General features: G+C 72.0%; 96 protein-coding genes and 7 pseudogenes (2 of these 103 cut by a window edge). 61 read left to right on the top strand and 42 right to left on the bottom strand.

Features of this window, described 5'->3' with window-relative positions; all coding sequences use genetic code 11:
• Both ACIBNA_RS14015 and ACIBNA_RS14010 read left to right on the top strand, forming a co-directional pair.
• Positions 1-242 carry the end of a hypothetical protein gene (locus ACIBNA_RS14015; RefSeq protein ID WP_399165450.1) on the top strand. It extends 352 nt beyond the left edge of the window, so 242 of the gene's 594 nt are visible here — the last part of the coding sequence; its start codon lies beyond the left edge, outside the window; the stop codon is at positions 240-242.
• Positions 243-358: 116 nt separating this feature from the next.
• Positions 359-811 carry a phospholipase gene (locus tag ACIBNA_RS14010; protein ID WP_399165449.1) on the top strand — a complete coding sequence of 151 codons (453 nt, stop codon included), beginning with the start codon at positions 359-361 and terminating at the stop codon, positions 809-811.
• Positions 812-874: 63 nt separating this feature from the next.
• Here ACIBNA_RS14010 and ACIBNA_RS14005 read toward each other — a convergent pair whose 3' ends face one another.
• On the bottom strand, positions 875-1582 hold the full coding sequence (locus ACIBNA_RS14005) for a phosphatase PAP2 family protein (RefSeq protein WP_399165448.1): 708 nt from the start codon (positions 1580-1582) through the stop codon (positions 875-877).
• 131 nt (positions 1583-1713) lie between these two features.
• Between ACIBNA_RS14005 and ACIBNA_RS14000 the strand changes: the two genes are divergently transcribed.
• Positions 1714-2370 (top strand): class I SAM-dependent methyltransferase, encoded by a 657-nt coding sequence (locus ACIBNA_RS14000; protein ID WP_399165447.1) that lies wholly within the window; start codon positions 1714-1716, stop codon positions 2368-2370.
• A 13-nt stretch (positions 2371-2383) separates the two neighbouring features.
• On the opposite strand, the gene ACIBNA_RS13995 is transcribed toward ACIBNA_RS14000, so the two are convergent.
• Both ACIBNA_RS13995 and ACIBNA_RS13990 read right to left on the bottom strand, forming a co-directional pair.
• Complete coding sequence (locus tag ACIBNA_RS13995) at positions 2384-4636, bottom strand: heavy metal translocating P-type ATPase (RefSeq protein WP_399165445.1); 2253 nt, start codon at positions 4634-4636, stop codon at positions 2384-2386.
• A 3-nt stretch (positions 4637-4639) separates the two neighbouring features.
• Complete coding sequence (locus ACIBNA_RS13990; RefSeq protein WP_399165444.1) at positions 4640-4852, bottom strand: heavy-metal-associated domain-containing protein; 213 nt, start codon at positions 4850-4852, stop codon at positions 4640-4642.
• Positions 4853-5046: 194 nt separating this feature from the next.
• Between ACIBNA_RS13990 and ACIBNA_RS13985 the strand changes: the two genes are divergently transcribed.
• A complete protein-coding gene (locus tag ACIBNA_RS13985) occupies positions 5047-6006 on the top strand; it encodes a hypothetical protein (protein ID WP_399165443.1) in 960 nt (319 codons plus the stop codon).
• A 3-nt stretch (positions 6007-6009) separates the two neighbouring features.
• Here ACIBNA_RS13985 and ACIBNA_RS13980 read toward each other — a convergent pair whose 3' ends face one another.
• Both ACIBNA_RS13980 and ACIBNA_RS13975 read right to left on the bottom strand, forming a co-directional pair.
• Positions 6010-7845: a glycoside hydrolase family 15 protein gene (locus ACIBNA_RS13980; RefSeq protein ID WP_399165442.1), complete on the bottom strand. Its 1836-nt coding sequence runs from the start codon at positions 7843-7845 to the stop codon at positions 6010-6012.
• Between the two features lie 156 nt (positions 7846-8001).
• Complete coding sequence (locus ACIBNA_RS13975) at positions 8002-8781, bottom strand: DeoR/GlpR family DNA-binding transcription regulator (RefSeq protein ID WP_399165441.1); 780 nt, start codon at positions 8779-8781, stop codon at positions 8002-8004.
• 118 nt (positions 8782-8899) lie between these two features.
• Between ACIBNA_RS13975 and ACIBNA_RS13970 the strand changes: the two genes are divergently transcribed.
• Positions 8900-9781, top strand: a complete 882-nt coding sequence (locus ACIBNA_RS13970; protein WP_399165440.1) for an SIS domain-containing protein — start codon at positions 8900-8902, stop codon at positions 9779-9781.
• Positions 9782-9794: 13 nt separating this feature from the next.
• Positions 9795-10655, top strand: a complete 861-nt coding sequence (locus tag ACIBNA_RS13965; RefSeq protein WP_399165439.1) for a ketose-bisphosphate aldolase — start codon at positions 9795-9797, stop codon at positions 10653-10655.
• Here ACIBNA_RS13965 and ACIBNA_RS13960 read toward each other — a convergent pair.
• Positions 10645-11778 (bottom strand): methyltransferase, encoded by a 1134-nt coding sequence (locus ACIBNA_RS13960; protein ID WP_399165438.1) that lies wholly within the window; start codon positions 11776-11778, stop codon positions 10645-10647. The two genes, ACIBNA_RS13965 and ACIBNA_RS13960, sit on opposite strands and share 11 nt — an antisense overlap.
• Positions 11779-11846: 68 nt before the next feature.
• Between ACIBNA_RS13960 and ACIBNA_RS13955 the strand changes: the two genes are divergently transcribed.
• Positions 11847-12488 (top strand): alpha-ketoglutarate-dependent dioxygenase AlkB family protein, encoded by a 642-nt coding sequence (locus ACIBNA_RS13955; RefSeq protein ID WP_399165437.1) that lies wholly within the window; start codon positions 11847-11849, stop codon positions 12486-12488.
• A 36-nt stretch (positions 12489-12524) separates the two neighbouring features.
• Positions 12525-13775: an ROK family protein gene (locus ACIBNA_RS13950; protein ID WP_399165436.1), complete on the top strand. Its 1251-nt coding sequence runs from the start codon at positions 12525-12527 to the stop codon at positions 13773-13775.
• A gap of 7 nt (positions 13776-13782) precedes the next feature.
• Here ACIBNA_RS13950 and ilvY read toward each other — a convergent pair whose 3' ends face one another.
• Positions 13783-14634, bottom strand: a complete 852-nt coding sequence (gene ilvY, locus ACIBNA_RS13945) for an HTH-type transcriptional activator IlvY (protein WP_399165435.1) — start codon at positions 14632-14634, stop codon at positions 13783-13785.
• Between the two features lie 83 nt (positions 14635-14717).
• Here ilvY and ACIBNA_RS13940 point away from each other — a divergent pair, with 83 nt between their 5' ends.
• Positions 14718-16190: a ketol-acid reductoisomerase gene (locus ACIBNA_RS13940; protein WP_399165434.1), complete on the top strand. Its 1473-nt coding sequence runs from the start codon at positions 14718-14720 to the stop codon at positions 16188-16190.
• 5 nt (positions 16191-16195) lie between these two features.
• Here ACIBNA_RS13940 and ACIBNA_RS13935 read toward each other — a convergent pair whose 3' ends face one another.
• Positions 16196-16747 carry a LysR substrate-binding domain-containing protein gene (locus ACIBNA_RS13935; RefSeq protein ID WP_399165433.1) on the bottom strand — a complete coding sequence of 184 codons (552 nt, stop codon included), beginning with the start codon at positions 16745-16747 and terminating at the stop codon, positions 16196-16198.
• Between the two features lie 202 nt (positions 16748-16949).
• Between ACIBNA_RS13935 and ACIBNA_RS13930 the strand changes: the two genes are divergently transcribed.
• From ACIBNA_RS13930 to ACIBNA_RS13920, 3 genes are read left to right on the top strand one after another with little or no spacing between them, the layout of a single operon-like run.
• The gene (locus ACIBNA_RS13930) at positions 16950-17285 is read left to right on the top strand and encodes a hypothetical protein (RefSeq protein WP_399165432.1); all 336 of its coding nucleotides are present in this window, start codon (positions 16950-16952) and stop codon (positions 17283-17285) included.
• Positions 17286-17345: 60 nt separating this feature from the next.
• Positions 17346-18236: an NAD(P)-dependent oxidoreductase gene (locus tag ACIBNA_RS13925; protein ID WP_399165431.1), complete on the top strand. Its 891-nt coding sequence runs from the start codon at positions 17346-17348 to the stop codon at positions 18234-18236.
• A gap of 17 nt (positions 18237-18253) precedes the next feature.
• Positions 18254-18676 carry a PPOX class F420-dependent oxidoreductase gene (locus ACIBNA_RS13920; RefSeq protein ID WP_399165430.1) on the top strand — a complete coding sequence of 141 codons (423 nt, stop codon included), beginning with the start codon at positions 18254-18256 and terminating at the stop codon, positions 18674-18676.
• A gap of 156 nt (positions 18677-18832) precedes the next feature.
• Here ACIBNA_RS13920 and ACIBNA_RS13915 read toward each other — a convergent pair whose 3' ends face one another.
• Complete coding sequence (locus ACIBNA_RS13915) at positions 18833-19198, bottom strand: YybH family protein (RefSeq protein ID WP_399165429.1); 366 nt, start codon at positions 19196-19198, stop codon at positions 18833-18835.
• Positions 19199-19298: 100 nt separating this feature from the next.
• Here ACIBNA_RS13915 and ACIBNA_RS13910 point away from each other — a divergent pair, with 100 nt between their 5' ends.
• Positions 19299-20216, top strand: a complete 918-nt coding sequence (locus ACIBNA_RS13910; RefSeq protein WP_399165502.1) for a LysR family transcriptional regulator — start codon at positions 19299-19301, stop codon at positions 20214-20216.
• Between the two features lie 182 nt (positions 20217-20398).
• On the opposite strand, the pseudogene ACIBNA_RS13905 reads toward ACIBNA_RS13910, so the two are convergent.
• Positions 20399-21342 (bottom strand): annotated as a pseudogene (locus ACIBNA_RS13905) (AraC family transcriptional regulator).
• Positions 21343-21440: 98 nt separating this feature from the next.
• Here ACIBNA_RS13905 and ACIBNA_RS13900 point away from each other — a divergent pair.
• Positions 21441-22440, top strand: a pseudogene (locus tag ACIBNA_RS13900) (zinc-dependent alcohol dehydrogenase family protein).
• Positions 22441-22514: 74 nt separating this feature from the next.
• Here the strand turns inward: ACIBNA_RS13900 and ACIBNA_RS13895 are convergent.
• From ACIBNA_RS13895 to ACIBNA_RS13885, 3 genes and pseudogenes are all read right to left on the bottom strand, one after another.
• Entirely contained in the window at positions 22515-23390 is an 876-nt protein-coding gene (locus ACIBNA_RS13895) for a phosphotriesterase (RefSeq protein ID WP_399165428.1), read from the bottom strand.
• Positions 23391-23416: 26 nt separating this feature from the next.
• A pseudogene (locus ACIBNA_RS13890) lies at positions 23417-23994 on the bottom strand (DUF4865 family protein).
• Between the two features lie 10 nt (positions 23995-24004).
• On the bottom strand, positions 24005-24583 hold the full coding sequence (locus ACIBNA_RS13885) for a TetR/AcrR family transcriptional regulator (RefSeq protein WP_399165427.1): 579 nt from the start codon (positions 24581-24583) through the stop codon (positions 24005-24007).
• Positions 24584-24734: 151 nt separating this feature from the next.
• On the opposite strand from ACIBNA_RS13885, the gene ACIBNA_RS13880 reads away from it, so the two are divergent.
• Positions 24735-25022 (top strand): SHOCT domain-containing protein, encoded by a 288-nt coding sequence (locus ACIBNA_RS13880; RefSeq protein ID WP_399165426.1) that lies wholly within the window; start codon positions 24735-24737, stop codon positions 25020-25022.
• Positions 25023-25113: 91 nt separating this feature from the next.
• Here ACIBNA_RS13880 and ACIBNA_RS13875 read toward each other — a convergent pair whose 3' ends face one another.
• The gene (locus ACIBNA_RS13875) at positions 25114-25647 is read right to left on the bottom strand and encodes an ATP-binding protein (protein ID WP_399165425.1); all 534 of its coding nucleotides are present in this window, start codon (positions 25645-25647) and stop codon (positions 25114-25116) included.
• 183 nt (positions 25648-25830) lie between these two features.
• Positions 25831-26154, bottom strand: coding sequence for a hypothetical protein (locus ACIBNA_RS13870; RefSeq protein WP_399165424.1), 324 nt, complete (start codon positions 26152-26154; stop codon positions 25831-25833).
• 403 nt (positions 26155-26557) lie between these two features.
• Here ACIBNA_RS13870 and ACIBNA_RS13865 point away from each other — a divergent pair, with 403 nt between their 5' ends.
• Positions 26558-27682 (top strand): PLP-dependent cysteine synthase family protein, encoded by a 1125-nt coding sequence (locus ACIBNA_RS13865; RefSeq protein ID WP_399165423.1) that lies wholly within the window; start codon positions 26558-26560, stop codon positions 27680-27682.
• Between the two features lie 31 nt (positions 27683-27713).
• On the opposite strand, the gene ACIBNA_RS13860 is transcribed toward ACIBNA_RS13865, so the two are convergent.
• Entirely contained in the window at positions 27714-28184 is a 471-nt protein-coding gene (locus ACIBNA_RS13860; RefSeq protein ID WP_399165422.1) for an SRPBCC family protein, read from the bottom strand.
• Between the two features lie 63 nt (positions 28185-28247).
• On the bottom strand, positions 28248-29078 hold the full coding sequence (locus ACIBNA_RS13855) for a DeoR/GlpR family DNA-binding transcription regulator (RefSeq protein ID WP_086854236.1): 831 nt from the start codon (positions 29076-29078) through the stop codon (positions 28248-28250).
• Between the two features lie 292 nt (positions 29079-29370).
• Here ACIBNA_RS13855 and ACIBNA_RS13850 point away from each other — a divergent pair, with 292 nt between their 5' ends.
• A complete protein-coding gene (locus ACIBNA_RS13850; RefSeq protein WP_399165421.1) occupies positions 29371-31764 on the top strand; it encodes a hypothetical protein in 2394 nt (797 codons plus the stop codon).
• On the opposite strand, the gene ACIBNA_RS13845 is transcribed toward ACIBNA_RS13850, so the two are convergent.
• The 4 genes from ACIBNA_RS13845 to ACIBNA_RS13830 all read right to left on the bottom strand — a co-directional run bounded on the left by ACIBNA_RS13845 (position 31734) and on the right by ACIBNA_RS13830 (position 36483).
• A complete protein-coding gene (locus ACIBNA_RS13845) occupies positions 31734-34169 on the bottom strand; it encodes a right-handed parallel beta-helix repeat-containing protein (RefSeq protein WP_399165420.1) in 2436 nt (811 codons plus the stop codon). The genes ACIBNA_RS13850 and ACIBNA_RS13845 overlap by 31 nt on opposite strands.
• A gap of 228 nt (positions 34170-34397) precedes the next feature.
• On the bottom strand, positions 34398-35003 hold the full coding sequence (locus ACIBNA_RS13840) for a hypothetical protein (RefSeq protein ID WP_399165419.1): 606 nt from the start codon (positions 35001-35003) through the stop codon (positions 34398-34400).
• A 175-nt stretch (positions 35004-35178) separates the two neighbouring features.
• Positions 35179-36006, bottom strand: coding sequence for an MOSC domain-containing protein (locus ACIBNA_RS13835; RefSeq protein ID WP_399165418.1), 828 nt, complete (start codon positions 36004-36006; stop codon positions 35179-35181).
• Between the two features lie 45 nt (positions 36007-36051).
• Entirely contained in the window at positions 36052-36483 is a 432-nt protein-coding gene (locus tag ACIBNA_RS13830) for a DUF6643 family protein (RefSeq protein WP_059423876.1), read from the bottom strand.
• A 307-nt stretch (positions 36484-36790) separates the two neighbouring features.
• Between ACIBNA_RS13830 and ACIBNA_RS13825 the strand changes: the two genes are divergently transcribed.
• Positions 36791-38089, top strand: a complete 1299-nt coding sequence (locus tag ACIBNA_RS13825) for a TerD family protein (RefSeq protein ID WP_399165417.1) — start codon at positions 36791-36793, stop codon at positions 38087-38089.
• Between the two features lie 16 nt (positions 38090-38105).
• Here the strand turns inward: ACIBNA_RS13825 and ACIBNA_RS13820 are convergent, their stop codons facing one another.
• A complete protein-coding gene (locus ACIBNA_RS13820) occupies positions 38106-39299 on the bottom strand; it encodes a glycosyltransferase (RefSeq protein WP_399165416.1) in 1194 nt (397 codons plus the stop codon).
• Between the two features lie 39 nt (positions 39300-39338).
• On the opposite strand from ACIBNA_RS13820, the gene ACIBNA_RS13815 reads away from it, so the two are divergent.
• Both ACIBNA_RS13815 and ACIBNA_RS13810 read left to right on the top strand, forming a co-directional pair.
• Positions 39339-40124 (top strand): glutamate racemase, encoded by a 786-nt coding sequence (locus ACIBNA_RS13815; RefSeq protein WP_399165415.1) that lies wholly within the window; start codon positions 39339-39341, stop codon positions 40122-40124.
• 113 nt (positions 40125-40237) lie between these two features.
• Complete coding sequence (locus ACIBNA_RS13810; protein WP_399165414.1) at positions 40238-40792, top strand: hypothetical protein; 555 nt, start codon at positions 40238-40240, stop codon at positions 40790-40792.
• 12 nt (positions 40793-40804) lie between these two features.
• Here ACIBNA_RS13810 and ACIBNA_RS13805 read toward each other — a convergent pair whose 3' ends face one another.
• Positions 40805-41830: an O-antigen ligase family protein gene (locus tag ACIBNA_RS13805; RefSeq protein WP_399165413.1), complete on the bottom strand. Its 1026-nt coding sequence runs from the start codon at positions 41828-41830 to the stop codon at positions 40805-40807.
• Between the two features lie 503 nt (positions 41831-42333).
• On the opposite strand from ACIBNA_RS13805, the gene lnt reads away from it, so the two are divergent.
• The 4 genes from lnt to ACIBNA_RS13785 all read left to right on the top strand — a co-directional run bounded on the left by lnt (position 42334) and on the right by ACIBNA_RS13785 (position 47367).
• The gene (gene lnt / locus ACIBNA_RS13800) at positions 42334-43950 is read left to right on the top strand and encodes an apolipoprotein N-acyltransferase (protein WP_399165412.1); all 1617 of its coding nucleotides are present in this window, start codon (positions 42334-42336) and stop codon (positions 43948-43950) included.
• A gap of 68 nt (positions 43951-44018) precedes the next feature.
• Entirely contained in the window at positions 44019-44498 is a 480-nt protein-coding gene (locus ACIBNA_RS13795; protein ID WP_399165411.1) for an NUDIX hydrolase, read from the top strand.
• 54 nt (positions 44499-44552) lie between these two features.
• The gene (locus ACIBNA_RS13790) at positions 44553-45353 is read left to right on the top strand and encodes a 3-hydroxybutyrate dehydrogenase (protein WP_399165410.1); all 801 of its coding nucleotides are present in this window, start codon (positions 44553-44555) and stop codon (positions 45351-45353) included.
• Between the two features lie 73 nt (positions 45354-45426).
• Positions 45427-47367, top strand: a complete 1941-nt coding sequence (locus ACIBNA_RS13785; protein WP_399165409.1) for a helix-turn-helix domain-containing protein — start codon at positions 45427-45429, stop codon at positions 47365-47367.
• Positions 47368-47426: 59 nt separating this feature from the next.
• On the opposite strand, the gene ACIBNA_RS13780 is transcribed toward ACIBNA_RS13785, so the two are convergent.
• Entirely contained in the window at positions 47427-48788 is a 1362-nt protein-coding gene (locus ACIBNA_RS13780; RefSeq protein ID WP_399165408.1) for an MFS transporter, read from the bottom strand.
• 567 nt (positions 48789-49355) lie between these two features.
• On the opposite strand from ACIBNA_RS13780, the gene ACIBNA_RS13775 reads away from it, so the two are divergent.
• Positions 49356-52526 (top strand): ATP-binding protein, encoded by a 3171-nt coding sequence (locus ACIBNA_RS13775; RefSeq protein WP_399165407.1) that lies wholly within the window; start codon positions 49356-49358, stop codon positions 52524-52526.
• Here ACIBNA_RS13775 and ACIBNA_RS13770 read toward each other — a convergent pair.
• Both ACIBNA_RS13770 and ACIBNA_RS13765 read right to left on the bottom strand, forming a co-directional pair.
• On the bottom strand, positions 52507-53298 hold the full coding sequence (locus tag ACIBNA_RS13770; RefSeq protein ID WP_399165406.1) for an ABC transporter permease: 792 nt from the start codon (positions 53296-53298) through the stop codon (positions 52507-52509). The genes ACIBNA_RS13775 and ACIBNA_RS13770 overlap by 20 nt on opposite strands.
• The gene (locus tag ACIBNA_RS13765) at positions 53295-54266 is read right to left on the bottom strand and encodes an ATP-binding cassette domain-containing protein (protein WP_399165405.1); all 972 of its coding nucleotides are present in this window, start codon (positions 54264-54266) and stop codon (positions 53295-53297) included. The genes ACIBNA_RS13770 and ACIBNA_RS13765 overlap by 4 nt, the downstream gene beginning before the upstream one ends.
• Before the next feature lie 404 nt (positions 54267-54670).
• On the opposite strand from ACIBNA_RS13765, the pseudogene ACIBNA_RS13760 reads away from it, so the two are divergent.
• The 3 genes and pseudogenes from ACIBNA_RS13760 to ACIBNA_RS13750 form a co-directional block, all read left to right on the top strand.
• Positions 54671-54843, top strand: a pseudogene (locus ACIBNA_RS13760) (IS5/IS1182 family transposase); the annotation flags it as partial.
• A gap of 456 nt (positions 54844-55299) precedes the next feature.
• Positions 55300-55680: pseudogene (locus ACIBNA_RS13755) on the top strand (MarR family winged helix-turn-helix transcriptional regulator); the annotation flags it as partial.
• 172 nt (positions 55681-55852) lie between these two features.
• Positions 55853-56290 (top strand): MarR family winged helix-turn-helix transcriptional regulator, encoded by a 438-nt coding sequence (locus tag ACIBNA_RS13750; RefSeq protein ID WP_399165404.1) that lies wholly within the window; start codon positions 55853-55855, stop codon positions 56288-56290.
• A gap of 671 nt (positions 56291-56961) precedes the next feature.
• On the opposite strand, the gene ACIBNA_RS13745 is transcribed toward ACIBNA_RS13750, so the two are convergent.
• On the bottom strand, positions 56962-57495 hold the full coding sequence (locus ACIBNA_RS13745) for a TerD family protein (protein WP_399165403.1): 534 nt from the start codon (positions 57493-57495) through the stop codon (positions 56962-56964).
• A 358-nt stretch (positions 57496-57853) separates the two neighbouring features.
• On the opposite strand from ACIBNA_RS13745, the pseudogene ACIBNA_RS13740 reads away from it, so the two are divergent.
• Positions 57854-58146 (top strand): annotated as a pseudogene (locus tag ACIBNA_RS13740) (Na+/H+ antiporter NhaA); the annotation flags it as partial.
• 48 nt (positions 58147-58194) lie between these two features.
• Here ACIBNA_RS13740 and ACIBNA_RS13735 read toward each other — a convergent pair.
• Positions 58195-60138, bottom strand: coding sequence for an NAD-binding protein (locus tag ACIBNA_RS13735; RefSeq protein WP_399165402.1), 1944 nt, complete (start codon positions 60136-60138; stop codon positions 58195-58197).
• A 360-nt stretch (positions 60139-60498) separates the two neighbouring features.
• Here ACIBNA_RS13735 and ACIBNA_RS13730 point away from each other — a divergent pair, with 360 nt between their 5' ends.
• From ACIBNA_RS13730 to ACIBNA_RS13715, 4 genes are all read left to right on the top strand, one after another.
• The gene (locus tag ACIBNA_RS13730) at positions 60499-61014 is read left to right on the top strand and encodes a hypothetical protein (RefSeq protein ID WP_399165401.1); all 516 of its coding nucleotides are present in this window, start codon (positions 60499-60501) and stop codon (positions 61012-61014) included.
• Between the two features lie 106 nt (positions 61015-61120).
• Positions 61121-62650, top strand: a complete 1530-nt coding sequence (locus tag ACIBNA_RS13725; protein ID WP_399165400.1) for an SPFH domain-containing protein — start codon at positions 61121-61123, stop codon at positions 62648-62650.
• Positions 62651-62868: 218 nt separating this feature from the next.
• Positions 62869-63312, top strand: coding sequence for a hypothetical protein (locus ACIBNA_RS13720; protein WP_399165399.1), 444 nt, complete (start codon positions 62869-62871; stop codon positions 63310-63312).
• Between the two features lie 172 nt (positions 63313-63484).
• Positions 63485-64546: a PucR family transcriptional regulator gene (locus ACIBNA_RS13715; RefSeq protein ID WP_399165398.1), complete on the top strand. Its 1062-nt coding sequence runs from the start codon at positions 63485-63487 to the stop codon at positions 64544-64546.
• Positions 64547-64565: 19 nt separating this feature from the next.
• Here the strand turns inward: ACIBNA_RS13715 and ACIBNA_RS13710 are convergent.
• From ACIBNA_RS13710 to ACIBNA_RS13695, 4 genes and pseudogenes are all read right to left on the bottom strand, one after another.
• A pseudogene (locus tag ACIBNA_RS13710) lies at positions 64566-64700 on the bottom strand (IS5/IS1182 family transposase); the annotation flags it as partial.
• 936 nt (positions 64701-65636) lie between these two features.
• Positions 65637-67814, bottom strand: coding sequence for an FG-GAP repeat domain-containing protein (locus tag ACIBNA_RS13705; protein ID WP_399165397.1), 2178 nt, complete (start codon positions 67812-67814; stop codon positions 65637-65639).
• Positions 67815-68241: 427 nt separating this feature from the next.
• Positions 68242-69462 (bottom strand): metallophosphoesterase, encoded by a 1221-nt coding sequence (locus ACIBNA_RS13700; RefSeq protein ID WP_399165396.1) that lies wholly within the window; start codon positions 69460-69462, stop codon positions 68242-68244.
• Between the two features lie 248 nt (positions 69463-69710).
• On the bottom strand, positions 69711-71192 hold the full coding sequence (locus ACIBNA_RS13695) for a non-reducing end alpha-L-arabinofuranosidase family hydrolase (RefSeq protein WP_399165395.1): 1482 nt from the start codon (positions 71190-71192) through the stop codon (positions 69711-69713).
• Positions 71193-72039: 847 nt separating this feature from the next.
• On the opposite strand from ACIBNA_RS13695, the gene ACIBNA_RS13690 reads away from it, so the two are divergent.
• Both ACIBNA_RS13690 and ACIBNA_RS13685 read left to right on the top strand, forming a co-directional pair.
• Complete coding sequence (locus ACIBNA_RS13690; protein ID WP_399165394.1) at positions 72040-73470, top strand: endo-1,4-beta-xylanase; 1431 nt, start codon at positions 72040-72042, stop codon at positions 73468-73470.
• A gap of 102 nt (positions 73471-73572) precedes the next feature.
• The gene (locus tag ACIBNA_RS13685; protein WP_399165501.1) at positions 73573-74874 is read left to right on the top strand and encodes an RICIN domain-containing protein; all 1302 of its coding nucleotides are present in this window, start codon (positions 73573-73575) and stop codon (positions 74872-74874) included.
• A gap of 253 nt (positions 74875-75127) precedes the next feature.
• Here ACIBNA_RS13685 and ACIBNA_RS13680 read toward each other — a convergent pair whose 3' ends face one another.
• The 7 genes from ACIBNA_RS13680 to ACIBNA_RS13650 all read right to left on the bottom strand — a co-directional run bounded on the left by ACIBNA_RS13680 (position 75128) and on the right by ACIBNA_RS13650 (position 81644).
• The gene (locus ACIBNA_RS13680; protein ID WP_399165393.1) at positions 75128-75586 is read right to left on the bottom strand and encodes a carboxymuconolactone decarboxylase family protein; all 459 of its coding nucleotides are present in this window, start codon (positions 75584-75586) and stop codon (positions 75128-75130) included.
• On the bottom strand, positions 75583-76065 hold the full coding sequence (locus tag ACIBNA_RS13675; RefSeq protein ID WP_274814213.1) for a DUF6917 domain-containing protein: 483 nt from the start codon (positions 76063-76065) through the stop codon (positions 75583-75585). The genes ACIBNA_RS13680 and ACIBNA_RS13675 overlap by 4 nt, the downstream gene beginning before the upstream one ends.
• Positions 76062-77009, bottom strand: coding sequence for a Gfo/Idh/MocA family protein (locus tag ACIBNA_RS13670; RefSeq protein WP_399165392.1), 948 nt, complete (start codon positions 77007-77009; stop codon positions 76062-76064). Before ACIBNA_RS13670 ends, ACIBNA_RS13675 begins: the two co-directional genes overlap by 4 nt.
• Positions 77006-78076: an Ldh family oxidoreductase gene (locus ACIBNA_RS13665; RefSeq protein WP_399165391.1), complete on the bottom strand. Its 1071-nt coding sequence runs from the start codon at positions 78074-78076 to the stop codon at positions 77006-77008. Before ACIBNA_RS13665 ends, ACIBNA_RS13670 begins: the two co-directional genes overlap by 4 nt.
• A 155-nt stretch (positions 78077-78231) precedes the next feature.
• Positions 78232-79668, bottom strand: a complete 1437-nt coding sequence (locus ACIBNA_RS13660; RefSeq protein WP_399165390.1) for a M20/M25/M40 family metallo-hydrolase — start codon at positions 79666-79668, stop codon at positions 78232-78234.
• Entirely contained in the window at positions 79661-80620 is a 960-nt protein-coding gene (locus tag ACIBNA_RS13655; protein WP_399165389.1) for a sugar phosphate isomerase/epimerase family protein, read from the bottom strand. The genes ACIBNA_RS13660 and ACIBNA_RS13655 overlap by 8 nt, the downstream gene beginning before the upstream one ends.
• Positions 80610-81644 (bottom strand): Gfo/Idh/MocA family oxidoreductase, encoded by a 1035-nt coding sequence (locus ACIBNA_RS13650; protein WP_399165388.1) that lies wholly within the window; start codon positions 81642-81644, stop codon positions 80610-80612. The genes ACIBNA_RS13655 and ACIBNA_RS13650 overlap by 11 nt, the downstream gene beginning before the upstream one ends.
• Positions 81645-82231: 587 nt before the next feature.
• Between ACIBNA_RS13650 and ACIBNA_RS13645 the strand changes: the two genes are divergently transcribed.
• The 18 genes from ACIBNA_RS13645 to ACIBNA_RS13560 all read left to right on the top strand — a co-directional run bounded on the left by ACIBNA_RS13645 (position 82232) and on the right by ACIBNA_RS13560 (position 103692).
• Complete coding sequence (locus ACIBNA_RS13645; RefSeq protein WP_399165387.1) at positions 82232-82768, top strand: EF-hand domain-containing protein; 537 nt, start codon at positions 82232-82234, stop codon at positions 82766-82768.
• A 100-nt stretch (positions 82769-82868) separates the two neighbouring features.
• A complete protein-coding gene (locus ACIBNA_RS13640; RefSeq protein WP_399165386.1) occupies positions 82869-83348 on the top strand; it encodes a hypothetical protein in 480 nt (159 codons plus the stop codon).
• Between the two features lie 104 nt (positions 83349-83452).
• Positions 83453-83983, top strand: coding sequence for an EF-hand domain-containing protein (locus ACIBNA_RS13635; protein WP_399165385.1), 531 nt, complete (start codon positions 83453-83455; stop codon positions 83981-83983).
• Positions 83984-84092: 109 nt separating this feature from the next.
• Positions 84093-85319: a DegT/DnrJ/EryC1/StrS family aminotransferase gene (locus ACIBNA_RS13630; RefSeq protein ID WP_399165384.1), complete on the top strand. Its 1227-nt coding sequence runs from the start codon at positions 84093-84095 to the stop codon at positions 85317-85319.
• Positions 85316-86440 (top strand): DegT/DnrJ/EryC1/StrS family aminotransferase, encoded by a 1125-nt coding sequence (locus ACIBNA_RS13625; protein ID WP_399165383.1) that lies wholly within the window; start codon positions 85316-85318, stop codon positions 86438-86440. Before ACIBNA_RS13630 ends, ACIBNA_RS13625 begins: the two co-directional genes overlap by 4 nt.
• Before the next feature lie 27 nt (positions 86441-86467).
• A complete protein-coding gene (locus tag ACIBNA_RS13620) occupies positions 86468-87445 on the top strand; it encodes a UbiA family prenyltransferase (RefSeq protein ID WP_399165382.1) in 978 nt (325 codons plus the stop codon).
• Complete coding sequence (locus ACIBNA_RS13615) at positions 87442-88821, top strand: protoporphyrinogen/coproporphyrinogen oxidase (RefSeq protein ID WP_399165381.1); 1380 nt, start codon at positions 87442-87444, stop codon at positions 88819-88821. Before ACIBNA_RS13620 ends, ACIBNA_RS13615 begins: the two co-directional genes overlap by 4 nt.
• A gap of 11 nt (positions 88822-88832) precedes the next feature.
• Positions 88833-90410 carry a class I adenylate-forming enzyme family protein gene (locus tag ACIBNA_RS13610; RefSeq protein WP_399165500.1) on the top strand — a complete coding sequence of 526 codons (1578 nt, stop codon included), beginning with the start codon at positions 88833-88835 and terminating at the stop codon, positions 90408-90410.
• Positions 90411-90431: 21 nt separating this feature from the next.
• Positions 90432-91307: a class I SAM-dependent methyltransferase gene (locus ACIBNA_RS13605; protein WP_399165380.1), complete on the top strand. Its 876-nt coding sequence runs from the start codon at positions 90432-90434 to the stop codon at positions 91305-91307.
• Complete coding sequence (locus ACIBNA_RS13600) at positions 91304-93043, top strand: CoA transferase (protein ID WP_399165379.1); 1740 nt, start codon at positions 91304-91306, stop codon at positions 93041-93043. Before ACIBNA_RS13605 ends, ACIBNA_RS13600 begins: the two co-directional genes overlap by 4 nt.
• Positions 93040-94662, top strand: a complete 1623-nt coding sequence (locus tag ACIBNA_RS13595) for a class I adenylate-forming enzyme family protein (RefSeq protein WP_399165378.1) — start codon at positions 93040-93042, stop codon at positions 94660-94662. Before ACIBNA_RS13600 ends, ACIBNA_RS13595 begins: the two co-directional genes overlap by 4 nt.
• 231 nt (positions 94663-94893) lie before the next feature.
• Entirely contained in the window at positions 94894-96150 is a 1257-nt protein-coding gene (locus tag ACIBNA_RS13590) for a nucleotide sugar dehydrogenase (RefSeq protein ID WP_399165377.1), read from the top strand.
• A 66-nt stretch (positions 96151-96216) separates the two neighbouring features.
• Positions 96217-97194, top strand: coding sequence for an ABC transporter substrate-binding protein (locus ACIBNA_RS13585; RefSeq protein WP_399165376.1), 978 nt, complete (start codon positions 96217-96219; stop codon positions 97192-97194).
• Between the two features lie 104 nt (positions 97195-97298).
• Positions 97299-98339: a FecCD family ABC transporter permease gene (locus ACIBNA_RS13580; protein ID WP_399165499.1), complete on the top strand. Its 1041-nt coding sequence runs from the start codon at positions 97299-97301 to the stop codon at positions 98337-98339.
• The gene (locus ACIBNA_RS13575; protein ID WP_399165375.1) at positions 98336-99343 is read left to right on the top strand and encodes a FecCD family ABC transporter permease; all 1008 of its coding nucleotides are present in this window, start codon (positions 98336-98338) and stop codon (positions 99341-99343) included. The genes ACIBNA_RS13580 and ACIBNA_RS13575 overlap by 4 nt, the downstream gene beginning before the upstream one ends.
• Before the next feature lie 19 nt (positions 99344-99362).
• A complete protein-coding gene (locus ACIBNA_RS13570) occupies positions 99363-100181 on the top strand; it encodes an ABC transporter ATP-binding protein (protein WP_399165374.1) in 819 nt (272 codons plus the stop codon).
• On the top strand, positions 100178-101917 hold the full coding sequence (locus tag ACIBNA_RS13565; protein WP_399165373.1) for an ABC transporter ATP-binding protein/permease: 1740 nt from the start codon (positions 100178-100180) through the stop codon (positions 101915-101917). Before ACIBNA_RS13570 ends, ACIBNA_RS13565 begins: the two co-directional genes overlap by 4 nt.
• Positions 101914-103692 carry an ABC transporter ATP-binding protein gene (locus tag ACIBNA_RS13560; RefSeq protein WP_399165372.1) on the top strand — a complete coding sequence of 593 codons (1779 nt, stop codon included), beginning with the start codon at positions 101914-101916 and terminating at the stop codon, positions 103690-103692. The genes ACIBNA_RS13565 and ACIBNA_RS13560 overlap by 4 nt, the downstream gene beginning before the upstream one ends.
• 47 nt (positions 103693-103739) lie before the next feature.
• On the opposite strand, the gene ACIBNA_RS13555 is transcribed toward ACIBNA_RS13560, so the two are convergent.
• A complete protein-coding gene (locus tag ACIBNA_RS13555; RefSeq protein ID WP_399165371.1) occupies positions 103740-104363 on the bottom strand; it encodes a TetR/AcrR family transcriptional regulator in 624 nt (207 codons plus the stop codon).
• A gap of 97 nt (positions 104364-104460) precedes the next feature.
• Here ACIBNA_RS13555 and ACIBNA_RS13550 point away from each other — a divergent pair, with 97 nt between their 5' ends.
• Both ACIBNA_RS13550 and ACIBNA_RS13545 read left to right on the top strand, forming a co-directional pair.
• Positions 104461-104877 (top strand): nuclear transport factor 2 family protein, encoded by a 417-nt coding sequence (locus tag ACIBNA_RS13550; RefSeq protein ID WP_399165370.1) that lies wholly within the window; start codon positions 104461-104463, stop codon positions 104875-104877.
• A gap of 5 nt (positions 104878-104882) precedes the next feature.
• Positions 104883-105398: an anthrone oxygenase family protein gene (locus ACIBNA_RS13545; protein ID WP_399165369.1), complete on the top strand. Its 516-nt coding sequence runs from the start codon at positions 104883-104885 to the stop codon at positions 105396-105398.
• Here ACIBNA_RS13545 and ACIBNA_RS13540 read toward each other — a convergent pair.
• A complete protein-coding gene (locus ACIBNA_RS13540; RefSeq protein WP_399165368.1) occupies positions 105313-106275 on the bottom strand; it encodes an AMP-binding protein in 963 nt (320 codons plus the stop codon). The genes ACIBNA_RS13545 and ACIBNA_RS13540 overlap by 86 nt on opposite strands.
• Before the next feature lie 120 nt (positions 106276-106395).
• Between ACIBNA_RS13540 and ACIBNA_RS13535 the strand changes: the two genes are divergently transcribed.
• Together ACIBNA_RS13535 and ACIBNA_RS13530 are read left to right on the top strand one after the other, a co-directional pair.
• Positions 106396-106935: a phenolic acid decarboxylase gene (locus ACIBNA_RS13535; protein ID WP_399165367.1), complete on the top strand. Its 540-nt coding sequence runs from the start codon at positions 106396-106398 to the stop codon at positions 106933-106935.
• Between the two features lie 229 nt (positions 106936-107164).
• Positions 107165-108445, top strand: a complete 1281-nt coding sequence (locus tag ACIBNA_RS13530) for an APC family permease (RefSeq protein ID WP_399165498.1) — start codon at positions 107165-107167, stop codon at positions 108443-108445.
• A 111-nt stretch (positions 108446-108556) separates the two neighbouring features.
• Here the strand turns inward: ACIBNA_RS13530 and ACIBNA_RS13525 are convergent, their stop codons facing one another.
• A complete protein-coding gene (locus ACIBNA_RS13525; RefSeq protein WP_399165366.1) occupies positions 108557-109006 on the bottom strand; it encodes a spore-associated protein in 450 nt (149 codons plus the stop codon).
• Positions 109007-109137: 131 nt separating this feature from the next.
• Between ACIBNA_RS13525 and ACIBNA_RS13520 the strand changes: the two genes are divergently transcribed.
• The 4 genes from ACIBNA_RS13520 to ACIBNA_RS13505 form a co-directional block, all read left to right on the top strand.
• On the top strand, positions 109138-110343 hold the full coding sequence (locus ACIBNA_RS13520) for an AAA family ATPase (RefSeq protein ID WP_399165365.1): 1206 nt from the start codon (positions 109138-109140) through the stop codon (positions 110341-110343).
• 172 nt (positions 110344-110515) lie between these two features.
• Entirely contained in the window at positions 110516-111484 is a 969-nt protein-coding gene (locus ACIBNA_RS13515) for a hypothetical protein (protein ID WP_399165364.1), read from the top strand.
• Positions 111485-111549: 65 nt separating this feature from the next.
• The gene (locus ACIBNA_RS13510) at positions 111550-112287 is read left to right on the top strand and encodes a class I SAM-dependent methyltransferase (protein ID WP_399165363.1); all 738 of its coding nucleotides are present in this window, start codon (positions 111550-111552) and stop codon (positions 112285-112287) included.
• 87 nt (positions 112288-112374) lie between these two features.
• Positions 112375-112831 carry the 5' portion of a serine/threonine protein kinase gene (locus tag ACIBNA_RS13505; protein WP_399165362.1) on the top strand. 347 nt of this gene lie beyond the right edge of the window, so 457 of the gene's 804 nt are visible here — the first part of the coding sequence; it begins with the start codon at positions 112375-112377; its stop codon lies beyond the right edge, outside the window.

Genomic DNA, 112831 nt, shown 5'->3' with positions numbered 1-112831 from the left:
TCGTCGGCCTGCGGGCCTGCGCACGCCCCGAGTCGGTCACCGACTGGCGTGCGGCGGTGCGCGGGGCCGCCCGGGACGCGGCGGCGGACGTGGGCGGCAGCGGACTGGTCCTGCTCGCCGTGGCGACGGCCGCGCTGTGCGCCTGGATGCTGCTGCCCCTGGCCTTCCTGGCCCCGGGGCCGCTGGCGCTGGCGCTCACCGCCGTCGACGTACGCCGGTCCGCTGCTGTTTCCCTGCAATAGCCAAGAGTTAAGGGGCTATTGGGGCACTTCAGGTGTAAGCGCCATCAGGAGATGGTCATCTTTTTGTCATGAACCTGCGGCTCGATGGGCGGGCCGCAGTCTCATGGAGGTGTGGGATGCACCGAAGACTCGCAACCTGTCTTGCCACCTCAACTCTGGCCCTCGTCACCGTCGTCGGCACCGCCACCGCCGCGAGTGCCGCTCCCGCCGACAAGCCCCAGGTGCTCGCGAGCTGGACGCAGACCAGCGCGTCGAGCTACAACGCCTGGGCCGCCGCCCGTGCGAACCAGGCCGCCTGGGGGGCGTACGCCTTCGACTGGTCGACCGACCACTGCTCCTCCTCGCCGGACAACCCGTTCGGCTTCCCCTTCTCGATGTCCTGCGTCCGGCACGACTTCGGCTACCGCAACTACAAGGCCGCAGGCACGTTCAGCGCCAACAAGTCCCGTCTCGACAGCGCCTTCCACGAGGACCTCAAACGGATCTGCGCCGCCTACACCGGCGGCACGAAGAACGCGTGCGACAGCACGGCGTGGACGTATTACCAGGCCGTGAGGGTCTTGGGCTGACGGTTCGTCGGTACGGTGGTGCCGGGCGTGGGGCATGGGCTTCGCGCCCGGCCGATCGCTGTCTCACCGCCGTAGGGAGGCGCCGATGCCGATGCGCGGCCAGGAACGGGCCGCGGTGAGGAGCGCCTGCGTCCTGGCTGACGGAGTGGCCGCTGCCGCTGCCGCCGCCAGGGCCGCCGCGGCGCTCGCGATGCCGAGGACCGCGCCCGCGGCCACGTCGCCCGGGTAGTGCACGCCGGTGTGGATACGGGAGTAGCCGACGGCGCTCGCCAGTGCCCCGAGCGGCACCGCGGCGGGCGGCAGGACCACACCGACGGCGGTGGCGAACGCGACCGCCGACGCCGTGTGCCCGGACGGGAACGAGGCCGACGTCGGCATCGGAACGTGCCGGTCCACCGTCACCCGGGCCGCCTCCCGGTCCGGCCGGGCCCGGCGCACCAAGCGCTTGCCCAGCAGGTTCGCGGAGGCCGAGGCCACGGCGATCGCCCCGACACCGGCGAAGGCGGCCCTGCGCGGCCGCTTCCCGCCCAGCGCCAGGGCCGCGGCGATGGCGAACGAGATCTTGGAGTGGTCGGCCGCGTGCGACAGATGGCGCAGTGTCCGGTCGAGCGTGGGCGTGGGAGTGGCGGCCACCGCCGCGTACAGGGCGCCGTCCACGGCCCTGAGATCGCCCATCACGGCGCCCAGGAGCCGGCCGGGCCCGCCCGAGGGCTTCCCGTCCTTCGGGAGCGGACGAAGGGCGTCCTCGCCTGTGGTCGTCGGATCGGTCATGTGCTTCTCCCCGCAGTGGCCTTCCCCAGCAAGGTACCGGCTCACGCCGGGCGCACGCTCGGCACCCCCGCGAGCCGGTACCTGACGAGTGCCCATGTCGGGCGACTGAACCCTCTGCTGAACTACAGGGCATGACGTCTCTGCCACGCCGGGTCCTGCGCGCACTCGACCGTTTCCACGCCGCCCATCCCTGGGACCACAACGCCCACTTCCACCGCTGGATCCTGCGGCAGCTCCCCAGGCGTGTCGGAAGCGCCCTGGAGGTGGGGTGCGGCAGCGGTGATCTCGCCCGGCTGCTGGCCGGCCGCGCCGAGCGGGTGCACGGGGTCGACGCCGACCCGGAGATCACGGCCCGGGCGCGGGAGCTGACCCCCACGGCGGTTCCGGTGACGTACACCGTGGCCGACGCGCCGGCCGGGCTTCCCGACGGTCCGCACGACGTCATCACCTGCGTCGCCGTGGTCCACCACCTGCCGTTCACGCAGGCTCTCGAGGCCTTCCGCGACCGTCTGGCACCCGGCGGCACGCTGGTGATCGTCGGTGTGTCCCGGGAGCGGACGCCCGCCGACCACCTGCTCTCGGTCGCGTCCATCCCACTCAACATCGTCATGGCCCTGCTCAAGAACCGGGGCCGCCCGGCGCCTCGCCCCGTCTCGATGACGGCCCGCACCAGTCCGGCGGACATGGCCTTCCCGGAGATCGTCCGCGCGACCCGGGCCGTCCTGCCCGGCGCACGCCTGCGCCGCCGCCTGTTCTGGCGCTACACGCTGGTGTGGCGCCGGCGCTGACCAACAGGCTGGTTCAACCCGCGGCGCGGAACGTGCGCAGCCGCAGGGAGTTGCCGACGACGAAGACCGAGGAGAAGGCCATGGCCGCCCCGGCGATCATCGGCGTGAGCAGACCGGCCGCGGCCAGCGGCAGGGCCGCCACGTTGTAGGCGAAGGCCCAGAACAGGTTGGAGCGGATGGTGCCGAGGGTGCGGCGGGCGAGCCGGATGGCGTCCGCCGCGGCCCGCAGATCGCCTCGCACGAGTGTCAGGTCGCCGGCCTCGATCGCGGCGTCCGTGCCGGTGCCCATGGCCAGACCGAGATCGGCCTGGGCGAGAGCCGCCGCGTCGTTGACGCCGTCGCCGACCATGGCGACCGAACGTCCCTCGGCCTGGAGCCGCTTGACGACGTCGACCTTGTCCTGCGGGAGCACCTCGGCGACGACGTGCTCCGGCGCGATGCCGACCTCGCGGGCGACGGACCTGGCCACCGCCTCGTTGTCCCCGGTCAGCAGGATCGGGGTCAGTCCGAGGGCGCGCAGCCGCCGGATCGCCTCGGGACTGGTCTCCTTCACCGCGTCGGCGACCTCCAGCACCGCGCGCGCCTCACCGTCCCAGGCGACGGCGATGGCGGTGCGCCCGGCGTCCTCGGCCGCCGCCCGGGCCCGGGCCAGCCCCTCCGGCAGCTCCATCGCCCAGTCGGCCAGCAGTCGCTCCCGCCCTGCGAGCACCGCGTGGCCCGCGACGACGCCCTGGACGCCGAGCCCGGGCACGTTGGCGAAGTCCTCCGGCGTGGGCAGCGAGCCCAGCTTCTCCAGCGCCCCGTCGGCGACGGCACGGGCGATCGGGTGCTCGGAGGAGTGCTCCAGCGCCCCGGCCAGCCGCAGCACCTCGGCCTCGTCGGTGCCCTCGGTGGTGTGCACGGCCAGGAGCGTCATACGGCCGGTGGTGACGGTGCCGGTCTTGTCGAGGACGACGGTGTCGACACGGCGTGTGGACTCCAGCACCTCCGGTCCCTTGATGAGGATGCCGAGCTGCGCGCCCCGCCCGGTGCCCACCATCAGCGCGGTCGGCGTGGCCAGACCCAGGGCGCACGGGCAGGCGATGACGAGGACGGCGACCGCGGCGGTGAACGCGGCCGTCAGCCCGACGCCGTTGCCGAGCCAGAAGCCCAGGGTGCCCAGCGCGAGGGCGATCACCACCGGCACGAACACCGCGGAGATCCGGTCCGCGAGCCGCTGCGCCGCGGCCTTGCCGTTCTGCGCGTCCTCCACCAGCCGGGCCATCCGGGCCAGCTGGGTGTCGGCACCGACGCGCGTGGCACGCACCACCAGCCGCCCGCCGACATTGATCGTGGCGCCGGTGACCGGGTCGCCCGAGCCCGCCTCCACCGGCACGGACTCGCCGGTGAGCATCGAGGCGTCCACGGCGGAGGAGCCCTCGACCACCGTCCCGTCCGTGGCGATCTTCTCGCCGGGGCGGACCAGGAAGCGGTCACCGACCCGCAACTCCGCGACCGGGACGGTCTGTTCACTGCCGTCGGCGCGCAGCACGGTGACGTCCTTCGCGCCCAGCTCCAGCAGTGCCCGCAGCGCCGCGCCCGCCTTGCGCTTCGCGCGCGCCTCGAAGTACCGCCCGGCCAGGATGAAGGCGGTCACGCCCGCGGCTGCCTCCAGGTAGATGTTCCCGGCACCGTCCGTGCGCTCGATGGTCAGCTCGAAGGGGTGCGTCATGCCCGGCGTGCCCGCGGTGCCGAGGAACAGCGCCCACAGCGACCACAGGAACGCGGCCGAGGTGCCCACCGAGATCAGCGTGTCCATGGTGGCGGCGCCGTGCCGCGCGTTGGTGAACGCCGCCTTGTGGAAGGGCCACGCCGCGTACGTCACCACGGGCGCGGCCAGGGTGAGCGACAGCCACTGCCAGTACTCGAACTGCAAGGCCGGGATCATGGCCATGGCCACGACGGGAACCGCCAGCACCACGGCCGTGACCAACCGCTCCCGCAGCGGCCGGAGTTCGTCGGGCTCCTCGGCCTGCCCCTCCTGCCCGGCGGGCGGAGCGGGCTCCTGCGCGGTGTACCCGGTGGCCTCGACGGTGGCGATCAGGTCGCCGACGGAGACGTCACCGCCGTAGCTGACCTTCGCCTTCTCGGTCGCGTAGTTGACGGTGGCGGTGACCCCGTCCATGCGGTTGAGCTTCTTCTCGATGCGCGCCGCGCAGGAGGCGCAGGTCATGCCGCCGATGGCGAGTTCCACTTCGGCGCCGGTGTCGGTCGTGCCGGTGGTCATGGCTCATGCCCTCCCGGTCAGCTCGTAGCCGGCCTCGTCGACGGTCTCCGCGATCAGGGCGTCGTCGGGCTCGGCGGCACTGGTGACGGTGACGTGCCCGCCTGCGAGGTCGACCTCGACGCCGCTGACGCCGTCCAGCTCGCCGATGACCTTGGTCAGCGTGGCCTTGCAGTGGCCGCAGGACATTCCAAAGACGGCGTAGGTGGTGGCGGGCATGGCGTGCCTCCTGGGTACGGTCGCGATTCTCGAATACAGGGTGGGGGTATTTTCCCCGCCGAGTTCCTATATACCCCCACGGGGTATAGGATGCAAGCACTGAACAACTTGACTTGATACCCCCCAGGGGTATGGTGAGCTGCAAGGGGTCCCGCACAAGAGCGGGCGGCCCGGTTCTGAAGGAGATGCCGGCCATGAACACCGGACTGAAGATCACGTCCTTCGCCGCCGTCCTGGCTGCGACCTTCGGCACGGCCTACGGCGTCGGCCAGGGCATCGCCCCCGTCGTCGCCGACGGCCCGCCGAAACACGAGGACGAGCACACCCGGCCCGCAGCGAGGCCCGAGGAGGCCGACGGCCACACCGGGCACGACACGCCCCCGGCCGGCGGGCTCCAGATCTCCGAGGACGGCTACACCCTCGACCTTCAGACCCCGAGCGTCACCGCCGGGCAGCGGACCGAGCTGCGCTTCACGGTCAGGGACGGCAGCGGCCGGGCCGTCACCGCCTACCAGCGCGAACACGAAAAGGAACTCCACCTCATCGTGGCCTCACGCGACCTGGTCACCTACCGCCACCTGCACCCCACCCGCGCCGCCGACGGCACCTGGAGCACCCCCGTCGACCTGCCCCGCGCGGGCGGCTACCGCGTCTTCGCCGACTTCACCCCGGCGAAGAAGGACGCCCGGAACCTCACCCTCGGCGCGGACCTCGCCGCCTCCGGCCCGTACCGGCCGAAGGAACTGCCCGCACCGAGCACCACGGCCACGACCAACGGCTACGAGGTGAAGCTGTCCGGCGCCCCGCGGCCGGGCAAGGCGAGCGAACTGAAGCTGAAGGTCTCCCGCGCCGGCGAGCCTGTCACGAACCTCCAGCCCTACCTCGGCGCCTACGGCCACCTCGTCGCCCTGCGCTCCGGCGACCTCGCCTACCTCCACGTCCACCCGAACGGCGAACCCGGCGACGGAAAGACCAGGCCCGGCCCGGACATCTCCTTCACGGCCACGGCCCCCAGCGCCGGTTCCTACCGCCTGTTCCTCGACTTCAAGCACGACGGAAAGGTCCACACGGCGGCGTTCACCGTCAGGGCCGGGGGAGCGGCAGCCGGGTCCGGTACCCCCGAGGGGCATGCGGACGACGGCCACGGGCACTGAGCGTCAGCCGAGCGCCCGGTCCAGGTTGAAGGCCGCGCTGATCAGCGCGAGATGCGTGAACGCCTGCGGGAAGTTGCCCTGCTGCTCCCCGGTGTGGCTGATCTCCTCGGCGTACAGGCCGAGATGGTTGGCGTACGTCAGCATCTTCTCGAAGGCGAGACGCGCCTCGTCGATCCGGCCGGCGTGCACCATGGCCTCGACGTACCAGAACGAGCAGATGGAGAACGTGCCCTCGTCGCCGCGCAGCCCGTCCGGACTGGCCTGCGGGTCGTAGCGGTAGACCAGCGAGTCGGAGACCAGTTCCTCGGTGAGCGCGTCCAGCGTCGACAGCCACTTCGGATCCGTCGGGGCGATGAACTTCGTCAGGGGCATCATCAGCACGGCAGCGTCCAGCACGTCGCCGTCCTCGTGCTGGACGAAGGCCCGGCGCGCCTTTGACCAGCCCCGGCTCATGATCCGCCGGTAGATCGTGTCGCGGCTCTCCCGCCAGCGGAGCAGGTCGGCGGGCAGGCCGCGCCGGTTGGCCATGCGGATGGCCCGCTCGATCGCCACCCAGCACATCAGCCGCGAGTACAGGAAGTTCTTGCGCCCGCCCCGCGTCTCCCAGATCCCCTCGTCGGGCTGGTCCCAGTTCTCGCACACCCAGTCCACCAGCGCGCACACGTCGTCCCACTGGTCGCTGGAGATGGGCTTGGCCCACTTGTCGAAGAGGTAGATGGAGTCGATCAGCGCGCCGTAGATGTCGAGCTGGAGCTGGTCGGCCGCCGCGTTGCCGACCCGTACCGGCGCGGAACCCTGGTGGCCCTCCAGATGGTCGAGTGTCGTCTCGGGCAGCTCGGTGCGCCCGTCGATGCCGTACATGATCTGCAAGGGGCCGGAGGGCTTGCCGTCGCCCGGGCTGATGTGCCGGGTCACGAAGTCCATGAACGCCTCGGCCTCGCCGGTGAAGCCCAGCCGTAGCAGGGCGTAGACGCAGAAGGCCGCGTCGCGCACCCACACGTACCGGTAGTCCCAGTTGCGTTCGCCGCTGAGCTGCTCGGGCAGACTCGTCGTCGGCGCGGCCACGATCGCACCGGTCGGCGCGTAGGTGAGCAGCTTCAGCGTCAGCGCCGAGCGGTGCACCATCTCCCGCCAGCGGCCCCGGTACTTCGAGGCGGACAGCCAGCGCCGCCAGTACGCCACCGTCGCCGCGAACTGCTCCTCCGCCTCGGTGTGCGCACACCGGCGGGGCACCACGTCGCCGCCCACCTTGTCCAGCGCGAACACCGCCGACTCGCCCTCGGAGAGCTTGAAGTCCCCGCGTACGTCCGGCCCGTCCATCTCCAGCGGCATGGTCGCGGTCAGCGCGAGCGCCAGCCCCTCGGCCTCGAAGATCGCCGTCTCACCGCTCAGCCGGACGGTGTGCGGCCGGGTGCCGTAGTCGAACCGGGGAGCGACGCGGGTACGGAAGGGGATCGAGCCGCGTACGCACACCACCCTGCGGATCAGCCGGTGCCGCTCGGCCTCGGCCGACTTGCCGTCGACCGGCATGAAGTCCTGCACCTCGCCGACGCCGTCCTCGGTGAAGAACCGGGTGATCAGGACATTGGTGTCGGGGAAGTAGAACTGCTTGGTCCGCGCCGGCACCGCCGCCGCCAGTTCGAAGCAGCCGCCGCGCTCCGCGTCCAGGATCGAGGCGAACACACTGGGTGCGTCGAAGGCCGGGCAGCAGTACCAGTCGATCGTGCCGTCGGTCCCCACCAGGGCCACGCTGCGCAGGTCGCCGATCAGCCCGTGCTCGGCGATCGGCAGATACCGCCGGCCGCCCGGCACGTCGTGGTCCTCCGCTGGTCCGCCCATGACCGCCTCCCTGGCCGGTACGCGCCTCAGCCCCAGCTTAGGGCCCTCCTGATGGATCTCCGCAGCGTCGCGACGCCCGGCACGCACCGAACGCCGCTCCTTCTCCCGCGGAGATCCCCTAGGCGGGAGGGCCGGTGAAGTGACCGGGAACGCGGATCACACCGTGACGACCCGCAGCCCGGCCTCCTCGAACCGCCGCACCGTCTCCGCGTCGGCCGCCGTGTCCGTGACCAGCGTGTCCACCGCCTCGGCGCCGCAGATCCGGGCGAACGCCCGCTGCCCCAGCTTGCTGGAGTCGGCGGCCACGACCACGCGCTCCGCCCGTTCGCACAGCAACCGGTTGACCGCGGCCTCCGCCTCGTCGTGCGCCGCGGCCCCGTGCGTGACGTCGAAGGCGACCACGCCGAGCACCGCCACGTCGACGGTGATCTGCCCGAGCACCGCGTCCGCGAGCGGCCCGACCAGCTCGTACGACTGGGCCCGCGCCACCCCGCCGGTCAGCACGATCTTGAACTGGGGCCGCACGGCCAGCTCGCTCGCGATGTTCAGCGCGTTCGTCACGACGGTCAGCGCGGGCGAGACCGACGTCAGGTCTCCGCGCACGGCCAGGGCCCGCGCGACCTCGGTGGTGGTCGTACCGCCGGTCAGCCCGACCGCCTCACCGGGCGCGACCAGGTCCGCCACGGCCTTCGCGATGCGCTGCTTCTCGGAGGCGCGCCGGGCCGTCTTGTAGCGCAGCGGCAGCTCGTACGACACGCCGTGCACCACCGCGCCGCCCCGCGTGCGCACCAGCATCTGCTGCTCGGCGAGCCGGTCGAAGTCGCGGCGGATCGTCGCCGCCGACACCCCGAGCTCCCCGGCCGCCTCCTCGACGTCCAGCCGGCCGCGCTCGACGAGCAGTTCCAGCAGCGCCTTCCAGCGGGCGTCGCGCGACATCCGCACCTCCACGTCTCGATCTCCGGCGCGACCCTAGCGCACCCGATCGGCCCGAATGCTTGATGATGCTCGAAAGCTGGCGATATCTTGCAGGAACAATCAGAGCGGAGGATGCGGCATGACGCATGTCGAGGACGAGCTGACCAGCCAGCCCGAGTGCTGGACACGCGCCGCGTCACAGGCGCCCGGTGACGCGGAGGTGCTGCCGGCACCGGGGGAGCGGATCGCGATCGTCGGGTGCGGCACCTCGTACTTCATGGCGCAGGCGGCCGCGGCCCTGCGCGAGGACGCGGGCCAGGGCGAGACCGACGCGTTCGCCGCCTCGGAGTTCCCGTACGGCCGCGCCTACGACCGGGTCGTCGCCCTCACCCGCTCCGGCACCACGACCGAAGTCCTCGATCTGCTCGGCAGGCTGAAGGGCCGTACCCGCACCACCGCGATCACCGCCGACCCGCACACACCCGTCAGGACGGCCGCCGACGACCTCGCGATCCTCGACTTCGCGGACGAACGCTCCGTCGTACAGACCCGGTTCGCCACCACGGCCCTCACCCTGCTCCGCGCCCACCTCGGGCTCCACTCCGAGACCGCCGTCACCGACGCGCGCACGGCCCTGGCGGAGCCCCTGCCCGAAGGCCTGGTCGACTGCGCCCAGTTCACCTTCCTGGGACGCGGCTGGACCGTCGGCCTGGCCAACGAGGCCGGGCTGAAGATGCGCGAGGCGTCGCTGTCCTGGGCGGAGGCCTACCCGGCGATGGAGTACCGGCACGGCCCCATCAGCGTCACCACGAGCGGCACCGCGACCTGGATGTTCGGGGACGCGCCGGACGGACTCGCCGAACAGGTGCGCGGCACGGGCGCGTTGTGGATCGCCGGAGCCCTGGACCCGCTCGCCGAACTCGTCCGCGCCCAGCGCCTCGCGGTCGCCGTCGCCGCAGCACGCGGCCTCGACCCGGACCAGCCGCGCCATCTCACCCGCTCGGTGATCCTCGCCCACTGACCTCGGAGGCACCGTGCCCCTCACCACCACCGGCGAGCTCATCACCCGTGCCGCCGCGGCCCGTTCCGCCGTCGCCTCCTTCAACGTCATCACGCTGGAACACGTCGAGGCCGTCATCGCGGGCGCCGAGTCCGTGCCCGCCCCCGTCGTGCTCCAGGTCAGTGAGAACGCGGTCAGGTTCCACGGCGGACAGCTGCTCCCGCTCGCCCGCGCGGCCGTCGCAGCGGCCGAACGGGCCGCCGTACCGGTCGCGTTGCACCTCGACCACGTGCAGAGCGAGACCCTGCTGCACCAGGCCGCGGAGGCCGGCTTCAGCTCCGTGATGTACGACGCGGCCCGGCTGCCCTACGCGGAGAATCTCGCCGCGACCCGGGCGGCGGTCGACTGGGCACACGCCCAAGAGCTTTGGATCGAGGCAGAGTTGGGGCAGATCGGCGGCAAGAACGGCAGACCCCCGCTGGACGCCCACGCCCCGGGCGCCCGCACCGACCCCGACGAGGCCCGGGCCTTCGTCGCCGACTCGGGTGTGGACGCCCTGGCCGTCGCCATCGGCAGCGCCCACGCCATGACCACCCGCACCGCCACCCTCGACCACGCCCTGCTCAAACAACTGTCGGCCGCTGTGGACGTCCCGCTCGTCCTGCACGGCTCCTCCGGCGTCCCGGACGGCGAACTCACGGCGGCGGTCGCGGGCGGCATCACCAAGGTCAACATCGGCACGGCCCTGAACATCGCAATGACCGGCGCGATCCGGGACTTCCTCGCCGACCGCCCCGAAGCGGTCGACCCGCGCGGCTACCTGACGGTCGCGCGGGAGGCCATGACCCGGGCGGTGGCGAGGACCCTGCGGACCCTCGGCGCGGCTACCGCTTGACTGCCTTCAGCACCACGAACTTCGGGTCGCTCGCCACCAGCCGGCTGTTGCCGAACATCTTCCGCAGCTTCACGTGGTAGCCCAGATGCCGGTTGCCGATCACCCACAGCTCGCCGCCCGGCCGCAGCGCACGCCGCGCCCCGGTGAACATCCGCCAGGCCGTGGCGTCCGTCGTCGCCTGGTGGGAGTGGAACGGCGGGTTGTTCAGGACCAGGTCGACACTGCCGGACGGCACGCCCGCCAGCCCGTCGCCGACCCGGAACTCCGCGTGCCCCGGCACGCCGTTCGCCTTGTACGTCGCCTCCGCCGAGGCCACGGCCTGGAACGACTCGTCCACGAACAGCACCTCGGCCGCCGGGTCGGCCAGCCCCACCGCCGTGCCGACCACGCCGTTGCCGCAGCCCAGGTCCACCGCCCGCCGGCCGCCCCCGCCACTGGGCAGATGCTCCAGGAAGAACCGCGTACCGATGTCGAGCCGGTCGGCGCAGAAGACCCCCGCGTGGTTCACGACCGTGCGCCCCGACGCCGGGCCGATGCCGTCCGGGAGCGTGTAGACGTACGGCCACGGATTGGCGGGCCGCTCCAGCGCGGGATCCGGCGTGCAGAAGATCAGCCGGGCCTTCTTCTCGGCGAGCGAGGTGCGGGTCGGGCCGAGGATCCGCTCGAACAGCCGCAGCGTCGAGGTGTGGATCTCCTTCACCATGCCCGTGCCCACGACGACCGTCCCCGCGTGCACCGCCGGCGCCAGCCGCAGCAACTGGTCCTCCAGCAGCGCCAGACTCTTCGGTACCCGCACGAGGAGAACGTCGACACGGCCGGGTGGCGGATCCTGCGTGGTGAGCAGCCGGACCGCGCCGGGCTCGACGGCGTGCCGCGCGAGGTTGGCCCGGGTCGCCTCCTGGGTCAGGTGGGAATCCGTGATCTGCGCCGGCCGGTGCTCCGCGAGCGCCGTGACCAGGGCACCCCAGCGGTCCCCGACGACCACGACCGTGCCCGACAGCGGGACCCCCTCCCGCGCCAAATACCTCAGCAGGTACTCGTCGGAGGCGTCCCAGGCACGCAGCTTGTCGCGTGGGTCCTCGGGGAAACGGGTCAGCGCGAGCTCGCCCCAGGGCGTCGTCATACGGTCGTTCATCGTGCGTCCAGGCTAGCGGAGCCGCAGCTCAGCCCAGGTCGGGGAGGATGGGAGGCATGGACGGCGAACTGTTCCCCAGAGCCCGTACGCAGGTGGCGCCGGGCGCGGTGCACATGCCGGACTGGCTGGACGCCGAGCGTCAGCGCGAGCTGCTGGAGGCCTGCCGCGCGTGGGCGCGCCCACCGGCAGGGCTGCGCACGGTCCGCACCCCCGGCGGCGGCACCATGACCGCCCGGCAGGTCTGTCTCGGCTGGCACTGGCACCCCTACGCCTACGCCCGCACGGTCGTCGACGGCGACGGCACCCCGGTGAAGCCGTTCCCCGAGTGGCTGGGGGAGCTGGGCCGCCGGGCGGTGCGGGACACACTCGGGGTACCGGCGCCTGCGTACGACATCGCCCTCATCAACTTCTACGACGCCGACGCCCGGATGGGCATGCACCGCGACAGCGACGAGAAGTCGGACGCGCCGGTGGTGTCGCTGAGCCTCGGCGACACCTGCGTGTTCCGCTTCGGCAACACCGAGACCCGCACCCGGCCCTGGACCGACGTCGAGCTGCGCAGCGGCGACCTGTTCGTCTTCGGCGGCCCGTCCCGGCTCGCCTACCACGGGGTCCCCCGGGTACACGGAGGCACGGCACCGCCCGGGCTGGGCCTGAGCGGACGGCTCAACATCACGCTCCGGGTCAGCGGCCTGTAAGCCGCCGGCCCTACGGATCATGGGAGACTCGCCCTCATGAGCGGGAAGGCGGACCCCCGGCAGGCGGGGGATGGGAGCACCTCGACGAGGGCGCGGCTGGACCGGGGGCGCGGAGCGCTCGGACCCGCGCTGGAGCTCGTGCACACCGGACGCGCGCCGACCCGGGCCGTACTCACCGCCGAGCTCGGGGTGACACGGGCGACGGCCGGAGCGGTCGCCGCCGAACTGGAGGCTCTCGGACTGATCCGCGTCGACGCCCGGCCCGGCGCGGCAGCGGGTTCGCAGGGCCGCCCCTCCCACCGGCTGGCCGTCGCCGAGGACGGGCCCGTCGCGCTCGCCGCGCAGGTGCACGCCGACGGGTTCCGGGCGGCGCTGGTCGGACTGGGCGGCCGGATCATCGCCACCGCGCCGGGCTGCGAGGTCGTCGACGCCGATCCGGCGAAGGTGCTGGCCTCCGTCGTCATGGCGGGCGCCGAGCTGCTGCGGGAGACCGGGCGGCGATGCGTGGGCGCGGGACTGGCCGTCCCCTCCGCGGTCGCCGAACCCGAAGGCCTGGCACTGAACCCGCTGCACCTGGCCTGGCCCGCGGGCGCGCCCGTCCGGGACATCTTCGCCGAGCAGGTGCGCGCGGCCGGCCTCGACGGGCCCGCGTTCGCCGCGAACGACGTCAACCTCGCCGCGCTCGCCGAACACCGGCACGGCGCCGGACGCGGCGCCCGCGACCTGCTGTGCGTGGCCACCGGCCACCGGGGCGTCGGCGGCGCGCTCGTCCTCGACGGCCGCCTCCACCGGGGCAGTTCGGGCCTGGCACTGGAGGTCGGCCACCTCACCGTGCACCCCGAGGGCCGCCCCTGCCACTGCGGCAGCCGCGGCTGCCTGGACGTGGAGACCGACCCGCTGGCCTTCCTCACGGCGGCGGGACGCGAACCGGGACCCGAGGTGTCCCTGCTCCAGCAGTCCATCGACCTGATCCGCCACCACTACGACGACCCGGGCGTCCGCGCCGCCACCGAGACCCTCATCGACCGGCTCGGCCTCGGACTCGCCGGTCTCGTCAACATCCTCAACCCGGACCGCATCATCCTCGGCGGCCTGCACCGCACCCTCCTGGACGCCGACCCCGGCCGCCTCCGCGCGGTCGTCGCCGACCGCAGCCTGTGGGGCCAGAGCGGTGGCGTCCCGATCCTCGCGTGCACCCTGGACCACAACAGCCTGGTCGGGGCCGCGGAACTGGCGTGGCAGCCGGTCCTGGACGATCCCCTGGGAGCGCTGACCGAACAGCGGTGACGCGGCGTCACCCCCGAGCCGGACTCCACAGCGCCGCCACCAGCGGCCGCCGCAGATCGGCCCGCCGTACGCACAGCCCGATCGGGAACGGCTCCGGCGCCGGATCGGCCGGCACCACCGCCAGCCGGTCCCGCACCGCGCTGTGCTCCAGCACCAGGCGCGGCACCACGCCCGTACCGCAGCCCAGCGCGACCAGCGTGAGCAGCCCTTCGTGGCCGTCCGGTTCACAGGCCACGTCGGGTGCCGTGCCCCGCGCGCGGAACCAGCGATCTGCGGCATCGCGGACCAGGCCGCGGTGGGGGAGGACGAAAGGCCCGTCGAGCCCGGGATCCGGCCGGTCGCGGGCCGTGACCAGGACCAGCTCGGTCACCGCGACCGTGCGGCTCACCAGCGGCTCCGGCAGTCGTGGCGGAATTCCCGCCACGGCCGCGTCGACCTCGCCCTCGTCCAGCCGGGCCAGGGCCGCCGCAGCGTCCCCGGTACGCAGATCGAGCCGCACCTGCGGGTGCGCCGCGCGGAACGGGGCCAGCAGCCCGGGCAGCAGTGCCTGACAGGCGGTCACCGTGGCGAACAGGGCGAGGCGGCCCGTGAGTTCGGCCGGGTCGGGATGCTCCTCGCGGTAGGCGCGCCACAACTCCAGTGCCCGCACGGCGTACTCGCGGAAGCGGTGCCCCTCCGCCGTCAGCGACACCCCGCGCGGCCCCCGGTCGAACAGCCGGTGCCCGAGGTCCGCCTCCAGCCGCTGCACGGTCCGGGTCAGCGTCGCCGGGCTGACGTGACAGTCCAGACTCGTCCGGCCGAAGTTGAGCGTCTGCGCCAGATGCAGGAACAGTCGCAGCTCCCGGTGATCGTCCCGCACGGCCTGCGCCTTTCATTCGGTGCAACAGGGCGCTGCACAAGTTGCGCTTGCCGCAACGCTCCGGCCGAGCCTACAACTCGACCATGACCTCGACGACCACGTACACCTCCCGCGTCTTCCCCCTCGACACCATGGACGTGCCCGGCGGCACCGAGACCGTCCTGCGGGGCGGGCGGCACCTCTTCCCGCTGCTCCCGCAGGCCTTCGCGGGGATCCGGCGCATCGGTGTCCTCGGCTGGGGACCCCAGGGACGTGCGCAGGCCCTCAATCTCCGCGACTCCCTGGCCGGCACGGACATCCGGGTGGCCGTCGGACTGCGCCCCGGCTCTTCCTCCCTCGCCGATGCCCGCGCCCACGGCTTCACCGAGGACGACGGCACGCTCGGCGACTGGCTCGCGGTCGCCGCGGACAGCGACCTGGTGATCCTGCTGATCGCCGACGCCGCACTCGCAGCCCATCACGAGGAGATCTTCGCTGCCCTCAAAGCCGGCGCCGTCATCGGCCTCTCACACGGCTTCCTGCTCGGTCATCTGCGGGAAACGGGCGGTGAGTTCCCGCCGGGACACGGGGTGATCGCCGTGTGCCCCAAGGGCATGGGCGACTCGGTGCGGCGGCTCTACGAGCAGGGCGCGCACGTCAACGGCGCCGGGATCAACAGCAGTTTCGCCGTGCACGCCGACCCCGACGGACGGGCCGTCGACCTGGCGCTCGGCTGGTCCGTGGCGCTCGGCTCGCCGTACACCTTCCGCACCACGCTCGACAGCGAATACCTCTCCGACATTGTCGGCGAACGCGCCATCCTGCTCGGCGCCGTCCACGGCATCGTCGAAAGCCTCCACACCCGCTACCGCCTCGCCGGCGACGACGAGGTGACGGCGTACGAACGGTCCTGCGAGAACGTCACCGGCCCGATCGCCCGCACCATCTCGCGAGCCGGACTGCGGGCCGTGCGCGAGGGCCTCGACCAGGCGGGCCGGGACGTCTTCGACCGGGCGTACACGGCCACCTACGCCCCCGCGCGCGAGATCGTCGCGGAGATCTACGACGAGGTGGCCGACGGGACCGAACTGCGCAGCGTGATCCTTGCCGAACGACGGCTCGGCGCACGTCCGATGAGCCGGATCGGGGGATCCCCGATGTGGTCGGTGAGCGATCGGGTGCGGGCCCGGCGCGACACCCGCGACCTGCCCGTCGACCCGTTCACCGCCGGCGTGTTCGTCGCCACCATGACCGCCCAGATCGACGAGTTCGCCGAGCGCGGGCACCCTTGGTCGGAGATCGTCAACGAGTCCGTCATCGAGGCCGTCGACTCGCTGCTGCCGTACATGCACGCGCGGGACGTGGCCTACATGGTCGACAACTGCTCCCGCACGGCCCGCCTCGGCGCCCGCCGCTGGGGCCCGCGCTTCCACGCCGCCTACGAGCAGATCGCCTACCCGGCCGCCGACCACCCGGCGGACTCGGCCCTGCTCGCGGCCTTCGCCGCCCACCCCGTGCACGAGGCCCTGGCCGCGGCGGCGAAGCTGCGACCCTCCGTGGACATCTCGGTGACCTGAACCGGTCACCGCGCGCGACTAGCCAGTCGCCGGCCGCCCGCTGAAGACAGTCGCGGACCCGGACCACGTCCGGGTTGCCGTCGGCGCCCGGCCGCTGGACCAGGAACAGCGTGTTCAGCGGCGGTTCCGCCGCCTCGTGCAGCAGGACGAGGCGGCCCGAGCCCGGGTTCTCCTCGCACAGTGAACCGGGGCGGCACGCTGTAGCCCGCGCCCGCGGTCACCGCGGACAGCACGGCGTAGAGGTGCGGCACGGTGAGCGCCGCGCGGGCGGCGAGCTGCCTGCCGAGGACCGGCCGCCAGGAGCGGCGCACGATGGACAGGTCCCCGGCGTAAGGGACCAGCGGGACGTCCCGGAGCGCGGTGCGGAGCTCGTCCCAGGACCGGCCTTCGACCCGGCGCGTCCAGGAGCGGGCCGCGACCAGCAGTGACTCCTCGTCGGTCAGCGGCGCCGAGGCCAGGGCACGGCCACGCGGTCGCCGCGTCGCGACCTCCAGGTCGTGCGGCCCGGCGCGCAGGTCCTCCGGGAGCGGATCGGTCGGCCCCTGCGTGACGCGCAACCGGACCCGGAGGCGACCAGCGGCGCGAGGGCCGGCAGCACCCGGGTGCACAGCGGCTCGGACGGCCCGGCGAGGTGGACTGGCTTGACCTGCCCGGCGCGCGCCACCGCGGCCCTCGAGCGCGGCGAGCGCGTCCAGCGGGCCGGAGACCTGGGCGGCGAGGTCGCGCGCCGGCCGGGTCGGCTCCGAGGGCGACAGACCCGTGCTGGGCGACGGTGTCGCCTTCGGCTTCGGGACCTTCGGCTTCCCGCCCCCGGACGCCCAGGTGGTCGAGTACCAGACGCCCGCCGACGGCGTCCCGGGCCGCCTGTCGTGGACGGCGCGGCAGGACGGCACCCCTCAGGAGAAGCTGGACGTGCTGCACGCCTGGCTCGTGGAGGACCTGCCCGACGGCCGGGTCCGCATCCTCACCCAGGAGACCCAGATCGGCCGCCCCGCCGCCGAACTGGCCCGGCAGACACCGAATCCGATGCTCAACGGTCCTCAGGCATGGCTCGACGGGCTTGTCCGCGCCGCTTCCGGGAAGGCTCGCGCCTGAGCGGGCAGGCTGGACCGGCAGGCGGCACGCCCGCACCGCACGAACGAGGAAGTTGACGTCATGACCGACAAGCTCACCGTGAGCGTCCTGGGCACCGGCATCATGGGCGCCGCGATGGCCCGCAACCTGGCCCGCGCCGGGCACACCGTCCACGCCTGGAACCGCACCCGTACCAAGGCCGAGCCGCTGGCCGCCGAGGGCGTGCACATCGCCGACACCCCCGCCCATGCGGTCCGGGACAGCGACGTCGTCCTGACCATGCTCTACGACGGCCCCGCCGCCCTGGACACGATGCGCCAGGCCGCCCCCGCCCTGCGCCCCGGCGCCGCGTGGGTGCAGTCCACGACCGCCGGCGTCGAGGCCGTCGGCGACCTCGCCGCCTTCGCCCGCGAGCACGGCCTGGTCTTCTACGACGCCCCCGTCCTCGGCACCCGCCAGCCCGCCGAGGCCGGGCAGCTGACCGTGCTCGCCGCCGGCCCCGTCGAGGGCCGGGCCACGGTGACGCCGGTCTTCGACGCCGTCGGCGGCCGCACCGTGTGGGCCGGCGAGGACGGGGCGGCCGGCGGCGCCACCCGGCTGAAGCTGGTCGCCAACAGCTGGGTCCTCGCCGTCACGGCCGCCGCCGGTGAGGCCCTGGCGCTGGCGAAGGCCCTCGGCGTCGACCCGCACGGTTTCCTCGACCTCATCGCCGGCGGCCCGCTCGACATGGGCTATCTGCACGCCAAGTCCGGCCTGGTCCTCGAAGACCGGCTCACACCGCCCCAGTTCGCGGTGAGCACCGCGGCCAAGGACGCCCGCCTCATCGTCGAGGCCGGTACGGACCACGGCGTCCGCCTGGACGTGGCCGAGGCCGCCGCCGCCCGCATGGAGCGTGCCGCCGCCCAGGGCCATGGCGACGAGGACATGGCCGCCGCCTACTTCGCAAGTTTCGACGAAAACCCGTCCGCCTGATCACCTTGGAGGTTCCCATGTCCAAGCCGCCGCTGCCGCCCGAGGCCGACGCCCTGCTGAGCCGGCCCAACCCGTGCGTCATGGCCACACTCCGCTCCGACGGCACACCGGTCTCCACCGCCACCTGGTACGCGTGGAAGGACGGCCGGGTGCTGATCAACCTCGACGAGGGCCGGGTCCGCCTGAAGCATCTGCGCCGCGACCCGCGCGTGACCCTCACCGTCCTCGCCGCCGACGACTGGTACACCCACGTCACCCTCATCGGCCGCGTCACCGAGATGTACGACGACGAGGGCCTGGCCGACATCGACCTGCTCGCCCGGCACTACACCGGCAAGCCCTACCCGAACCGCGTCCGCCCCCGGGTCAGCGCCTGGATCGAGGTCGACCGCTGGCACGGCTGGGGCGAGATGAAGGACAGCGACCAGGCCGCGGGCTGAGGCCGGCGGAGCACGCCGTCAGGGCCTGACGCTGTCGTAGCGGCTCACCGCGCGCTCGCTCACCGTGCCCGTCCGCGCGATCCGGACGACCGACGCGCCGGCGAGCGCGCGCGGCCCGGAGCCACACCGCGTCGAAGCTGCGCTGCGCGGACTTTGTCAGCGAGTGGGTGGGACGAACTCGGGTTGGTCGAGCAGGCGCAGCCAGCTTCCGTCGGGCTGGCGCCGGACGACCTGCGCCCGCGCGCCGGCCCCGTCCTTCGGCGGGGTCGAGGTGAGGGCGATGTCGCCGCTGATCAGCGTCGGCAGCGGTTGTTCCGGCTCGAAGCGGGGACCGTTGGCCAGCGCCTTCTCCCACAGGGCACGGATAGCCTCCCGCCCCACCGTCAGCTCGCCGGGCGGGTAGGCCATCACCGCATCCTCTTCGTAGAGCGCGGCGACCCCGGCCGCGTCACCGGCATTGGATCGTTCGACGAACAAGCGGGTGATGTCTTCGGGACGCATGGCCTTCTCGTGCTCCGGCATGAAGTTCCTCCTGACCTCGGGCTTCGGTGCTTCCCAGCGTCGCTGCCGATTGGCTCAGAAGTCCAACAGATGGATCTTCTGGAAACTAGAATCTGAAGTCATGGAGCTGAGGCAGCTGGAATACTTCGTCGCGGTCGCCGAGGAGCAGAACTTCACCCGCGCGGCCGAACGGGTGCACATCAGCCAGTCCGGCGTCAGCGCCCAGATCCGTCAGCTGGAACGCGAACTCGGTGCTGAGCTGTTTGACCGATCTGCCCGCACCGTCACCCTCACCGTCGCGGGAAGGGCCGCGCTCGAACACGCCCGCGCCGCACTCGCCGCCGCCGGGGCAGTCGGCCAGGCGGTTGGCGAGGTGACGGATCTGATCCGGGGTCGGCTCACCGTCGGGATGGTCATCGGCTGCACCCTCACCCCGCTGTTCGACGCCCTCGCGGCGTTCCATCGGGCGCATCCCGCTGTGGAGATCTCGCTGCTGGAGGACAACTCCGACCGGCTCGTCGAGGGGGTGCGCACCGGCGCTGTCGACTTGGCGCTCATCGGGACCGCAATCGCCACCCCCGACGGGCTGGACGCGCTGACCATCATCAGCGAGCGGCTCGTCGCGGCAGTCCCGGCCGGACACCCCTTGGCGAAACAGCGGCGGATCACCCTGCGCGACCTGATCGCCTACCCGATCGTGTGCATGCCGCCGGGCACCGGCCTGCGCACGGTATTCGACCAGGCCTGCGCCGCACAGAGCCTGAGACCCGCGATCACTCTGCAGGCCAGCGCAGCGGACGCCATTGCCGGCCTCGCCGCCCGCCGGCTGGCCGTCGCCGTCCTCAGCGACTCCATGGCCGCGCACTACCGTGACCGGCTCACCGCCCGCGCCATCGACGATGTCGATACGCCCGCATTGCTCGCCCTGATCTGGAAGAGCACGCACAACCCAGGGGTGCGTGAGTTGGTTGTGCACAGCCGGCAGGCATTCGCCGAGCCCGACCCCGCGACATCCCCGCGAACACGTCCGGCGACCTAGGGTCTGTCGTTTGGATCAGGTCGCAGGGAAGCGACTGTTCTGCTCGGTGCCGGCGAGCGGGGTCTGGTGCGTGCCTCTGCAAGGCGGAGGAGGGCGTCGACGCGGAGCGTCGGCAACCGACGACAACGCCGCAGAGGTGCGTGCCAGACCCCGCGTCTGCGGCGTGATCCAAACGACAGGCCCTAGCGGCCGGCGGCAGCCGCGGGACGCTGACGGTACTTCCCCGGTGGGATGCCGTACTCGCGCTTGAACGCCTTGGCGAAGGCGAACTCCGAGGTGTAGCCCGCGCGTTCCGCCACGGCTCGCAGCGGTGTGTCGCCCGAGCGCAGCAGTCGGCCCGCCGCCGTCATGCGCACCCAGGTCAGGTAGGCCAGGGGCGATCTGCCCACCAGGGCGGTGAAGCGGCGTGCGAATGCGGCCCTGGACAGGCCGACATGGGAGGCCAGCCCGTCCACCGTCCAGGGCAGGGCCGGGTCGGAGTGCATCGCCTGCAGCGCGGTGGTCACTGCGGGGTCCCGCAGGGCTGCCGCCCAGCCCGTCGCCTCCCGCCCCTCCGCAGACTTCCGCAGCCACCACGTATGCAGCAGGTACACCAGCAGCGTGTCCAGGAGGCCGGAGACGATCGCGTCGGAGCCCGGGTGCGGATCCGCCAGTTCCGCGCCTAGCAGGTCGAGGGCGGACCGGAGGCCGTGGTGTGTCCCGATCCCGGACCGGATGTGGACGACTGGAGGCAGCTCCGAGAGCAGCGGGTGCGCCCGCGACCGGTTCAACTGGTAGGCACCGCAGAGCAGCACCGTGTCCGCGTCGTCCAGACCAGGGCCGGGATCCGCCAGCACCGGCCACGATCCGTCCGGCCCCAGCGAGAAGTCCTCCAGGGGAGTGTCGGGATGGTCGGCCAGGGCGTGCCCGTAGCCGTGCGGCAGGAAGACCACGTCGCCGGACCCGAGGGCCACCGGAGCGGCTTCCCCGGGGCGCAGGAGACAGGCCGCGCCCTGGAGAGTACGACGTGGAATCCGGCGCCCTGCGAGGCGGGGAACCGCACGCCCCATGGAGCGGTCTGTGCCGTGCGGGAGGAGTGCGGTCGTCCCGTGCGCATGGCGGCGACCGCGTCGCTGAGCACATCCATGCTCGAACCGTACGGCATGCGATCCGCGAGACGATCGGACAGTAAGGGAAGACATTGCGACATGGATCGTCTCGTGGCTGATACATAGCGTCGTCTCCATGACGACTTCCCTTCACACCAAGGCGGTTCTCTTCCACGAACTCGGCGGTCCCGAGGTGCTTCGCGTCGAGGACGTGCCGCTCGGTCCGCCCGGCCCCGGTGAGGTGCTGTTCCGCGTGGACGCGATAGGCCTCAACCGCGCCGACGCCCTCTTCCGTGCGGGCACCTACTACTACGCGCCCGCCCTGCCTGGCTCACGACTCGGCTACGAGGCCGCCGGGGTCGTCGAGGCGGTCGGGCGAGGGCGTGACCGGCTTCTCGTCTGGCGACCCGGTGATGGCCGCGGCCAACTTCGACTTCGGGGTCCACGGCGTGTACGCCGAGCGGGTTGTGTTGCCGCAGGAGTCGGTGGTACATCGCCCCGCCGGCGCCGACGCCGTGACCTCGGCGGCGGCCTGGCTGACGTACACCACCGCATACGGCGGGCTGGTGGAGACCGCCGGGATGGCCCCCGGCGACCATGTGGTGATCACCGGCGCGTCGAGCGGTGTCGGCACGGCCGCGATCCAGACGGCCCTGCGGCACGGCGCGATTCCCATCGCCACCACGCGCGGCCCGCGGAAGCGGCAGCGGCTTTTGGAGCTCGGCGCGGCTCATGTGATCGCGACGGACTCCGAGGACCTGGTCGCAGAGGTCCGTCGGATCACCCGGGGCAAGGGCGCGGAGATCGTCTTCGACGCCATCGGCGGTCCCGGCTTCGCCGCACTCGGCGACGCCCTCGCACCCCGCGGCACGGCGGTGCTGTACGGCTGGCTCGACCCGCGTCCGGCGCAGTTGGGTCTGAACTGGCCCCAGACGGTTCACATGTACAACAACGGCACTCTCGTGGAACGTTCCGACCTCCGGCGGCGCGCCGCCGCATACATCGGCTCGGGACTGACCGACGGCACGCTGGCGCCCGTGATCGCCGAGACCTTCGATGGGCTGGATCACGTTGCCGACGCGCACCGGCTGATGGAGTCCAATGCGCACACCGGCAAGATCCTCGTAACCCTGTAGGGCACAGGCGGCGGCTGAACGGTGATCCAAACGAAGCCGCCTAGCGGATATCGTCCGCGTACAAGGGAGCAAACTCAGCGCCACTCCACCGCGAACGCCCGGCCCGGGTTCTCCGTGAGGATGCGCCCCACCAGGTCCTCGCCCACCGCGTGGACGAGTCGCGGGCGCACCCGGCGCAGCAGATACGGCATCCCGGGGCCGCCGCCCACCGAGCGGGCGGCGGCCGTCGTGGTGTCCGCGCCCAGCACCAGCCGGTCACTCCCGGCGTCGGCGAGGGCCCGTACCGCATCCGGCATTCGCCAGTCCGTGGCGTGGTGGGCGTGCGACGGGCCGTCAAAAGCCAGATAGCACCCGGACTCCGCCGCCTGCCGGTGCACCGCGAGGTCGGGGGAGCGGTTGAGGTGCCCGAGCACCACGCGATGCGGCGGCACTCCCAACTCCCCGCACAGCAGGTCCAGTACGTCCAGCGCCCCGGTGCCCAGCTCCAGATGCACGGCGACGGTCACGCCCGTGGCGTGATGCGCCTCGGCCGCCGCCGTCATGGTCCAGCGGGCGTGCGCGTCCAGGGCGTGGAAACCGCCCGCGACCTTGACGAGCCCCGCCCGCACCCCCGACGCCCCGATGCCCTCGGTGAGTTCGGAGACGAAGACGTCAGCGAGCCGGCCCCGAAGCCTCTTCAGGGTGTCCTCGTCGTAGTGGACGGCCTGGTGCAGCCCGGTCGCCGCGACCACATGCACCCCGGTCTCCCGGGACAGCGGCGGCAGATCGGCGGCCCGCCGCCCGAGCCCGTACGGCGTCCACTGCACCACGGCACCGCCGCCCTGCCCCCGGAACGCCACCAGCTCCGCCCGCGCCGCCGCCACGCTGCGCAGCTCCTGGCCGGGCAGCCGTGGACTGCCGAAGAACAGGTGATCGTGGGCGTCGCACACACCCAGCTCTGTGGGCGGCATGTCCCCCAGCACCGTGCGGACCGCGCTCACCACCGGCGCCCCAGGGGCAGCCGGTCCCGGCCCGGCGCCGAGAGGTGCAGCACCTCGAACACGTCGCCGTCGGCCTTGGGGGTGTCGTGCTCCCAGAGGGAGAAGTGCACCAGCTCCCAACGGCCCGTGTCGACGACGGCGGCGGCGAGCAGGGCCCCGTCCTCCACCGCCAGCCGCCGGGCCTCCCGCACCGCGTCCTCCACCGCCTCGGCCAACAGCCCCGAGGCCGGGACGGGCCGGCGCCGCCGTACCGCGAACCGAGCGTGCGAACCGGCCCCTTCCTCGTACGCGAGCCCCGTCCACTGCCGTACGGACGGCCGCCCGAAGTCGTCACTGAGCCCCTGGAACCCGCCACCCCAGAGGAAGGCGTTCATGCCGTCGACGGTGTTCCACAGATAGAAGGGCGCGTACTGGTTGACCGGCGAGCCGCGCAGACCGCGCTCGCGCATCAGATAGCCTTGAAGCCGAGCCCATCCCAGTCGTCGAGCAGATGCCCCAAGCGGGCGACCCGGCCGCGGATGACCCCCATGTCGTAGTCCGCGGGCAGGGTGAGCTCGTACTGCATGGCGTGCATTCAGGTCTCCTCAGGAGGGACGGGGCGCCAGCAGGGACAGCAAACCCCGCACACCCGCGTCGAACGCGGCGGGGGAGCCGGAGGCGCGGGCGAGGACGTAACCGCCCTGGACCGTCGCGACGACCGCCGCGGCGATCTCCCCGCCGTCCAGCGAGGGCGCGAACTGGCCCTGCTCCTTGCCCTCTTCGACGATCCCGGCGATCCGCTCGCGGAGCCAGTCGAGCGTCTCGTCGACCGGCGCGCGCAGCTCGGCGCTGGCGATCACGTCCGGGTCCATGGTCAGCCGGCCGATCGGGCAGCCCCGCAGCACATCCCGCTCGCGCCGCAGATAGGCCTCGATGCGCTCGTACGGCGTTCCCGGCCCGTCGAGTACTCCCGCGGCGGTGGCCCGCATTTCCTCGGCGGTCCGCCGGATCGCGGCCAGCGCGAGGTCGGGCTTGCCCTTGAAGTGGTGGTACATGCTGCCCTGTCCGGCGCCCGCGCGCGCCAGGACCGCCTTGGGGCTCGTGCCCACATAGCCGCGCTCCCACAGCAGCTCGCGGGTGGACTCGATCAGCCGTTCCGAGGTGCTCATGCATCTACTGTACATACCAGTAGTTACAGAATCACATCCGGGTGTCTACCCCTCAGGGCGTACGCCCACTGTCGCTGGCCGTACGACGACCAAAGGCCCCTCGCCGGGCGACTCTCGGAAGCGACAGACACGACATCGCGGCAACGCGTCCGAGGAGTTGAACGACATGCAGACCCTGGCGAACTTCGGTGACGGCGGCCCCGGCCCCTGGATCCTGCTCTTCCCGGTGATCTGGGCCCTGATCATCGGCGGCGGCATCGCACTGCTGCGCCGCACAGTGTGGCGCGGACGCCGCGGCGGCCCCTGGCGGCAGCCCACGGTCGAGAAGGACTCGCCCATCGCCGCCCTCGGCCACCGCTTCGCCTCCGGTGAGATCGACGAGGACGAGTACTGGCGCCGGCTGTCCGTGCTGAACGAGGAGTTCGGGCGCACAGCCAAGGGTGGTGGTGCGTGAAAGCCGCGCCGCCGTCGCCGCCGGGTGAGGTACGCCCGACGGCGTACCTCACCCGGCGGCAATCGCCATGCGAACGGTGGTCACCGCCCGGTCAACCGGCAACGGCGGACCGGGCGGGAGCATGTTCGGGCCGTAGCCCGTCGGCGGTGTGCCCGACCTCCGCGAACCTGCGCGCGGGTTTCTCCGGGACCGTGCGCCGCGCCCGCCGCGACGGCGCCGCCACCGCGGCGGAGGACGTCGGAAGGGTGAACCACACGACCTTGCCGGACTCGCCGTCCGGCCGGACGCCCCAGCTCTCGCTCATGGCGGCCACCATCGCGAGCCCGCGCCCGCAGGTCGCCAGCGGCTCGGCGTCGTCGACCACGGGCATCCGTGGGTCGTGGTCGCGCACCGAAACCGTGAGCCGGTCGAGCAGCAGCTCTATCTCCACGGTGCACGTCTTGTCGGGCTGGGCATGGCGGTGGACGTTGGACAACAGCTCCGTCACACCGAGCGAGGCCCGGTCGATCAGGGCGTCCAGATGCCAGTAGCGCAACTGCGCAGAGACGATTCTGCGGACCTGGCCGATCCGCGACGGCAGGGCTTGGAGCTCCACCGTGCAGTGCCTGCTTGGGTAGCTGATCACGGCTGCGACTCCCCGACGTGAGGTCCGGAAGAACACGGAGTTCGGATCCAGCAGGGCGCCTTCGTGACACTGCCGCCCGCTGTCGTGGCCGGCGGGCTGGTTCGCAGCGTTATCGCCGGTAAACCCAGAGTGACGTGAGAACAGAGTGACGCAGGGGGTGGGGTACCGCAACTCGCGGACACCTCAGTCGCCGCGCCCCGCCGCCCTGCGCACGGCCTCGATGAAGCGCCGTGCGGCCGGCGGCCCCGGCTCGCCCGGAGCGGGGTCCTGCTCGCCCAGGGTGAGCAGGTACCGATTGCCGTTGAGATCCGCCGCGGCCCGGTCATCGGGGCCGAACCAGGGCTTGGAGGCGCGCACCGCCTGCACCGGCGCGCTGTCGATCTCACTGCCGTAGCTGGTCAGCAGCTCAAGCCGGCCGTCGCTGATCCGGACCTGCCCGGCCCGGGTGAGCGAACGCAGCCGCTTCCCGATCCGCACGCCCGTGGCCCTGAACTCCGGCTCCGCCATGCCACCCGCCCCCTTGTGCGCGTCGGTGCACCGGCCCCCGCTCTGCGCGGTGCCCGGCACAGGCTCGTGTCCTGATCCAGTGTGCCCCAGTCCGGAGGCTTGCTCCGGTTGGTGCCTCGTACCCCTGCCGGTACCCCGTTCGGAGCCCCGGTCCCGCGGTGAAGTCTGCCCCCACCCGGCGTTGAGCACCAGTACAGCGGACCCTCTCTCCTGGGGGCGCCCGGAGCACATGCGCAAGTGCGCCGCCGGGAGCGCGCGCCCCCTTGCCCCGGGCCCTGCCCCTGGGGGCGCTTTGGGGGGCTCAAAGGTGCGTTTATGCAGGTGAGAAGCGTGAGGAAGGTGCATATGATCGGGGTGTCGGCCGCGTGACGCGTCGTCGGCGCGCGGCGTTAGGAGCCCCCTCGTGAGCACTCCCCAGCAGACCCGGACCGGCGTGACCCTCGACGTCGACCACAGCGACGCCGCCTACCGCACATGGCTGAAAGAAGCCGTCCGCAGAGTCCAGGCCGACGCCAACCGCTCGGCCGACACGCACCTGCTCCAGTTCCCCCTTCCGGAGCGGTGGGGCATCGACCTGTACCTGAAGGACGAGTCCACCCACCCCACCGGCAGCCTCAAACACCGGCTCGCCCGCTCCCTCTTCCTCTACGGCCTGTGCAACGGCTGGATCCGGCCGGACCGCCCGGTGATCGAGGCCTCCAGCGGCTCGACGGCCGTCTCCGAGGCGTACTTCGCGAAGCTCATCGGCGTGCCCTTCATCGCCGTCATGCCACGCACGACGAGCACCGAGAAGATCCGCCTCATCGAGTTCCACGCCGGCCGGTGCCACTTCGTGGACGACCCCCGCACGATGTACGAGGAGTCCGCCCGCCTCGCGGCCGAGACCGGCGGCCACTACATGGACCAGTTCACCTACGCCGAACGGGCCACGGACTGGCGCGGCAACAACAACATCGCCGAGTCCATCTTCCGGCAGCTGCGCATGGAGCGGTTCCCCGAGCCGGCGTGGATCGTCGCCACGGCGGGCACCGGCGGCACCTCGGCGACCCTGGCGCGCTACGTCCACTACATGCAGTACGACACGCGCGTCTGCGTGGCCGACCCCGAGAACTCGTGCTTCTTCGAGGGCTGGACCACCGGCGATCCGGACGTCACCTACGACTGCGGCTCCCGGATCGAGGGCATCGGCCGACCCCGTATGGAACCCAGCTTCGTGCCCGGCGCGATCGACCGGATGATGAAGGTGCCCGATGCGGCCAGCGTCGCCGCCGTACGGGCACTGGAGCGCGCCATCGGCCGCAAGGCGGGCGGTTCGACCGGCACGGGCCTGTGGAGCGCGCTGAAGATCGTCGCGGAGATGGTGTCCGAGGGGCGGCAGGGGAGCGTCGTGACAATGCTGTGCGACCCGGGGGACCGGTATCTCGACAAGTACTACTCGGACACCTGGCTGGCCGCCCAGGGGCTGGACATCGAGCCGTACACCGCCGCGATCGACTCACTGCTGGAGACGGGCGTCTGGCCCGACTGAGCCGAGCCCCCGGGCCCGCCGGCGCGCGGCGCTACGAGGCCGCCAGCCTCCGGTCCAGCGCCGTGACGGCGTCCCGGAACGCCTTGGCCTGGGCCGCCCGTACGGGCTTCATGGCGAGCCGGTACGCCGCCGTACCGTCGGTCGCGAACGTCCACTGCACCCGGGTCCCGGTGCCGGCCGGGGCGAGCCGCCACTCCTCGACGATCGCACGCACTCCGGGCACGTTGGTGACGTCGACGCGATAGGCGTACACCTCGGGTGCCTCCGCCGCGATGACCGACTCCCGGAACCGGACGCCGCCCATGAGCCGGATGTCGCGCCCCTTCCCGCCGTCGACCGGGTGGGCGGCCGTCACCTGGGGGAACCAGTCGACCCAGCCGGGCACGTCCTCCAGCGCCCGGTAGACCGCCTCCACCGGAGCGGAGATCTGCCGCGCGGAGACGTGCCGTACGGGCGCGATCCCGACGAAGTCGAGCCCGACCGGGCGCAGGCGGTGAGCCATGGACGAAGCCCTCCTGTACGGGAACGGGCGATGACCGGAAGCGTCACCCTAGCTGGCGGCCCGTCAGATGTCTGCCCCTTCCTCGGGCTCCCCGGCCACCACCAGCCGCCGCAGATGCTCCACGACCACCCCGCGCGCCTCGTCCGGCAGACCGGCGTCCGTCACGAGCGTGTCGATCCGCTCCAGTGACGCGAACGAGCTCAGGCCCACCTTGCCCCACTTGGTGTGGTCGGCGACCACCACGACCCGCCGGGCCGACTGCACGAGCCGCCGGTTCGTCTCCGCCTCCGCGAGGTTCGGCGTGGACAGACCGGCCTCGACCGATATGCCGTGCACCCCGAGGAACAGCAGGTCGAAGTGGAGCGCCGCGATCGCCTGGTCGGCGACCGGCCCCACCAGCGAGTCGGACGGGGTGCGCACACCGCCGGTCAGCACGACCGTGGCCGCGCCCTGCCGTGGACCCGAGGTGCGCTGCGCCGCGTGGAAGACGTCGGCCACCCGCACCGAGTTGGTGACCACCGTCAGGTCGGGCACGTCCAGCAGTTGCTGCGCCAGCGCGTACGTCGTCGTACCGCCGGACAGGGCGATCGCCGCGCCCGGCGCGACCAGCTTGGCCGCGGCCCGCGCGATGTCCTCCTTGGCGGTCAGCTCCAGCCCCGACTTGGCCTCGAACCCCGGTTCGTGCGTACTCGCCTCGACCACCGGGACAGCGCCGCCGTGCACCTTCTCCAGCACACCCTGGCGGGCGAGCGCGTCGAGGTCGCGGCGGACCGTCATGTCCGACACGCCGAGCTTGCGCGTCAGCTCGTTGACCCGGACCCCGCCCCGGCGGCGGACCTCGTCGAGGATCAGGGATCGCCGCTGCTCCGCGAGGAGGTTCTGATTCTCGCTCACGTACGCTCCGGTCCTTTCGCCGCAATGCCGTCCGACAGACCCAGCACACCTGCCCCAACCAGGACATTCTCCCCCGGCTCCGGTGCGCGGACGCCTCATCCTCGCATGTCGCGGAGCCGGTGGCGCCACCGGCTGCTTGTCGCGCTCATGTCATTGAGGGCCTCACGCGGCGCTCCGTCATGTCACGGATCGGGGAGATTCCGTGACAGGAGGTGTGCGGCGCCGCGGAAGTGGAGATCCTTGTGCCCGCACGGACAGAGCCGACGGCGTGTCACGGGGGAAGTGCGAATCAGTGGAACGTGCGCAGGAACATGCCTCGACCGGCGGGCCCGACCAGCCCGCGCAGCGGCCCGGTGAGACCGGGACCGCCCTGGAACTCCTGGTCCACGGCGTGGGCGGCACCACGCCGCAGGAGATGCTCAACGATCCGCGCACGGTGCGGATCACCGGCGACGACATCGCGGCCGTCTTCCGGCGCGCCGACGACGTCGACGCGGAGACCAGCCCCGACGACCGCCGCCGCGACGGCCCGGTGCCCGAGGCCTACGTCTGGTGCAACCTCACCTCCGGCAACGGCACCCGCGCCCTGTGGCTGTTGCTGCTGCCGTTCATGGTCGTCAACCTCGCCCACTGGATGCGCCCCAGCGCCCGGGGCCGCCGCCGCACCGTGCGCCTGTACGGCCTCCTGGTGCGGCTCGCGGGACTCACCCTGACGGTGCTGCTCGTCGCGGCGGCCTGCGAGGTCGCCCTCGACCTGGCGGCCTGGCAGTGCGCGGGCACGCGCGCGTGCGCCGACCGGCACTCCTGGCTGGGCTTCCTCTCGCCCACCGTCTCGGACGGCGGCTGGTGGAGCAGCCCCGGCCGCCGGCTCGCCCTGGCGGCCTTCGTCCCGACCGCCCTGACCGGTCTGCTGTGGTACCTGTCCCGGCGCACCTGGAGCGACTACGAGTCCCAGCAGCCGCTGGCCCGCGACCCCGAGCCCGACGAGGACGGCGACGGCCCGACCGCGCTGGGCCGGCCCGGCTTCTGGTACGGACGCCGGCTGGTGGCCCGGCTGCGCGCCGCGCACACCGCCGCCGGGCTGGTCACGGTCGCCGCCGCGGTCGCCGGCGCCGCCGCCCGCCATGACCGCGAGCCCGGCGGTCCCGCCGTACTGAACACCCTGGGCCTGCTGCTGCAGGCCGCCCTCGCGGCCTGCGCCGTCGCCGTGGTGTGGGTGGTGTGCCGCCGGGGCCGCAGCGAGAAACGCCTCGACCGGGAACTCGACGAGCGCTTCGTACGACGCCTGCCGCTCGCCGCCCTGGTCCTGCTCGCCCTCACCCTGCTGTACGCGGGATGGGAGCGCCCCGGCTGGGAGTCGGCCGGCCGGCTGCCGGGCGACGCCACCTTCGGCGGTATCGCCCTGGTCCAGGGCCTGCTCGTGATCGTCCTCGCCGGCGTCGCCTACGCACTGCACCGCACGGACCCCGACCGGCGGGCCGTGCTGCGGGGCCTCGGCGGACCGGCCGTCGCGATGCTGGCCTGCGCCCTGGGCGGGGTGATGTCCGGCGGCGTGGCGCAGCGGGTGTCCGACTGGCTGGACGGCACCGAGACGTCGATCGACGGCCCGCCGGTCCTGCTGACCTGGCAGGCGTCAGTGATCCCGCCCCTGATCGTGGTGCTCCTGGTGCTCTTCGGCTGGTTGGCCCACCGCGCCTGGCAGCTCGCCCGCGCCGAACGCGAGGCGGTGGTACGCGACTACCCGGACGAGGCCCAGGACCGCGCCCGCACCCGCCGTATCGCCTACACCCGCGCGATGGCCTCCCTCACCGACCGGGGACCCCGCATCGTCGCCGTCACCTCCGGCGTCACCCTGCTGCTCGGTGCCGGAGCCCTCGTGGGCGCCCTGACCACCGACGAGACACCGGGCGAGGCGGCACAGGGCACCTACCCCGTCGTCCACGGCGCCGCCGAGACCGCCCAGGCCCTCGGCTCCTGGCTGATCGGCCTCGGCTTCATACTCTTCGTCACCTGGGGCAGGCGCGCCTACAAGGACGCCGCCGCCCGCCGCACCATCGGCATCCTGTGGGACGTCGGCACCTTCTGGCCGCGCGCCGCCCACCCCTTCGCCCCGCCCTGCTACGCCGAGCGCGCGGTGCCCGACCTGACCTGGCGGATCGCGACCTGGACCCGCGTCACCGGCGGACGGCTGGTCATCTCCGGGCACTCCCAGGGCAGCGTGCTCGCCGCCGCCGCGGCCTGGCAACTCGCCCCGTCCACCCGTAAGCGCGTCGCGCTGCTGACGTACGGCTCCCCGCTTGAGCGGCTCTACGGCCGCTGGTTCCCGGCGCACTTCGGCCCCGCCGCGCTCGGCTCCCTGCACCGGGAGGTCGACTGCTGGCGCAACCTGTACCGGCTCACCGACCCCATCGGCGGCCCGGTGCGCCTGCCCGGCAACCACGACCTCGGCGTCGACCACGTGCCGTTGCAGGACCCCCTCTCCTACGGCCGCACCGACCTCCACCCGCTGCCCGCGCCGATCCTCGGCCACTCCGACTACCAGGCGGACCCGGCGTTCGCCGAGGAGCGCCGCAAGCTGCTGGCCCGGCTGCGACCGGGCCTGCCGGCACCCCGTCACACGGCCGAGCAGCCCTGCCCGGGCCCGGAGGCGGATCCTCAGAGCAGCTCGGGCAGGTCCTCCGCGTAGAGCAGCGTCAGGTCGTCCGTGCTCGGCTCGGGGAGCTGGGCGACCCGGCTCGCGTGCCGCTCCACCATCGCCTCGAAGGTCTGCCGGGCGGTACGGCCGTTGCCGAACGCCGGGCCCTTCGGGAGCTGAGTGAAGTACGTCCGCAGGGCCTGAGCCGCGCCCGCCGCCAGCCGGTACTCGTGCTCCTCGGCCTGCTGCTCCACGATCCGCAGCAGGTCCTCGGGGCCGTAGTCGCTGAAGGTGATGGTCCGTGAGAACCGGGACGCCACACCGGGGTTGACCGACAGGAAGCGCTCCATCTCGGCCGTGTAGCCCGCGACGATCACCACGACCGCGTCCCGGTGGTCCTCCATCAGCTTCACCAGCGTGTCGATGGCCTCCTTGCCGAAGTCGCGGCCCGCGTCCTCCGGGGACAGCGCGTACGCCTCGTCGATGAACAGCACACCGCCGCGCGCCTTCTCGAAGGCCTCCTGCGTGCGGATCGCGGTCGAGCCGATGTGCTCGCCCACCAGGTCGACCCGGGACACCTCGACCAGGTGGCCCTTCTCCAGCACACCGAGGGAGGCGAGGATCTCGCCGTACAGCCGCGCGACCGTCGTCTTGCCCGTACCGGGGGAGCCGGTGAAGACCAGGTGCCGCTTGACCGACGCCGCCTTCAGACCCGCCTGCTGCCGCCGCCGGCCGACCTCGATCATGTCGGTGAGGGCACGCACCTCGCGCTTGACGCTCTCCAGGCCGACCAGCGCGTCCAGTTCACCGAGGACGTCCTTGGAACTGCGGGCCGGCTCCTCGGGCTCCGCGACCGGGGCCGGGGGCTCCGGTTCGGTGCGCTGCCCCGGGACCGCGCCCAGCAGGCCGGGGGAGTGGCTCACCGTCTGCACTGCTGTCTCCCGCGCCGTCGGTTCCCGCAGTCCCGCGCTCTCGTCGCTGGTGCAGTCCTCCACCAGGGGGCCCGCCCCGGACGACGCGTCCGCGCCGCTGTCCGCGAACTCGTAGCCGCCGCGCGCGCACCGCTCCGTGCGGCACTTCCGCAGCGTCGTACGGCTGCCGTCGATCACATGGAAGCCGTAGCCGCCGCTGCCCGTCACCCGGCAGTTGTGGAAGCTGCCGCGGCCTCCGGCCGAGACGTACACCCCCGCCTCCGCGGGTGAGTCGATCGTGCAGCGCTCCACCGTGGGGTCGGCGCCCTTGGTGACGATGACGCCGGTCTGGGTGCCGTCCAGCGTGCAGTTGCTGAGGGTGCCGCCGCTGCCGTGGTCGCGGAACCAGGCGCCCGTCGCCGCGTCCCGGATCCGGCAGTCGTCCAGCTGCGCGGTCGCACCGTCGCTCACGGACACGGCCGTGTTGCGCACCTGCGACAGGTCGCTGTCGACGACGTCCGCGCGCGAGCCGCGGTCGAGGACGAACAGGGCGTCCGGCACGTCGTGCACCCGGCACGAGTCGAGCACCGCGGTGGCCCCGTCGCTCACCCACACCGCCGGGTAGTCGCCCGTGCTGTCGAAGATCTCGCACTGGTTGGCGTCCACGCGCGTGCCCGGGTCCCACACCGACAGGCCGTTGCGCCCGAACTGCCGCACCGTGGTGCGGGTCAGTGTGAGGACGGAGCGGGAACGCAGGTCGACCGCGTTCTCCGGGATGTCGTGGATACGGCAGTCGGCGAGCGTCAGCACCGCGTCCGTGTCGAGCGTGACACCGTCGGCCGTCGTGCGGTGCACGTCGCAGTCGGTGAGGTGCGCGGTGGCCCGGCCGGTGATCTGCACACCGCTGCCCCGGACCTCGTAGATCTCGCAGCCCACCGCCTCCAGCGCCGAGTTCTCCCCGGTCGCCGACAGGCCCGAGCCCGAGGTGTGGTGCACCCGGCAGCGCTCCAGCCGGGGGTGGGCGCCGCCGCGCACCGCCACGCCCGCCTGGCCGGCCGCGACGACCTCGCACTCCTCGAACACCCCGCCCGCACCGTCGAGTACGGCGATGCCGATGCCCGCCGGATTGTCGACCGCGCAGCGCCGGACCGTGGGCCGGGCGCTGCCGCGCACCTCGATCCCGGCCGCCGACCGCGTGACCACCCGTACGTTGCTCAGCTCCGGAGTGCCCTCCTCCACCAGCACCGCCGGGGCGGCCGCGTCCTGGCCCTCCACGTACAGGTCCTGGACCACCGCCGAGGCGCGCACGGTCAGCGGCACGCCGTCCACTGGCGCGATCCGCACCGAGCCGGGGGAGCCCTCGGGGCCGCGAAGGGTCACCGCGCGCTGCACGACGAGGTTCTCCCGGTAGGTGCCGGGGGCGACCGTGAGGACGTCTCCGTCGGCCGCGGCCTCCAGGGCGGCGGTGAGCGATGCGTACTCACCCGTGCGGCGCCGCCACCGCGACGTGCCGGTGTGCGTCACCTGGACCGTGCCCTGTGCCATGGTGTAGCTGTGCCCCCACCTCGGTCGTACTGATGGCTCGTTCGCCTTCGGGGCGCCCCCACCGGTGTCGGGACCGCGACCGGGCCGGGCCCCTCGGGCCTGCGCGCGCACGCGGCATCGAAACCGGCGCGCCCTTCCTGCTCGCTCGCGCGCGGGTTGTGCCGAACGGTTCGGCCGGACCACCGTAGCGTGCGCGCGGGTGGTGGGTTGACCAGAGCCGGAAGGCTGTCAGCTGCCGGTGCCCGTCCTGCCCCAGTCCGGGCCCGCCTTGTCCCATGCCTGGTCCCAACGGGCGTACCGGCGGCGGACCATGCGCCAGACGGTCAGCCGTCTGCCGCCCTCGACGAGACCGCCGGCGGCCAGGGCCGCGCCGAAGCCGGCGAGGACCGCGTGCGTCGACGCCGTCGCGGAGTCGAGGGGGCGGGCCACCATCCGGCCGTGCCGGTCGGTCCATATCCGGAACTCGTCGCCCTGCTGCGGGTCCTTGAGGCCGGCCAGCACCGGGCCCTGACGCGCGGTGCCGTCCGGTGCCGTCCAGTCGGCGAGGACGCGGTTGCGAAGGTCCCGGCCCGTGGAGGTCTCCGGGTCGGCGTCCAGCGGGGAGCGGTCGAGCTTGCGGACCACCGTGGCCGTCACCAGGTGCCGCGCTTCGTGCTGCTCGCGGACGGAGCGCTGGAGGGCGTCCTGGGCGGCGCCCCCGACGAGGGAACCGGCCACCGGGGCGGCCAGGAGGATCAGCACCAGGGCCGCCAGCGCCACCCAGGCCTCGGCCAGATCGGTCGCGCGGCACAACGGGTTGCGCCGCCAGCGCCAGAGCCCGCTGATCGCTCGCACCGCCTGCACCCCCTTCCCGCTCCGTGATAACCCCCGGCGGAGCCGTCCACGCGTCAACCCGGCGAAGAGAGAGCGAAATCACCTCTCACCGGCGACTCTCATGAACTTCTCACACAAGGCCAACGCCCGGGCCCATGGGGCGGTTCCCGTCCGGGGAGCCGACCTCCGGCCCGGGCTACTCGAGGATCCTTACGGGGTCACCGACCCGGATCGTGCCCCGGGACAGGGGCACCAGGTTCTGCCCGAAGACCACCTTGCCGCCGAACCGCCGGTGCCGCCCCAGGCTGTACAGGGGCTCGCGGCCGCGCTCGCCCGTGTCCTGGTCGGTGGTGGTCACCACGCACCGTCCGCAGGTCTTGGCGACGCGGAAGGCCACGTCCCCGATGGTGAGGCGCGACCAGTCGTCCTCGGCCCAGGCGTCGGTGCCCGCCACGACCACGCTCGGCCGGAAACGGGTCATGGGCAGCGGGCCCTCGCCCGCGTGATCACCCTGCGCGATCAGGGCGTTGAGGGCGTCGAGGGAGGCCGTGGTGGTGAGCAGCAGCGGAAAGCCGTCGGCGAAGGAGACGGTCTCGCCGGGACGCGCGTACTCCGGGTCGACGGGCCGGCGCGTGGCCGGGTCGTCCATGTATGCGAGACGTGCGTCGATGCCGAGATAGGCGCTGCACCAGGCGTGCGCGGCCTCGTCCTCGGCCGGGACCGCGTCGACCTTGTCGCGGAAGATCTCCACCGGCACCGTGTCCAACGGCCGGGGAACGGGCACCGTCAGGGGCTCCATGCCGGGTGCGGACAGCCGGACGCCGCCGTCCGGCAGAAGCTCGGCGGCTGCCAGTGCGAGGCGCGGCAGCCGACGCTGCGTGAGGACCTTTCCCCCGTTGTCGACCAGCGCCCAGCGCCGGTCTCCGGTCAGTCCCCAGGGCTCCACGACGGCCTCCCGGGGCGCGAGGCCCCGGACCGCCTTGACCGGATGGACGTGGATCGAGTGCAGGTGTGGCTTCCCCATGGGGCCATCGTGCCAGCCGGCACCGACAGTCCCTGGGCGGGCGGCTCAGTAACCGCGGTACTGCTGGTTGTTGTACGGGTCCTGGTAGGGAGCCTGGGCGGGCCGGGGAGCCGCGGGGCGCATCGCCTCGTAGCCCGCGCCGGGTGCCGCCGGACGCGGCTGCTGCGGCTGGGGGCCGGGATAACCGCGCGGTGCGGTGGCCTGCTGCGGGATGTACGCGGCCGGCGCCTGCTGGAGCGGGGCGGGTTGCTGCGCCTGCGGATAACCGTAGGCGGGCTGGGACGGGGCTGCCGGGAGAGCGGGCAGCGCCGACGGGAGGGCGGGCAGGTTGCCGCCCGGCGTGTCGTACTGAGCGGGGACCCGGATCGGGGCGATCTGCGGGGTGCCCCGCTCGGCGACGAGCTTGTCGTAGATCGGGGTGTCCGGGAAGGAGGCGGAGTAGTAGCCGCCGCCATAGGTGGAGCGGGGGGAGGTCATGACACATAAGTTAAGCCCACGATGTGCTGGTTGGGGAGACCGATAAGAGGGTTGTTTTCCGTGTCCGCAGTGACCGGGTATCCCCAATGCGAGCGAACTCGGCAAAAAGGGGCGCCGAACAAGGCTCCAATCGTGTAAAGGCCGAGTTCCGGGCGGGTTACCAGGTGTTGGCCGGTTGACCACCGGGGTTCTTCCGGTGGTGGGGCATGGGAGTTCGCCGCCGGGAGGAATAGGTTGTGCGAACGGAACTCGACGGACGGCCGGGATGTGCCTGGCGCGGTGACACGCAATGGGGGCGGACATGCAAATGGTGAAAGGTTCAAATACTCCGGTGCCCACCTCGGCGCTGCGGGTGGAATTGGGCTGGCGGGCCGGACCGGGGGTGCCCGACGCCGACGCCTCCGGTTTGCTGCTGGTAAGCGGAAAGGTCCGCTCGGACGCGGACTTCGTCTTCTACAACCAGCCCGCGCACTCCTCCGGCGCGATCCGGCACGAGGGCAAGCGGAACGCCGACAGCCGGGTGTCCGACACGCTCCTCGTCGACCTCGCGCGCGTGGAGCCCGCGATCGAGACGATCGTCCTCGCCGCCTCCGCCGACGGCGGCACGTTCGGGCAGGTCCCGGGCCTGTACATCGAGGTCCAGGACGCCGCCCAGGGAACACCGGTCGCCCGCTTCGACAACCCGGGCGCCACCACCGAAACCGCTTTCGTGCTCGGCGAGTTCTACCGCCGCCAGGGCGCCTGGAAGTTCCGCGCCGTCGGCCAGGGCTACAGCAGCGGACTCGAAGGACTGGCCACGGACTACGGCATCACGGTGGACGAGCCGCAACAGGCGGCCCCGACTCCGGCCCCGGCCGCGGTTCCCGCGCCTCCCGTGGTCGCGCCCCCGGCGTACACGCCCCCGCCGCCGGCCCAGCCGGTGGCCCCGCCCCCGCCGGCCGCGCCCCCTGCGGCACCGCCCGAGCCCGTCCGCCTCACGAAGGTGACGCTCACCAAGGCGGCCCCCTCCGTGTCGCTCACCAAGCAGGGCGGCACCTCCGGCGCCCTGCACGTGAACCTCAACTGGCAGGTCCTCAAGCAGTTCTCGGGGTGGAGCAGCAAGTTCGGCCGCCCGGCCGCGATGCACTCCGACCTCGACCTCGACCTGTGCGCGCTGTACGAACTCACCGACGGCAGCAAGGGCGTCGTACAGGCCCTCGGCAACACCTTCGGGGCACTGCACCAGCCCCCGTACATCCACCTCGACGGCGACGACCGCACCGGCGCCGTGTCGACCGGTGAGAACCTCACCGTCAATCTCGACCACAAGAACGCCTTCCGGCGCATCCTCGTCTTCGTCACCATCTACGAAGGCGCCCGCTCGTTCGCCGACCTGAACGCCACCGTCACCCTCCAGCCGCAGTACGGCGCCCCCATCGACTTCTCCCTCGACGAGTGCACCGTCCCCTCGCCCGTGTGCGCGCTCGCGCTGATCACCAACACGGGCGGCGACCTCGTCGTACAGCGGGAGGCGCGCTATCTCGTGCCCGAGCGCGGGGTGAGCCCGCAGCGGACCGTCGACTACGCCTATGGGTGGGGCATGAACTGGACCCCCGGCAGGAAGTGACTCCTGCCGGGGGTCGTCAGCCCTCATCGGGGACGGCGTCCGGACGGGCGTAGGTGCGGCCCTTCCAGGCCGCACCGCGTCCCCGGTAGTGCTGCACCGCCGAGTCGACCGTCATGAGGAGATAGAGGAACGCGGTGAACGGCAGCAGGGGAGCGAGCCACAGCGGCTGCCGGTAGTAGCGGAGCATCGGCACGTACGTCCCCGTCATCACGAGCCAGGCCGCCCCTCCGACGGCCGCTGCCGCCGCGTTCCCCGTCGCCAGGCCGGCCACGAGCGCCACCGGCGGCACCAGATACACCAGCGCCAGCCCGGCGACCGTCCCGGCCAGCAGCAGGGGGTTGTGCCGCAGCTGGGCGTACGCGCTGCGCGACACCATCCGCCACAAATCACCCAGCCGCGGATACGGCCGGACGCTGTCCACCCGGTCGGCCAGTCCCAGCCAGACGCGACCCCCGCTGCGCTTCACCGCCCGCGCCAGGGCCACGTCGTCGATCACGGCGTGCCGGATCGCGTCCGGGATCCGCGCCCCTTCGGCGGCCTCCGTCCGCAACAGGACGCAGCCACCGGCCGCGGCCGCCGTCCGGGTCCCCGCCCTGCCGATCCGGCGGAAGGGATACAGCTGCGCGAAGAAGTACACGAAGGCGGGCACGACGAACCGTTCCCACGTGCTCTCCACCCGCAGCCGGGCCATCTGCGAGACGGCGTCGAACCCACCCGCCCCGGCCGCGGCCACCAGCTCCCGCAGGCTGTCCGGCGCGTGCGCGATGTCGGCATCCGTCAGCAGCAGGTACTCGGGGCCACGCGCGCGTGCCAGGCCGATGCCGTGGCGCACCGCCCACAGCTTGCCGGTCCAGCCCGCGGGCGGCTCGCCCGGCGAGTCCACGGTCAGCGGCAGCCCGCCGTGCCGGCGCGCCAGTTCCCGCGCCAGGTCACCGGTGCCGTCCGCACTGCCGTCGTCGACGAGGAACACCTCCGCCCGCCCCGGATAGTCCTGCCGGAGCAGCGACGGCAGCGCGGCGGGCAGCACCGCCGCCTCGTCGCGGGCCGGGACGACGACGCACACGGATGGCCACGCGTCCGGTTCCCGGCGCGGCGGCAGCCGCACATCCGTGCGCCAGAAGAAGCCCTGACAGAGCAGCAGCCACAGCCAGGCGAGAAGTGATCCAGCGGCAGTCCACACAACGGCGCTCACGCGCGCAGTCTGCCCCACCGGAACTGCCAGGGACCGCTCATCGTCTATCGTGACCGGGTGAAGATCGCGCTCATGGACTCCGGAATCGGTCTGCTGGCGGCCACCGTCGCGGTTCGGCGGCTGCGCCCCGACGCCGATCTCGTGCTCTCCCTGGACCCCGACGGCATGCCGTGGGGCCGGAGGACCACGGAAGACCTGACCGAGCGCGCCCTGGCCGTCGCCGAGGCGGCCGCAGCGCGCCGCCCCGACGCCCTGATCGTCGGCTGCAACACCGCGACCGTGCACGCGCTCACCGCCCTGCGCGCCCGTCTCGAACCGGAGATTCCGGTCATCGGCACCGTCCCGGCGATCAAGCCGGCCGCGGCCGGCGGCGGACACCTCGCCATCTGGGCCACCCCGGCCACCACCGGCAGTACATACCAGCGCACCCTGATCCGGGACTTCGCCGGCGGGGTCCCCGTCACCGAGGTGCCCTGCTGGGGCCTCGCCGAGGCCATCGAACGCGCGGACGAGGCGGCGATCGACACCGCCGTGTCCGCGGCCGCCGCACTGACCCCCGAGGAGGTGACCACCGTCGTCCTGGGCTGCACCCACTACGAACTGGTCGCCGAGCGAATCCGGGCCGCCGTCCAGCGCCCCGGCCGGCCGCCCCTCGTGCTGCACGGCTCCGCGGGCGCCGTGGCCGCGCAGGCCCTGCGCCGGCTCGGCGAGCAGCCCGCGCCGGGGGCCACGCCCCACGGCACCCTGACCGTCCTGCTGAGCGGACGCGAGGGCGCGCTGCCCGCACCCGCCCTGGCGTACGACGAAGGGCGGCTGTTGCGGGCGGTCACGCCGGCCGGCTGACCGGCACCGGTCTCACCGAGCGGCGTCGGCGGGCCGGATCCGCCGCGCCGGCCGGCGCAGTCACGCTCCGCCATGAGGTACCAGCAGAGTGAAACCTGAGTAACCTCATAGGCATGAGGGACCACCGCCACGGCGAGAACGCTCCCCACGAGCACCCAGACGTCTGGACCGGCCGGGCCACCAACCGGGTCCAGTGGCTGCTGGCGCTCGTCGGCGCCGCCTGCATGGCGCTGGGCATTGAACTGGCCGTCGACTCGGCGTGGACGTCCGGCATCGCCCCGCTGGTCATGGCCGTGGTCGGCTGCATCGCCGCCGGGCTGCTGGTCCTCTTCGGGACCCTCGCCTTCGTGCACGTCGCCCTGCGGGTCGACGAGGAGCACCTCGAGGTGCGCTGCGGCCACATCGGAGTGCCCCGCCGCCGTATCCCGCTCTCCCATGTGGTGGGCGCCACCTACACCTCGAACGTCACTCCCCGCCACTGGGGTGGCTGGGGCTATCGATGGCGGCCGGAGATGGGCACCGCGGTGGTGGTACGACGGGGCGAGGGTGTCGTGCTGGAGCTGTGGGACGGACACACCTTCACGATCACCGTGGACGACGCGGAGGCGGCCGTACGGGTGATCAAGGAACGGCTGGGGCGGACGAAACCGGGCGCTCCAGCGCACTGAGCGGACGTCCGGTCACCACGCCGGGGTGCGTCCGGCGCCCCGGGGACGCGTGTGCGGCGTGTGGCTCGACGGTTCGTCGGTGAGGGGCCGGGCCGTGGCCATGCCCGCCAGCAGGCCCGCACCCACCGACACCGCGGTGAAGCTGAGCGCGTTGCCGATCGCGGCGATGGCCGCGAGCGCCGCCAGGGCCGCGCCCGCGGTCAGCGCCACCGGGGTCGGCCGGGGACCGCGCCACAGCGCGTACAGCACCCAGCCGAACGCCGCCGCCAGCAGGGCCACACCGACGATGCCCTGTTCGGCCGCCTGCTGCAGGGGCGCCGAGTGGGGCTTGCCGTCGGACAGCAGTGACTGCACGGACGTCGTGCTCAGCTCCCCGAAGCGGCCCGGGCCGACCCCCAGGGCGGCGTCGTCGCGCAGCAGCTGCCACGCGTCCTGCCAGAGCTGTACGCGGTGCGGCGTCAGCCGCTCTTCGACGGCGGCCACGAGCCCGCCCGGTACGGCCCGCGCCGCGACCGCCCAGGTCACAGCGGTCACCAGGACGGCGACCGCGCCCAGTGCGGCGAGGCCGGCGCCGCGGTGACGGGTGCGGCCGGCGGCCAGCGAGCACAACAGCACCGCGACGCAGGTGACGCATCCGGTGGCCGAGCCGAGCACGGCCGCCAGCACCGCCGCCCCGGCGGCCAGCAGCCGCAGGCCGAACCGCACGACCGGAACGCGAGCGGCCCAGGCCGCGCAGCACGCGGCACCGGCCGACAGCGTCAGCACGGCAGCCGTCGCCCCGGCATGCCCGAGCGGTGTGGTGATCTGCGGGCCCGGCGCGAGATGTGGAACGGCCATGGTCAGCCCCATACCGGCCAGTGCCCCGGCGCAGGGCGCGCCGACCGGCAGCAGCGCCCCGCCGATCCGCCCGGCGGCGTATCCGGCCGCCACGGCCAGCACCGCGAGCAGCACACCCTCGGGCCGGCCGTCGTGCACCGCCGCCGTGATCAGGGACCAGCCGGCGCAGGCCCCCAGCACCACGACGCCCGCCGCGTCCACAACGATCGGTCTCTCACCGTCCGCGTCCTGCCCGGACGCAGACGTCAGCCCACTGGAACCCACCCCGCCCCGCCCCCCCCGCACCACGTCGCCCCCGACCTGTGAAGACCCCGGCCGCACGGGCCGCCACCGGCCGTACGACTGAGGCTTCGGCACACCGTAGCCGCTGGTGGACGGTTTGTGGATGTGTCGTGACGAAATGAGCAGGAACGTTGCGGCAGATACGCGGCGACGCCCTGCGCGGCCGGGCGGGGGAGCCGTGCCGGCCGCTGGGCGGGGCGGGGGATGCGCCTGAGGCCGGGCGGGGACGGGGATGGTGGGAGGCCGGGCAGGACGCGGGGGAGAGTGGAGTGCCGTCGGCAGGGCGCGGGCCGGGACAGTGGAGCGCCACCGTCCGTGCGCGGGCGGGGACGGTGGAGAGCTGCCGTCCGGGCCCGCAGTGGGTGACGCCGTCTCGTGGACCGCGCTGTCGGCGTCAAGGTCGCTCGCCTTACACTCCGGGAGTGACCGTCACCGCAACCTCCGTCGACGAGTCGGACCAGCTGGAGCCGCGGATCGCGCCTGAGGCGCGGACCTGGGCCCGGCGGCTCGTACGTCTCCTCCCGGCCGCCGCAGCCGCGCTCTCCGGCCTGCTCCTCTACGTCAGCTTCCCGCCCCGCACCCTGTGGTGGCTGGCCCTGCCGGCTTTCGCGATCTTCGGCTGGGTGCTGCGCGGCCGTGGCTGGAAGGCGGGGCTCGGTCTCGGCTACCTCTTCGGCCTCGGCTTCCTGCTGCCGCTGCTGGTGTGGACCGGAGTGGAGGTCGGACCGCTCCCCTGGGTCGCCCTGGTGGCGATCGAGGCGCTCTTCGTCGCACTGGTCGGCGCCGGTGTCGCCGTCGTGTCGAAGCTGCCCGGCTGGCCCGTGTGGGCGGCCGCCGTCTGGATCGCCGGCGAGGCGGCACGCGCGCGCGTGCCCTTCGAGGGCTTTCCCTGGGGGAAGATCGCGTTCGGGCAGGCGGACGGTGTTTTCCTGCCGCTCGTCGCGGTGGGCGGCACACCGTTGCTCGGTTTCGCGGTGGTGGTGTGCGGCTTCGGACTGTACGAAGTCGTCCGCCTCGCGGTGGAGACCCGGCGGACCGGGACGGTGCGGCGGGCCGCGGTGGCCGTGAGTCTGCTGAGCCTGGCCGTCCCGGTCGTGGCGGCCGTGGCGGCCCGGCCGCTGGTCAGCGACAAGGCCGAGGACGGCAGCGTGACCGTCGCGGTGATCCAGGGCAACGTGCCCCGGGCGGGGCTGGAGTTCAACGCCCAGCGGCGGGCGGTACTGGACTACCACGCGCGCGAGACCGAACGCCTGGCCGCCGAGGTCAAGGCCGGCAAGGTCGCACGGCCCGACTTCGTGCTGTGGCCGGAGAATTCCTCCGACATCGATCCGTTCGCCAACCCCGACGCCCGTGCCGTGATCGACACGGCGGCCAAGGCCGTCGGCGTGCCCATCTCGGTCGGCGGCGTCGTCGAGCGGGACGGCAAGCTCTACAACGAGCAAATCCTGTGGGACCCCGCGAAGGGCCCCGTCGACACCTACGACAAGCGCCAGATCCAGCCGTTCGGCGAGTACCTCCCGCTGCGCTCGCTCATCGGCGCGATGAACGAGAACTGGACGGCAATGGTCCGCCAGGACTTCAGCCGGGGCACCAAGCCGGGCGTGTTCACCATGGACGGCGCCAAGGTCGGTCTCGTCACCTGCTACGAGGCCGCCTTCGACTGGACCGTGCGCTCCGAGGTCACCGACGGCGCCCAGATGATCTCCGTGCCGAGCAACAACGCCACCTTCGACCGCAGCGAGATGACCTACCAGCAGCTCGCCATGTCCCGCGTCCGCGCGGTCGAGCACAGCCGGACCGTGGCGGTGCCGGTGACCAGCGGTGTCAGTGCCTTCATCATGCCGGACGGGAAGATCACACAGCGGACCGGCATGTTCGTCGCCGACTCACTGGTGCAGAAGGTGCCGCTGCGCTCCTCGCAGACCCCCGCCACACAGCTCGGCGTCCTGCCGGAGATCGCCCTCGTGCTGGTCGCGGCCGGCGGACTGGGCTGGGCCGTCGGCGCCGGTCTGCGCGGGCGACGCGCCGGTGACGTGTAGCCGTACGCCGGACGCACACCGCCTGAAACGCGCCGGGCCGCCGGAACCGGCCCTTTAGGGTCGACGGCATGGCTACTCCTGACTTCATCCGCACCCTCCGTGCCTCGGCCGGTCATCAGCTGCTCTGGCTCCCCGGAGTCACCGCCCTCGTCTTCGACGACGAGGGCAGAGTGCTGCTCAACCGCCGGTCCGACACGCGCCGGTGGTCCGTGATCGGCGGCATCCCGGACCCGGGGGAGCAGCCCGCGGCGTGCGCGGTGCGGGAGGTCTACGAGGAGACGGCCGTGCGCTGTGTCGCCGAACGGGTCGTCCTCGTCCAGGCCCTGGACCCCGTCACATACGACAACGGCGATACCTGCCAGTACATGGACATCACCTTCCGCTGCCGGGCCGTCGGCGGCCAGGCGCGAGTCAACGACGACGAGTCGCTGGACGTGGCCTGGTTCGACATCGACGCCCTGCCCGAGCTGAACGAGTTCGGGCTGTTGCGGATCAAGCAGGCCCTGTCGGACGCACCCACATGGTTCGACCCCACTGCATCCGGCTGAACTGTAGGGCGTGACCACATGGGGCGGAGCAGAAGTGCTGCCTAGGGTCGAGGCATGACCGCGCCCCGTGTCCTTCCGGCTCCCCACGCCTTGCCGCTCGACCTCGGCGGCCGCACCGCGCTCGTCACCGGCGCCGCCGGCGGCATAGGCCGTGCCTGCGCGCTGCGGCTCGCGGCCGCCGGGGCGAAGGTGAGAGCGGTCGACCGGGACGCCGCGGGCCTGGAGGCGCTCGCCGGACAGGGCCGCGACCTCGCGGGCACCGTGGAACCGCACGTCCTCGACCTCACCGACCTGGACGCCGCCGAACTCTCCGCCGCGGGCACCGACGTCCTCGTCAACAACGCCGGGCTCCAACTCGTGTGCCCCATCGAGGAGTTCCCTCCCGACGTCTTCCACACGGTGCTCACCGTGATGCTGGAGGCACCCTTCCGGCTCATCCGCGGCGCCCTGCCCCACATGTACGGACAGGGATGGGGCCGCATCGTGAACGTGTCGTCCGTCCATGGGCTGCGCGCCTCGGCCTACAAGTCGGCCTATGTGGCCGCCAAACACGGGCTGGAGGGACTCTCCAAGACCACCGCCCTCGAAGGCGCAGCCCATGGTGTCACCTCGAACTGTGTGAACCCCGCCTATGTGCGCACCCCACTGGTCGAGAAGCAGCTCGCCGACCAGGCCCGGGCGCACGGCATCCCCGAGGAGCGCGTCCTGTCCGAAGTGCTGCTCCAGGACAGCGCCGTCAAGCGGCTCATCGAACCGGAGGAGGTCGCCGAGGCCGTGGCGTATCTGTGCGGTCCGCAGGCGTCCTTCGTCACCGGTACCTCCCTCGTGCTCGACGGCGGCTGGACCGCCCACTGAGCGGCCCTGAGCGTCCGTGGGGAGTTGTCCACAGGGCTGACGGGACGGCCCGGTCATGGTGGATCCTGTGAGCATGTCCAGCGATCACGTGCAGTCACCCGAGCGCTCCGCCGGCATCGCCGAACCGCCACCGGCCGACGTCGAGACGCCGTATCTCGATCTCCTGGCCCGGGGCGCGTCCGCCGACGCCTACGAGCAGCCGGTGCTGCTCGCGCGCGCCGAAGGGGTCCCGGCTGAGCGGATCGCCGCGCTCCAGCGAGCCAAGCCGCTCGCCTTGCGCGTGTGCTCGGAGCTGGAGGGACGGCGCCGCCGCGAGGCCGAGCTGTCCGCCCTGTTCGAGACCGCCCACGACCTCGCCGGGCTGCGCGACCTGGACGCCGTACTCCAGGCGATCGTGCAGCGCGCCCGGTCGCTGCTGGGCACGGACGTCGCATACCTCAGCCTGAACGACCCGGCGAGAGGCGACACCTACATGCGGGTCACCGAGGGCTCGGTCGCGGCCCGGTTCCAGCAGCTGCGGCTCGGCATGGGAGAGGGGCTCGGCGGCCTGGTCGCACAGACCGCACGCCCCTATGTCACCGACGACTACTTCAAGGACGACCGGTTCCAGCACACCCTCACCATCGACGCCGGCGTGCGGGACGAGGGGCTCGTGGCCATCCTGGGCGTGCCGCTGACACTCGGGCACCACGTCATCGGCGTGCTGTTCGCCGCGGACCGCCGCGCCCGGGTCTTCGAGCGGGAGCAGATCGCCCTGCTGGGCTCCTTCGCCGCCCTCGCCGCGGCCGCCATCGACACGGCCAACCTGCTCGCCGAGACCCGGTCGGCCCTCGCCGACCTGGAGCGGGCCAACGAGATCATCCAGGACCGCAGCGGCGTCATCGAGCGCGCCTCCGACGTGCACGACCGGCTCGCCGAGCTCGTCCTGCGCGGCGGCGGGGTCCACGACGTGGCCGCCGCCGTCTCCGAGGTCCTCGATGGCACGGTCGAGTTCGCCGAGGCCGCCGCGGCACCGGCCGAGGCCCTGGAAGCGTCCCGGGCGGAGGGCCACGCGGTGCGGCACGAGGACGACTGGATCGCCGCCGTCGCCGCAGGCGGAGAACTGCTCGGCGCACTCGTGCTGTACGGCCACCCCGGGCTCGACCCCGTCGACCAGCGCACCCTGGAGCGTGCCGCCATGGTCACCTCCCTGCTGCTGCTCGCCCGCCGGTCCGCCGCCGAGGCCGAACAACGCGTCCGCGGCGAGCTCCTGGACGACCTGCTCGACGCCCGCGACCGCGACCCGCGCCTGCTGCGGGAGCGCGCGACCCGCCTCCACGCCGACCTCGACACGGTCCACGTCGTGCTGGCCGCGCGTCCGGAGGGCGACGCGCCCGACGCCGACCAGGAGGCGGACGCCCGCAGACGCCTCGCCGCCGCCGCGTCCCACCTCGCCGCGACCCGGCAGGGCCTGGCCGCCGCACGCGACGGCGGCACCGTCCTGCTGCTGCCCCTCGGCCCAGGCGACACCGCCACCGAACTGGCCCGCCGCGCCGCCCGGCACCTGGGCACAGCGGTCCACGCACCGGTCACCGTCGGCGCCTCCGCACCCGCCGAGAACCTCGCCACCCGCCCCGACTCCGTTGCCACGGCCTACGCCGAGGCCCGGCGTTGCCTGGACGCCCTGCGGCTCCTCGGCCGCTGGGGGGACGGGGCCGCCGCCGAGGACTTCGGCTTCCTGGGGCTGCTCCTGGCCGGAGACCGGGACATCCCCGGCTTCGTCGACCGCACCATCGGCCAGGTCGTCGACTACGACCGACGACGCGGCACCGAACTGCTGCGCACCCTCGACGCGTACTTCGCCTGCGGCATGAGCCCCGCCCGCACCAAGGACGAACTGCACGTCCATGTGAACACGGTCGCCCAGCGTCTGGAGCGCGTCGGCCGCCTCCTCGGCGACGACTGGCAGAGCCCGGCCCGCGCCCTGGAGGTCCAACTCGCCCTGCGGCTGCACCGGTTGTCGGCGCGGCACTGACCCCCGTAGGCGGGCCCCTGTAGGCGGGGCGGACGCACGGGGGCCGGTGCCGGGACGCCTCAGGGGGTCCGTGCGTCCGCCGCCGGTGCCGCGGTCCGGTCCGCGTCGGCGGGAGGGGCGACATCGGCCAGATCCCGGTGACGGGTCTCCTTGGCCGCCGCCACCGCGACGACCGTGAGCACGGCGGCGGCGATGACGTACAAGGCGATCGGCGTCGAGCTGCCGTAGTCGGACAGCAGCGCGGTGGCGATCAGCGGCGCGGGCGCGCCCGCCGCGACCGAGGCGAACTGGGCGCCGATGGACGCGCCGGAGTAGCGCATCCGCGTCGCGAACATCTCGGAGAAGAACGCGGCCTGGGGCGCGTACATCGCCCCGTGCAGCACCAGCCCGACCGTGACGGCGAGGATCAGGTTGCCGAAGCCGCCGGTGTCGATCAGCGAGAAGAACGGGAACATCCACAGCCCGACCCCGACAGCACCCACCACATAAACGGGACGACGGCCGATCCGATCGGAGAGCGCGCCCCACGCCGGGATGGCGGCGAAGTGCACGGCCGAGGCGATCAGTACGGCGTTGAGCGCGGTCTGCTTGGAGACGCCGGCCGAGGTGGTGGCGTAGACGAGGATGAACGCGGTGATGACGTAGTAGCTGATGTTCTCCGCCATGCGAGCGCCCATCGCGACCAGGACGTCACGCCAGTGATGCCGCAGCACGGCGACCAGCGGGAGCTTCTCGGCAGCCGCGGCCCGGTCCGCCTTGCGGGCCTCGGCCTGTGCCAACGCCTGCTTGAAGACCGGCGATTCATCGACAGACAGACGAATCCACAAACCGACGATCACCAGCACGCCGGAGAGCAGGAACGGGATCCGCCACCCCCAGCTGCCGAACGCGGCGTCCGACAGCACGGCGGTCAGCAGGGACAGCACACCGGTGGCGAGGAGTTGCCCCGCCGGCGCGCCGGTCTGCGGCCACGAGGCCCAGAACCCACGCCGCCGCGCGTCCCCGTGCTCCGACACGAGCAGCACGGCACCGCCCCACTCGCCGCCGAGCGCGAACCCCTGGATCAGCCGGAGCACGGTGAGCAGGACCGGCGCGGCCGTCCCGATGGTGGCGTGCGTCGGCAGCAGTCCGATCGCGAAGGTCGCCCCGCCCATCAGCAGCAGACTCAGCACCAGCAGTTTCTTGCGCCCGAGCCGGTCGCCGTAGTGCCCGAACACCAGCGCACCCAGCGGCCGGGCGGCGAACCCGACCGCGTACGTCAGGAACGACAGCAGCGTGCCGACGAGCGGGTCGGAGTCCGGGAAGAACAGCTTGTTGAACACGAGCGCGGCGGCGGAGCCGTAGAGGAAGAAGTCGTACCACTCGATGGTGGTGCCGATGAGGCTGGCGGGGGGTGGGGGAGCGGGTGTTGCGGAGGTCATGCGCGCCACTTCCTCGTGTGCGGTGGGGACGGGTAGGTGTCGGAACACCGTTCGCGGTCGGTGTGTGCGTGCCGCCCCTATGCAGGGTTTCGCGGGCCGTTTAGAGGGCTCGCTCGGTGGCAGATCGGACAGTGTCCGTGTTGCGTCTCGGGATGATTTAGCGATGGCGTGCTGACTCCCGTGCCGGTTTGGTGCTGACTGCCTGGTCCTGCATGAAGCTGAGACCTGGAAACATGAGGATGAGAACGGAATGGTGGGCCTGTGCATGGTGCGGCGCCCGCGAGCGATCACCGTCTGCGCGGTTGCGTGGCGCGACACCCCGGCCGCGCGTGCCGGAGTCGGCGACAGCTCAGGCGCCCTGACCGTGAGCTGCTTTCCGTGAGTGTGCTTGTTGATGGGGGCCGGATTCGGCGGACTGGCCGAGAGCCTGGGAAGCCGATTGGTAGGAGGATGGCGGGAAGGGAGCGTCGGGCCTGGACCGGGACGTCGCTCTTTGGGCTGAGGCTGTGGATGGGTGTGATCCCTGTGCGCCCTCGTGGTGGTGGGCGACTTGGCTAATCTGCACGCGTGACCACCGACTTGACCCTCCTGCCGCGTGTCGCCCATCGCGGACAGGAGATCACCGCGCCCCGGCTCCGCGGCCTCCTCGCGCTGCTCGCCGGCGACTTACGCACGGGCTGCAGCACCGAGCGCCTTGTGGCGGGGCTGTGGCCGGACGAGTTGCCGGAGCGGCCGGCGAAGGCGGTGCAGGTCCTGGTGTCCAGGGCGCGGGCGCAGTTGGGCGCGGACGTCATCGCCGGCACACCGACCGGATACCGGCTCACCTTCGCCGAGGACCAGGTCGACAGCTCCGCCCTGCTGCTGCACGCCGCCGCGAGCGCGGACCGGGCCAGGGCCGGGGACCACGCGGGATCGCTGGCCGAGGCCGAGGCCGGGCTCGCGCTGTGGGAGGGCACCCCTGACGAGGCGTACGACACCGACGACCCTGTGGCCGCGCTGCGCGCCGAGCGCGCTCCCGTCCGCGGCGCTCTCGTTCGCGCGCGGGCGCTCGCGCTCGCCCGCCTCGGACGGCGCGCGGAGGCGGCCGGGCCGCTGGCCGTGGCCGCCTCGGAGCATCCGCGCGACGAGGAGGTGCTCGTCGAGCTGCTGCGGGTCGAGGCGGCGACGGCGGGCCCGTCCGCCGCGCTGACGCGGTACGAGGCGTACCGCCGTGAGCTCCGCGACGAGCTCGGCACGGATCCGGGCGCCACGCTCAAGGCCGTACAGCGGGAGCTGCTGCGCGGCGAGGCACCTGTGGTCCGGCACGGTGTGCCGCACGAGCCGAACCCGCTTCTCGGGCGGGACGAGGACATCGCGGCGGTGCGGCGGCTGCTGAGCGCCTCCCGCGCCGTCACCGTCGTCGGTCCCGGTGGCCTCGGCAAGACCCGGCTCGCGCACGCTGTCAGCCGCCGGGCCGAGCAGCGCGTGGTGTACTTCGTGCCGCTCGCCGGCGTCACGGCGGACGAGGACGTGGCCGCGGAGGTGGCCTCCGCGCTCGGCGCGGGCGAGGGGCGGGCCGGCGCCCTGAGCGGCCACGCCTCGGCCGACCCGGTGTCCGGCATCCTCGGCGTGCTCGGCTCCGGGCCCGCTCTGCTGGTCCTCGACAACTGCGAGCAGGTCATCCGGGGCGCCGCCGACCTCGTACAGGCCCTGGTCTCGTCCTGCAAGGACCTGCGGGTGCTCGCCACCAGCCGGGCCCCGCTGGGCCTCACCTCGGAGGCGGTGTACGCGCTTCCGGAGCTCGGTCTCGGCACCTCGGTCGAACTGTTCACCCAACGGGCCCGGGCCGCCCGTCCCGGAGTGGAACTGCCACCGGACGCGGTGGCCGGGCTCTGCCGCCAGCTCGACGGACTGCCGCTCGCCGTCGAGCTGGCCGCGGCCCGGGTGCGGGTCCTTTCGGTGCCGGAGATCGCCCGCCGCCTCGGCGACCGGTTCGCGCTGCTGCGTGGCGGGGCGCGGGACGTGCCGGAGCGCCACCGCACGCTGCACGCGGTCGTGGACTGGAGCTGGAACCTGCTCGACGAGGACGCCAGGGCGGCGCTGCGCACACTGTCCGTCTTTCCCGGCGGCTTCTCCGCCGAGACGGCGGAGCAGGTGCTGGGCGAGGACGCGCTGTTCCTGCTGGAGCAGTTGGCCGACCAGTCGCTGCTCACCGTCGCCGACACCCCGGCCGGCGTGCGGTTCCGGATGCTGGAGACCGTACGGGAGTTCAGCGCGTCACGGCGCGCGGAGGCGGGCGAGGACGAGGAGGCCATCGGCCGGTTCCTCGCCTGGGCGCGGGACTTCGGGGTCGCGTACCACGACTGGATCTTCGGCTCGGAACCTTCCCCGAGCTCTCGGCTCCGCTCGGGCAGGGAAGGTCCCCTTGCCGCCCGGGAGCGGGTCAGGGCCGAGCAGGACAACCTCGTGCCGGCCCTGCGGCACGCCCTGGCCCGTACGGACGGCCCCACCACCGCCGCCCTCACCGCCGTCCTCGCCGCCCTGTGGTCCACCGGCTCCGACTACCCCCGCCTCACCGCCCTCGCCGCGGACACCGGCCCACCGCTGTCGCGCTACCGCCCCGAGCCCGAATACGTCGAAGTCGCCCGCGCCGCCGCGGTGTTGTGCACGGCGAGCCTGTTCATGGGCTACGGCCCGCACGTCGTACGCCAGCTCGTCACCCTCCGGCGCCTGCCCCCGGCCCCGCCGGACACGCTGCTGCGGGCCGTCGCGGCAGTGCTGAGCGCCGTTCCCGAGATGCTGCCTCCCGACTACGAAGTGCTGCGCAAGCTCTGCGACAGCGAGCAGCCGCTGCTCGCCGGCGTCGCCGAGTGCGTCGCCACCTACGTCTGGGAGTACGAGCACGACATCGACCGCGCGCTCGCCTCGGCGCGCCGGATCATCACCGCACTGGCACCGGTGGACAACCCGTTCCTGCGGGTCATGGGCTATGCCCGGCTGGGCGAGCTGTGCTTGAAGACGGAGCAGGGCGAGGCCGCGTACGGGTACCTCAGGGCGGTGCTCGAGGCGCTGCCGCGGCTCGGCGGCGAGCACGACTTCATCGGCGTCCGCTGGGGCCTCGCCCTCGCCTGCCTGCAGCGCGGCGACCCCGATGAGGCCGAGTACTGGCTGCGGCAGGCGGAGGGCGACAACACCCGGCAGGACGACGACTTCTCCGACCTCGGCGGCCGTGCCGAGATCGCGCTCGCCCGCGGACTGACCGAGGTCGGACTCGGCTTGTGGCGCAGCGCCGCGGAGCAGGTGGCCGAGTTCGGCTCGATGCACAGCGGCGACCCCTTCCTCGACCGGTGGGCCCTGCAGATCCAGTCGGTGGCGGTGACGGCGCATGCGCACGCCGGCCGCCTGGAGCTGGTCGCGGAGCCGGTCCACCGGCTGCGGCTGGGGCTGCGGACCCTGCTTTCCGGTCCGTCCGGCTCACCCATGGATCTCCATCTGTTCGGGACGGTGCTCCACGCGCTCGGCATGGCGGGGCTCGCCTCCGGCGACGCCCGTGCCGTGCGGATGATCGCGCTGGCAGAACGGCTGCGGGTGCTGCGCGAGTTCCAGCCGACGATGTCGGCGGACCGCGCCCGGAGGGCGGCCGAGGAGGCCGACAGGACGGCGTACGCCGACGCCGTGTCGGAGTACGCCGCCCTGGGGCGGGACGAGCTGCGGGAGGCGGCCCGCGCTGTCATGGCGGTTACTTCGGGTCGCGGTTGAACAACGCCGTCGACCAGCGGTAGCCGAGTGCGGTCAGGCCGACGCACCAGGCGATCGCGATCCATCCGTTGTTGCCGATCTCGGTGCCGAGCAGCAGGCCGCGCAGGGTCTCGATGGCGGGTGTGAACGGCTGGTACTCGGCGATCGGCTGGAACCAGCCCGGGATCGCGTCGATGGGGACGAAGGCGCTGGAGATGAGCGGGAGGAGGATCAGCGGCGTTGCCATGTTGCCGGCCGCCTCGGGGTTCGGGCTGGCCATGCCCATCCCGACCGCGATCCAGGTGAGCGCCAGGGTGAACAGCGCGACCAGTCCGAAGGCCGCCAGCCACTCCAGGGCCGTGGCGTCCGTGGACCGGAAGCCGATGGCCACGGCGATGGCACCGACGAGGACCAGGCTGGCGAGCACCTGCAGCACGCTGCCGACGACGTGCCCGACGAGCACGGACCCGCGGTAGACCGCCATCGTGCGGAAGCGGGCGATGAGGCCCTCGGTCATGTCCATGGAGACGGAGATCGCGGCCCCGATCACGGTGGAGCCGATGGTCATCATCAACAGACCCGGGACGAGATAGGCGATGTAATCGGAGCGGTCCGCGCCGCCGCCCCCGATGCCCGCGCTCATCACGCCTCCGAAGACGTAGACGAAGAGCAGCAGCAGCATGATCGGCGTGAGCAGCAGGTTCAGGGTCATGGACGGGTAGCGCAGCGCGTGCAGCAGGTTGCGGCGCAGCATCGTGTTCGAGTCGCGGACGGCGAGGGAGAGGGCACTCATCGGACGGTCTCCTTGGACTGGTCGGGGATGCCGGCGCCGCCGGTCAGGGCGAAGAACACGTCGTCGAGATCGGGGGTGTGCACGGTCAGCTCATCCGCCTCGACGCCGGCCGAGTCCAGCCAGTCGAGGATGGAACGCAGCTCGCGCTGACTGCCGTCGCTGGGGATCTGCAGCGCCAGAGCCTCGTCGTCCCTGGTGGCCTCGCGCAGGGCGACGGCGGCGGACTGGTACGCGGCCGGGTCAGTGAAGCGCAGCCGGACATGTCCGCCCGGGATGAGCCGCTTCAGCTCCTCGGCGGTGCCCTGGGCGGCGATCCTGCCGTCGTTGAGCACCGCGATGCGGTCGGCGAGTTCGTCGGCCTCCTCCAGATACTGGGTGGTGAGGAAGACGGTCACCCCGTCGGAGACGAGCTCGCGGATGATCTGCCACATGTTGTGGCGGCTGCGCGGGTCGAGGCCGGTGGTCGGCTCGTCGAGGAAGATGATCCGCGGGTTGCCGACCAGGGTCATGGCGAGGTCGAGGCGGCGCTTCATGCCGCCGGAGTAGGTGGAGACGGGCTTCTTCGCGGCCTCCACCAAGTCGAAGCGCTCAAGGAGTTCGGCGGCGGTACGGCGGCCCTCGCTGCGGGAGAGGTGGTGCAGGTCCGCCATGAGGAGCATGTTCTCCTCGCCGGTGATCAGCCCGTCCACGGCGGAGAACTGCCCCGTGACGCCGATCGCGGCCCGCACGGCCTGCGGGGCGGCGGCCAGGTCGTGGCCGCCGACGTGCAGGCTGCCGGCGTCGGCCGTGATGAGAGTGGAGAGGATCTTGACGGCGGTGGTCTTGCCGGCGCCGTTCGGTCCGAGCAGGGAGAACACGGTGCCGGCGGGCACAGCGAGATCGATACCGTCGAGCACCGTCTTGTCCCCGTAGGCCTTGCGCAGCCCCTTGGCCGCGATGGCGAGTGAGGGCGATGTCGTTGTCGTCATGCCGCAGAGGTTGCGGCAGGGCGCATTCAGCGCGGTTTCAGGGTGCTTTCAACGCCCTGAAACCGGGGGCTGCCTCGGGTAACTGTGGCGCGTCGGCCCTAAGCTGTGTCTGACCTGTGCGGACGGGACGAGCAGTGGCGCAGGGCTACCGGTAGGCGGGCTCACCGTGTGCCGGGGCGGGTGAGCCTTTCCGCCTTTCCGCTCCCGCGATCGCCCTAGCGGAAGCATGAGGAGCACGCTGCTCAATCGAGGTGCGTCGCAACTCGTTTGTCCGAGACGGCCCGTGCTGTCGGTTCCCACCGTGAGCGACGAACACTGGGCAGTAGCCAGGATCCATCCACTTCCGCAGGTCGGGAGATTCGGCTCCGAGTGGCGTGGAGGGGCCACCACGGCATGTCCCTTGTATGGGTGCGGCCTTGAGGGCTGAGCGGGGTGTGGGTGGAGACATTCACTGGGTTGCGGGCTGATCAGTTTGGGGCGGCTGCCGAGAGCGGTCCGGGAACGTGGTGGCGAAGGCTGCGGGTGGAGTCGACCGTGGCGGCTTCCGCTGGCCGAACGGGTGCTCCTCACGGCGATCAATCGCTACGAGACGCTCGCGGGCGTCTTCGTAGTCGTAACAGGCCGGAGCCCGGGTACCTGGCGCGGCCGTACACCGGCTCCGTGTGCCGCGGGGGCTGGGCCCGGCCGTCGGGCGTCCGGCAGTTCGTCGAGATCGGCGAGGCGATCAACGCCGCCCTCCAGCGCGCGGACGACACCGGTGCCGATCCGGACACCCCAGTTCAGGGATGGCATTGGACTCCAAGATCCGGGAGGACCGGAGGCCGCAGGGCCCAGGAAGCCGGTCCAGGAGGGGGAGGCATACTGCCGGCTTGTGAATCAAGGGATGGGCTGCTCCGAGGCCGGGTCCCGGACGTCGGAGAGCTGAGACCGTGGCGCGGCCAGGGACTTATTGGCTAATTGGACCCCGGGTGGTCGGGAAGGTCGGGTATCACCGCTGTTGTCAGTGTTGGTCCCCACACGGATGACCACCTGAATGCCGGAGCTGTCTGGCCCCGGAGGCTCGTCGAGGGGGACGGCCCTCGAAGGAGCTCTCACTAGAGTGCGATCCATGGAATCCCGTTGGCTCTCCCCCGAGGAGCAGCGCGCCTGGCGCGCCTACCGCGACCTCAGCCTCGTGCTGGAGGACGCTCTCGACCAGCAACTGCGGCACAAGTCCGACCTCAGTCACCTGTGCTACTCGGTGATGGTGTTCCTCTCGGAGGCCCCCGAGCGACGGCTGCGCATGACGGACCTCGCCGAACAGCTGAAGATCGCCCGGACACGGCTCTCCTACACGGTCAGCCGTATGGAGGAGCGCGGCTGGGTGCGCCGTGAGGGCGCGCCGGGAGACGGACGGGCTCAGCTCGCCGTATTGACGGACGAGGGGCTGACCGCCCTCGAGCAGGCCGCACCGAGTCACGTCGCCGCTCCGTCATCTGTCGGGGCGTGCGGGGGAAAAGTATCTGCCGACGCAGACAATATATCTGTAGGTACAGATATTGCAACAGCAGCTTCTTCCGCTCGGGGCTTTCTGTCATCCTCGTGGGGTGAACGAGCACCTGCTGAACGACGACGACGTGACGCTCTACGGCCTGTTCGTGGAGGCGTTCGCTCGCCTCAAGCCCCTCGTACACCGCGATCTGGGAGTCCCGGAAACCTGGTTCGAGGTGCTGCTGCGACTGGGCCGCACGCCGGGGCACCGGCTGCGCATGACGGACCTGGCGGAGGCCGTGTCCTTCAGCTCGGGCGGCTTCACCCGGCTCGCCGACCGCATGGCGAAGGAGGGGCTGATCCGCCGCGACCCCGACCCCGCCGACCGACGAGCCGCACTCGCCGCGCTGACCGACAAGGGCGCCGAGGCGCTCGACCGCGCCCTGACCGCCCACGTCCGCCATCTCCGTAGCCACGTCACCGGAACGCTCTCATCCGAGGACCGCCGCCACCTGGAGCGCATCCTGCGCACGCTCCGCGATGCGAACGAGTGAGTTCCGCGCGGGCGAACGGTGGCGTCGGGCGCGGCGGCAACTCCCTGCTGGCGCTCCTCGTCGGAGTGCTGACAGATCGGCGCGGCTCACTCGGTGGAGGGGAGGCGGGAAGGATCAGTCCGGGTGCGCTCATCCGTTCCGGCTCGGTGAGGCGGACACGGATACGCAGGTTGTCGAGGCAGTGGCCGTGGTCCTCGCCTGATGCGCGGGCGATCATCGCCATCGGGATCGGGTGAGCCGTTCGACTTGGTGCCGTGCCGGACGGCGAGCAGTATCAGCACGTGGAGGACCACAGCTGAGGCGGACATCGCCGGCCTTCCTCGCCGTGCTGCAGGAGCGGCAACCGGCGCTCGCCGACATCCCCGGGCCGATCCGCAGTGATCAACTGCCGCACTCACGGCCGGTGGAACACCTCGTCGATGGCCCGGGACCGGCCCTCGGCCTGGAGGATCGCGGCGGTACGGTTTCCCTCCGCGCAGCTGGCGCAGCAGCGCGGAGAATCTGGACGGCCGATGGCGGCACCCCCGAGGCCAACAGCATCGAGGTCCTCCTGACGCACTACGCCACGTGCCACGACCAGCCGCCGGAGTCGGCCGACCGGCGCCGGGGCCGAGATGGGGACGACTTCGGAGCAACCGCGGTCGGCCGTACATCTCCGCGCTGTTCCCCGGTCAGGGCTGTGGGGCGCTGCCCATCTCCGCGGTGAAGACCACGGGGTCGCTGTCGAATCCGCGGACCATCTCGTGAAACTTCCAGGCTCCCGAGGTATTCCGGGTGAACTCTGCGACTGTCGCCGCGGTGGATCCGGAGACCTGCGCGAAGTCGTCTTTCAGTAGCTCCTTGTACCCCTCGACCACCAGGACTCCGGCGTTGGATATGTCACCGAAGATTTTGGGGCCGGTGTTCTGGTGGATCGCCACGCCCACGACGACCCGTGCGAAGGAGGACGCGAGGCGATCGAGCTCCAGGGTCATCACCTCGACGTAGCCGAAGCCCTGACCGGTCTGGCTGTGCCGGCTCATGTTGATGGTGCCGTCCGGTGAGCGGCTGTCGAAGTGGACGACGTACACAGGCGGCCCGTAGGGGGCGTCCGCCGAGTAGGTCGTGGCGATGATGTCGAGATGGTGAGGTGGCTGGTTCCAGGGACTCGGGTCCCACTTGATCCGTACCTCGGCCTTCCCCACTCCCTGGCTTTCGCTGCTCACCGGGTTGCTGCCTCTCCTATGTCAAGCCACACGGGATGGTCTCCCGCATGGTCAAGTATGGCCCTCAGCCAACCTGTTGAAGCCTTGCACGGCCTGGCTCTTTCACCAGGCCGCCTCGGTGACACGCGCAGCGCAGGCAGCCTGTCGCTGACGCGGTCGAGCGGTGGTGCTCGCTCAGGGCGGGGTCGCTTTCAGATGCCCGGTTCAGGAGCTGGGCCTGCTCATATGCTGTGGACAGTAGAAGCTCCGGCTCGCCAGTCAGCCTGCGAGACCACGCATCCTCCGCCCTTCGGCCCTCCGCGCCCCGGCAGACCGGAACGGCTGGGCCGTCCCCATGGCCACCGACATCGCCTTCGCGCTCGAGCACCTGGTCCGCCCGGTCTCCGCCGGGAGTGGCCGTCCCTCCTGTTCGCGCTGTTCTCGGCCGGCGTCAGCGTCTCCGGCGACACGCTCGGGACTGTGGTCAGTGAACCCGAGCCGCTGGGCGTGGCACTCGGCCTGGCCGCCGGCAAGGTTCTGGGCGTCTTCGGCGGCTCCTATCTCGCCGTCCGCTGCACCCGGGCCCGCCTCAACCCGGTCCTCGCCTGGGCCGACGTGTTCGCCGTGGCCATGCTGGCCGGCATCGGCTTCGCCGTCTCCCTGCTGATCGGACGGTGGGAACAGCCCAGCGCACCGCAACGGTCGCTGCCCCGCTAGGCGTCAGTGGTTCGCCCCCATCTGTGACTGCCGGCCGAGGAGTTCGGCCAGTCCCTGGCGCGTCGCGGCGAGTACCACGCGGTCTTCGGGCCGAAGGACATAGCCGGGGTGCAGGTCCCATACGAGTCCGCCGGGACGGTCGGCGCCGTGGTGCGCCGGTGTGGCGGCGAGGTCGGGCAGCCGCTCGCCCGGTTCTGCCGTGTCCAGCGCCAGAACGCGCCACTTCCCGGGGTGGAACGACTCGGCGATGGTGCGCCCCGCCAACTGCGGGTGCCCGGCGACATCGAGGGCGGCGAAGAGCAGCACGCGGCGTTCGACGGGAATGGCCCCGAGGACCTGGCGGCCCATCATGGCCCCGGCGAAGGCGGGGGCCGCGAGGGTGGAGACGCTGCGGCTGCGGGTGAGGGCGCGCGGGTGGGCGGTGCGCAGGGTTCGGTAGACGGCGGTGGCGAAGGCGTCGTCGTACAGCCGCAGGGCCACCCGCAGGTCCGGTTTGACGGAGCGTGCGTACAGGGCGGCTTCCAGGTTCGTCGTGTCGTGGCTGGTGAGGGCCAGCAGGGCGTGTGCGCGGTCGATCTTGGCGGCCTCCAGCACACCCTCCTGCGTGGCGTCCCCGAGGACGGTGGGGACGCGCAGGCGGCGGGCGAGCGGGATGCCCCGCGCTTCCGGGTCCTCTTCGACGCACACCACGGGGATGTCGAGTTCTCGGAGCCGGGCCAGAACCCGGGTGCCGACCTTGCCGAGGCCGAGCAGGACGACGTGGCCGGACAGGCCGCGGGGTGGCCGGCGCAGCGCGGAGGCGGTGCGGAACGTGCCGAGCGCCTCCAGGGCGGCCGCGAGCAGGACGGGCATGAGCAGCAGGCCGGCCAGTCCGGCGAGGAGTTGGAGCACCTGACGTGCGGTGGGCCCGTCGAGCGCCGGGTCGCCGATCGCGAAGAGGTCGAGCAGGGTGAGGTAGGCGGCGTGCAGCGGGTGGTCGCCGGTGGTCAGCCAGGTCGCGACGGCCACGCCCAGGACACAGCCCACCAGCCCGGCCAGTGACCAGCGCAGCCGGCGCGAGAACAGGGAGCCGAGCGGCAGTCCGCGCCCCGCCAGCCGTCGCGGTGCGGAACCGGAAGCCGTATGCGTGACAGTTTCGAGGACCACCATGCCGCGCCCGGTGGCGCCCGCGACCGTGTCGTCGTCCGGGAGCAGAATCGGCGCCTCCCGGCCGCTGGCATCCGAACCTTCCGCTCCGGCGGGGTCGTTGGTGGTCGACGACAGCACGGCGAGGGTGCACAGACCGGGATCGGCGACCCGGCCATGGCCGGGCGGAGTGCGTTCCACGGCGCGCAGCAGCAATCCGTCTGCCTGGACGACCTTGCTGGTGCCCGCCACGGCGGTGGCCGCGAGCGCGGGCGCCGCGGTGTCGGCGTCCGACAGGACGGTGGTGGACGTGTCCAGGGCCTCGGGGTCCAGGCCGGGGACGGCGAGGGCGGCAGCCTGGTCGAGAAGTTCCTCCAGGTGCTGGCCGAGCTTGCGGTTGTAGAGCCGGATGACCAGGCGCAGCCGGGGGTTGAGGCGGCGGGCGGCCAGTGCGGCGTGGATGTTGGTCTCGTCGTCGTCATACACGAGCGCCAGCGCGGCGGCCTCACGCACGCCCACCTCGGCCAGGGCGGTTTCGTCGAGTACGGCGGCCTCGACGACGCGAGCCGTGCCGGTGGCGACGGAGCCGGTCGAGTCCTCCGTACGGTTCATGGCGGCCTGTATCCGGCCGAGCAACGCGGCGGCGCGCGCCCTTCCGCCGGTGGCTCCGGGCCGACGCGAGGGCGGTACGACCAGAGTGACCCGCTCCCGGTACACCGAGGCGAGCTCGGCGGCCAGCCGCTCGGCGAGCGCGTCGTCACCGCATACGATCATGTGTCCCGGACGCGGCACGCCGCGCGCGGGCTGAGGGAACGTGATCATGCTGTACGGCACCCCCGGATCAGGCGGTGGAGAAGCCGCGCAGGGGCGTCTGCCACTCCAAGGACCACTCTGAAGACCGTCATGAGCACCACGTCGGGACCCCCGTTCGGCGAAGCTTCTCCGCCTTCTTCCGTCAAGATCGCCGACCAGGCTTCCCGGCACACCGCTGGGAACGGTACAGGTTCCTGACGCCGTGTCACAGAGCGGCGGCAGTGTCTGGAACCGCCGACCGTCCGACTGTGCGAGGTGCGGCATCAAAGCCGCGTAAAGATTGCCGGAAGCAGGCAATGTCTGGCCCGGTGTCCGCGTGTGACGATGCGTGCACCAGCGGGGGAGGGCAAGGAGAGGCGGTGTGCGCGGATGGCCTGGTTTCTGGGGCTCGGCATTGCGGGGGTCGTCCTCCTTGCCCTGTCGTTCGTCCTTGACGGCGTACTCGAAGGACTGCTCGACGGGATTTCCGTCGTGGACGGCCTGCTCGACGGGCTGCTGTCGCTGCCGGTGATCGCCGGGTTCCTGTCCATGTTCGGTTTCTCGGGCGCGATCGTCCTGGGAAGCTCCGGGTTGGGCCCGGTGGGGGCAACGGTGGTCGGGGTGCCGGCCGGTGTCCTCACCGGCTGGTTCGCCTACCGCCTCAGCCGGGCTCTTATGCGTGACTCCTCCGGCGCCGTTCCGCGTGACGACGACCTGATCGGCGCGTCCGGCTCGGTCGTGACCGCGATCCCCGCCGACGGCTACGGCGAGGTGCTCGTGCACCGGGCCGGACAGCCGGTGAAGCTCTCGGCGAAGAGCCCGGTTCCGGTGGCCCGGGGAGCCGAGGTCTGGGTCGAACAGGCGCTGTCACAGTCGGCGGTGTCCGTACGCCCGGTCGAACGCTGACCCGGCGCAGCCGTCCACTCCTTCCGGCACGCCTGCGGGCGTGCCGGTCTCATCCACACAACCCTTACCGAATGCCGTCCTCAGGGAGGGCTGAGGGGACAACACCATGAGTTCAGTTGCCATCGCGGTGGGAGGAGTCGTCGTACTCCTCGTGCTGATCGCGCTGGTCGTCGTCAGCCGGTACAAGGTGGCCGGTCCGAGCGAGGCGTTCATCGTCACCGGGCGGCGCGGCAAGAGGGCCACCGACCCGGAGACCGGCCGGGTCTTCACCGACAACAGCGGCCAGAAGGTCGTGGTCGGCGGCGGCGTGTTCGTCGTGCCGTTCGTCCAGCAGAAGTTCACCCTCGACCTGTCCTCGCGGCACATCCCCGTGGCGGTGCGCGGCGCGGTCACCCTGCGGGGGGTGAAGGCCAACCTGGAGGGCGTCGCCATCGTCAAGGTCGGCGGCACCGAGGACGCCATCCGCGCCGCCGCCCAGCGGTTCCTGATGCAGCAGGAGGGCATCGTCGGCTTCACCCAGGAGGTCCTCTCCGGCGCGCTGCGCGCCATCGTCGGCCGGATGTCGGTGGAGGACATCATCCGGGACCGGGCCGCGTTCGCCGGGCAGGTGGCGGAGGAGGCGGAGGCGAGCCTGTCGGGGCAGGGACTGGTGCTCGACGCCTTCCAGATCCAGGACATCACCACCGAGGGCTCCTACCTGGAGGACCTGGGCCGTCCGGAGGCCGCCCGTGCCAAGCAGGAGGCCGACATCGCCGAGGCCGTCGCCCGCCGTGCCGCCGAGCAGGCGCGGCTGAAGGCCGAGGAGGAGATCGCGGTCGCCCAGCGGACCTTCTACCTGAAGCAGGCCGAGATCAAGGCCGAGACCGACGAGGCCGCCGCCCGTGCGGCCGCCGCCGGTCCACTGGCCGAGGCGGCGCGGGAGCAGGAGATTCTCGCCGAGCAGGAGAAGGTGGCCGAGCGGCAGGCCGCGCTGACCGACCGTCAGCTCGACACCCAGGTCCGCAAGCCCGCCGACGCCCAGCGGTACGCCGCCGAGCAGGAAGCCGAGGCCAAGCGCGTGGCCCGCGTGAAGCAGGCCGAGGCGGAGCGGCTGGCCGCCATCGCCGCAGCGCAGGCCGAGGCCGAGCGGTCCCGGCTCACGGGTGAGGGCGAGAAGCAGCGGCGCAGCGCGCTGGCCGAGGCGCAGGCGATCGAGGGGCTCAAGCAGGGCGAGGCCGAGCGGTCCCGGCGTGCGGCGATCGCCGAGGCGGTGCGGCTGGAGGGCGAGGCCGACGCGGCGGCGATCGGCGCGAAGGGCGCGGCCGAGGCCGAGGCGATGCGGAAGAAGGCCGACGCCTTCGCCCAGTACGGCGATGCGGCCGTGCTGCAGATGCTCGTCGAGGTGCTGCCGCAGGTCGTCGCGAAGGCGTCCGAGCCGCTGAGCGCCGTGGACAAGATGACGGTCATCTCCACCGACGGTGCGAGCCAGCTGTCCCGCACCGTCGCCGACAACGTGGCCCAGGGCGTCGAACTCCTCAGCTCCACCACGGGAGTCGACCTCGCCGAGTTGCTGAAGGGCCTCACCCAGCGCAACGGCGGCGTCCAGCCCGCGGGCACGTCCGCTGCCGAGGCCAACGGAAAGATCCAGATCGGCTGAGGGCAGGCAGCCGGCACAAGGGCCCGCGCGGCATCGAGCCGCCGGGCCCCCGGCCCTGGGGACCATTGCGGCAGACGGCGCTGCCGGACCTCAAGCCAGTCCTGGCAGCCGGTCTCTCACCGGCTGCCAGCTCCTCGCGCGGTTCCGCCGAAGCCCTCCCGAGCACGCCCGGCGCGACACCTCCGAGCCAAGGGACGCAGTGAGGAGACGGTGCCCGTATGCCTGACACACACCCCGGCACGCGCATGACGACCGCTCTCGCCCTTCCCGCGACCACGCGCGCAGTCGCCGACCACCGTCGGCGAGCCTGGCGCCGGCTCGGTACCGGGATCACGGCCGTCGCCATCGGGCTCGCCGTCGGACCGGGCGCGGACGAGGCCGGCATCGGCTGGCTCCGCGCACTGGCCGTGTTCTGTGTCGGATGCGGTCCCGTCGTCGCCGCCGTCGGGGTGGCCGCGCTCGTCAACTCCCGCCGTATCCGGCGTGCCGTGGCCGCCCATGCGTGGATGGCCTGCAGTGCGGTCGCCATCCCGCCGGGCCAGGGGCCGGCACGGGTGGTGCTGCGCCATCAGGCGGAAGGAACTCTGGTCCCACTGTCCGTACGCACCGTGGCAACGCGGTACCACCCGGCCAACCCCGACCCCCGAGGCAGGAGCGTGTGAACCTCGATGACCAGCGGGAGCGCGACTGCTTCGCTGCCCTGACGGGCCGGGGTCAGCCACGACGCGCGGGCGGCACACGGTGAGGCCCGAAGCGGGCGCGTCCGAAGGTCTGTCACTCTGGTCCGCTGTGCGTGGGAAAACACCGGCGGAACATCACCATCGAGGAGGACGCGTGACGCGGTCAGCCATACCCGACGAGTACCTGGAGGGCTATGCCGGGATCCTGTCCGACGTCTGTGCCACGGGCCGCCGCCTGACCCGGAACGAGCTGGAGTCCCTGCGCGCCCGGGGAGAACGTGCCGCGGAAGCGGGTCTGGGACTGCGTCTTCTGGTCCGTCGGCATCTGTCCGCGGCCCGCGAGCTCTCGCCCGCCCTGTCGCCCGCAGGGGCCGACCGTGTTCTCGCCGCCGTGGAGCAGGCGGTGGACGCCTTCGCCGAAGGATACGAACGGTCCCAGAAACTTGCCGTGAGGCAGGAAGAGGCCGCGCGGCGGGAGTTCATCGACGACCTGCTCTACGGCCGCAGCGACCTGGGCCGCCTGGCCGAGCGCGCCGAACGCTTCGGCCTGCTCCTCTCCCGCGCCCACGCGGTCGCCGTCGCCCAAGGCGCCACGCCGGTCGACGACACCCACCCGGCGACCCGGCAGGTGGAGAGCGCCCTGGTCGCCCGCTTCGGCGAGCGACGCATACTGCTCACCACCAAGGACGGCCGCCTGGTCTGCGTCGCTCCCGGCGACCAGGACGACGTGCTCGCGTTCTTCGCCAAGCAGGCGCACGCGGCCACCGGCGGAGGCCGGGTCGCCCTCGGCCGCGCCCATCCCGGCGCTGGCGGGGTCGTCCACTCCTACGAGGAGGCCCTCAACGCCCTCGACCTGGCGGACCGCCTGGAACTGGAGGAGCCCGTCCTGCGCTCCGCCGACCTGCTCGTCTACCCGGTCCTCACCCGCGACCGGCAGGCCATGGCCGACCTCGTACGCAGTGCCCTGGGCCCGCTCCAGGCCGCACGCGGCGGTGCCCAGCCCCTCCTCGACACCCTCACCGCGTACTTCGACTCCGGGTGCATCGCGGCCGAGGCGGCACGCCGCCTGCGCCTGAGCGTGCGCGCACTGACGTACCGCCTGGAACGCATCCACAAGCTCACCGACACCAACCCGGCCGACCCCGTCCACCGCTACACCCTGCAGACCGCCGTCATCGGCGCCCGGCTGCTCGGCTGGCCCGGCAACGAGATCTGACCTGGGCGCCCCTTCCTCCGCCCGGCCTGACCACCCCGCTGAACAGGGTCCGCCCCTGGCCGTCGCTGGACGTGGTGGTCTTGATGGTGTTCTGCTTCTTCTTGCCCGATATGAACGCTTTGCGGCCGGGACGGCCTGCGCGCGGGCGGCGGACCCCGGCGCTGCCACCCTGCCGGCGCGGTCAATTCCCCGCCTGGTCGTCACTGGGGAGCACGACGTCTTCCTCCCTCCGCGGCGGCTCGGCCCGGCAGTGCGCGCCACACTCGGCGCTGAGCTCGGTGTGGTCTCCGAGGCCGGACACCTCGTGGTCGAAGAGCGCCCCGAATACCTGTCCACCTTGCTGGAGATTCCGGGCCGGCCCGCCTCCGATGCTCCCGGGGGGGAGCTGGCCTCCGAGTGCCGTGCCTGGCGGCCATCCAGGACCCGGGCCCACACACAACGGGGCACTCCCATCGCTTCCCAAGTCGTAGGACGTAGCTCACGCGGAGACAGGTGGAAGGCGCGGCCGGTACGGAGCATGTCAGCGCCCCCGCCCTGGTCTGACGCCGGTGAAGACGGCCGGGGCCGCCGGAATGACCACGAGCGCGGCCCCGGACAGCCCGCGCTCACCCCCGGCCGGCACACCGTACGCCAGACCGCAGATGACCCAGCACACCGTCAGGACCATCGCCGACCATCTGCCCTGGAGCCCCGGAGGCCCGCACCCGCGTCACCGTCCGTAGCCTGCTCACGGGCCACGAGATGGCACCGACCTGCGGCGCAGACCAGCACCACGGCCATGCCCACAGTGGCCCGGTCGCCGCACTTCGCGTGCCAGCCCCCGCGTCTGCGGCGTGATCCAAACGACAGGCCCTACGTCCCAAGGGGCGTCGCCCCGGTCATGACGGAGGGACTGTGGGCTGGTCAGCGGCAGTCGGCCCACTTGTTGGAGAGGACCTTCAGTAATGGGATGCCGCGCGGGAGGTGAGGCGGGCAGCGTCCGCCTTCCGGGCGCGGTGGCCGGCGGCCCGGCCGCGCCCCGGAAGCGGAATCAGAGACGGACCCGCCTCCGGGGGCCTCACGGCCTCGGACGGCCCCCGGATCCGTGCCGTCAGGAGATGCGGATGTCCGACCAGTTCGTGGTCTTGCCGACCTGGGACCGGCTGTCGAAACCGCCCTTGCCGTTGCCCCGGTTCAGCCAGGCTCGGCCGTCCTTGTCGAGTGAGATCAGGTCGGCCCGGCCGTCGCCGGACAGGTCGAGTCCGCCGACCACGTCCTTGTAGGAGGTGCCCCAGTCTTTGAAGACCAGCGACCGCGGCTTGAAGGTGCCGGCGCCGGTCCCGTTGAACCGCCACAGCTCGTTCGAGGCGTCGACGGCCAGTAGGTCGTTCTTGCCGTCGCCGTCGAGGTCTCCCGCGGCGATCAGCCTCTTGTAGCCGCCGAAGCCGGACCCGGCGAGCGCTCGGGCCTTGAAGCCGCCCGCGCCGTTGTTCGCGTACACGTACAGCTTCCCGGTCGAGGCGGACCTGGTCACCAGGTCGGCCCTGCCGTCGCCTGTCATGTCGCCGGGCGAGAGGACGGCGTTGTACGCGCTCCAGTCCGAGGAGACCTTCGTGGAGAGCGACTGCTGGTCGGGCAGCCCGCCGCCGCAGATCGTCGGGTGGACTCGGGCCTCGCCCTTCGGGGAGCGGACGAAGACGTCGTTGCAGCGGTCGCCGTCGAGGTCGCCGAAGGGCAGTACGAGCGTGCCCGTCGGCCAGCCGCTCGCGCGCTGTCCCGCGGTCAGCTTCGTCGCGTCACCCGCGTACACCTTGAGCCCGGCGCTGCCCCGGCCGAACAGGTCGGCCTTGCCGTCGTCCGTGTGGTCACGCCACTTGGGCAGCGCGCGGCCGGTGGTGGTGGCCTGGTACACGCCGTCCAGGACGGTGCTGTTCGTCTCGCTCCGCAGGTACTCGTCCCACAGCACGACGGGTCGGCCGAGCGCGTCGGCGGCCACCTGCGGCGCCCCGGTGAACTGGGCGCTCTTCGCGCTCAGCCGCCGCGGGGTGGACCAGGTGCCGCCCTTGAAGACGGCGGCCATCGTGTACTCCTCGTACGAGTAGCCCTCCCGCCACGTCACCGTGACCGTGCCGCCCGAGGTGGCGGCCGCGGCGACATGACGCACCTTCTGGTGGGTGGAGAAGCGCTGCGAGTACGGCAGCCAGAGGCCGGTGGCCGCCGAACGCACCGCGTACCAGGGGGTGGTGGGCCCACCGGCCACGAAGAGGTCGCCGTTGGGCAGGTAGACGGGCGCCGTCATCCTGTACGTGCTGCCATGGCTGTCGGCGGACTGCGGGGTGCTCCACTGCGTGGCGCCGGCGGGCCGGCGGGAGTGCATGAGGTCCGGGAGGTCGTCGTAGAAGACGTCGAAGCCGCCCTGCGGATCGGCGAACACCTTCGGGCGCGCGAGATCCTTGTCCGGGACCGGGAAGCCCTGGACCGCGGTCCAGGCGGACGCGCCGGGGGCCTTCTCCAGGGCGACGACGGCCTTGCTCGCCTGCCACTGCCACACCAGCAGGGCGGTGCCGTCCTCGGCGACCGCGATGTCCATGTTGGCGATGTCGCGGCTGCCGGACGGCGGCTGCTCGTTGAGGTCGGCCGGAGCGGTCCACGCGGCCTGCGGGCCGGTCTTCTCGGCGGCCTTCACGACACCGGAGACCGACCACACGGCGACCAACCGGCCGTCGGGGGCCGCCGCCAGGTGGTGGTTGCCCTTCTCGGGGACCGCGGCGACGTATTCGGGCTCGGAGAAGGCGGTCGCGCCGGGGGTGAGGGTGGCGACCTTCAGCCAGTGGTTGCCGTGGTCGTCGGCGCGCTTGGCCCGCCAGGCCAGGCGCACCGAGCCGTCGCCTAGCGAGAACAACTCGGTGCTGTATCCGCCGCCGTCCGGCCAGGCCTGCGGGGCGAGCCAGCGGGTGCTGCCGGCGGGCCGGATCCGGGTGGAACGCCCGTCGCCGGTGAGGGAGACGAGGGCGCCGTCCCCTGCCGACACCAGGGCGTTCAGCCCGCCCGAGGCGGTACCGGGGTGGGGGGCCGGGGCGTGGAGGGCGCGGGTGCCCCACGAGCCCGGCGCACGCGTCTCGACGGTGGCCACAGCGGTGTCGGCGGCCGTGGCGGTGGCCGTGGCGGCGGTAGCCGGGGCGGTGCGAGTGGCCGTGGCGGTGGTGTGGGCGGCGGCCGGGTCGGCGGCCGCCAGAGCGAAGACGGGAGTGAGCGCGATGCCGAGCACCGCGCGGGACTGCGAAGTCATGGGAATGCCCCCCCGGGCAGGACGAATCGGTTGGCACGGATTCGCCGAACTGTTCGAACAAGTCGGACGCAGCGTATATCAACCAAGATCGTCCCGGGTGGGGGAATTCCCTCCCCGTACCCGGAGGGGTTCGGCCGGCGTGCCTGGTGCCGCCGTGAAGTTCGACGCCCCGGCGCGGCTCGCGGTGCGTCTCCGCGCCCTTGGCCGGGCGTACTCCTCGGGCAACGGCTCTCAGTGAGCCCGGCCCGTCTCAGCCGGGGCCCCCATCCCTCGGGGGGCGGGACTGCTGTGGCGGCTATGTATCGTCGGGCTGGGGAACCCACCGATGAGGATGCGTACTTGCCTTGTGTCCTCGTGCGGGCAGCGACACGGTCCACACCCCTCGGCTCGTGGACTGCCCCAAGCGGATGTGTTGGCCCGCCCAGTGCTACGGCGAGGTGGGCAGGTGCGGGGAGCGGAGCACGAGCAGGGTGATCTCGCTGGGGGCGAAGACGCGGAACGGCGGGCCCCAGAAGCCGGTGCCGCGGCTGGTGTAGAGGAGGGTGCGGCTGCCGTGGTGGCTGAGGCCGGCGAGGGCGGGCTGGTCGATGCGGACCAGGTGGTGGAAGGGCCAGATCTGGCCGCCGTGGGTGTGGCCGGAGAGTTGGAGGTCGATGCCACCGGCTGCCGCACGGTCGACGAACTTGGGCTGGTGTGCCAAGAGCAGGACGGGTAGGTCGGGGTCGGCGCCGTTCAAGGCACCGGCGAGGTGGGCGCGGTGGCCTGCCAGGCCGGAGGACTCGGCGGTGACGTCATCCACGCCGGCGACCACGAGGGTGTCGCCTCCGCGTTCGAGCAGCAGATGGCGGTTGCGCAGCGGCTCCCAGCCCAGCTCGCCCATCAGGTCGACCCAGCCCTGGGCCTCGCTGTAGTACTCGTGGTTGCCGGTGACGTATACACGGGCCCGGGTGGCCCGCACGGTACCGAGTGGGACGGCCTGGGCGCGGCGGCGTTCGGCCGTGCCGTCCGCGATGTCGCCGGTGTGGCAGACCAGGTCGGCTTCCAGAGTGTTCACCGTCTCGCATACCCGCGCCGACCAGCGAGTGCGATCGAGCGGGCCGTAGTGGGTGTCGGTGATGAGGACGACGCGGATGCCGTCCAACCCGGCACCCAGCCGTGTGAGTTGCACGTCGAGTCGGCGCACGCGCGGCACGCGGCGGGCTTCGGCGTACCCCCAGGCGAGTAGTACGGCGGTTATGGCGAGGACGGCCCAAGTGACGATTCGGGCCCGGTCCTGGCTCTCGCCGACGCCGGCCACGGTCAGGGCGAGCCGCAATGGGACGCCGAGCAGAATGGACCAGGTGAACAGAACCCAGCTGGTGCCCAGCAGGGTGTCACCGACGATCGCCGCCCGGTCCTGCTGGCGCCGGCCGTGGCCGCGCACCATCGCGAGCGGCACCCCGACGAGGCCGAGGGCGAACAGGGCGGTGCCGGCCGACGTGACGGGCAGCGGCCAGTGCTGGCCGGTGTGCAGGAGCACCCAGCAGGGCACGGCCCACAGCAGGACGGGGGCGATCAGGGGGATGTAGCGCATCAGGCGGTGCAGTCGGCTCTGCCGCGGAGCTCGCGCTTCGCTGTCGGCGGGGCGGGTGCTGCTGGTGTCGGTCACGCTTCCCCTCCCTGACCAGGCTGCCGTCTCGCGCACTGTATCCGGTCGCCCTCGGGCCGGCCGGACCGGCGTTCATGGGCCACCGGACGCGCCTGGCGAGCTGGGTCGCCTTCCACGACGTCATCATGCAGCCGTCGGGAAACCGCATCGCCCGTGGGGTGGTCCGCGTCGCGTGACCCGGGCGGGCTCGGCCTTCCGCCGAGCCCGCCACGCCGGCTGCATACCGGAGCCGGACTCGTGTCACGCCGTCAGCGCCGCAGTGTCAGCAGCCCCGGCCGGTAGGGCCAGTGGCCGTACTCGCCGCCGGAGTTGGGGCTGCGTCCCTGGTAGAGGAACTGCAGGTTGCAGGGATCGACGGTGAAGGTCTGATCGGCGCTGGTGCGGATCAGTTCGCCATGGCTGATGTCGTTGGTCCAGGTGGCGCCACTGTTGGCCTTGCCGGCGAAGGGATTGCTCTCGGTCGCGGCCTGGGGTGTCCATGAGCCGTTCAGACTGGTGGCCGTGAACGAGCGGAAGTAGCGGCCCTGCGAGCCCCTCGCCTCGACGATCATGAGGTAGCGGTTCTGGCCCTGGAGCTTGTAGACCTGCGGGGCTTCGAACAGGTTGTCCGCCGTATCGCTCATGATCGTTGTGTAGGTTGAGCCGAAACTGCTCGGGAAGTTCCCGATCGGCATGTTGGCCCGGTAGATCTTGCCGTTGTCACCGGCGAAGAACAGGTACATGTTCTGGCCGTCAGCGATGAGCGTCTGGTCGATGGGGCCGGTGCCGGAGCCGCTGATGCTTCCGGAGAAGAGCACCTTCTGTGCTGACCAGCCATTGGGGTTGGTGGGGTCGCTCGACGTCCGGTAGGAGAAGGCGCTCCCACCGCCCCACTGGTAGGCGAGCACCCAGATGTTCTTCGGCGCGAAGTAGAAGAGCGTGGGCGCGACGGTGGAAGCCGACATCGTGTTCTGGCCGGCCGAGGCCATCTCCGGCCAGTTGGTGAACAGGCCGAAGTTCATCGAACCCCAGCCCGCTCCCGTTCCCGCGGCGCCGTGCGTCGTCGCATAGACGAGATGCTTGCCGTTGTAGGGGGCGACGGTGAAGTCCTTGAGCGAGGCCCACCCGGCCTTGGGCTGCGCCAGCGCGCCCGTAGACGTCCAGCGGTAGGTCGACGGGAGATTGCACGAGCCGGGGGGGTTGCCGCCGTCGACCTTGACGAGCCGCCACTGCTGGTTGGTGCCGCCCCAGTCGTCGTACTGGACGATGTTCGCGCTGTCGGCGGTGGAGGCGCCTTGCACTTCGAGAGCCTTGTTGCTGTGGCGCGAGATGAGCCTCACGTAGCCGTCCGAGCTGTCGGCCAGCCGCCACTGCTGGTTGGTGGCGTTCAGGTCGGTCCACTGGACGATCGAGCCGCCGTTCGAGGTGGACCAGTTGTGGACGTCCAGCACCTTGCCCGAGTGGCGGGACTTGATGCGGTAGTAGCCGCCCCCGGAATCGACGAACTGCCACTGCTGTTGGGCCTGGTCGTTCCTGGACCACTGAGTGATGCGGGCGCCGTCGGCGGTCGCCATGTTGTAGACATCCAGGGCCTTGCCGCTGTTGCGGTTGACCAGCACATACGAGGCGTTGGGGTCTACGGTCGCCGCGCCGGCGGGCTGGGCACCGAGGAAGGTAGCCACGAGCAGCAAGGGCGCAAGGACGGCGAGTAAGCGTCTTGGACGGACCGGGGACGGGTGGCGAAACCACATCAGAGGGCCTCCTTTGGGGAGCGGGGGTGAGGTGACCCCGATGAACCGCGGAGCGGACGTGCCGGAGGGAGGGACTATCTCGAAACTTTCGAAGAATTCCCGGATGCTTTGACGCCACAAGCTAGGAATGTGGGGCCCTCTGGTCAAGGCCTGTCGCCGATCTGTCCACAAACAGCGCCTCCCCTTCGGGCTTGTTGACAGGCTGTCGCGCCGACATGAAACACCCTGGAGTTTGCGCTACAGCTCGCCAGTCCAAGGCGTCGGCGTGGAGGAGGGAAGTCGAGCAAGCGGCGTCCGCACACTCGTCCCCGCCCCGGCCCCGGCCCTACGGCATCCGTCGACGGCGGCGCCGGGGGTTCGCCGTCCGGCTCGACGGGATTCCCGAATGTTTCGATCGAGGAACCGAAACTTCTTCTGCGGGGGGTATTGACGATCCATCGTCAACACCTCAATCATCCCTGTCTGAGACCCGGCCATAGTTCGAGATATCGAACCGCGTCGGCCCTGAGCAATCTGTGCTGCACGGCAGATCCACGCACAGCTGCACGGCAGATCCGCGCACCAAGGCACCTGCGCCACCCCGTCACGTTCCGGTGAGGTTCGCACCAGCGCATCCTGGCTCTTCGCGCAGTCGGAGAGGTACGCGACGCCGCGTGGCGGCTCCCCGGCTGAGCCGCGATGGAGTACCCCCATGCCTGTGTCGAATTGGGATCGTCCCGGTCCCATGCCCGCGGTGTCCGGTGGTTCCGTGCTGCCCGGGTTCCGGCCCGCCCCGTCCGTCTGCCGAGGCCGACGCATTCCCCCTGCGCTTCAGTCCTTCCGTGATTTCTACCTTGGAGGCACAGTCATGGGCTCGTATGCCCTTCCCAGACCCGTTATCCGCCGGAAGATCCGCGGCCTGCTGTTGGCGCTGGTCGTCGGCGTCCTCGCTGCGGTCGCCGCACTGCTCCCGCCGCCGACCGCACACGCCGCCGAGAACACGCTCGGCGCCGCGGCGGCGCAGAGCGGCCGCTACTTCGGCACCGCCATCGCCTCGGGCAGGCTGGGCGACTCGGCGTACACGACGATCGCGGGCCGTGAGTTCAACTCGGTGACGGCCGAGAACGAGATGAAGATCGACGCCACCGAACCGCAGCGGGGCCAGTTCAACTTCGCCGCCGGTGACCGCGTCTACAACTGGGCGGTGCAGAACGGCAAGCAGGTGCGCGGCCACACCCTGGCCTGGCACTCCCAGCAGCCCGGCTGGATGCAGAGCCTCAGCGGCAGCGCGCTGCGCCAGGCGATGATCGACCACATCAAGGGCGTGATGGCCCACTACAAGGGCAAGATCGCCCAGTGGGACGTCGTGAACGAGGCGTTCGCCGACGGCAGTTCGGGAGCCCGGCGCGACTCCAACCTGCAACGCACCGGCAACGACTGGATCGAGGTCGCCTTCCGCACCGCGCGTGCTGCCGACCCGGCCGCCAAGCTCTGCTACAACGACTACAACGTCGAGAACTGGACCTGGGCCAAAACTCAGGCCATGTACGCCATGGTCCGAGACTTCAAGCAGCGCGGCGTGCCGATCGACTGCGTCGGCTTCCAGTCGCACTTCAACAGCGGCAGCCCCTACAACAGCAACTTCCGCACCACCCTGCAGAACTTCGCCGCCCTCGGCGTCGACGTGGCCATCACCGAACTCGACATCCAGGGCGCCTCGGCCTCGACCTACGCGAACGTGACCAACGACTGCTTGGCCGTCCCGCGCTGCCTCGGCATCACCGTCTGGGGTGTGCGCGACACCGACTCCTGGCGACCGGAGCACACGCCGCTGCTGTTCAACCGCGACGGCAGCAAGAAGCCCGCCTACACCGCCGTCCTCAACGCACTCAACGGCGGCTCTTCTACGCCCCCTTCGGATTCCGGACCGATCAAGGGCGTCGGTTCAGGCCGCTGCCTGGACGTGCCCGGCACCAGCACCACCGACGGCACCCAGCTCCACCTGTGGGACTGCCACAACGGCACCAACCAGCAGTGGACGTACAACGCCGCCGGCGAGCTCAGGGTCTACGGCAACAAGTGCCTGGACGCCGCGGGCACCGGCAACGGCACCAAAGTCCAGATCTACAGCTGCTGGGGCGGCGACAACCAGAAATGGCGCCTCAACTCCGACGGATCCATCGTCGGCGTCCAGTCCGGCCTCTGCCTCGACGCCGTCGCAGGCGGCACCGCCAACGGCACCCTGATCCAGCTCTACTCCTGCTCGAACGGCAGCAACCAGCGCTGGACCCGCACCTGATGGGACCTGCCACACAAACGAAAGGGTGAATCGGTGAAGACCTATGGTGCGGCTTCCCCCGCCCCTCCACGCAGACATCGCTGGTGGTCCCGGGTCGCCGCCGTGGTGGCGGCGACCCTCGCGATCGGCATGCTCGCCGCGGTGAATCCGGCGCCCGCCGAGGCGGCGACGGTGGACACCAACGCCTGGTACGTCCTGGTCAATCGCAACAGCGGCAAGGCGCTGGACGTCTCCGGCGCGTCCGCCGCCGACGGCGCGCGGGTCAGCCAGTGGACGCGCAACGACGGAGCCCACCAGCAGTGGCAGTTCGTGGACTCCGGCGGCGGCTTCTACCGCCTCAAGGCCCGGCATTCGGGCAAGGTTCTCGACGTGGCCGGCGCCTCGACCGCAGACGGTGCCGCGATCCAGCAGTGGGCCGACCACAACGGGGCCAACCAGCAGTTCCGCCTGGCCGACTCCGACGCGGGCCACGTCCGGCTGATCAACCGCACCAGCGGCAAGGCGGTGGAGGTGCAGGGCGCCTCCAGCGCCGACGGCGGCAACGTCGTCCAGTACTCCGACTGGGGCGGCGCCAACCAGCAATGGCAGATGATCAAGCTGTCGTCAGGTGGCGGCGGCGGATGCGGCAGCGCCCCGACTCTGGCGAGCGGTACGCAAACGATTCAGAGCGGCGGCAAGAGCCGCAGCTTCATCCTCAGGGTTCCCGCCAACTACGACAACAGCCACCGCTACCGGCTGATCTTCGCGTTCCACTGGCGGGGCGGAACCGCCGGCGACGTCGCCTCGGGCGGCACGAGCGGGAACGCCTGGTCCTACTACGGCCAACAGGAACAGTCGAACAACAGCGCGATCCTCGTCGCCCCCCAGGGCCTCGGCAACGGCTGGGCCAATTCGGGCGGTGAGGACATCACCTTCGTCGACGACATGATCCGGCGCATCGAGGGCGGACTCTGTGTCAACCCGGCACAGCGTTTCGCCACGGGATTCAGCTGGGGCGGCGGTATGAGCTACGCACTCGCATGCAGCCGGGCGATCGTCTTCAGGGCCGTCGCGGTCATCTCCGGCGCTCAGATCAGCGGGTGCAGCGGCGGCAACCAGCCCATCGCCTACTTCGGAATCCACGGCATCAGCGACTCCGTCCTCAACATCGGGCAAGGACGGTCCCTGCGCGACAGATTCGTCAGCAACAACGGCTGCACCCCCCAGAGCCCGCGCGAGCCCGGGCCGGGCAGCCGAACGCACATCACCACCACCTACGCGGGCTGCCGTGCCGGATACCCGGTCCAATGGGCCGCGTTCGACGGAGGCCACATACCCGGGCCGGTCGAGGGCTCCTCCGGCGAGAGCGGCGTCACCACCTGGACCAAAGCAGAGATCTGGAGGTTCTTCGCACAGTTCCAGTGACACGCCCGCACCACGGAGTGGAGCCAGAATGATCCTGGCTCCACTCCGTCGACGTCCATCCCGGATTGAAGGACGGAGAGGTTCACTCACCGGCTCGACAGCGATGGCCATCACATCGTCTACGACCCGCGGCAGACCAGTGGGGTCATGGTGCGCGCCGCCTTCTGGTCCGTCGTCCCCGCTGTCGTCCACCTACCCTTTTTGTCCCACTGCCCGGCGTCCAGGACCTGCCTCTTTGCGGCTCCCCGGTCGTTCAGTGGCCGTCTCCCTGCCGACGGCTCGGCACCAAGCGGGTGCTGACGCCGATGCGGTTCCAGGCGTTGACGGTGGCCACCGTCATGACGAGCGCCGCCAGTTGCCGGTCGTCGTAGTGGGCGGCCGCTTCGTTCCACACCTCGTCGGGGACTCCCTCCGCGTCGAGGCGGGTGGCGGCGTCGGTCAGTGCGAGCGCGGCACGTTCGGCCTTGGTGAAGAAGGGGGACTCGCGCCAGGTCACGAGGGAGAACAGCCGTTCGTCCGGTTCTCCGCCGTTCCTGGCCTGGTGACTGTGCAGGGACACACAGAAGGCGCAGCCGTTGAGCTGACTCGCCCGCAGCTTGACCAACTCGCGCAGCGGCGCCGGCAGTGGGCTGGTCGAGAGGTACTGCTCCAGGCCCAGCATGGCCTGATAGGCGGCGGGCTCCAGCTCGGCGAGGTCGATGCGTGGGTTCACGGGTGCTCCAGGTGATCGGCCGGCGGGCGTCGGCCGCGCGGCATCGGGTTGCTTCCGGGCGGGTGTGGCACCTCAGCACGCTGCTCGAACCTGACATCGGCTTCGGGGGCGAGGCCGAGCTGCGGGCCGGTGAGCCGTTCGGGCGCCGAGATGAGGATGTTGTAGTGGTTCGGGAAGTGGCAGGCGTCGAATCCCAGGACCGTCCCCACCAGGCTCCCGCCGGCCCAGACCTCGTCGCCCCGGTCGATGACGCCGGCGCATCCGATCTCCACGAAACCAAGGAATCCGACGCGGTCGATCCGGGCGCCGGCGGCGGTCTCCGTGTGGTCGGTGGTCACCAGCTCATGCACCTCCCCACGGCGCACACACCGGCTCGCGAACTCCTCCAGAGTCATCCCCCGGTCGTCACGCCGGTGGGTGAGGACCTTCACCAGCCGCCCGTACACGGCGCGCTTGGCACCGTCCTCTCCGGGTGTCACGGGTGGCGTACCTCCTGTCCGGCACGGGGTCGGCCGAGGCGTTCGTACGCGTACGTGGCGGCCACCAGCTCCAGGGCGGCCAGACCATCGGGGCCGTTCGTGCGCCGGCCGGACAGGACGTCGGTGAAGTCCCGCAGGACGCCCACGTACTCGTGCCACAGGGACCCCTTGAACTCCGGATGACCCGCGAGCATGTCGGCACGGTCGACCGTCCCGTCGGCGAGTCGCACCTCGACCGTCTTGCGCTCGCCGGGACGGGACCAGTCGAGCACCACCCGGGCGGTCGCCGCGCCGGACGGGGCGGCCAACAGCACCTGCGCCTGCCGGTCGACGCCCCGCGCATCGCGGTGCACGGTTGCCTCCGTCACCCGTACGTCTCCGAGGAACAGGCGAACGAGATCGAACGCGTTGGGCCCGTTGTCGGCGACGCAGCCGCCCCCGCAGCGCTCCGGGTCGAGATACCAGCGGTCCCGACCGGCGTGCTCCTCGATCGTCTCCTCGTAGCGCACCGTCAGCGACACGATCGGCGCGCCGGAGGCGATGCGCCGGCGGAGCGCGTCGACCTCCCTGTTGTAGCGGCGGTGGAAGGAGGTGAACAGCACGGTGCCGCGCTGCCGGGACAGCCGCGCGAGACGGTGGCCGTCGTGCGGATGCGTGGCGAGCGGCTTCTCCACGCAGACCGCGCGTCCGGCCGCCAACGCGTCCCTGCACACCGGATAGTGCAGGTCGTTGGGCACGTTGACCACCACGGCGTCCAGGTCCGCGGCCCGCAGCAGCTCACGGTGGTCGCGGTAGCGCGGCACGTGCGCCGGTGCGGCGGAGAGCCGGTTCTCGTCGGTGTCGCACACCGCCACCAGCCGCGCGCACCCGGCTTTTTCGAGCGCGGCCAGGTAGAAGCGGGAGATGACACCGAGGCCGATGAGGCCGATGCGCGGAAGCGTCATGCCGGGCTCCCCGCCTCTGCGGGCCGGACGGGTTCCGGGAAGCCGAGACCGCTGTTCCGGGCCAGGTCGAGCATCTCCCGGTGCAGGGCCGGCTCCAGCGGGACGCCGTGAGCGCGCCGCTCCCGGGAGCGGGCCTCCTCCGGCCAGCCGGGATAGCGCACCGGTTCGTCCGCCCGGACCGGCGGACAGCCGAGGAGGGCACCGAACAAGTCGGCCGCGTCGGCGCGGAACTCCGCCTCGGGCCTGAGGCACCCGGGGGCCACGGCCAGCATGAAGCAGCCGATGTCATCGTCAGGGCCGGCCGGCTCCGCCGTCTCCTCCTGCGGGCCGATGCCGGCTCCGGGGACGAGCGCGGACAGTACCTCGACCAGCAGACCGAGCCCGAAACCCTTGTACGCGCCGGTGTCGGGGTCACCGCCGAGCCAGCGCAGGTGTGCCTGGCCGCGGTCGAAGGCGGCCGGGTCGGTCACCGGCGCGCCGTCATCGTCCTGCAGCCAGCCCGCGGGCACGCTCTGCCCGGCGCGGGCGGCGGCCCGGATCCTGCCGGTGGGAGCAACCGTGGTGGCCATGTCCAGGACGAACGGCGGCCGGTCGCCGGCCGGGGCGGCCAGCGCGAGCGGATTCGTGCCCAGCATGGGAGCCCGTCCGCCGATCGGGCGGACGATCCGCTGCCGGCCGCAGTTGGCGGTGACCAGGCCCACCATGTGGTGCCGGACCGCGCGCAGGGCATGGTGGCCGGCGCAGCCGAAGTGCGTGGCTCCCCGCACCGAGACCATGCCGACCCCGTACCGGCGGGCGCGCTCGACCGCCAGGTCCATCGCCTCGGCTGCGGCCCACAGCCCGAGCGCCCGGCGGGCGTCGAGGAGCACCGAGGCACCGCGGTCGGCGACGATGCGCGGCTCCGCACGTGCATCGCAGCGGCCCGAGTCGAGCAGTGGGAGGTAGAGCCGGGTGAGGTTGGTGATGCCGTGACTGGTGAAGCCCGTCAGGTCGCCGTGGCACAGTGCCTCGGCGGCGGTTCCCGCGCGGTCCTCGGGCAGTCCCCTGGCGCAGAGGACCTGCGTCACGAATGCGAGGAGGTCCGGGTACGGCACCCGTGCGGCGATGTCGCCGGCAGTGCCGGTGGCCTGCGGCGGGACGGCACACGGTCCGGAACGGGGCCTCGCAGCACCGGGGGCGGTTGCGTCTGCGGAGGCCGTGGAGGTGGTGGAAACCGTCGAGGTCATCGGGGAGAGATCCTGTCCGCGGCCGTGCCGGGCACGGCAGCTGAGTGAGCGTGAGAGGGGTCGCCGGCAGCGTCGCCGGGCGGCCCGTGGCGGACCCGGGCGACCAGAATGCGGGCGATCTCGTCGGCGTACCGGTCGAGGTCGTCCAGGTCGACGTACTCGCCGGCGGCGTGCGCGTGGTTGGTGTCCAGGTCGCCGGGGCCGAAGACCGCCGTGTAGCTGTCGGGTGCGTCCGCCATCCAGATCGCGTCGCAGGTGAAGGCCGGCTCCTCGTCGGGCCAGCGCACCAGGCCCGCGTGCCGTTCCAGCAGTTCCTCGGCCCACGGCGCGCGGCCTCGGCCGTCCAGCGCGGGCAGGCCGCGTTTGTGCCACTGCAGGGACGTGATCCGTGCCGCGTCCAGGGCTGTCCTGGCCAGGTCGGGGATGCCGGCGGCGCCGGAGGCGAAGTCGGCGAGTGCCTCGTGCAGCGCCTGCTCCAGCGCGGCCTCGGCGGCTCGGCCGGCCGGCCGTGACCCGTAGGAGATGTTGAGCAGCAGCCGGCCGGTGCCGTAGACCCGGTTGTGCCGTTCGCCGGTGTGCAGGCCGGCCACGCACACCCTGCCGTCGCCGATCCGCGACGGCAGGGCTCGGGCCAGGTAGTGGCTGATGTGCCCGAGCAGCACGGTCGCGTTGTGGCCGGCTTCGGGGCGGTCGTCCACGGCGTCCTCGCCCTCGACGCGGACCAGGGCCGTCATGGATGCCGTCGAGCGGGGCAGGAAGCGGTGCCCGGTGGGCTCGCAGAACAGGTTCATGCTGCCGGTGAACCCGTCCTCCACCAGCGGCCTGGTGCCGAACGTGCCCAGGGCGCCGCCTTCTTCCCCGGCGACCGCCTGGATGAGCACACCGACCCGGCTGCCCAGGGCCGGCTCGGCGGCGCGAGCGGCCCGGATGCCGGCGAGCAGGGCGACGGCGGGGCCCTTGGCGTCGATCGCTCCCCGGCCGGTGAAACGCAGGCCGTCGAAGCGGGCCGGCCACCAGCCGGCGACCGTGTCCAGGTGGACGTTGAACATCACCGTGTCCCGCCGCGGGAGTTCGGGGCCGAGGCGCAGCACCAGGCTGGGCTGCCGGGCCAGGAACGTCTCGTCCCGCGCCGCCTCCCGGACCGTGAGCGGCACGTCGTCCCGGCGCAGCGCTGCCGGATCGGGCGGGGCGTGGCGCAGCACCCGCAGACCGGTCGCCGCGGCGGCCGCCGCATAGGCCCGTCCGGCTTCCCAAAGGCGCACGGCGGGACCGTCGGTGCCGGTCTCCAGTGGCCCGGCTGTGGGAGTGGCGAGCAGTTCGAGCAGCAGGTTGTGATCGGCCGGCGTCAACCGGGCGGGAGGCGACAGGACCGCGGAAAGTGGCAGGGCGGCGGATGCGGCCGGGAAGGGAGGCCGGGTCGGAACGTCAACCATGCCGCTCCCCACCGGCGGGAATCCGGGCAGGCCGGGTTTCCTGCCGAACGAGCCGTTCCAGGCACCGCCCGTAGCGGACGAACGCCGCCACACCGTCGGCGTCGGTGGTGTCCTGGCCCTGGTGCGGTTGCAGATGGGTGTGCGGTTCGATGGACCAGGCACCGGTGTATCCGTGGTCGACGAGGGCGCCGAGGCAGGAGCGTACGCGGGACTCCCCGTCGCCCGGCAGTGTGTACGTGACCTGGCCGTCCGGCCCGGTCCGGGCGTCCTTGACGTGCACGTGAGCGACGTGGTCGATGATTTCGTCCAGCAGCGCGCGGGCGTCGTAGCCGTGAGGCACGCCGTTGCCCATGTCGAACAGCAGCCGCAGCGCGGGACCACCGGCGCGGTCGAGGAGCTGCCGCATCCGGTCGGCCCGGGTGCCGGCCCAGCCGCTGCAGTTCTCGTGCAGCAGCACCAGCCCCTCTTGCTCGGCCTGCCGGACCAACCGGGCCATCCGGTCCAGCGCCCGCCTGCCCCACTCCTCTTCGTCCAGGCCGGCGTTGGGGTAGGACATCACCCGGACGAACCGGGTGCCCAGGGTGGCGCAGCGTCGGGCCAGCTGCCGCAACTCCCGCACGTCGTCCTCGAAGCGCCCGGTGATCGGGCGGCTCCAGTTGGCGATCCGGGAATCGACGCAGACGACGTCGAGACCGGCTGCCGCGACCCGGTGGGCCAGGGCGGCGAAGGCCCGGTCGTCGAGGTCGGCGACCGCGACGCCATCGATGGTGCGCAACTCGATCGCCCCCCAGCCGAGTTGGCGCAGGGCCTGAAGCTGCCCAGTGAGGTCCGCCGCGGCCTCGTCCCCGATGCCCGCGAACCGGATACCGGGGGCCGCCGGTCCGCTCGGGGCGTCCTCGGTCACTGCGGGCCGGGACTCCTGGGGGCCCGCTCCGGGAAGGTCAACGCCCATGCGAGAGGGCCTCCTTGCGAGAGTGCGTGCCGTCGGCGGGAGACAGGGCCGCCAGTCGTTTCGCCTCGTCCAGCAGCTCGACCGTCCGTACGTGCAGGCCGAGGTCGCCCGCACCTCCGTCGCCGCCCTCGGCGTAGCCGCGATAGGCGTCGGTCAGACATGCCGCGAGTGAGTCGTCACGGAGGACCTCGCGGGTGGTGTGGCCGTCACGTGTGATCTCCAACTGTGCGAAGTCGTCGTCCTGGCCGACCGCGTAGTGCCCGACGACGCTTCCGTCGTCCATACCGAGGACGATCCGCCGCTGACGTACCGGTGCGGACAGGTCGGACAGCACCTCGCTGCGGATCCCGCCCGTGTGCAGCAGTTCGAGGTGCGCACCGCCCATGTTCGGCACCGTCGTCGTTCCCACCCGAAGGTCGGCGCAGCGCGCGCCGCGCACCTGCGCGTCACCCAGCAGGCGCAGGAGGAGACCCACCGCGTGCGGCGCCTCCACGTCGAAGGCGGAGGTGTGACTGCTGGTGGTCAGGGAGCGCCGGAACCGGGGCTTGTGCTGGGTGACGGACACGGAACGAACAGCGCCGGGCTCCCGATGGCCCACCAGTTGGACGAGACGCCGGGTCAGCGTGCTGTGCAGCCAGGGCGCCACCACGGACAGGCGCAGCTCGTGTTCCCGTGCGAGCCGCAGGATGCACCGCAGCGTGTCCAGGTCGCCGGCCAGCGGCTTCTCCATGAGAATCCGCGAGAACCCGAGCCCCGCCACCTCGCGGAGCACCTCGGCGCGCACGGCGGGGGGCGTGCACAGATGGACGACGGTCCGCGCCGGGTCGAGAAGATCGCGCGCCTGGCGCAGAGATTCGGCGATCAGCAGATCCCGCCGCTCGGCGCGGGCGGTGTCGCCGGGATCCACTCCCACGATCGGGTGGTCGGCGAAGGTGCCGAGTACGTGGGACCGGGCACGCGACAGCACCGGCACGTGCAGCCCCAGTCCCGAGCGGCCCAGGCCGACGATCAACGTGTACAGCAAGGCTCGACCCCCTTTTTCGCGCAGTCTTTTCGAAAGTCGCACACCGGTATGATTTCGCGTGCGAATGCGACGTGGAGTGCACCGGGTGCAGGCTGGCGAATGGAATCGAAATTTTTCTGCTTACCCATCCCGTCCGTCCCTGAAACATGCAAGGCAGTCCTCACGGAATGCGCGGAGAAAGGGTCGTCGCGACCTCGGCGCATCGTATCCGATGGTGGCCTGCCGTGTGTGTGGCCGCCATTTTTGCGTCCCGCGACAGGATGGCTGGAATTCACGTCGATGAGGGCTGTGGTGTCCGGCCGGGCCGGACGATGCGGCTCAGACTGGCGACTCAGGTTTCACGGCCGAACCCGTGGACGAAAACAATCGGCCGTGACGCGGTGTCCGGAGAGCGGAAAAAATGTTTCTGCGCTCCTCCGGTGACACCTCTCTCCATTGACAGGCCTGGAAGGATGCCAGTAATCATGTACCTTGCAGCGAGACTGAATCACCCTTGCGGAATCGGAAAAGTCACTTTTTCGGATTCCCGCAGTTTCGGATGCGAGAAAGCAGGATTTCTCCGCAGCTTTTCGACGACGAGGAGTGAGATGTCCAACAAGACTGCCCAGGCCGAACGTCTCCGGCAGCGCTTCGCGCTGTACGACACCAACGGGGACGGGCGTATCGAGCGCGGCGACCTGGAGGCGGAGGCCCGGCGCATCGTCGAGGCCTTCGGTGAGCAGGAGAAGTCCCCCAAGGCGCAGGCGCTGCTGCAGGCGTACCCGCACATGTGGGACTACATGGTGGAACAGGCCGGCCTCGACGCCGGTCAGTCCCTGACGGTCGAGCAGTTCGTCGAGATCGCCGACGCCCAGATGCTGAGCCAGGGCGCCGTCGGCTTCAGCACCATGCTCCGGCCCAGCATCCGCGCGATGGTCGACCTGTGCGACGTCGACGGCGACGGGGAGGTCGACCAGCAGGAGTTCCGGAAGTGGCTCGGGGCCATCGGCAGTGACATCGACGCGGACGAGGCGTTCCGCCAGGTGGACACCGACGGCAGCGGACGGCTGTCCGTCGACGAACTCGTGGCCGCTGTGGGGAAGTACCACGCGGGTGAGCTCGACGCCCCGCTGCTGGGTGTCTGACGCGCGGACCTACGGCAGGGGCCGCTCCGAACGAGGGTCGCCCGGAGCGGGCCCCCGTCCGCGGACACTGATGAGCCCCGCGGGCGCCAGGAACGGATTCATGTCCGCCGAATCCCGCGGAACCGGCCGACGGGCCGTGTCCGCAGGGCCGGCGCCGGAAGCCGGGCGTCTCCTGGTGCGAGCCGCACTGGCGCTGCTGTGTCTGGGGCAGGGGGTGCCCGGCGCGTGGGCTCTGTTCGCGCCTCGATCGTTCCATGACGCGTTTCCTCTCCCGGCTTTCGCGTGGGTGACCAAATTCCCCCCGTACAACGAACACCTCGTGCGTGACCTAGGTGCTCTGTCGCTCGGTCTGACTACGGTTCTGCTGTGGGCCGCTGTTCGTCCCGAGCGGTCTCTGGTGCGGGCGGCGGCCTTCGGCTGCCTCGCCTTCACGATTCCGCACCTGGTATTCCACGTGGCTCATCTCGGGCGATTCCAGACCGTGGACGTGGTGGGGCAACTCATCTCTCAAATCGCCCCGATCGCCGTGGCGGGGATGGTCATTGTGCTGAGTCGGCGAAGTAATGGCGCGGGCGTATAAATGCGCCTCCTCTTTTCTTCTCACTCGAAAGAGTGGGTTGGTGAAGCCGGTTCAGGTAAGTATCTGAAGCGCAGGTCCCGAAAAGAAAAACGAAAGGAAGAAGCGTGAGCACTTCCGTACAGGAGCAGCGACTGCGTCGCCGCTTCGACATGTGGGACAAGAACGGCGACGGCACCATCGATCGCAGTGACTGGGAAGGCGAGGTAAAACGCATTCTGCTCTCGTTCGGGGAAACCGAAGGTTCCCCGAAGGGCCGGGCTCTCACCGACGCGTACCTCGGCATGTGGGATCACATCGCGGGGCAGGCCGGAGTCGGCCGCGACGGGGCACTGGGCTTCGACCGGTTCAAGGCGGTGGCGGCGGAGCAGGTGCTCGACCGCGGGGAGGCCGGCTTCGACCAGGTGCTGCGTCCGACGATCAGCGCGATCGCCGACCTGTGCGACACCGACGGTGACGGTCAGGTCAGCCCTCGGGAATTCCAGCGCTGGATCGTCGCCATCGGCAGTGACGAGTCCGCGGCGGGCACGGCGTTCAAGCTGATCGACACTGACGGCGACGGTCAGCTGTCCGTCGACGAGCTGATCGCGGCCGTACACCGCTACCACTCCGGTGAGCTGGAGTTCTCCCTGCTCTGACCCGTCCGCGATCCACCGGTCCCCGCGTCCGGCGCTCCCCGGCCCACGAGGAGCGTCGGCGTACCCCCGACCGGGCAGCCCGATCCGCCTCGGCGCCACGAAAGGAAACATGTCCAGCGCATCCCCCGGACCGAGGAACGGCAGGCGCGGCCGGGCGACCGGCACCGCGGACGACACGTCGGTACAGGTGCCCTTCTTCACCCAGGCCCGGACCTTCGAAGCGCTCTGGCCGGACATCCGTACCCGGCTCACCGAGGTCTTCGACAACGGCAAGTTCTCACACGGCAGGCAGGTCGCCCGCTTCGAGGAGGCTCTGGCCCGGTGGACCGGCGCACGCTACGCGGTCGGCGTGAACAGCGGCACCGACGCCCTGGTGCTGTTGCTGCGCGCCTGCGGCCTGCAACCAGGTGACGAGGTCGTCGTCCCCGCCTTCACCTTCGTGGCCTCGGCCTCCTGCGTCGTGCTGGCAGGCGGCCGCCCGGTCTTCGCCGACATCGACCCCGTCACCTACACGATCGACCCCAAGTCCGCGGCCGACTCGGTCACTCCACGCACCCGCGTGATCATGCCCGTCCACCTGTTCTGTCAGATGGCCGACATGGACGCGCTGCTCGACGTCGCGCACCACCACCGGCTGACCGTGGTGGAGGACAGCGCCGAGGCCATCGGCATGCGATGGAACGGCGTCCATGCCGGGCTCCTGGGAGCCGGTGGCGTGCTGTCGTTCTTCCCCACCAAGACACTGGGGGCCATCGGCGATGCCGGGGCGATCCTCACCGACGACCGCCGACTCGCCGAGGCCGCGGCGGCGTTGCGTCACCACGGGCGCTACGGCCGGACGCTGGCCCACTTCCCGGGCATCAGCAACGAGACCACCGTCAACGGCGTCAACAGCAAGATGGACGACATCCAGGCGGCCGTCCTCCTCGCCAAACTGACCCGGCTGCACGAGGACATCGCGCGCAGGGCCCGGCTCGCCGCCGCCTACACGGAACGGCTGACCGGCACGCCCGGCGTACTGCGGCTCCCCACCGTGGTGCCCCGCACCGCACAGACCCACCCCGTCTTCTACGTCTACCTCATCGAGGTCGAGCGGCGTGACGAACTGGCCGCGTACCTGGCCGAGCACGGCGTGGGCACCGAGACGTACTACCCGGCCCCGCTGCACCTCCAGGAGTGCTTCGCCCATCTGGGATACCGCCGGGGCGACTTCCCGCACGCCGAGAGGGCCTGTGAGCACACGATCGCCCTCCCGCTGTACCCCGACATGAGCCTCGACGACGTCGACACGGTGTGCGACCTGGTTCGCCGCTTCACGACGAGGAGGCCCGCGTGACAGTTCCCTTCTTCGCCCCGGACCTCTTCGAGGACGACCGGCAACTGCTCATGGACCTCGTCCACGACATCGGCACCGCGCCGGAACAGAGGTTCCTGCTCGGCGAGCACACCGCCCGATTCGAGGAGGCCCTGCGCGACTCGCTCGGCGCCGCCGACGTCGTGGCCTGCTCCAGCGGCACCTCCGCGCTGACCCTTGTCCTGCACGCCATGGGCATCGGACCCGGCGACGAGGTGGTCGTACCGGCTTATGGCTGTGCTCCGCTGGCCAATACCGTGGCAGGGCTGCGGGCGACACCGGTCTTCGCGGACGTCGACCCGTGGACGATGGTGGCCGACCCGGACGAGGTGGAGCGGGCGATCACCGACCGGACCAGGGCGATCATGCCCGCGCACATGTTCTCGGTGATGGCCGACATGCCCCGCATGAGCGAGATCGCCCGGCGTCACGGCGTGCGCCTCGTCGAGGACTCGGCAGTCGCGCAGGGCGGTCTCCTCGACGGCCGCCCCGCCGGGACGTGGGGCGAGGCCGGAGTGTTCTCCTTCGTCCAGGTCAAGACCTTCGGAACGGTCGGCGAGGGCGGCGCCGTCGTCACCATGAACCCCGAACTCGCCCGTACGGTCAGGTCGTTGCGCAACCACGGGCAGAGCGAGCGCTTCGTCTACCCGCGCACCGGCTACAACAGCCGGTTCGACGAGGTGCTCGCCGCCTTTCAGCTCCACCGGCTCCCCGCCTTTCCCGGACTGCTGGAACGCCGGGCCCGCATCGCCGACTACTACACCGACCGCTTCACGCCGCTCGCCGAGCGCGGTGTGCTGCCCCCGCCGCCGGGCCGCAACGGCCGCTGCTTCTACGTGTACTCGCTGCTCGCCGAGGAGCGGGACGAACTGCAGCGGTACCTGGCCGACCGGGGCATCGAGAGCCACGTCTACTACCCCCTCCCGCTGCCGCACCAGGCCGCCTTCAGCCGGTTCGCGCCCGTCGACCGCAGCTGGCCGCACGCTCAGAGCGCCAGCCGACGCCAACTGGCCATCCCGGTCCACCCGCGCCTCACCGACGCCCAGGTGGAGCACATCGCGGACACGGTCTGCGCCTACGCGGGGCTGAGCAGCAGCCGCTGACCGAACACACTGGAAGGAGCGGAGCAGATGACGACCCGCACCGAGGCCGGACCGTTCCCGTCCGGAACGGCACGTCCCGAGAGCAAGATGCGCAGCTACGCCCGGCTGGGCAAACTCGACGTCTACGACTACTACCCCAGCGTCGCCGTGGCACTGTCCGCGGTGCTGCTGCCCGTCTCCGGTCTGTGGCCCGCGACGATCGTGACGCTCACCCTGTTCCTCTTCGGCGCGGTCTGCGTCATCGTGGCGATGGTCGCCCTCGACGACGTGACCGGCTACCGCGACGGCAGCGACGCCGCGAACTACGGCCCGGACGACCCGCTGCGCAACAAACTCCGCAAGCCGCTCGTCGCGGGGACCCTGACCCTGCGCGAAGCGCTCGGTTTCGGGTGGGCCACCGCCGCCGCCGGCGCCGCCCTGTGGGCCGCCGCCGTGGCGGCCGCCCCGCATCGGCCCACCTGGGCAGTGGTGCTGATCGCGGCGCTGTTCGTGGTCTCCGTCCAGTACTCCTACGGGCTGAAGATCAGCTACCACGGCTTCCAGGAGATCTTCCTCGTGGGGCTGGGCGCGGCCCTGGTGATGGGCGCGTACGGGCTCGCGGCCGGCCACTTCTCCGGGTTCGTACTCGTGCAAGGGGTGCTCTTCGGTTTCGGACCGCTGCTGTTCGGCGTGTACTCCAACACCAACGACATCCCCGGGGACCGGGCCGTCGGGCGTCGCACCGTGGCCTGCCTGGTGTCGCCGAAGGGCAACGCCGTCTTCATCGGGTCGCTCTCCGCGGCGGAATTCCTGACCGGCGCCGTCGCCTCCGCCGTCGGGATCGCCCCGTGGTGGTTCGTGTTCCTGATGCTGCCCGTCACCGCGCTGCGCGTGCGGCAGTACCGCACCGGCTTCCGCCAGGGGGACATCATGCGCGCCCGCAGGCTCGGCTTCCCCGCACACCGGATCAGCACCCTGCTGCTGATCACGGCGAACCTGATCGTCGGCGCGGGGGCCACCGGATGAGCCCTGATCTCGACGTGGCCGTGGTCGGCGCAGGCATGGCCGGACTGACCACCGCGCACGAACTGCGGCGCGCTGGCCTCGACGTGCGGGTCTACGAACAGCACGAGCACGTCGGTGGCAGGATGCGCAGCTTCCGGCACGCCGGATACACCATCGACGAGGGTGCCGAACAGATCTCGGAGCAGGGCTACCGCGCGACCTGGGAGCTGCTGGCGCGGCTGGGTGTGCCGAAGGGCGACGTGCCGCGCATCGGCAGGTCGGTCGGTGTGTGGCGCGGCGGGCGTGCCCACCCCGGCGTGGCGGACCCCTCCGCGGTGCTCACCGGCGCGGGGCTCTCACCTCGTGCACGGTTCGACCTCGCCCGGCTCCTGGCCTGGACGGGGTCGCACCGCCGGAAGTTCGACGCCGACCACCCCGAACGGACCCCGGCAGGGGCCCTGACGGTCAGGGAGTTCGCCCGCCGGTACCACAGGGACGTGCACGACTACCTGCTGCAGCCGGTCGCCGGAAGCTTCTTCGGCTGGGACACGGCGCGCTCCGCCGTCGCACCGATGCTCAGCCTGCTGTCGGAGGTGGGTCCCGCTGCCGGCTGGCGGACGTACCGCGACGGCATGGACCTGCTCGCCCGGCGGCTGGCCGAGGGGCTCGACGTGGTCACCGGCAGTCAGGTGCACGAGGTCGTCACCGAGGAAGGCCGCGCGCGGCTGCGCGTCGGGAACGACAGCGTCACGGCGCGCTCGGTGGTCCTGTGCGTGCCCGCCCCGGTTGCGGCGCGCCTGCATGCCAACGCCCCCGCCGACGAGCTTTCGTTCCTGTCGGCCTGCACCTTCACTCCCGCGCTCAAGGTCAGCTGCCTGCTGGACCGGCCGCTCGCGCCACCGTCCCGCAAGCCGCTGTATGTCCTGCTGACGCCGGAAGCGGAGGACAGCGTGCTCTCCGCGATCATCGTGGATCACGCCAAGCACCCGGACCGGGTGCCCGCGGGCAAGGGACTGCTGACCCTGATGGCCGACGCCCGCACCATCCCCGAACTGCTGACCGCGCCGGAGCGGCAGACGGCCGACCGGCTCGTGCGGGCAGCCACCCGGTACGTACCCGGTCTGGAGACCACCGCCGGGCGCCATTTCGTGCACGCGTTCACCCATGGCCTGCCGGAAGCGACTCCCGACGCCCTGCGCAGACGAGGCGGGTTCATGGCGCGTGCCGCACGGCCGGTCGAGTACGCCGGGGACTGGGTGATGCTGCGGCCGGCCAGCGAAGGCGCCGTACGCTCGGGCGCGCTCGCGGCCTCTCGCGTCCTCAGTCGGCTGCGGCCACCGCGGGCCCTCGGACGGACACGCCCCAGCTCCCGTCCCACCGAGGAGAACGTTTCGTGAAACCACACGACATGAGCGTCCTGTTCGACGAGTGCGCCGAGCATCAGGTCGGCACGCGCTTCCACCTGGACCGGCCGTTCGACATCGACGCGGACGCCCGGACCCACCACACGCTCCCACAACTCGCCACGCTCGTACGGGAGGCGGCCGGCTGGCTGGACGCCGCAGGGGCCGGCCCCGGCGACCGGGTGGCGATCGTCAAGGACAACCACTGGGACTACGACCTGCTGGCCTGCGCAGCCGTGCGCGTCGGCGCCGTCCCCGCGCAGCTGTCCGCGCACCTGTCCGGCGAGACGCTGGGGACGCTGCTGGCCCGGCTCGGCCCCGCTCTGCTCGTCACGACGGCCCAGGTGCTGGAACGCGGCCGGAAGGAAGGCGCCGACCTGGCCTCGGCCGCACGGGCCACCCTGGTCCTGGACGGCGCCGTGCCGGGGACGCTGGGCATGGACGACGTACGCGGACACACCGCTCCCGGGCCTCGCCGACGACACGACGACGAGCCCCTGGTGATCCACCACACGTCGGGTACCACCGGTGTGCCCAAGCTGGTGGTGCACTCCACCCGAACGATCGTCGGGAAGCTGGCGCGGTTCGAGAGCGTGCGGTGGCCGCGGATCGGCCTGCGACGCAGCGACGTTCTCGCCAACGCGAGCGCGTTCGCCCACGGCAGGACGTTCTGCTGGACCGCGAGCGTCCTGTGCATGGGCCCCGCCGCGATCTCGATCATCACCACGCAGGACCCGAACCTCGCCGACCCTGTGCTGCGCGCCCATCCGCCGACCGTTCTGGAGGCACTGCCCGCCTCGTTCGTGCGCTTCCAGCCGCTGACAGAAGGACTGGACAACCCGTTCCGGCGCGTCCGTATGGTCATCAGCACGTACGACGCCGTGCATCCCCCCACCGTCCGTGCCTACCTCGGGGCGAGCCGGCACCGCGGTCCCGTGTGGATGGAGGGATGGGGGCAGACCGAGACGGGACCGCTGACCTTCCGCTTCCACACCCGGCGGTCCGTCCGCCGGGCGGCGGGCGGGGCCGGAACCCGGAACCTCGGACGTCCGGTGCCGGTCAAGACGCGGCTGCGGGTGGTCGATCCCGACACCCACCGGCCCCTGCCGAGGGGGCAGGCGGGCCTGGTACTCGCCAGGACCGCCGCCTGCGCCCTGGGCTACGTCGGCGAGGAAGACCGCTGGGCGGCCAAGCGCCACGGCGGCTGGTGGAACACCGGCGACATCGGCGCCCGCAACCGCGACGGCAGCATCGAGCTGCTCGACCGCGAGGTGGACCGCGCGCCGCAGCTCAGCTGCCTGCGGACCGAGGACCTCCTGGAGACCCGGCTGCCGCAGGCCATGGAGTGCGTCGTCCTCGCCGAGCCGGGCCGGGACCCGCTGCCCGTCGTGGTCACCGCCGACGGCGAGGTGGACGGGGCCCGCTGGAAGGAGGCGGTGCGCGACCTGCCGCCGCTGCGCGAACCGGTCGCACTCACCTGGGACCAGGTACCGCGTACGGGCACCGGCAAGGTGCGGCGCGGGGAGCTGCTGCACCGCCTCACCGGACGGACCGACACCTACGGCTCCGGCCGGTGGACCTGAGACGGGACAACGGGAGACGACATGCACAACAGCCTGGGCCGGAACCCGGGGTACGTCTTCGACAACGACAGCGTGCACAGTGACGAGCTGCACCGCTGCCTCACCGACGCGTACGACACGAGGACCTTCGACAGGCTCGCCGAGACGGGCGTCACCACCGGGTGGCGGTGTCTGGACATCGGCTCCGGGAGCGGAAGCGTGGCCCGATGGCTCGCCGAACGCGTCGCTCCCACCGGCGAGGTCGTGGCCACCGACATCAAGCCGCACCACATCCCGGACGGGCCGTGCCTGACCGCGGTCGGGCACGACGTGGTGACCGATCCGCTTCCCGAGGCCGCCTTCGACCTCGTCGTCGCCCGTCTCGTCCTGCAGCACCTGCCCGAACGGCTTGCCGTCCTCAGCAAACTGGTGCGCGCCCTCAAGCCCGGAGGGTGGCTGCACATCGAGGAGTTCGACGCCTCCTACGAACCGCCCCTGCTCACCCCGGACGAGGAATCCGCGCGGCTCTACCGGGCCTTCCTCGACGCCAAGTGCGCTGTCATGCGGGCGGGCGGGGGAGATCCCCACTGGGCCCGCGACGCGCCGGCCGCCATGCGCGCCGCGGGGCTCGTCGACATCGACCCGCGGCTCCGCATCGAGCTGCGCACCGCGGGGTCGCCGGGCCTGCGCATGCAGCTCAACCACACGTACCACCTGCGGGACGAACTCCTGGCCGTGGGCATGACCGAGGCGGAGCTGGCGGACGTACGGGCGCTGATGCTGGACCCGTCGTTCTGCGCCGCGTCCAGCGTCATCTACTCGGTACACGGGCGCCGCCCGCAGGTCGGTGGGGCGCCCGGCCGGAGAGAGGCACCTGCGGAAGACGGCCTGCGGCCACGCCCGGAGGACGCCCGATGACGCTCTGCGCGCCGCGCGCCGGGGCCACGGCACCGGTGGCCGCCGGGGTCGCGGCGCACCTTCTCGACCTGGTGGGCGACCCCGCCACCGCCACCGTCGGCTGGGACATCGACTGGCAGGGCCCGCTCTCCGTCCCCCTGGCCGACGAGCGTGCCGTGCAGGCGGCCTGCGGGATCATGCACGTCCACGGCCGGGCGGCCGGGCGCCCGGCCCCGCTCGCCGTCGACTACGCCTCCACGGTGGCGGGCGTCCTCGCGGCCCAGGGAGTCTGCGCGGCACTCCTCGCGCGGGCCGGCGGCGCCGACGTGAGGCAGGTACGGACGTCGGTCGGTCAGGCCGCGCTGCTGGCCCTCGCCCAGTACCTCGCGGCGGCGACGGCCGACGGCGACGACCAGGAGGGCTGCCTGCCGTCGCGTGCCGACGCGGGGGAAGAGATCGTGCCGGCCGCCTTCCCGTTCGTCTCCGCCGACGGCGTGCGCTTCGAACTCGAAGCCCTCGACGCCGACCGATGGCTGGACTTCTGGCGGCTGCTCGGCGCGGACCGCGCCGACACCGGCCGCGGATGGCGGTCGTTCCAGCAGCGGTTCGCCACCGCCACCTGCTCGCTGCCCCTCGCGCTGCCCGCGACCGCACGGCGTGCGCCGTTCACGACGATCCGGTCGGCCGCGGACCGGTCGGGAGCCGCCGTGCTACCCGTACGGGAAGACCCCCTGCCGCCCACCGTGACGTCGCCATGGACGCTCACGCCGTTCCCCGGCCCGGGCGGCACCACGATCGGCAGGGCCCGTACGAGCACGGACGGGGCACCCCTGACAGGCCTGCGGGTCATCGAGTCGGCACGACGCGTCCAGGGCCCCCTGGCCGGCCACGTCCTGCGGCTCCTCGGCGCCGACGTCGTACGGGTCGAACCGCCGGGCGGTGACCCGATGCGCGGCGTCCCCCCGATGGCAGGCACCACCTCGGCCCGCTTCAGCGCGCTCAACGCCGGCAAAGCCGTCACGGAGATCGACTTCACCACGGACGCCGGACGGCGGGCCGTCCGTGAACTCGTGTCCGAGGCCGACGTCTTCCTGCACAACTGGGCGCCGGGCAAGGCGGCCCGGCTCGGGCTGGACGCCGACGACCTGCGGCCGACGAGTCCCGGGCTGGTGTACGCGTGGGCATCAGGCTGGGGCGACGCCCTGGGGCCGGAACCACCCGTGGGGACCGACTACCTGGTCCAGGCGCACAGCGGTCTCGCCGCCGCCGTGCGGCCCGCGGACGAACCGCCCGCACCCTCCTTGATGACGCTCACCGACGTCCTCGGCGGGCTGGTCTGCGCGCAGGGCGTACTGGCGGCACTACTGGCGCGGCTTCGCACCGCAAGAGGCGGCCGCGTGGACTCCTCCCTGCACTCCGCCGCCACCCTCGTTCCCCGAGGGCCGGGACGGCCCGCGGCGACCGACCGCCCGCTGCGCACGCGGGACGGCTACATCGCGCTCGGGTCCCGGGCCCGCGAGCGACCGGAACTCCTCGCGCGGGCGCTCGGCCTCGGAGCCTCGGCGAGCGCGGACACGATCGCCTCCCGGGCCCGGACCCGGCCCACCAAGGACTGGCTGCCCAGGCTGGCGGCAGCGGGCGTGGCCGCCACGCCGGTGTGCACCAGCCTCGCGGACCTGGCCCGCGATCCGCGGTTCGCTCCGTCGCTGACCGTGGGGGAGTACGCCGCTCCCCGCGCACCCTGGGAGTTCTCATGAGGGCCGGATGGACATCGAACGCCGGCGTCGAGATCCGTGACCTGGTGCCGGCCCCGGTGCGGCGCTCCTGGTCCGAACAGGGCCTGTGCCCCGACCGGGACTTGTACACGCTCTTCTCCGCACAGGTGAGGCGGCACCCCGGCCGGACGGCCGTCATCGACTCGGCGGGCTCCGTGGACTACGCGGGGCTGGACGCCCGGGTACGGCACATCGCCGCCCGGCTCGCCGAAAGCGGCCTGGGCGACCGGGACATCATCGCCGTACGCATGCCGAACGGACGCGACGCGGTGGCCACCGAACTCGCGGTCGCCGCCATCGGCGCGGTGGCACTGCCCTACCCACCGGGGCCCGGCAGCCGGGGCCCGGCGAGCCTGCTCGCCCGCGCCCGAGCCCGCGCGGTCATCGTCAGCCACCTCTCCGACGCGGTTCCAGGCGCCCATCTCCCTTGTCTGGAAGCGGTATTCACCCTCGGGGAGGGCGGTCCGGCCGCACAGTCTCTCGCGACGCCAGCGCGGCAGCCCTTCCTGCCCCGGCCCGTCGACCCCGATGCGCCCGCCCGCATTCTGGTCTCCTCCGGCTCCGAGGCCGAACCCAAGATGGTCGCCTACTCCCACAACGCGATGGCCGGCGGCCGCGCCACCTATGTACGCGCCCTGCACGCCGGGGACGGCCCGATGCGCAACCTCGTGCTCGTCCCGCTGGCCTCCTCCTTCGGCTCCTGCGGCACCTCCGTCACGCTCGCCGCACTCGGCGGCACGCTGCTGGTGCAGGAGTCCTTCGACGCGGCCGATGCGCTCCGCATGATCGTCGAGCACCGTCCCACACACGTGTTCGGCGTGCCCACCATGCTGCAGCGCATCACCGAACAACCACCCGCCCGCCGGGAGGACTTCACCGGTCTTCAGGCCGTCGTCTCCAGCGGCGCGGCCCTCCCGGACGCCACCGCCGACGCGTGCCGCGCCCGGTTCGGCCGCCGTGTCATCACCGTCTACGGATCATCCGACGGCGTGAACTGCCATACCGCCGCCACCGGCCTCAGCCCCGAGGCGGGCACCGGCTTTCCCGACCCGGCCGTGGCGCGGATCCGCATCACCGACGACACCGGTGCTCCCGTGCCGGTGGGACAGCCCGGCGAGATCTGTGCCAGAGGCCCCATGACACCGCTGTGCTACGTCGCCGACCCCGGACTGGACGCCCGGTACCGCACTCCGACCGGCTGGGTGCGCACCGGCGACCGCGGCCTCCTGGACGAGCACGGCAGGCTCCACGTACTGGGCCGCATCAAGCAGATCGTCGTACGAGGCGGCTACAACATCAGCCCGGCGGAGGTGGAACGCGAACTCGCCGCGCATGCCGCCGTGGCCGAGGTGGCCTGCGTGGGTGTGCCCGACCCGGAACTGGGGGAGCGCCTGTGCGCGTGCATCCGCCAGGCGCCGGGCGCGCCCGCACCGGACCTGCAGGAACTCACGACGTTCCTGTACTCCCAGCGCGGCCTCGAGCGCCGAAAACTCCCCGAACTCCTGCTGCGCGTCAAGGAGATGCCACTCGGCCCCAGCGGGAAGATCTGCCGCAGGACCCTTGCGCTCCTGGCTGCCCGTCAGGCCTCCGACATCCGATGACCGTCCACGACCGAAGGGTCTGCCCGCGTGACGACCATGACCGTAGAACAGAGTTCCACGGTCTGCGACTACGAGAGTCCGCTGAAGAGCTGCGTTTCCGGGTCCTCACCGCGGCCCCCGAGCACCGGGACGCGCTCGTCTCCACCGGGTGACGCGTCACACCGAACCCGTGCGACAGGGGAGCGGTGAGCCCCCGGGTCCCCCTGCCAACACCCTGCATCAGGGAGCGATATGGACAGCGTCGCCGTCATCGGACTTGGCTACACCGGTCTTCCCCTCGCCCGAGAGGCGTGCCGCGCCGGCATGCGTGTCATAGGGATCGATGAGAACCCGTCCGTCACCGCATCCCTGAACTCGGGCCGCTCACACGTCCCCGACGTCACCGATGCCGACCTCGCCGCCATGCTGGACGCCGGTTTCCGGGCGTCCGCCGACGAAAGCCCGCTGGCGGAGGCCTCGGTCGCCGTGATCTGCGTCCCCACACCACTGGACGACACGGGCAGACCCGACCTTTCCCATGTGCGAAGCGCCGCCTCCGCTCTTGGGGACCGCCTGAAACCCGGCACCCTCGTCGTCCTGGAGTCCACGTCTTTTCCGGGCACCACGGACGACGTTGTCCGCGGCATCGTGGAGCAGGCCTCCGGACTCAGTGCCGGAACGGACTTCTCCCTCGCCTTCTCACCCGAGCGCATCGACCCGGGCAACCAGACCTTCGGTGTGCGGAACACCCCGCGCGTGGTGGGTGGCTGCACCCGAAGGTGCACGACGGCCGCGGCCGACTTCTTCCGGCACCTGTGTGACCGAGTCGTGGAGGCAGGATCCGCACGCGAGGCCGAACTGGCGAAACTCCTGGAGAACACCTATCGCAGCGTGAACATCGCCCTGGTCAACGAACTCGCCGTCGCCGCCCGGGCCCTGGGAGTCGATGTGTGGGAGGCTCTCGACTGCGCGAGCACGAAACCATTTGGTTTCCAGGAGTTCCGGCCGGGACCGGGTGTGGGTGGACACTGCATCCCGGTCGATCCCGTCTATCTCACGCACTGGGCGCGCACCGGAGGGACCCCGCTGCGGCTGGTGGAGCTCTCGCAGGAGGTCAACGCCGGGATGCCGGCGTATGTCGTGCGGCGTGCCGAGCACTTGCTGAACGAGCGGGGAAGCGCCCTGCGGGACGCGCGGGTGCTGCTGGTCGGAGTGACCTACAAGCGCAACAGCACGGACCTGCGGGTCACCCCGGCCGCCGCGATCGTCCGGCTGATGCGGCAGAGCGGCACCGACGTCACGTATCACGACCCGTTCGTGGACGCCTGGTCGCCGGGCGGCGAACCGGTGAAGCGGTCCGTCGACGCACTGGCTGCAGCCGCGGACGCCGACCTCACGATTCTGGTGCAGGACCACGACACCGTTCCGCTGGACCGGTTGCCCGAGTACGCCCGACTGCTGCTGGACACCCGGGGCCGGCTGCGCGGCACCCGCGCCCATCAACTCTGAGTGATGAAAACGATTATCATGTATCTTCGGTGCGTTCGGATCCCCTGAGAAGAAGCGAGGGCATCGATGCTGCGCTCACCGTCGAGACACGTTCGAGGTTGGATCACCGCGGCGACAGTGGGGTCCGTACTGGTCGGGTGCGGCGCGTCCACCGAGTCGGCGAGCGAAGAAGCCGCCGCGGCCGGGCCCAAGACCGACGTCGCGGTGAAACCCATCAAGGCGACACGGGAGCTGACCGACGCGAACGGCGTCAAGGTCTCCCTGGAGAAGGAACCGCAGCGCATCGTCTGCCTGTTCGCGCTCTGCGACGACATCCTGACCGAGCTGGGCATCGTCCCCACGGCCACGAACAGCGAACTCCTCGCCCACCCCGACTTCCTGGGGGAGCGGAAGGCGAAGGAGGTCGACGTCATTCCCGGCGGGTTCATCGCTCCCGAGGTGGAGGCGATCCTCTCCCACAAGCCCGATCTCGTCATCGGCCTGGAGGACACCCACGGCAAGCTCGCTCCGGCCCTGAAGGACGCCACCACGTTCTGGCCCATGCAGCCCGAGACGTGGCAGGACAGCGTGGGGTACCTGCGCGATGTCGCCGCGCTCACCGGCCGCACCGCCGAGGGCGAGAAGGCCGAGAAGGCCTTCCGTACCAAGCTGGCAGAGGCCGAGCGGACCAAGAGTGACAAGACCGCGCTCGTCATCTACGGCAGCGACGAGAATTTCGGTGTCGCCACGCCGGGGACGGACGTGGCCGGGGGGCTGTTCCCCAAGCTGGCGACCTATCCCTGGAAGTCCCGTGGCGTGGAGGGGAGCTACAGCCTCGAGGAGATCCTCGCGCGTGACGTGGACGTGCTGTTCGTCGAGACGATCGCCTTCGGTGACGCGGACGGCAAGCTGTCGGAGAAGCTGGCGAAGAACCCGCTCTGGGAGAAGATCCCCGCCGTGCGCAACGGGGATGTCCACGAGGTGAACTCCGAGGTGTGGGCCAAGGGCCGCGGTACCCGCTCGCTGGGCATCGTCCTCGACGAGGCCACGGCCGCGCTGCGGTGAGCGCACCGCCGACCACCACTGACAGCGCGGTGGGCGGGGCGGCCGAGGGCGGGCGGTACCCGCGGATCCGTGGGGGCCGGCAACTCGCGGTGCTGGTCGGCCTGTTGGTCGCGGCATCCGTCTGCGCACTGAGTCTGGGCACGCCCTATGTCCCGCTGTACCGGCTGCCTGGTGCGCTGCTGGACGCCGACAGCACGCTCGCCGGGGTCGTCGTCACCGAACTCCGCGTGCCCCGGCTGGTGCTGGCCCTGGTCGCCGGGCTCTGCCTGGGCGCGGCGGGGCTCGTGCTGCAGGAGGCGCTGCGCAACGCCCTGGCCGTCCCCGAGATGCTGGGCGTGTCGTCCGGGGCCGCGCTCGGGGTAGCCGCACCGCTGGTGCTGGCGGCATCCATCCCCACCGCCGTCCAGCCGTTGCTGGCCATCGGCGGGGCCGTGCTCGGCGGCGGGCTCACGCTGCTCGCCGCCGGGTTGGGGCGCAGCCCGTCCGCCGTCCTGCTCACCGGGGCCGCGGTCGCCGCCGCGTTGCAGGCCGCGCTGCTCGTGCTCATGGTGATGGCCGACCAGTTCGACCTCCAGTTGATCTACCGGTATCTGCTCGGTTCGCTCTCCGCCCGTACCTGGGATGACGTCACCGGGCTGTGGCCCTGGCTGCTCGTCGCGTTGCCCGCGCTCGTGCTGTGCGCGCCGGTGCTGTCGGTGTTGCGGCTGGGGGACGAGGACGCCGAGGCGCTGGGGGTGCGTGCGCAGCGGGCCCGGTTCGCCGCGCTGGCCATCGCCATTGTGCTGATCGCACCCGTGACGGCCGTGTGCGGGCCGGTGGCGTGGGTCGGGTTCCTCGCCCCGCACCTGACCAGGTGGCTCAACCCTGCGGCTGACGCGGTGCGTTGGCTGCCCTGGTCGGCGGCGTGGGGCGCGGTCGTGGTGGCCGTCGCCGACGTCCCGGCCCGGCTCGCGCTGGCGCCCGTGGAGACACCGGTCGGCGCGTGGACCGCCCTCCTCGGTGTGCCCGTCGGCGTCGCCCTGCTTCGGTCGGGCCCTCGGAAGCCGGCGGCTCGGCGAGGAGCGGCGCGGTCCGACGCCGTTCGCTCGGAGCCGCGGGGGACGGGCCCTGAAGCCGTGCCGACCGCCGGGAAGGAGACAGGGTGAAGCGGCGCTTCGCGGTGTTCGCCGCACTCGCCGTCGTGTGCGCCTGCGGGGAACTGCTGGCTGGGAGAGGGATGTCCCCGGCTGTGGTCTGGGACGTCCTCGGCGGGGCCGGTGACGCGACGGAACGGCACATTCTGCTCCAACTCCGCCTGCCCCGGATGCTGGTGGCCCTCGCCGCGGGAGCGTGCCTGGGCGTGGCGGGCCTGGTTCTGCAGTCCGCCCTGCGCAATCCGCTCGCCGGCCCCGAGGTCACGGGTGTGACGCCGGGGGCGGTGCTCGGGGCCGTCACCGCGACCGCTCTCGGGCTCGCGGGGTGGGAATCGCCCCTCGCCGTGGTCGTCGCCGCCTGCGTGGGCGGGTGCACCGGAGCCGCGCTGCTGTGGCTACTCGCGGGGCGGGGCCGGGGAGACCCCGCGCAGATCGCCTTGCACGGCGTGCTCGTCTCGGCGGTGCTCGGCGGGTTCACCGCCATGGTGCTGCTCGTCGCGCCGGGTGAGCTCGGCAGCGTCGTCCAGTGGCTCGTCGGCACGACCGAGGGCCGCGTGTGGCAGCACTGGCACCTGCTCTGGCCGTGGGCGCTCGCGTGGAGTGCCGTGGCGTGGCTGCTGGCCGGGCCCCTGACCCTGCTGCGCTGCGGCGACGACATCGCCGGTGCCGCCGGGCTGTCCGCCGCGCGGGCCCGTACCCTCGCGCTGCTGTGCGCGGTGGCGCTGACGGCGGGAGCGGTGGCCGCCGTCGGAGCGCTGGGTTTCGTCGGGTTGCTCGTGCCGCACCTCGCGCTGGCCGTGTTCGGCGCGGACCTGCGGATGACGCTGCCCGGCGCCGCCCTGGTGGGCGCGGCCGTGGTGTGCGGGTCGGACGCGGCCGCGCAACTGCTGTCGCGGCTGCTGGCGGTCGCGCTGGACTCCGGGCGGCTCACGCTGCCGGTCGGGGCCCTCACCACCTGCGTCGGAGCCGCGCTGCTGCTGGCCGTCGTACGCCGCTGGCCGAGCCGAACGTTCTGATGTCGACGAAGGACAGAGCATGACCGAACCCGTGGGGATCCGCGTCGAGGGAGTCCACTTCGGCTACCCCGGACGCCCCGTGCTGCGCGGCGCCGACGTGACCGTCGAACCAGGCGAGCTGACCGCGCTCATCGGACTCAACGGCTGTGGCAAATCAACCCTGTTGCGGCTGGCCGCCGGACTGCTGCGGCCCGACGAGGGGCGCGTGCTGCTCGGCGGGCACGACCTCGCCCGGCTCTCCCGCCGCGCCACCGCCCGGCGCGTCGCGCTGCTGCACCAGTCGGCCCCGGCCGTCCCCGGCATGACGGTGCGCCAACTCGTACGTCAGGGCCGGTACGCGGCGCGCGGCCCGCTCGGCATGCTGCGCGAGGGCGACGACCCCGTCGTACGGCGTGCGCTGCGCGATGTCGGCGTGGAGCAGTGGGCCGAACGGGACGTCGACGCGCTGTCCGGCGGCGAGCGGCAGCGGGTCCGGCTCGCGATGGCGCTCGCGCAGGACACCCGGGTCCTGCTCCTCGACGAACCGACCACGTACCTGGATCTGCACCACCAACTCGACGTGCTGCAGACCGTGGTGCGGCTGCGTGAGGAGCGGGGCCTCACCGTCGTGATGGTGCTGCACGACCTGGCCCACGCCGCCCGGTTCGCGGAGCGGATCGTGGCGCTGCGGGACGGTCGCGTGGTGGCCGACGGGACGCCGAAGGAGGTCGTCACTCCAGGGCTGCTCGCGGATGTCCTGAAGGTGGCGGGAAGGGTCGGCCAGGACCCCGAGGGCGGCTGGCCGGTGTGCTACCCGGATCACCCGCTGCCAGGGGACGAATACGAGGAGACCTCGTGATCGTCCACCCCGAGCTGCGTCGCGCCGCACGGCACGCACGGCGCCCCCTGCTCGCGGCCACCCTCCTGCAAGGGGCCGTCACCCTCACCCACCTCGCGCAGGCCGTGCTGCTGGCCGTCGCCCTCGCCGACGTGGCCAGGGGCGACACGGACCGGCTCCCGCTGTTCATCGGGGCGGTGCTCGGCGTCGTCGTCGCCCGGGCCGGGCTCGGCTACGGGCAGCGGCGCACCGCCACCCGCGCCGGAGCGCGGGTCAGGGTCCGTCTGCGGGACGAACTCCTCGCCCACCTCGGACGGCTGGGACCCGCGCACCTGACCACCGCGCGCGCCGGCGCCGTCCGCACCACCCTGGTCGACGGGGTCGAGGGCGTCGACGCCTACGTCTCCCGCTACCTGCCCCAGCTCCTCATCACCCTCTTCGTGCCGCCCCTGCTGCTCGCCGCACTGGCCGCAGTCGAACCGGCCGCTCTCCTGGGCCTCGTACCCGCCCTGCTGCTCGCCCTGTTCGGGCCGCGCGCCTGGGACCGGCTCCTCGCCAGGCGCGGCAGGGAACACTGGGACACCTACGAGCAACTGGGCGCCGACTACCTCGAAGCGCTGCAGGGCATGCCCGCGCTGCGGGCCGCGGGCGCCGTCGGCCGCACCCGGGAGCGGCTGGAGGAACGCTCGGCGGCGCTGCACCGGGCCACCGTCGCCAAGCTCCGCGTGTCGCTCGTCGACACCGGGCTCACCGACCTGGCCATCCAGGGCGGCACCGCGGCCGCCGCGCTGCTCGCCTGCTGGTCGGCCGTCACCGGATCCACCACGGCGACCGGCACCTATCTGGTGCTGCTCCTGGCCTCCGAGTGCTTCCGGCCCGTACGCGACCTGTCCCGCGAGTGGCACGCCGGATACCTGGGCGTGTCGGCCGCCGACGGACTCGCGGCACTGCGCACCGCCCGACCCGCCGTGCCCGACACCGGAACGGCACCAGCACACTGGCCGGATCCGCCCCAGGTGTGCTTCGAGAACGTGGAGTTCACCTACGTCGGCGACGACGCGCCGGCGCTGCGCGACGTCACCTTCACCGCCGAAGCGGGACGCATCACGGCCATCGTCGGCCCGTCCGGCGCAGGCAAGTCCACGCTGCTCGCGCTGCTCCTGCGCCACCGCGACCCGCAGCGGGGCCGGATCACCGTCGACGGCCAGGACGTCACCGAGTACACGCTCGACTCACTGCGGCAGGGCATCGCCGTGGTCTCCCAGGAGACCTACCTCTTCCACGCCACCATCGCCGACAACCTGCGCCTGGCCCGGCCCGACGCTCCGGACGACGAGCTGGTACGCGCCGCACGCACCGCGGGCATCCACGACGAGATCGCCGCCCTCCCCGACGGCTATGCCACCGTCCTCGGCGAACGGGGCACCACCCTCTCCGGCGGCCAGCGCCAGCGCCTCGCCCTCGCCCGGGCCCTGCTGGCCGACGCCCCGGTGCTCGTGCTCGACGAGGCGACGAGCGCGGTCGACGAACGCCGCGAGGCGGACATCGTCCGCGAACTGCTGACCGCCGCGGGCGGCCGGACCGTCCTGGTGGTCGCGCACCGCCTCGCCGCGGTCCGGCACGCGGACCGCATCGTGGTGCTTGACGGAGGACGCGTGGACGCCGTCGGTGCGCATGCCGCCCTCGTCGAGGCCGGGGGCGTCTACGCCGAGCTGGTCAAGGCGGGCCACACATATGAAGGAGGGCGCGTCGCATGAGCCGCACCACCGACACCGACGCCGCCGTCCCGCATGGCAGCACCACCGACCCGTCCGTGCCCGCACGCGGCTCTCTGCGTGCCCTGTTGCCGGCCCTCGGCGGACACCGGGCGATGATGGCCCGCACCTGCGCCGTGGCGCTCATCGAACAGGGCTTGCTGGTCGCGCTGTTGACCCTGGCCGCGCACACCGTCGGCGCCGCCGTCATCACCGGCCGCGCCCCCTCGGCCGGTACCGTCACCGCTCTGGTCGTCCTCGTCCTCGTACGCCCCCTGATGACCTGGCGCGAGATGGACCTCTCGCACGACCTTGCCTACCGTGTGCTGGCCGAGCTGCGTGTGCGGGTCTTCGACGGGCTCGCCCGCAGCGCACCCGCCCGCGTGGCCGGCCGGCGCAGCGGGGACCTGGCCGCGACGGCGATGGCCGACGTCGAGGCGCTGGAGTTCTTCTACGCCCACACCACGGCCCAACTCCTCGCGTCCGGCATGGTGTTCACCGGAGGAGCCACGGCATTGGCCATGGTGGAGCCCTGGCTGCTGGCGGCGGTGCTGCCGGTCGCCGCGCTGCTCGCCGTGGCGCCCTTCGCCGACGCACGCGAACGCGCCGCGCGCGGGGCCCGTACCCGGGTGGCCGCCGCGAAGCTGTCGGCCGACACCGTGGAGGCCGTCGACGGGCTGCGTGAACTGCTCGCCTTCGGCGGGCTGTCCGAGCGGCGCGGCCGTCTCGCCGAGCAGGGCCGGAGGGTGGGCGAGGCCCAGCGTGCGGAGGCCACCTGGGAGGCCATGGCCGCCGCCGTACGCGATCTGCTCATCGTGCTCGCGGTCCTCGGCGTGGTCCTCGCCGCCGCGCAGTCCGTGACCTCCGGACGGCTGCACGGAGCGTGGGCCCCGGCAGCGATGGCGCTCGCCCTGTCGGTGCTGGGCCCGGTCGCCGAGTCGGCCAGGGCGCTGAGCCAGGCCGTGGGTCTGCGCGCCGCGGCCGCCCGTGTCGACGCGGCTGTCAAAGCACCCGCCCTCGCTCCACCGCCCGCCTCACCCCACCCGCTTCCCCCGGGCCCGCTGGGGGTCCGACTGCACCGGGTGAGTTTCGACTACGGGGGCCGACCCGTGCTGGACGGGGTCGAGCTGACGGTTCCCGCGGGGCAGACCCTCGCCCTGGTCGGTGTCTCCGGAGCTGGGAAGTCCACGTGCGCCCATCTGCTGGCCCGATTCTGGGACCCGTCCGAGGGAGCCGTCCACCTGGTGCCCCGCGACGGCGCCTGCGTCGATCTTCGCGACCTGGCCGACGCCGAACTGCGCCGTGCCGTCGCCGTCGTGGGCCAGGACACCCCTCTCTTCCACGGCACCCTCGCCGAGAACCTGCGCCTGGCCGCACCGGACGCGGACGACGACCTCCTCGCCGAAACGGCCCGGTTGTGCGGCGTCGACCGGATCGCCCCCATGGACACCCTCGTCTCGGAGCGCGGCGCCACCCTCTCCGGCGGCCAGCGCGCCCGGATCGCTCTCGCACGCGCGCTGCTGGCCGAGCCGAGGATCCTCGTGCTGGACGAGACCACCGCACACCTGGACAACGCCGGTGACGCCCAACTCGCCACCGCGCTCGCCCAGGGCGATCGCACCACGATCGTCATCGCCCACCGCCCCACGACCATCCGCCGCGCCGACCGCATCGCCGTACTCGAAGCCGGCCGCATCGCCGAGCAAGGAACCTGGGACGACCTCACAGCCCGCCCCGACGGCGCGCTCAACCGGGTGCTGACCGTCACACCGTCCTGAACCCGGTGCACTTGGTGGCAGCCGGCCGGCTGGTGGGGCCACCTCACTCAGGTGTCCCGATCCTGCTGAGGCTGTACTCCCAGAATGCCGAGCGTCGCGGTGCGAAGGCAGGCTGCCGCCTCGGCCACCGTCATCCGGCCGGCTCCGACCTCGTCGCCCGCGGCATGGCCGAGGGCGGTCACCGCGGCCACCAGCCAGGCGGCGGGCGGGGTGCGGTCGAACTCCCCGGTTGCCTGCCCCCTCTCGATCAGCCGCGTCAGCCGGGCCGCGACGGGTTCGTGCCGTGATCGGTCGGCTTCAGCGCTCGTGGAAGCAGTTCCGAGCTCGAGCAACACCGGGTGCCGCTCGAACAGCTGCCAGCCGATGTCCTGCAGCCGCAGCAGCGCCTCGAGGGCGGACCCGTCCTCGACTTCCGCCGCGTCCATCGCCGCCATCGCCTGCTCCGTGATCCGGTCGGCGACGGCTTCCAGCAGCGTGTCGCGAGTGCCGAAGTGCGCGTAGACGGTCTGGCGGGTGACCCCGGCCGCTGCGGCGATGGCGGCCATGCCGGCGTCCGGCCGCTCGGCGAGGAGCTGGACGGCGGCGTCGAGTACGGCGGCCCGACTCCGTTCGGCGTCGGCCCGGCGGCGCCGGACTGCCGAGGGGGAGCCAGGAGACCCTGAATCACTCAACTCTTACACCCTTGTCAAAAATAGTCTGCGGCGTATACCTTACAGCGATGTAAGAGATCGTAGCGGGGTGCGGTCCTGCCTGTCTGATCGGAGCCGTATGAAACCTCTGGAATCCAAGACACCCGAGCAGTTCATCGCCGACTTCTTCACCTCATTCACCGAGGCCGTCGTCCACAGCGACGAGCAGCCCGCCGACCTGATGGCGAGGTACTACACCCGGGACGTCGTGCAGGTCGCCGACGGCGTGCGGCTCGACTGGGGGAGGCTCGTCGCCCACCTCCGGCCCGTGCGCAGGAATCTGACCGAGTTCTCCTTCCAGGTGCACGAGGCGCTGACGGACGGGAACCGGATCGCGGCCCGGTTCACGATCCATGCCCGGATGCGTAAGAGCGGGTCCGTCTCCACCCGGGTGCACATGTTCGCCGAGTTCACGCCCGACGGCCTGATGCGCCGGGCCCGGCAACTCACCCGAACCCTCGACCAGGTCGAACCGCAGCACGAGCACGGGAGCTAGAACAGATGCGCCTCCAACTCGCCCAGGGGATCGCCCTGCTGTCCACCGGCGCCCTCGCGGGCGCGTTCGGCTACGGAGCGGCCAACCTGGTGCCCACGTTCAACGCCGTACCACTCGAGATGAGGCTGTCCTTCCACACCGAGCTGATGAGAATGAACGGCATCACCGTGCAGGGGGCCATGGGGTTGTCGGTGCTCAGCGCGATCGCCCTCGCCATGAGGACGCGAACCAGCGCACGGTGGCTCGCCGGCGGGGCGGGGCTCCTGGTGGTGGCGTCCTTCCTGATCACCCGGTTCGGCAACGTCCCCATCAACGGACGGATCAAGGAGTGGGCCGCCACCTCGCCTCCACCGGATCACGCCGCGATCCTGGATCGCTGGGAGGCGTTCAACCACGCCCGCACAGGCGCCGCGTTCGCCGCCTTCGCCCTCCTGATCATCCTGTCCGTACGCCGTGACCGCACCGGAAGACGCTCGCCGGCAGCGCCACTCGGTGATCCCGGCGGGGAACGAAGGGGGTGAGGCGCAGCGGTGGGAACGCGGAATCCGGGCGTGGTGGTGCCGGAGCGACCACCAGGCTGCGGAGCCGCCGATGCCGCCCTCGGCGATCTTCCCCTGGTCCCGTAGGAAGCCCAGTGTCCACGTGATCCGGGTGCTGAAGACCTCGTCGTAGTCGGTGACTTGGCAGGCCAGGAGCTCCGCGTGCAGTTGCGGCCCGAGCAGTTGGCGTACAGGACCGTCCTCGCTGGTGCGGTGCGGGCCGTACGACGTCGCGGGGGTCGTCAGGCGAGAGACCGAAGATCGGGGCGTAGCAGGCGGCCACGGACCACAGCGCGGCCCGCTGCGTGGACAGCACGCCTTTGGGTCGGTGCGTGGTGCCGGAGGTGTAGAGGATCCAGGCCGGATCGTCGAGGCCGAGCATGTCGATCTGCGCGGCCCCGTCGCTCTCGGCCGCGCTCCGAAACAGCCGGGCGCCGTCCGGGACCGGGCCGGTCCCGGTGACCAGGACGCCCAAGCGGTCCTGCGGCGGGCCCAGGCGTCGTAACTGTGCGAGGTGCGCGGCGTCGGTGATGACGAACGCGGCGCCGCTGTCCCGCAGGAAGTGGGCCAGCTCGGCGTCGGAGGACCGCGGGTTGAGCGGGACGCCGACCATCCCGGCCCGCAGGACGGCGAGGCAACTCTCCACCATCTCCACGCAGTTGCCCAGGCGGATCGCGACGCGGTCACCGCGACGCAGCCCTGTCCCGGTGAGGTACGCGGCCAGCGAGCGCGTGCGCCGCTCCAGCTCTGCGTAGGTGACGCTGCGCGAGGAGTCGGAGTGGGCGACCCGTTCCCCAGCCACCTCGGCGTGCTGCCGTAACAGCTCCGGCACCGGCCGGACGAGCTCCTCACGCCTCATGGCTCCGCCTTCCAGGTCCATCGTGCCGCAACGATGTTGAGCGTAGAGGTTGCCGACCGTCGAGGGGGCTACTCGTACGGCACGCCGCAGCGGCCCTTCGGCAGCAAGGAGGTACCCCACATGGCCAGCAACGGAGCACACGTGACCACCGTCCAGAGCCCTGTCCCCGCGCAGGAGCTCTCCGGGATCGTCGGCCACCGCTTCGTCTACACCTACGCCAACGGCTGGCAGTACGAGATGTACGTGAAGAACCCGACAACCATCGACTACCGGATCCACTCCGGCATGGTGGGCGGCCGCTGGGTCAAGGATCAGCAGGTCGACCTCGTCCAGCTGGACGACGACCACTACAAGATCTCCTGGAACGAGCCCACCGGTACGTCGGTCTCCGTCAACGTCATGCCGGGCAAGCGCCGTCTGCACGGCGTGATCTTCTTCCCGCACTGGGTCGAGGAACACGGCGAACGCACCGTCCTCTACCAGAACGACCACCTCGACGAGATACGCAGGTACCGCGACGAGGGCCCGACCTATCCGGTCTACGTCGTCCCGGAATTCGCGAAGATCACCCTCTTCGAGTACGTCGGCCCCGACGACGACACGGTCATCGCCACGGCCCCCGGAGACCTCCCGCAGGGCTGGTCCGACCGCACCAACTGACCGAGGTCATCCAGCAGGAATGCCGGTCCTGATCAGGCCGGCACCCGTCCACGTAGGCCGCTGCTTCCCCGAGGGCATCACCACTGCTCCTCCTGGGCAGGCAAGACGTTGTTCCGTTCCGTGCCGAACGCCTCAGGGAGCTTTCGTGTCCGCAACCGACAGGGATGCAGCCGCTGCGCCGGACAGAGGGGACGACACCCCGCTGCGGCGTGCCATCGGCCCCAAGCTGATGGTGCTGTTCGTGATCGGTGACATCCTCGGCACCGGCATCTACGCCACCACCGGGCAGGTCGCCGGCAAGGTCGGCGGGGCACTGTGGCTGCCGTTCGTCATCGGGTTCGTCGTGGCGATCCTGACGGCGGCCTCGTACGTCGAGCTCGTCGGCAAGTACCCGAAGGCGGCCGGAGCCGCGCTCTACACCCAGAAGGCGTTCCAGGTCCCGTTCCTGACCTTCATCGTCGCCTTCATGGTCATGTGCTCGGGCCTTTCCTCGGCGAGCGCGGCGGCCCGTGCCTTCAGCGGCGACTACCTGTCCGAGTTCACGGACTTCTTCCCGCCCACCCTCATCGCGATCCTGTTCATCCTCGCCCTGGCGGCCCTGAACCTGCGAGGCGTGTCGGAGTCCGTGAAGACCAACGTGGTCCTCACGGTGGTCGAACTGACCGGCCTGCTCGTCATCCTCACGATCGGCGCCTGGGCCGTCCTGACCGGTGACGGCGAACCCTCCCGGCTCGGTGAGTTCCAGGCAGAGGGCACCGGTTACGCACTGCTCACCAGTGTTCTGGGGGCGACGGCCCTCGGCTTCTTCGCCTTCGTGGGCTTCGAGGACTCCGTCAACATGGCCGAGGAGACCAAGGATCCGGTGCGGACGTTCCCGCGTGCCATCTTCATCGGCGTCGCCGTCACCGGCACCATCTACGTCCTGGTCGCCCTGGTCTCCTCGCTGCTCGTCGACTACCGCGTGCTGGAGGACTCCAGCGGCCCGCTGCTGGAGGTCGTCAAGGCCGGCGGGATCGACTTCCCGCCCAAACTCTTCGCCCTGATCGCGCTGTTCGCGGTCACCAACTCGGCACTGATCAACATCATGATGGCGTCCCGCCTCTGTTACGGCATGGCGAACGAGCGCATCCTGCCGCGTGCCCTCGGCCACGTACTGCCCCGGCGCCGCACCCCGGTCGTCGGCATCGTCTTCGTCTCGCTGCTCGCCATCGGCCTGGTCTCCACCGGGGAGATCGAAGGCCTCGGCGACACCACGGCCTTCCTCCTGCTGTGCGTCTTCGCCGTCGTCAACATCGCCGTCCTCGTCCTGCGCCGCGACCGCGTCGAACACCAGCACTTCCGTACGCCGACCGCCCTGCCGGTGCTCGGCGCGCTCACCGCGCTGATCCTGGCCAGCCCGTTGTCCGACCGGCCCGCGGACGTCTACATCCGGGCGGGCGTGCTGGTGGCCATCGGCATCGGACTGTGGGTGCTCAACAAGGCGGTGCTGAAGGTACGCGGCGAGGCGTGAGCAGCGCCGTGGGGGGCGGGAACCGGCACCGGGCCACCACGGCTCCCGCGCGACGGCGGCGGGAACGTGATGGCCCGGCAGGGGGGTGCTTCAAGGTGGTTCAGGGGTGGATCAGCGGGTGAACGTGACCCGGTGTTCCTTCAGGGCGCCGCAGTTGGAGCCGTACACCTGCACGTACACGTTGTTGATGCTGCCGCCCCAGTCGACGCAGTGGCCCTTGCCGTAGACGTAGGTCGGTCCGGCGAAGGACGTGAAGCGCCCGGCGTCCTCGTGGCTTTCCTCGGTCGCGGGGACGAAGATCCACGCGGCCATGTCCACGGCGGTACCCGGGTTGTTGCGGATGGTCGTGACGCAGTTCTGCCCGTTGGAGGCGTTGTACGTCAGGTAGACGGTGCCCAGGGAGCCGACGGCTGCCGAGTTCACGGTCTTGTAGGCGCTTCCGCAGACCTTCTGCGGAGTGGTGTTGGGCGCGGCGGAGGCGGGTGACGCCAGGGCGGTCGTGGTCCCCACGGTCAGCGCCGCCAAGGCGGACGCGGCCAGGACGGAACGGGTAAATCTCATATTTCCCCCTTGCAACTCTTCGAGGCGGTTGCTCCTGCATGATGTGACCCGCCGGGCATCCAAAGGGTTGTGCGTCAGTTCCCAGGAAAATCAAGTGAGTTGGGGAGCGGCAATGCGTGAGAATCCCGTCCGTGATTACCGTTCTGTGGTTGTGCGGTCCACCGGGTGTGGGCAAGACGACGGTCGCCTGGCAGCTGTACCAGGAGCTCAACCGGTCGGGGAGGTCGGCCGCGTTCGTCGATGTCGACCAGCTCGGCATCTGCTACCCGGAGCGGGCGGCGGACCCGGGCCGGCATCGTATGAAGGCGCACAACGTCGCCGCCGTGGCGGAGGGGTTCCGGCGGGCCGGGGCCCGGTGTCTCGTCGTCCCCGGTGTCGTCGACGCCGAGCGAGGCGTCGAGCTCGCCGGCCTGCCGAGGGCCGCGGTGACGGTCTGCCGGCTGCGCGTCGGCCCGGACGAGCTGCGGCGGCGTTTCCTCGGGCGCGGTGGTGCTCCCGGACTGCTCGACGCCGTGCTGCGGGAGGCCGACGCCCTCGACGCGAGCGACTTCGCCGACGTGTGTGTCGAGACCGGCGGTGTGGCGGTGCCGGAGGTGGTGCGGCTCGTGCGGGAGCGAACTGGTGGCTGGCCCGGGTCCGCTCCGTCGGCGGCGGTCGACGCGGGGGAGCCGCCCGATGTGCTCGGGGAACGGCGGCCCGCCGACGGCCCCGTGCTGTGGCTGTGCGGTGCGACCGGCGTCGGCAAGTCGGCGGTCGGCTTCGCTGTCTACCAGCGGGTGCTGCGCGCCGGGTTCACCGCCGCGTACGTCGATCTGGACCAGGTCGGCTTCTGTCATCCGCTGCCGCCCGACGACCCGGGTGGCCATCGCGTCAGGGCCCGGAACCTGGCGGCCCTGTGGCGGACCTACCGGTCTGCCGGGGCGCAGGCGCTGGTCGTGACCGGGCCGGTCGGTGACCCGGCCGCGGTCGGTGTGTATGCCCAGGCGCTGCCGGGGGCCGAGTTCACGCTGTGCCGGCTGCACGCCGGGCGGGAGGAGCTGACGCGGCGGATCATGCGGCGGGGGCGTGGCGGCGGTTGGTCCCAGCCGGGCGATCCGCTGCGCGGGCAGCCAGCCGAGCGTCTGCTGGGGGTCGCCGACGAGGCGGTGACGACGGCCGTCACGCTGGAGGACGCGGGCGTCGGCGACCTGCGCATCGACACCGACGGGCACACCGCGGACCAGGTGGCGGACGTGATCCTGGCACGGACAGCGTGGCCGTCCGCGGCAGAACCCAAGGCCGGACCCCGGGCCCGCCTCGGCAGGCGCCCGAGCATGCCCAGGCCCCGCCACCTTTAGTCACGAGTCGCTTACGGCACACGCGAGATCCGGAGGATCTGCTCAGGGGTGTCACACATACTGCACATCCCCCTTCCAAAGTCTCGTTAGCGTTACAGCTCGATCCCACGTGCGAACGTGACCATGCCGCGGCCGGTGAGCCGCCGGCACAGCCAGATCGGGAAGACCACACATGGACTACTGCTCCTCGTGCCGTCGGCACCTCAACGGCGCCTTGGTCTGCCCGGGGTGCGGCGCCTACGCCCCGGACATCGACCCCTCCGCCGCCGACGGCCGCACCGACCCGGCCGCCTCCGGCGCATGGCCCGACGGGAACGTGCGCGAAAGGAACGTGTGGGACGACGGGAGTGTGTGGGACACGAACCGCGCCGGCACGCGGGAGATCCCCCTCGCGTACGCCGGATCGTCCGGCGGCCACGAGACCCTGGGCACCAACCCGTCCGACGGTGACGGCGCCCCGGACACGGAACCGTCCGACGGTCACGAGGCCGCGCACACCGCCGGGGCCGACGGCTACCAGGCCCCGCAACAGGGGCGGGCGGCACGGCGTCGTCAGATGGCCCGCTGGAAGAAGAACCAGCGCCGGGCCGTGGTGGCGACCGCCGTCGCGCTCGTGGGAGGCGGTCTCACCGTCGCCGCCATGAAGGGCGACTCGACGCACGGCGTGCAGTCGGCCACGGCACCCGAGGACACGACCATGGGCGGCGCCGAGGGACAGGCGCCGGAGTACACCGAACCGACGTCGACCCGGCGGGACGTCCCGCGGTCCTCGCCCACGCCCACCACTCCGCCGCACGCCGGCCGCACCTCGCAGCGCGAGCAGCAGCCCCGGGCCACCGCTCCCCGCAGGACCCCGGCGGACCCGCGGACGGACGCGGCCACCGCGCCCCGCGAGCTGCCCAAGACGACGCAGCCGAGGACCACCGCCCCGAACACCGTCGACACGGCCACCGGCAACGCCGGCAAGTCCACGTCGACGGCGACCGAGCAGACGACACCGCCCGCCGCCGACACCGGCTCGGACGCGCAGCAGCCCGCGTCCCCCGAGACACCCCCGTCCGCGTCGAGCCCCACGCCGCCTCCCACGAACTCCGACTCCAACTCCAAGGAGCTCTGCCTGCTCGTCATCTGCCTGGGCTGAGCGGAGCGACGACAGTCGCCGAAAACCCGTGGCCGCACCGCGGCCGCCCTCGTACCTTCGGGTGCATGGCAGACGAGTGCTTCCGGCAGCCGCGGCTCGCCGCGGTGTACGACCCGCTCGACCCCGACCGCGCCGATCTCGAACCGTACCTGCGCATGGCGGAGGAGTTCGGGGCGCGCCGGGTGCTCGACATCGGCTGCGGCACGGGCGTGTTCGCGCTGCTGCTGGCGGAACGCGGCGTCGACGTCGTCGGCGTCGATCCCGCCGGCGCGTCCCTGGACGTGGCCCGCGGCAAGCCGGGCGGCGAGCGGGTGCGGTGGATCCACGGCGACGCGGCGACCCTTCCGCCCCTGACCGCCGACCTCGCGACGATGACGGGCAACGCCGCCCAGGCGATCGTCGATCCCGAGGACTGGCGCAGGACCCTGCGAGGGGCTCGTGCGGCACTGCGGCCCGGCGGCCGGCTCGTGTTCGAGACCCGGGTGCCGGCGCGCCGCGCCTGGGAGGAGTGGAACCGCGAGGCCACGCACACCGTGACCGACGTCCCCGGTGTCGGCGCGATCGAGTCCTGGGCCGATCTGCTCGACGTGAACGGGCCACTGGTGACCTTCCGCTGGACCTACGTGTTCGCCGCGGACGGGCGGGTGCTGACGTCGGATTCGACGCTGCGCTTTCGCGAGCGGGAAGAGGTCGAGGCGGAACTCGTCGCGCAGGGCTATGTGGTGGAGGACGTGCGCGACGCGCCCGACCGGCCGGGCCGGGAGTTCGTGTTCGTCGCACGGCGTCCGCAAACAGCCGACTGACTCAGGCCCTGCCGCCTCCGCGCAAGCGGAATCCGCCCGTACAATCCTCGCGACCAAATCGGGGGCGTCATCAGCGGGGGAGTCCGCGTGGAAACCATCATCGTGCAGTTGCCCGGTCCCGCACAGTGGGGTGCGGACGAGCCGGGCAGGCCCCACCTGATCCATCTGGGCCCCGGGGACATCGCCGACTTCGGCCGCGGCACGCCCGGCAGCACAGGCGTGCGCATCGTGCTGACCGACCCCGGGATCTCGCGCCGGGCCGGGCAGTTGGAGGCGGCCGGGGACTACTGGCGGCTGTCCAACTTCAGCCGCAGCGTGTCGTACGTCGTGGAGAACCTGGAGGGAGCCGGCGAGTACCTGACCGTCGCCCCGGGGCGGCTCGGCGCGCCCGTGCCGTTCGAGTTCTCGCGCGTGGTGCTCCCGGCCCTGTCCGGCACCGCGACCTTCAAGGTGTTCGCACCCCAGCACGCCTACCTCGGTGAGCAGTCCGCGCCGGGCGGCGGGGAACAGACCGTCCACCCCTTCGCCCTGGACCCGACGTCGA

It is taken from the genome of Streptomyces sp. NPDC050164 (assembly GCF_044459945.1).
Taxonomy (GTDB): Bacteria; Actinomycetota; Actinomycetes; order Streptomycetales; family Streptomycetaceae; genus Streptomyces; species Streptomyces coeruleorubidus_A.
This window is presented reverse-complemented; position numbering and strand designations above follow the sequence as displayed.

What these genes read in the sequence shown, in the direction of transcription:
- ACIBNA_RS14010 (WP_399165449.1), top strand. Translation starts at nt 359, where the DNA reads ATGCACCGAAGACTCGCAACCTGTCTTGCCACCTCAACTCTGGCCCTC.
- ACIBNA_RS14005 (WP_399165448.1), bottom strand. Translation starts at nt 1,582, where the DNA reads ATGACCGATCCGACGACCACAGGCGAGGACGCCCTTCGTCCGCTCCCG.
- ACIBNA_RS14000 (WP_399165447.1), top strand. Translation starts at nt 1,714, where the DNA reads ATGACGTCTCTGCCACGCCGGGTCCTGCGCGCACTCGACCGTTTCCAC.
- ACIBNA_RS13995 (WP_399165445.1), bottom strand. Translation starts at nt 4,636, where the DNA reads ATGACCACCGGCACGACCGACACCGGCGCCGAAGTGGAACTCGCCATC.
- ACIBNA_RS13990 (WP_399165444.1), bottom strand. Translation starts at nt 4,852, where the DNA reads ATGCCCGCCACCACCTACGCCGTCTTTGGAATGTCCTGCGGCCACTGC.
- ACIBNA_RS13985 (WP_399165443.1), top strand. Translation starts at nt 5,047, where the DNA reads ATGAACACCGGACTGAAGATCACGTCCTTCGCCGCCGTCCTGGCTGCG.
- ACIBNA_RS13980 (WP_399165442.1), bottom strand. Translation starts at nt 7,845, where the DNA reads ATGGGCGGACCAGCGGAGGACCACGACGTGCCGGGCGGCCGGCGGTAT.
- ACIBNA_RS13975 (WP_399165441.1), bottom strand. Translation starts at nt 8,781, where the DNA reads ATGTCGCGCGACGCCCGCTGGAAGGCGCTGCTGGAACTGCTCGTCGAG.
- ACIBNA_RS13970 (WP_399165440.1), top strand. Translation starts at nt 8,900, where the DNA reads ATGACGCATGTCGAGGACGAGCTGACCAGCCAGCCCGAGTGCTGGACA.
- ACIBNA_RS13960 (WP_399165438.1), bottom strand. Translation starts at nt 11,778, where the DNA reads ATGACGACGCCCTGGGGCGAGCTCGCGCTGACCCGTTTCCCCGAGGAC.
- ACIBNA_RS13955 (WP_399165437.1), top strand. Translation starts at nt 11,847, where the DNA reads ATGGACGGCGAACTGTTCCCCAGAGCCCGTACGCAGGTGGCGCCGGGC.
- ACIBNA_RS13950 (WP_399165436.1), top strand. Translation starts at nt 12,525, where the DNA reads ATGAGCGGGAAGGCGGACCCCCGGCAGGCGGGGGATGGGAGCACCTCG.
- ACIBNA_RS13940 (WP_399165434.1), top strand. Translation starts at nt 14,718, where the DNA reads ATGACCTCGACGACCACGTACACCTCCCGCGTCTTCCCCCTCGACACC.
- ACIBNA_RS13925 (WP_399165431.1), top strand. Translation starts at nt 17,346, where the DNA reads ATGACCGACAAGCTCACCGTGAGCGTCCTGGGCACCGGCATCATGGGC.
- ACIBNA_RS13920 (WP_399165430.1), top strand. Translation starts at nt 18,254, where the DNA reads ATGTCCAAGCCGCCGCTGCCGCCCGAGGCCGACGCCCTGCTGAGCCGG.
- ACIBNA_RS13915 (WP_399165429.1), bottom strand. Translation starts at nt 19,198, where the DNA reads ATGCCGGAGCACGAGAAGGCCATGCGTCCCGAAGACATCACCCGCTTG.
- ACIBNA_RS13910 (WP_399165502.1), top strand. Translation starts at nt 19,299, where the DNA reads ATGGAGCTGAGGCAGCTGGAATACTTCGTCGCGGTCGCCGAGGAGCAG.
- ACIBNA_RS13895 (WP_399165428.1), bottom strand. Translation starts at nt 23,390, where the DNA reads ATGCCGCCCACAGAGCTGGGTGTGTGCGACGCCCACGATCACCTGTTC.
- ACIBNA_RS13885 (WP_399165427.1), bottom strand. Translation starts at nt 24,583, where the DNA reads ATGTACAGTAGATGCATGAGCACCTCGGAACGGCTGATCGAGTCCACC.
- ACIBNA_RS13880 (WP_399165426.1), top strand. Translation starts at nt 24,735, where the DNA reads ATGCAGACCCTGGCGAACTTCGGTGACGGCGGCCCCGGCCCCTGGATC.
- ACIBNA_RS13870 (WP_399165424.1), bottom strand. Translation starts at nt 26,154, where the DNA reads ATGGCGGAGCCGGAGTTCAGGGCCACGGGCGTGCGGATCGGGAAGCGG.
- ACIBNA_RS13860 (WP_399165422.1), bottom strand. Translation starts at nt 28,184, where the DNA reads ATGGCTCACCGCCTGCGCCCGGTCGGGCTCGACTTCGTCGGGATCGCG.
- ACIBNA_RS13845 (WP_399165420.1), bottom strand. Translation starts at nt 34,169, where the DNA reads ATGGCACAGGGCACGGTCCAGGTGACGCACACCGGCACGTCGCGGTGG.
- ACIBNA_RS13835 (WP_399165418.1), bottom strand. Translation starts at nt 36,006, where the DNA reads ATGGGGAAGCCACACCTGCACTCGATCCACGTCCATCCGGTCAAGGCG.
- ACIBNA_RS13830 (WP_059423876.1), bottom strand. Translation starts at nt 36,483, where the DNA reads ATGACCTCCCCCCGCTCCACCTATGGCGGCGGCTACTACTCCGCCTCC.
- ACIBNA_RS13825 (WP_399165417.1), top strand. Translation starts at nt 36,791, where the DNA reads ATGGTGAAAGGTTCAAATACTCCGGTGCCCACCTCGGCGCTGCGGGTG.
- ACIBNA_RS13810 (WP_399165414.1), top strand. Translation starts at nt 40,238, where the DNA reads ATGAGGGACCACCGCCACGGCGAGAACGCTCCCCACGAGCACCCAGAC.
- ACIBNA_RS13795 (WP_399165411.1), top strand. Translation starts at nt 44,019, where the DNA reads ATGGCTACTCCTGACTTCATCCGCACCCTCCGTGCCTCGGCCGGTCAT.
- ACIBNA_RS13790 (WP_399165410.1), top strand. Translation starts at nt 44,553, where the DNA reads ATGACCGCGCCCCGTGTCCTTCCGGCTCCCCACGCCTTGCCGCTCGAC.
- ACIBNA_RS13785 (WP_399165409.1), top strand. Translation starts at nt 45,427, where the DNA reads ATGTCCAGCGATCACGTGCAGTCACCCGAGCGCTCCGCCGGCATCGCC.
- ACIBNA_RS13780 (WP_399165408.1), bottom strand. Translation starts at nt 48,788, where the DNA reads ATGACCTCCGCAACACCCGCTCCCCCACCCCCCGCCAGCCTCATCGGC.
- ACIBNA_RS13770 (WP_399165406.1), bottom strand. Translation starts at nt 53,298, where the DNA reads ATGAGTGCCCTCTCCCTCGCCGTCCGCGACTCGAACACGATGCTGCGC.
- ACIBNA_RS13765 (WP_399165405.1), bottom strand. Translation starts at nt 54,266, where the DNA reads ATGACGACAACGACATCGCCCTCACTCGCCATCGCGGCCAAGGGGCTG.
- ACIBNA_RS13735 (WP_399165402.1), bottom strand. Translation starts at nt 60,138, where the DNA reads ATGATCACGTTCCCTCAGCCCGCGCGCGGCGTGCCGCGTCCGGGACAC.
- ACIBNA_RS13730 (WP_399165401.1), top strand. Translation starts at nt 60,499, where the DNA reads ATGGCCTGGTTTCTGGGGCTCGGCATTGCGGGGGTCGTCCTCCTTGCC.
- ACIBNA_RS13725 (WP_399165400.1), top strand. Translation starts at nt 61,121, where the DNA reads ATGAGTTCAGTTGCCATCGCGGTGGGAGGAGTCGTCGTACTCCTCGTG.
- ACIBNA_RS13720 (WP_399165399.1), top strand. Translation starts at nt 62,869, where the DNA reads ATGCCTGACACACACCCCGGCACGCGCATGACGACCGCTCTCGCCCTT.
- ACIBNA_RS13705 (WP_399165397.1), bottom strand. Translation starts at nt 67,814, where the DNA reads ATGACTTCGCAGTCCCGCGCGGTGCTCGGCATCGCGCTCACTCCCGTC.
- ACIBNA_RS13695 (WP_399165395.1), bottom strand. Translation starts at nt 71,192, where the DNA reads ATGTGGTTTCGCCACCCGTCCCCGGTCCGTCCAAGACGCTTACTCGCC.
- ACIBNA_RS13690 (WP_399165394.1), top strand. Translation starts at nt 72,040, where the DNA reads ATGGGCTCGTATGCCCTTCCCAGACCCGTTATCCGCCGGAAGATCCGC.
- ACIBNA_RS13670 (WP_399165392.1), bottom strand. Translation starts at nt 77,009, where the DNA reads ATGACGCTTCCGCGCATCGGCCTCATCGGCCTCGGTGTCATCTCCCGC.
- ACIBNA_RS13660 (WP_399165390.1), bottom strand. Translation starts at nt 79,668, where the DNA reads ATGGTTGACGTTCCGACCCGGCCTCCCTTCCCGGCCGCATCCGCCGCC.
- ACIBNA_RS13655 (WP_399165389.1), bottom strand. Translation starts at nt 80,620, where the DNA reads ATGGGCGTTGACCTTCCCGGAGCGGGCCCCCAGGAGTCCCGGCCCGCA.
- ACIBNA_RS13645 (WP_399165387.1), top strand. Translation starts at nt 82,232, where the DNA reads ATGTCCAACAAGACTGCCCAGGCCGAACGTCTCCGGCAGCGCTTCGCG.
- ACIBNA_RS13640 (WP_399165386.1), top strand. Translation starts at nt 82,869, where the DNA reads ATGTCCGCCGAATCCCGCGGAACCGGCCGACGGGCCGTGTCCGCAGGG.
- ACIBNA_RS13630 (WP_399165384.1), top strand. Translation starts at nt 84,093, where the DNA reads ATGTCCAGCGCATCCCCCGGACCGAGGAACGGCAGGCGCGGCCGGGCG.
- ACIBNA_RS13620 (WP_399165382.1), top strand. Translation starts at nt 86,468, where the DNA reads ATGACGACCCGCACCGAGGCCGGACCGTTCCCGTCCGGAACGGCACGT.
- ACIBNA_RS13615 (WP_399165381.1), top strand. Translation starts at nt 87,442, where the DNA reads ATGAGCCCTGATCTCGACGTGGCCGTGGTCGGCGCAGGCATGGCCGGA.
- ACIBNA_RS13610 (WP_399165500.1), top strand. Translation starts at nt 88,833, where the DNA reads ATGAGCGTCCTGTTCGACGAGTGCGCCGAGCATCAGGTCGGCACGCGC.
- ACIBNA_RS13605 (WP_399165380.1), top strand. Translation starts at nt 90,432, where the DNA reads ATGCACAACAGCCTGGGCCGGAACCCGGGGTACGTCTTCGACAACGAC.
- ACIBNA_RS13600 (WP_399165379.1), top strand. Translation starts at nt 91,304, where the DNA reads ATGACGCTCTGCGCGCCGCGCGCCGGGGCCACGGCACCGGTGGCCGCC.
- ACIBNA_RS13595 (WP_399165378.1), top strand. Translation starts at nt 93,040, where the DNA reads ATGAGGGCCGGATGGACATCGAACGCCGGCGTCGAGATCCGTGACCTG.
- ACIBNA_RS13590 (WP_399165377.1), top strand. Translation starts at nt 94,894, where the DNA reads ATGGACAGCGTCGCCGTCATCGGACTTGGCTACACCGGTCTTCCCCTC.
- ACIBNA_RS13585 (WP_399165376.1), top strand. Translation starts at nt 96,217, where the DNA reads ATGCTGCGCTCACCGTCGAGACACGTTCGAGGTTGGATCACCGCGGCG.
- ACIBNA_RS13570 (WP_399165374.1), top strand. Translation starts at nt 99,363, where the DNA reads ATGACCGAACCCGTGGGGATCCGCGTCGAGGGAGTCCACTTCGGCTAC.
- ACIBNA_RS13560 (WP_399165372.1), top strand. Translation starts at nt 101,914, where the DNA reads ATGAGCCGCACCACCGACACCGACGCCGCCGTCCCGCATGGCAGCACC.
- ACIBNA_RS13550 (WP_399165370.1), top strand. Translation starts at nt 104,461, where the DNA reads ATGAAACCTCTGGAATCCAAGACACCCGAGCAGTTCATCGCCGACTTC.
- ACIBNA_RS13545 (WP_399165369.1), top strand. Translation starts at nt 104,883, where the DNA reads ATGCGCCTCCAACTCGCCCAGGGGATCGCCCTGCTGTCCACCGGCGCC.
- ACIBNA_RS13540 (WP_399165368.1), bottom strand. Translation starts at nt 106,275, where the DNA reads ATGAGGCGTGAGGAGCTCGTCCGGCCGGTGCCGGAGCTGTTACGGCAG.
- ACIBNA_RS13535 (WP_399165367.1), top strand. Translation starts at nt 106,396, where the DNA reads ATGGCCAGCAACGGAGCACACGTGACCACCGTCCAGAGCCCTGTCCCC.
- ACIBNA_RS13530 (WP_399165498.1), top strand. Translation starts at nt 107,165, where the DNA reads ATGGTGCTGTTCGTGATCGGTGACATCCTCGGCACCGGCATCTACGCC.
- ACIBNA_RS13525 (WP_399165366.1), bottom strand. Translation starts at nt 109,006, where the DNA reads ATGAGATTTACCCGTTCCGTCCTGGCCGCGTCCGCCTTGGCGGCGCTG.
- ACIBNA_RS13515 (WP_399165364.1), top strand. Translation starts at nt 110,516, where the DNA reads ATGGACTACTGCTCCTCGTGCCGTCGGCACCTCAACGGCGCCTTGGTC.
- ACIBNA_RS13510 (WP_399165363.1), top strand. Translation starts at nt 111,550, where the DNA reads ATGGCAGACGAGTGCTTCCGGCAGCCGCGGCTCGCCGCGGTGTACGAC.